This window comes from Lysinibacillus sp. K60 (assembly GCF_019731275.1).
Classification (GTDB): domain Bacteria; phylum Bacillota; class Bacilli; order Bacillales_A; family Planococcaceae; genus Lysinibacillus; species Lysinibacillus capsici.
Genome location: NZ_JAASJR010000001.1, coordinates 1 through 115,343, shown reverse-complemented (window position 1 = coordinate 115,343; position 115,343 = coordinate 1). Strand labels below are relative to the sequence as shown.

General features: G+C 36.6%; 103 protein-coding genes, 1 other RNA gene, 1 pseudogene, 1 riboswitch and 1 other annotated feature (1 of these 107 running past the window's edge). Of the genes and pseudogenes, 46 read left to right on the top strand and 59 right to left on the bottom strand.

Annotated features, from left to right (window positions below):
* The 3 genes from HCH28_RS00520 to HCH28_RS00510 form a co-directional block, all read right to left on the bottom strand.
* Positions 1 to 3,182 carry the 5' portion of a DEAD/DEAH box helicase gene (locus HCH28_RS00520; RefSeq protein WP_221679101.1) on the bottom strand. The gene continues 601 nt to the left of window position 1, outside the view, so only the first 3,182 of its 3,783 coding nucleotides appear in the window; it begins with the start codon at positions 3,180 to 3,182; its stop codon lies beyond the left edge, outside the window.
* 112 nt (positions 3,183 to 3,294) lie between these two features.
* Positions 3,295 to 3,849 (bottom strand): NADPH-dependent FMN reductase, encoded by a 555-nt coding sequence (locus HCH28_RS00515; protein ID WP_221679100.1) that lies wholly within the window; start codon positions 3,847 to 3,849, stop codon positions 3,295 to 3,297.
* Positions 3,850 to 3,976: 127 nt separating this feature from the next.
* Positions 3,977 to 4,807: an oxidoreductase gene (locus HCH28_RS00510; protein WP_221679099.1), complete on the bottom strand. Its 831-nt coding sequence runs from the start codon at positions 4,805 to 4,807 to the stop codon at positions 3,977 to 3,979.
* 365 nt (positions 4,808 to 5,172) lie between these two features.
* On the opposite strand from HCH28_RS00510, the gene HCH28_RS00505 reads away from it, so the two are divergent.
* The 5 genes from HCH28_RS00505 (at position 5,173) to HCH28_RS00485 (ending at position 9,514) form a co-directional block, all read left to right on the top strand.
* Positions 5,173 to 6,219: a PseG/SpsG family protein gene (locus HCH28_RS00505; RefSeq protein WP_221679098.1), complete on the top strand. Its 1,047-nt coding sequence runs from the start codon at positions 5,173 to 5,175 to the stop codon at positions 6,217 to 6,219.
* A gap of 191 nt (positions 6,220 to 6,410) precedes the next feature.
* A complete protein-coding gene (locus tag HCH28_RS00500; RefSeq protein WP_004225556.1) occupies positions 6,411 to 6,596 on the top strand; it encodes an SE1832 family protein in 186 nt (61 codons plus the stop codon).
* A 34-nt stretch (positions 6,597 to 6,630) separates the two neighbouring features.
* Positions 6,631 to 8,202, top strand: coding sequence for an ABC-F family ATP-binding cassette domain-containing protein (locus HCH28_RS00495; RefSeq protein ID WP_004225557.1), 1,572 nt, complete (start codon positions 6,631 to 6,633; stop codon positions 8,200 to 8,202).
* 437 nt (positions 8,203 to 8,639) lie between these two features.
* Complete coding sequence (spx, locus tag HCH28_RS00490; RefSeq protein WP_004225558.1) at positions 8,640 to 9,044, top strand: transcriptional regulator Spx; 405 nt, start codon at positions 8,640 to 8,642, stop codon at positions 9,042 to 9,044.
* A 23-nt stretch (positions 9,045 to 9,067) separates the two neighbouring features.
* On the top strand, positions 9,068 to 9,514 hold the full coding sequence (locus HCH28_RS00485) for a MarR family winged helix-turn-helix transcriptional regulator (protein WP_009371643.1): 447 nt from the start codon (positions 9,068 to 9,070) through the stop codon (positions 9,512 to 9,514).
* Positions 9,515 to 9,620: 106 nt separating this feature from the next.
* Here HCH28_RS00485 and HCH28_RS00480 read toward each other — a convergent pair whose 3' ends face one another.
* The 3 genes from HCH28_RS00480 to HCH28_RS24785 all read right to left on the bottom strand — a co-directional run bounded on the left by HCH28_RS00480 (position 9,621) and on the right by HCH28_RS24785 (position 11,592).
* Positions 9,621 to 10,169, bottom strand: a complete 549-nt coding sequence (locus HCH28_RS00480) for an RNA polymerase sigma factor (protein WP_036078118.1) — start codon at positions 10,167 to 10,169, stop codon at positions 9,621 to 9,623.
* 292 nt (positions 10,170 to 10,461) lie between these two features.
* The gene (locus HCH28_RS00475; protein ID WP_255600311.1) at positions 10,462 to 11,235 is read right to left on the bottom strand and encodes a LuxR C-terminal-related transcriptional regulator; all 774 of its coding nucleotides are present in this window, start codon (positions 11,233 to 11,235) and stop codon (positions 10,462 to 10,464) included.
* Between the two features lie 27 nt (positions 11,236 to 11,262).
* Positions 11,263 to 11,592, bottom strand: a complete 330-nt coding sequence (locus HCH28_RS24785) for a hypothetical protein (RefSeq protein ID WP_255600309.1) — start codon at positions 11,590 to 11,592, stop codon at positions 11,263 to 11,265.
* 192 nt (positions 11,593 to 11,784) lie between these two features.
* On the opposite strand from HCH28_RS24785, the pseudogene HCH28_RS00470 reads away from it, so the two are divergent.
* The 3 genes and pseudogenes from HCH28_RS00470 to HCH28_RS00460 all read left to right on the top strand — a co-directional run bounded on the left by HCH28_RS00470 (position 11,785) and on the right by HCH28_RS00460 (position 14,960).
* Positions 11,785 to 12,539: pseudogene (locus tag HCH28_RS00470) on the top strand (SDR family NAD(P)-dependent oxidoreductase).
* A 23-nt stretch (positions 12,540 to 12,562) separates the two neighbouring features.
* The gene (locus HCH28_RS00465) at positions 12,563 to 13,306 is read left to right on the top strand and encodes an SDR family NAD(P)-dependent oxidoreductase (protein ID WP_221679097.1); all 744 of its coding nucleotides are present in this window, start codon (positions 12,563 to 12,565) and stop codon (positions 13,304 to 13,306) included.
* A gap of 271 nt (positions 13,307 to 13,577) precedes the next feature.
* Positions 13,578 to 14,960 (top strand): dipeptidase, encoded by a 1,383-nt coding sequence (locus HCH28_RS00460; protein WP_221679096.1) that lies wholly within the window; start codon positions 13,578 to 13,580, stop codon positions 14,958 to 14,960.
* Positions 14,961 to 15,016: 56 nt separating this feature from the next.
* Here HCH28_RS00460 and HCH28_RS00455 read toward each other — a convergent pair whose 3' ends face one another.
* A complete protein-coding gene (locus HCH28_RS00455) occupies positions 15,017 to 15,589 on the bottom strand; it encodes a nitroreductase family protein (RefSeq protein WP_221679095.1) in 573 nt (190 codons plus the stop codon).
* A 97-nt stretch (positions 15,590 to 15,686) separates the two neighbouring features.
* Complete coding sequence (locus tag HCH28_RS00450) at positions 15,687 to 16,181, bottom strand: amidase domain-containing protein (protein ID WP_004229655.1); 495 nt, start codon at positions 16,179 to 16,181, stop codon at positions 15,687 to 15,689.
* 183 nt (positions 16,182 to 16,364) lie between these two features.
* Between HCH28_RS00450 and HCH28_RS00445 the strand changes: the two genes are divergently transcribed.
* The gene (locus HCH28_RS00445) at positions 16,365 to 17,387 is read left to right on the top strand and encodes a DUF2804 domain-containing protein (protein WP_004229659.1); all 1,023 of its coding nucleotides are present in this window, start codon (positions 16,365 to 16,367) and stop codon (positions 17,385 to 17,387) included.
* 91 nt (positions 17,388 to 17,478) lie between these two features.
* Here HCH28_RS00445 and HCH28_RS00440 read toward each other — a convergent pair whose 3' ends face one another.
* On the bottom strand, positions 17,479 to 18,195 hold the full coding sequence (locus HCH28_RS00440; protein ID WP_221679094.1) for a glycerophosphodiester phosphodiesterase: 717 nt from the start codon (positions 18,193 to 18,195) through the stop codon (positions 17,479 to 17,481).
* 155 nt (positions 18,196 to 18,350) lie between these two features.
* Here HCH28_RS00440 and helD point away from each other — a divergent pair, with 155 nt between their 5' ends.
* On the top strand, positions 18,351 to 20,579 hold the full coding sequence (gene helD, locus HCH28_RS00435; RefSeq protein WP_221679093.1) for an RNA polymerase recycling motor HelD: 2,229 nt from the start codon (positions 18,351 to 18,353) through the stop codon (positions 20,577 to 20,579).
* Between the two features lie 265 nt (positions 20,580 to 20,844).
* Here the strand turns inward: helD and HCH28_RS00430 are convergent, their stop codons facing one another.
* The 4 genes from HCH28_RS00430 to HCH28_RS00415 form a co-directional block, all read right to left on the bottom strand.
* Positions 20,845 to 21,714, bottom strand: coding sequence for a GNAT family N-acetyltransferase (locus HCH28_RS00430; RefSeq protein WP_255600304.1), 870 nt, complete (start codon positions 21,712 to 21,714; stop codon positions 20,845 to 20,847).
* A gap of 350 nt (positions 21,715 to 22,064) precedes the next feature.
* The gene (locus tag HCH28_RS00425; protein ID WP_221679092.1) at positions 22,065 to 23,897 is read right to left on the bottom strand and encodes an ABC transporter ATP-binding protein; all 1,833 of its coding nucleotides are present in this window, start codon (positions 23,895 to 23,897) and stop codon (positions 22,065 to 22,067) included.
* Position 23,898: 1 nt separating this feature from the next.
* A complete protein-coding gene (locus tag HCH28_RS00420) occupies positions 23,899 to 25,620 on the bottom strand; it encodes an ABC transporter ATP-binding protein (RefSeq protein ID WP_221679091.1) in 1,722 nt (573 codons plus the stop codon).
* A 66-nt stretch (positions 25,621 to 25,686) separates the two neighbouring features.
* On the bottom strand, positions 25,687 to 26,583 hold the full coding sequence (locus HCH28_RS00415) for a DMT family transporter (protein WP_221679090.1): 897 nt from the start codon (positions 26,581 to 26,583) through the stop codon (positions 25,687 to 25,689).
* A gap of 186 nt (positions 26,584 to 26,769) precedes the next feature.
* Here HCH28_RS00415 and HCH28_RS00410 point away from each other — a divergent pair, with 186 nt between their 5' ends.
* Entirely contained in the window at positions 26,770 to 28,794 is a 2,025-nt protein-coding gene (locus tag HCH28_RS00410; protein ID WP_221679089.1) for a GGDEF domain-containing phosphodiesterase, read from the top strand.
* 44 nt (positions 28,795 to 28,838) lie between these two features.
* Here the strand turns inward: HCH28_RS00410 and HCH28_RS00405 are convergent, their stop codons facing one another.
* Positions 28,839 to 29,315, bottom strand: coding sequence for a threonine/serine exporter family protein (locus HCH28_RS00405; protein WP_081010948.1), 477 nt, complete (start codon positions 29,313 to 29,315; stop codon positions 28,839 to 28,841).
* Between the two features lie 12 nt (positions 29,316 to 29,327).
* Positions 29,328 to 30,080 (bottom strand): threonine/serine exporter family protein, encoded by a 753-nt coding sequence (locus tag HCH28_RS00400; protein WP_221679087.1) that lies wholly within the window; start codon positions 30,078 to 30,080, stop codon positions 29,328 to 29,330.
* Positions 30,081 to 30,416: 336 nt separating this feature from the next.
* Between HCH28_RS00400 and HCH28_RS00395 the strand changes: the two genes are divergently transcribed.
* Entirely contained in the window at positions 30,417 to 31,826 is a 1,410-nt protein-coding gene (locus HCH28_RS00395) for a polysaccharide deacetylase family protein (RefSeq protein WP_255600300.1), read from the top strand.
* Positions 31,827 to 32,294: 468 nt separating this feature from the next.
* Here the strand turns inward: HCH28_RS00395 and HCH28_RS00390 are convergent, their stop codons facing one another.
* The 4 genes from HCH28_RS00390 to HCH28_RS00375 all read right to left on the bottom strand — a co-directional run bounded on the left by HCH28_RS00390 (position 32,295) and on the right by HCH28_RS00375 (position 38,398).
* Positions 32,295 to 34,394 (bottom strand): beta-propeller domain-containing protein, encoded by a 2,100-nt coding sequence (locus HCH28_RS00390; protein ID WP_255600298.1) that lies wholly within the window; start codon positions 34,392 to 34,394, stop codon positions 32,295 to 32,297.
* 123 nt (positions 34,395 to 34,517) lie between these two features.
* Positions 34,518 to 35,711, bottom strand: coding sequence for an acyl-CoA dehydrogenase family protein (locus HCH28_RS00385; protein WP_221679084.1), 1,194 nt, complete (start codon positions 35,709 to 35,711; stop codon positions 34,518 to 34,520).
* A gap of 9 nt (positions 35,712 to 35,720) precedes the next feature.
* Positions 35,721 to 36,893, bottom strand: a complete 1,173-nt coding sequence (locus HCH28_RS00380; protein ID WP_004229703.1) for a saccharopine dehydrogenase family protein — start codon at positions 36,891 to 36,893, stop codon at positions 35,721 to 35,723.
* A gap of 26 nt (positions 36,894 to 36,919) precedes the next feature.
* Entirely contained in the window at positions 36,920 to 38,398 is a 1,479-nt protein-coding gene (locus HCH28_RS00375; RefSeq protein WP_004229708.1) for an aldehyde dehydrogenase family protein, read from the bottom strand.
* 580 nt (positions 38,399 to 38,978) lie between these two features.
* Between HCH28_RS00375 and HCH28_RS00370 the strand changes: the two genes are divergently transcribed.
* The gene (locus HCH28_RS00370; RefSeq protein ID WP_004229711.1) at positions 38,979 to 39,779 is read left to right on the top strand and encodes a TIGR00266 family protein; all 801 of its coding nucleotides are present in this window, start codon (positions 38,979 to 38,981) and stop codon (positions 39,777 to 39,779) included.
* 38 nt (positions 39,780 to 39,817) lie between these two features.
* On the opposite strand, the gene HCH28_RS00365 is transcribed toward HCH28_RS00370, so the two are convergent.
* The 4 genes from HCH28_RS00365 to HCH28_RS00350 all read right to left on the bottom strand — a co-directional run bounded on the left by HCH28_RS00365 (position 39,818) and on the right by HCH28_RS00350 (position 44,604).
* A complete protein-coding gene (locus HCH28_RS00365) occupies positions 39,818 to 40,780 on the bottom strand; it encodes a 2-hydroxyacid dehydrogenase (protein ID WP_221679082.1) in 963 nt (320 codons plus the stop codon).
* Positions 40,781 to 40,996: 216 nt separating this feature from the next.
* Positions 40,997 to 42,289 (bottom strand): globin-coupled sensor protein, encoded by a 1,293-nt coding sequence (locus tag HCH28_RS00360; protein WP_221679080.1) that lies wholly within the window; start codon positions 42,287 to 42,289, stop codon positions 40,997 to 40,999.
* Between the two features lie 294 nt (positions 42,290 to 42,583).
* The gene (locus HCH28_RS00355) at positions 42,584 to 43,420 is read right to left on the bottom strand and encodes an undecaprenyl-diphosphate phosphatase (protein ID WP_175400802.1); all 837 of its coding nucleotides are present in this window, start codon (positions 43,418 to 43,420) and stop codon (positions 42,584 to 42,586) included.
* A 104-nt stretch (positions 43,421 to 43,524) separates the two neighbouring features.
* On the bottom strand, positions 43,525 to 44,604 hold the full coding sequence (locus HCH28_RS00350; RefSeq protein WP_221679078.1) for a metallophosphoesterase: 1,080 nt from the start codon (positions 44,602 to 44,604) through the stop codon (positions 43,525 to 43,527).
* Positions 44,605 to 44,913: 309 nt separating this feature from the next.
* On the opposite strand from HCH28_RS00350, the gene HCH28_RS00345 reads away from it, so the two are divergent.
* The gene (locus HCH28_RS00345; RefSeq protein ID WP_221679076.1) at positions 44,914 to 46,062 is read left to right on the top strand and encodes an acyl-CoA dehydrogenase family protein; all 1,149 of its coding nucleotides are present in this window, start codon (positions 44,914 to 44,916) and stop codon (positions 46,060 to 46,062) included.
* A 36-nt stretch (positions 46,063 to 46,098) separates the two neighbouring features.
* On the opposite strand, the gene HCH28_RS00340 is transcribed toward HCH28_RS00345, so the two are convergent.
* The 4 genes from HCH28_RS00340 to HCH28_RS00325 all read right to left on the bottom strand — a co-directional run bounded on the left by HCH28_RS00340 (position 46,099) and on the right by HCH28_RS00325 (position 50,091).
* Positions 46,099 to 48,309 carry a sensor histidine kinase gene (locus HCH28_RS00340; RefSeq protein ID WP_221679074.1) on the bottom strand — a complete coding sequence of 737 codons (2,211 nt, stop codon included), beginning with the start codon at positions 48,307 to 48,309 and terminating at the stop codon, positions 46,099 to 46,101.
* Positions 48,310 to 48,325: 16 nt separating this feature from the next.
* Positions 48,326 to 48,481, bottom strand: coding sequence for a hypothetical protein (locus HCH28_RS00335; protein ID WP_004229738.1), 156 nt, complete (start codon positions 48,479 to 48,481; stop codon positions 48,326 to 48,328).
* The gene (locus tag HCH28_RS00330; protein ID WP_004229740.1) at positions 48,459 to 49,151 is read right to left on the bottom strand and encodes a response regulator transcription factor; all 693 of its coding nucleotides are present in this window, start codon (positions 49,149 to 49,151) and stop codon (positions 48,459 to 48,461) included. The genes HCH28_RS00335 and HCH28_RS00330 overlap by 23 nt, the downstream gene beginning before the upstream one ends.
* Positions 49,152 to 49,227: 76 nt before the next feature.
* The gene (locus HCH28_RS00325; protein WP_221679073.1) at positions 49,228 to 50,091 is read right to left on the bottom strand and encodes a DMT family transporter; all 864 of its coding nucleotides are present in this window, start codon (positions 50,089 to 50,091) and stop codon (positions 49,228 to 49,230) included.
* 155 nt (positions 50,092 to 50,246) lie between these two features.
* Here HCH28_RS00325 and HCH28_RS00320 point away from each other — a divergent pair, with 155 nt between their 5' ends.
* Positions 50,247 to 50,477, top strand: a complete 231-nt coding sequence (locus tag HCH28_RS00320; protein ID WP_004229745.1) for a MerR family transcriptional regulator — start codon at positions 50,247 to 50,249, stop codon at positions 50,475 to 50,477.
* 59 nt (positions 50,478 to 50,536) lie between these two features.
* On the opposite strand, the gene HCH28_RS00315 is transcribed toward HCH28_RS00320, so the two are convergent.
* The 3 genes from HCH28_RS00315 to HCH28_RS00305 form a co-directional block, all read right to left on the bottom strand.
* Positions 50,537 to 51,523 carry a homoserine dehydrogenase gene (locus tag HCH28_RS00315; protein WP_221679072.1) on the bottom strand — a complete coding sequence of 329 codons (987 nt, stop codon included), beginning with the start codon at positions 51,521 to 51,523 and terminating at the stop codon, positions 50,537 to 50,539.
* 463 nt (positions 51,524 to 51,986) lie between these two features.
* Positions 51,987 to 52,370, bottom strand: coding sequence for a hypothetical protein (locus HCH28_RS00310; RefSeq protein ID WP_221679071.1), 384 nt, complete (start codon positions 52,368 to 52,370; stop codon positions 51,987 to 51,989).
* A gap of 331 nt (positions 52,371 to 52,701) precedes the next feature.
* On the bottom strand, positions 52,702 to 54,003 hold the full coding sequence (locus tag HCH28_RS00305) for an O-acetylhomoserine aminocarboxypropyltransferase/cysteine synthase family protein (protein ID WP_221679070.1): 1,302 nt from the start codon (positions 54,001 to 54,003) through the stop codon (positions 52,702 to 52,704).
* A 116-nt stretch (positions 54,004 to 54,119) separates the two neighbouring features.
* A riboswitch (SAM riboswitch) is annotated at positions 54,120 to 54,233 on the bottom strand.
* A gap of 155 nt (positions 54,234 to 54,388) precedes the next feature.
* Between HCH28_RS00305 and HCH28_RS00300 the strand changes: the two genes are divergently transcribed.
* Positions 54,389 to 55,021, top strand: coding sequence for a glycerol-3-phosphate acyltransferase (locus tag HCH28_RS00300; RefSeq protein WP_221679068.1), 633 nt, complete (start codon positions 54,389 to 54,391; stop codon positions 55,019 to 55,021).
* A 195-nt stretch (positions 55,022 to 55,216) separates the two neighbouring features.
* A complete protein-coding gene (locus HCH28_RS00295; RefSeq protein ID WP_221679066.1) occupies positions 55,217 to 56,698 on the top strand; it encodes an SLC13 family permease in 1,482 nt (493 codons plus the stop codon).
* A 74-nt stretch (positions 56,699 to 56,772) separates the two neighbouring features.
* Here the strand turns inward: HCH28_RS00295 and HCH28_RS00290 are convergent, their stop codons facing one another.
* Positions 56,773 to 58,296, bottom strand: a complete 1,524-nt coding sequence (locus HCH28_RS00290) for a succinyl-CoA:acetate CoA-transferase ScpC (protein WP_221679064.1) — start codon at positions 58,294 to 58,296, stop codon at positions 56,773 to 56,775.
* 367 nt (positions 58,297 to 58,663) lie between these two features.
* On the opposite strand from HCH28_RS00290, the gene chrR reads away from it, so the two are divergent.
* Together chrR and HCH28_RS00280 are read left to right on the top strand one after the other, a co-directional pair.
* The gene (chrR, locus tag HCH28_RS00285) at positions 58,664 to 59,395 is read left to right on the top strand and encodes a class II chromate reductase ChrR (protein ID WP_221679062.1); all 732 of its coding nucleotides are present in this window, start codon (positions 58,664 to 58,666) and stop codon (positions 59,393 to 59,395) included.
* A 204-nt stretch (positions 59,396 to 59,599) separates the two neighbouring features.
* Positions 59,600 to 60,025, top strand: a complete 426-nt coding sequence (locus HCH28_RS00280; RefSeq protein WP_221679061.1) for a hypothetical protein — start codon at positions 59,600 to 59,602, stop codon at positions 60,023 to 60,025.
* Between the two features lie 42 nt (positions 60,026 to 60,067).
* Here HCH28_RS00280 and HCH28_RS00275 read toward each other — a convergent pair whose 3' ends face one another.
* A complete protein-coding gene (locus tag HCH28_RS00275) occupies positions 60,068 to 61,747 on the bottom strand; it encodes a hypothetical protein (protein WP_221679059.1) in 1,680 nt (559 codons plus the stop codon).
* Positions 61,748 to 61,879: 132 nt separating this feature from the next.
* On the opposite strand from HCH28_RS00275, the gene HCH28_RS00270 reads away from it, so the two are divergent.
* From HCH28_RS00270 to HCH28_RS00260, 3 genes are all read left to right on the top strand, one after another.
* On the top strand, positions 61,880 to 62,530 hold the full coding sequence (locus HCH28_RS00270) for a lysoplasmalogenase (protein ID WP_004229764.1): 651 nt from the start codon (positions 61,880 to 61,882) through the stop codon (positions 62,528 to 62,530).
* Positions 62,531 to 62,620: 90 nt separating this feature from the next.
* The gene (gene pepT / locus HCH28_RS00265) at positions 62,621 to 63,850 is read left to right on the top strand and encodes a peptidase T (RefSeq protein WP_221679058.1); all 1,230 of its coding nucleotides are present in this window, start codon (positions 62,621 to 62,623) and stop codon (positions 63,848 to 63,850) included.
* Between the two features lie 175 nt (positions 63,851 to 64,025).
* Positions 64,026 to 64,988, top strand: coding sequence for a DMT family transporter (locus HCH28_RS00260; protein ID WP_221679057.1), 963 nt, complete (start codon positions 64,026 to 64,028; stop codon positions 64,986 to 64,988).
* 259 nt (positions 64,989 to 65,247) lie between these two features.
* Here the strand turns inward: HCH28_RS00260 and HCH28_RS00255 are convergent, their stop codons facing one another.
* Positions 65,248 to 65,679, bottom strand: coding sequence for a DUF4395 domain-containing protein (locus HCH28_RS00255; protein ID WP_221679056.1), 432 nt, complete (start codon positions 65,677 to 65,679; stop codon positions 65,248 to 65,250).
* A 119-nt stretch (positions 65,680 to 65,798) separates the two neighbouring features.
* On the opposite strand from HCH28_RS00255, the gene HCH28_RS00250 reads away from it, so the two are divergent.
* A complete protein-coding gene (locus tag HCH28_RS00250) occupies positions 65,799 to 66,509 on the top strand; it encodes a Fe-S oxidoreductase (RefSeq protein WP_221679055.1) in 711 nt (236 codons plus the stop codon).
* 57 nt (positions 66,510 to 66,566) lie between these two features.
* Here HCH28_RS00250 and HCH28_RS00245 read toward each other — a convergent pair whose 3' ends face one another.
* The gene (locus HCH28_RS00245) at positions 66,567 to 67,250 is read right to left on the bottom strand and encodes a GNAT family N-acetyltransferase (protein ID WP_221679054.1); all 684 of its coding nucleotides are present in this window, start codon (positions 67,248 to 67,250) and stop codon (positions 66,567 to 66,569) included.
* A gap of 11 nt (positions 67,251 to 67,261) precedes the next feature.
* Entirely contained in the window at positions 67,262 to 68,374 is a 1,113-nt protein-coding gene (locus HCH28_RS00240) for a mandelate racemase/muconate lactonizing enzyme family protein (protein ID WP_221679053.1), read from the bottom strand.
* An 80-nt stretch (positions 68,375 to 68,454) separates the two neighbouring features.
* Between HCH28_RS00240 and HCH28_RS00235 the strand changes: the two genes are divergently transcribed.
* On the top strand, positions 68,455 to 69,696 hold the full coding sequence (locus HCH28_RS00235; RefSeq protein ID WP_221679052.1) for a PadR family transcriptional regulator: 1,242 nt from the start codon (positions 68,455 to 68,457) through the stop codon (positions 69,694 to 69,696).
* 56 nt (positions 69,697 to 69,752) lie between these two features.
* On the opposite strand, the gene nhaC is transcribed toward HCH28_RS00235, so the two are convergent.
* The 8 genes from nhaC to HCH28_RS00195 all read right to left on the bottom strand — a co-directional run bounded on the left by nhaC (position 69,753) and on the right by HCH28_RS00195 (position 78,605).
* Complete coding sequence (nhaC, locus tag HCH28_RS00230; protein WP_112118021.1) at positions 69,753 to 71,201, bottom strand: Na+/H+ antiporter NhaC; 1,449 nt, start codon at positions 71,199 to 71,201, stop codon at positions 69,753 to 69,755.
* A 279-nt stretch (positions 71,202 to 71,480) separates the two neighbouring features.
* Positions 71,481 to 72,590 (bottom strand): amidohydrolase, encoded by a 1,110-nt coding sequence (locus HCH28_RS00225; RefSeq protein WP_221679051.1) that lies wholly within the window; start codon positions 72,588 to 72,590, stop codon positions 71,481 to 71,483.
* 204 nt (positions 72,591 to 72,794) lie between these two features.
* Positions 72,795 to 72,938, bottom strand: a complete 144-nt coding sequence (locus HCH28_RS00220) for a hypothetical protein (protein ID WP_221679049.1) — start codon at positions 72,936 to 72,938, stop codon at positions 72,795 to 72,797.
* Between the two features lie 229 nt (positions 72,939 to 73,167).
* A complete protein-coding gene (locus HCH28_RS00215; RefSeq protein WP_221679047.1) occupies positions 73,168 to 75,210 on the bottom strand; it encodes a TRAP transporter permease in 2,043 nt (680 codons plus the stop codon).
* Positions 75,207 to 75,722, bottom strand: a complete 516-nt coding sequence (locus tag HCH28_RS00210; RefSeq protein WP_221679045.1) for a DUF1850 domain-containing protein — start codon at positions 75,720 to 75,722, stop codon at positions 75,207 to 75,209. Before HCH28_RS00210 ends, HCH28_RS00215 begins: the two co-directional genes overlap by 4 nt.
* Before the next feature lie 125 nt (positions 75,723 to 75,847).
* Positions 75,848 to 76,837 carry a TAXI family TRAP transporter solute-binding subunit gene (locus HCH28_RS00205; protein WP_112117189.1) on the bottom strand — a complete coding sequence of 330 codons (990 nt, stop codon included), beginning with the start codon at positions 76,835 to 76,837 and terminating at the stop codon, positions 75,848 to 75,850.
* 290 nt (positions 76,838 to 77,127) lie between these two features.
* Positions 77,128 to 77,679, bottom strand: coding sequence for a superoxide dismutase family protein (locus tag HCH28_RS00200; RefSeq protein ID WP_004229793.1), 552 nt, complete (start codon positions 77,677 to 77,679; stop codon positions 77,128 to 77,130).
* A 161-nt stretch (positions 77,680 to 77,840) separates the two neighbouring features.
* A complete protein-coding gene (locus tag HCH28_RS00195) occupies positions 77,841 to 78,605 on the bottom strand; it encodes a 3D domain-containing protein (protein ID WP_221679043.1) in 765 nt (254 codons plus the stop codon).
* A 298-nt stretch (positions 78,606 to 78,903) separates the two neighbouring features.
* Here HCH28_RS00195 and HCH28_RS00190 point away from each other — a divergent pair, with 298 nt between their 5' ends.
* The gene (locus HCH28_RS00190) at positions 78,904 to 79,089 is read left to right on the top strand and encodes a putative motility protein (protein WP_004229797.1); all 186 of its coding nucleotides are present in this window, start codon (positions 78,904 to 78,906) and stop codon (positions 79,087 to 79,089) included.
* Positions 79,090 to 79,125: 36 nt separating this feature from the next.
* The gene (locus HCH28_RS25340) at positions 79,126 to 80,286 is read left to right on the top strand and encodes a response regulator (RefSeq protein WP_221679041.1); all 1,161 of its coding nucleotides are present in this window, start codon (positions 79,126 to 79,128) and stop codon (positions 80,284 to 80,286) included.
* Between the two features lie 56 nt (positions 80,287 to 80,342).
* Here HCH28_RS25340 and HCH28_RS25335 read toward each other — a convergent pair whose 3' ends face one another.
* Positions 80,343 to 81,359: a GGDEF domain-containing protein gene (locus HCH28_RS25335; RefSeq protein WP_221679039.1), complete on the bottom strand. Its 1,017-nt coding sequence runs from the start codon at positions 81,357 to 81,359 to the stop codon at positions 80,343 to 80,345.
* 279 nt (positions 81,360 to 81,638) lie between these two features.
* Between HCH28_RS25335 and HCH28_RS00175 the strand changes: the two genes are divergently transcribed.
* The 5 genes from HCH28_RS00175 to HCH28_RS00155 all read left to right on the top strand — a co-directional run bounded on the left by HCH28_RS00175 (position 81,639) and on the right by HCH28_RS00155 (position 89,181).
* Positions 81,639 to 84,680, top strand: a complete 3,042-nt coding sequence (locus tag HCH28_RS00175) for a hybrid sensor histidine kinase/response regulator (RefSeq protein WP_221679037.1) — start codon at positions 81,639 to 81,641, stop codon at positions 84,678 to 84,680.
* A 132-nt stretch (positions 84,681 to 84,812) separates the two neighbouring features.
* On the top strand, positions 84,813 to 85,502 hold the full coding sequence (locus HCH28_RS00170; RefSeq protein WP_221679034.1) for a response regulator transcription factor: 690 nt from the start codon (positions 84,813 to 84,815) through the stop codon (positions 85,500 to 85,502).
* The gene (locus HCH28_RS00165) at positions 85,499 to 86,485 is read left to right on the top strand and encodes a sensor histidine kinase (protein WP_221679032.1); all 987 of its coding nucleotides are present in this window, start codon (positions 85,499 to 85,501) and stop codon (positions 86,483 to 86,485) included. The genes HCH28_RS00170 and HCH28_RS00165 overlap by 4 nt, the downstream gene beginning before the upstream one ends.
* A gap of 103 nt (positions 86,486 to 86,588) precedes the next feature.
* A complete protein-coding gene (locus tag HCH28_RS00160; protein ID WP_221679030.1) occupies positions 86,589 to 87,350 on the top strand; it encodes an ABC transporter ATP-binding protein in 762 nt (253 codons plus the stop codon).
* Entirely contained in the window at positions 87,340 to 89,181 is a 1,842-nt protein-coding gene (locus tag HCH28_RS00155) for an FtsX-like permease family protein (protein WP_221679029.1), read from the top strand. The genes HCH28_RS00160 and HCH28_RS00155 overlap by 11 nt, the downstream gene beginning before the upstream one ends.
* A gap of 393 nt (positions 89,182 to 89,574) precedes the next feature.
* On the opposite strand, the gene HCH28_RS00150 is transcribed toward HCH28_RS00155, so the two are convergent.
* On the bottom strand, positions 89,575 to 90,015 hold the full coding sequence (locus tag HCH28_RS00150; RefSeq protein ID WP_004229811.1) for a hypothetical protein: 441 nt from the start codon (positions 90,013 to 90,015) through the stop codon (positions 89,575 to 89,577).
* Positions 90,016 to 90,187: 172 nt separating this feature from the next.
* On the opposite strand from HCH28_RS00150, the gene HCH28_RS00145 reads away from it, so the two are divergent.
* Positions 90,188 to 90,826, top strand: coding sequence for a YfbR-like 5'-deoxynucleotidase (locus HCH28_RS00145; protein WP_004229813.1), 639 nt, complete (start codon positions 90,188 to 90,190; stop codon positions 90,824 to 90,826).
* Between the two features lie 103 nt (positions 90,827 to 90,929).
* Positions 90,930 to 91,442, top strand: coding sequence for a zf-HC2 domain-containing protein (locus HCH28_RS00140; protein ID WP_221679028.1), 513 nt, complete (start codon positions 90,930 to 90,932; stop codon positions 91,440 to 91,442).
* A 51-nt stretch (positions 91,443 to 91,493) separates the two neighbouring features.
* On the opposite strand, the gene HCH28_RS00135 is transcribed toward HCH28_RS00140, so the two are convergent.
* On the bottom strand, positions 91,494 to 91,832 hold the full coding sequence (locus HCH28_RS00135) for a zinc ribbon domain-containing protein YjdM (RefSeq protein WP_048393229.1): 339 nt from the start codon (positions 91,830 to 91,832) through the stop codon (positions 91,494 to 91,496).
* Positions 91,833 to 92,079: 247 nt separating this feature from the next.
* Between HCH28_RS00135 and ssrS the strand changes: the two genes are divergently transcribed.
* Positions 92,080 to 92,272: non-coding RNA, 6S RNA (gene ssrS / locus HCH28_RS00130), on the top strand.
* Between the two features lie 178 nt (positions 92,273 to 92,450).
* Positions 92,451 to 92,915 (top strand): hypothetical protein, encoded by a 465-nt coding sequence (locus tag HCH28_RS00125; RefSeq protein WP_232735603.1) that lies wholly within the window; start codon positions 92,451 to 92,453, stop codon positions 92,913 to 92,915.
* Positions 92,916 to 92,937: 22 nt separating this feature from the next.
* Here the strand turns inward: HCH28_RS00125 and ytxJ are convergent, their stop codons facing one another.
* The 5 genes from ytxJ to HCH28_RS00100 form a co-directional block, all read right to left on the bottom strand.
* Positions 92,938 to 93,282, bottom strand: coding sequence for a bacillithiol system redox-active protein YtxJ (gene ytxJ, locus HCH28_RS00120; protein ID WP_221679027.1), 345 nt, complete (start codon positions 93,280 to 93,282; stop codon positions 92,938 to 92,940).
* Between the two features lie 93 nt (positions 93,283 to 93,375).
* Entirely contained in the window at positions 93,376 to 93,789 is a 414-nt protein-coding gene (locus HCH28_RS00115) for a VOC family protein (RefSeq protein WP_221679026.1), read from the bottom strand.
* A gap of 70 nt (positions 93,790 to 93,859) precedes the next feature.
* Complete coding sequence (locus HCH28_RS00110) at positions 93,860 to 94,501, bottom strand: 3-oxoacid CoA-transferase subunit B (RefSeq protein ID WP_274771321.1); 642 nt, start codon at positions 94,499 to 94,501, stop codon at positions 93,860 to 93,862.
* Positions 94,498 to 95,205, bottom strand: a complete 708-nt coding sequence (locus tag HCH28_RS00105) for a CoA transferase subunit A (protein WP_004229828.1) — start codon at positions 95,203 to 95,205, stop codon at positions 94,498 to 94,500. The genes HCH28_RS00110 and HCH28_RS00105 overlap by 4 nt, the downstream gene beginning before the upstream one ends.
* Positions 95,206 to 95,288: 83 nt before the next feature.
* Positions 95,289 to 96,197, bottom strand: coding sequence for a LysR family transcriptional regulator (locus tag HCH28_RS00100; protein ID WP_221679024.1), 909 nt, complete (start codon positions 96,195 to 96,197; stop codon positions 95,289 to 95,291).
* Between the two features lie 241 nt (positions 96,198 to 96,438).
* Between HCH28_RS00100 and HCH28_RS00095 the strand changes: the two genes are divergently transcribed.
* Positions 96,439 to 97,122 carry a hypothetical protein gene (locus tag HCH28_RS00095; RefSeq protein ID WP_004229831.1) on the top strand — a complete coding sequence of 228 codons (684 nt, stop codon included), beginning with the start codon at positions 96,439 to 96,441 and terminating at the stop codon, positions 97,120 to 97,122.
* A gap of 257 nt (positions 97,123 to 97,379) precedes the next feature.
* Here the strand turns inward: HCH28_RS00095 and HCH28_RS00090 are convergent, their stop codons facing one another.
* Positions 97,380 to 98,018 carry a LysE family translocator gene (locus HCH28_RS00090; protein WP_221679023.1) on the bottom strand — a complete coding sequence of 213 codons (639 nt, stop codon included), beginning with the start codon at positions 98,016 to 98,018 and terminating at the stop codon, positions 97,380 to 97,382.
* A 224-nt stretch (positions 98,019 to 98,242) separates the two neighbouring features.
* Here HCH28_RS00090 and HCH28_RS00085 point away from each other — a divergent pair, with 224 nt between their 5' ends.
* Together HCH28_RS00085 and HCH28_RS00080 are read left to right on the top strand one after the other, a co-directional pair.
* Positions 98,243 to 98,665 (top strand): SRPBCC family protein, encoded by a 423-nt coding sequence (locus HCH28_RS00085; protein WP_221679021.1) that lies wholly within the window; start codon positions 98,243 to 98,245, stop codon positions 98,663 to 98,665.
* Positions 98,665 to 98,985, top strand: coding sequence for an ArsR/SmtB family transcription factor (locus HCH28_RS00080; RefSeq protein ID WP_221679019.1), 321 nt, complete (start codon positions 98,665 to 98,667; stop codon positions 98,983 to 98,985). The genes HCH28_RS00085 and HCH28_RS00080 overlap by 1 nt, the downstream gene beginning before the upstream one ends.
* Before the next feature lie 39 nt (positions 98,986 to 99,024).
* Here the strand turns inward: HCH28_RS00080 and HCH28_RS00075 are convergent, their stop codons facing one another.
* The 3 genes from HCH28_RS00075 to HCH28_RS00065 all read right to left on the bottom strand — a co-directional run bounded on the left by HCH28_RS00075 (position 99,025) and on the right by HCH28_RS00065 (position 102,831).
* Positions 99,025 to 99,804: a YqhG family protein gene (locus HCH28_RS00075; protein WP_221679017.1), complete on the bottom strand. Its 780-nt coding sequence runs from the start codon at positions 99,802 to 99,804 to the stop codon at positions 99,025 to 99,027.
* Between the two features lie 13 nt (positions 99,805 to 99,817).
* Entirely contained in the window at positions 99,818 to 101,332 is a 1,515-nt protein-coding gene (locus HCH28_RS00070) for a DEAD/DEAH box helicase (RefSeq protein ID WP_255600290.1), read from the bottom strand.
* Between the two features lie 449 nt (positions 101,333 to 101,781).
* A complete protein-coding gene (locus HCH28_RS00065) occupies positions 101,782 to 102,831 on the bottom strand; it encodes an NAD(P)/FAD-dependent oxidoreductase (protein WP_221679013.1) in 1,050 nt (349 codons plus the stop codon).
* Between the two features lie 349 nt (positions 102,832 to 103,180).
* Between HCH28_RS00065 and HCH28_RS00060 the strand changes: the two genes are divergently transcribed.
* The 4 genes from HCH28_RS00060 to HCH28_RS00045 all read left to right on the top strand — a co-directional run bounded on the left by HCH28_RS00060 (position 103,181) and on the right by HCH28_RS00045 (position 106,426).
* Positions 103,181 to 103,768, top strand: coding sequence for a dienelactone hydrolase family protein (locus HCH28_RS00060; protein ID WP_221679010.1), 588 nt, complete (start codon positions 103,181 to 103,183; stop codon positions 103,766 to 103,768).
* Between the two features lie 2 nt (positions 103,769 to 103,770).
* The gene (locus tag HCH28_RS00055) at positions 103,771 to 104,727 is read left to right on the top strand and encodes a LytTR family transcriptional regulator DNA-binding domain-containing protein (protein ID WP_221679008.1); all 957 of its coding nucleotides are present in this window, start codon (positions 103,771 to 103,773) and stop codon (positions 104,725 to 104,727) included.
* Between the two features lie 146 nt (positions 104,728 to 104,873).
* Positions 104,874 to 105,722, top strand: a complete 849-nt coding sequence (locus tag HCH28_RS00050) for an ABC transporter ATP-binding protein (RefSeq protein WP_221679006.1) — start codon at positions 104,874 to 104,876, stop codon at positions 105,720 to 105,722.
* Entirely contained in the window at positions 105,719 to 106,426 is a 708-nt protein-coding gene (locus tag HCH28_RS00045; RefSeq protein ID WP_221679004.1) for an ABC transporter permease, read from the top strand. Before HCH28_RS00050 ends, HCH28_RS00045 begins: the two co-directional genes overlap by 4 nt.
* On the opposite strand, the gene ldmS is transcribed toward HCH28_RS00045, so the two are convergent.
* Both ldmS and HCH28_RS00035 read right to left on the bottom strand, forming a co-directional pair.
* The gene (gene ldmS, locus HCH28_RS00040; RefSeq protein ID WP_221679003.1) at positions 106,423 to 107,595 is read right to left on the bottom strand and encodes an L-aspartate--L-methionine ligase LdmS; all 1,173 of its coding nucleotides are present in this window, start codon (positions 107,593 to 107,595) and stop codon (positions 106,423 to 106,425) included. The two genes, HCH28_RS00045 and ldmS, sit on opposite strands and share 4 nt — an antisense overlap.
* 118 nt (positions 107,596 to 107,713) lie before the next feature.
* Entirely contained in the window at positions 107,714 to 108,298 is a 585-nt protein-coding gene (locus HCH28_RS00035) for a GNAT family N-acetyltransferase (RefSeq protein WP_221679001.1), read from the bottom strand.
* A 99-nt stretch (positions 108,299 to 108,397) separates the two neighbouring features.
* Here HCH28_RS00035 and pdxR point away from each other — a divergent pair, with 99 nt between their 5' ends.
* Together pdxR and HCH28_RS00025 are read left to right on the top strand one after the other, a co-directional pair.
* Positions 108,398 to 109,759, top strand: a complete 1,362-nt coding sequence (pdxR, locus tag HCH28_RS00030; RefSeq protein ID WP_221678999.1) for a MocR-like pyridoxine biosynthesis transcription factor PdxR — start codon at positions 108,398 to 108,400, stop codon at positions 109,757 to 109,759.
* Between the two features lie 105 nt (positions 109,760 to 109,864).
* On the top strand, positions 109,865 to 110,671 hold the full coding sequence (locus HCH28_RS00025) for an EcsC family protein (protein WP_009373716.1): 807 nt from the start codon (positions 109,865 to 109,867) through the stop codon (positions 110,669 to 110,671).
* Positions 110,672 to 110,719: 48 nt separating this feature from the next.
* Here the strand turns inward: HCH28_RS00025 and HCH28_RS00020 are convergent, their stop codons facing one another.
* Complete coding sequence (locus HCH28_RS00020; RefSeq protein ID WP_221678998.1) at positions 110,720 to 111,688, bottom strand: quinone oxidoreductase family protein; 969 nt, start codon at positions 111,686 to 111,688, stop codon at positions 110,720 to 110,722.
* Between the two features lie 64 nt (positions 111,689 to 111,752).
* On the opposite strand from HCH28_RS00020, the gene HCH28_RS00015 reads away from it, so the two are divergent.
* The gene (locus tag HCH28_RS00015) at positions 111,753 to 112,376 is read left to right on the top strand and encodes a hypothetical protein (protein WP_221678997.1); all 624 of its coding nucleotides are present in this window, start codon (positions 111,753 to 111,755) and stop codon (positions 112,374 to 112,376) included.
* A gap of 52 nt (positions 112,377 to 112,428) precedes the next feature.
* Positions 112,429 to 112,693, top strand: a binding site (T-box leader).
* A gap of 66 nt (positions 112,694 to 112,759) precedes the next feature.
* On the top strand, positions 112,760 to 114,004 hold the full coding sequence (locus tag HCH28_RS00010; protein ID WP_221678996.1) for an MFS transporter: 1,245 nt from the start codon (positions 112,760 to 112,762) through the stop codon (positions 114,002 to 114,004).
* Between the two features lie 98 nt (positions 114,005 to 114,102).
* On the opposite strand, the gene HCH28_RS00005 is transcribed toward HCH28_RS00010, so the two are convergent.
* Positions 114,103 to 114,831, bottom strand: coding sequence for an IclR family transcriptional regulator (locus tag HCH28_RS00005; protein ID WP_221678993.1), 729 nt, complete (start codon positions 114,829 to 114,831; stop codon positions 114,103 to 114,105).
* Positions 114,832 to 115,343: the final 512 nt, after the last annotated feature.

Genomic DNA, 115,343 nt, shown 5'->3' with positions numbered 1-115,343 from the left:
GAATCTGGTAAGCCACATTGCAAGCCATTTTCTTCTTCCGCATAAAATGGTGTGATACTTTGCATGATTTTCTCATGCATGCGGTATTGCAATGCTAGCATTTGCTTATGCGTTGGTGGCAAATTATTAAATAAACGCTCAAATAATGATTCACGCAACAGATTTTTTAATTCCTGTGCGCCTTCAAAGTTTGGATTTTCTTCTAGCATTGCCTTCAATGTTTCCTCCAGCGTATCATCCCCAAGTAATGGTGGTAGCTGATGATGATCACCTACTAAAATAACTTTTTTCCCCTTTAGCATTGGTAAGAGCAATTCTGGTGGTGTTGCTTTTGAAACTTCATCAATAATAACCACATCAAAGGTCGGATAATTTTCCATAAACTCCTTACTGGCAGAAGCTACGCATGTTGTACCAATAACGTTCGCATGACGTACATACAGTTTTCGAATTTCATCTAAATCATACTCTGTTGCGTTTTGTAATTTTTCACGCCATTGTTCTTGTAGTTTTTTGTGAAGGGGTAGCTGTTTTTCCTGACGTTGGAATGCTTCGATTGCATGCTTTGCAGTTTGAATAGCTTCCTTCACCTCTTCAGCCGTTCGTTCTGGCATAGATTGTAAAAGCTTTGTATAGGTAGCTAGTTGCTTTTCTTTCTTCAATCCAGCTATATTAATATCTTTTATCTGTTCTTCTATAAGCTTTAGCTGCTGTTCTACTTCCTGCAAGTTTGTTTGGACAGTCTGTAAAGAGGCTTGTTTAGGAACGAGTTGTACTTTAGCCTGCTCCACTGCCTCAAGCTGCTGCTTTGCTTGTAGAAGAGACTCTCTAGCTTGGGAGGCAAGAATTTTTAAATAGTCTACAGATTCTTCTGGTTCTTCAGTAATTTGAAAGGCGTTTGCTAATTGTTGTAACCGCTCTGTATGCTGTAAAAATGGTTGGAGCTGCCGCTGGTAACTTTGCACATCAAAGCTAGTTATTGCACACTCCTGATGAATTAAAGTTACAAGATTTTTACGAAAAGTTTCATATTCCTGATCTTTATGCTCTTGCTGTTGCTTTAGTGCTATCCCCTTTTGCCAAACAAAATCACGACGCATATATAACCCGAGCAAATAACTTTCAATAACATCACTTGCGGGTGCTTGACCATCTTGAAAAGCCGTGTTTAATTGTGCGAATACACCAGTAAGGTTTTGCAAAGAAAACGATTGTACTGGTTGTAGTCTACTTTTAGCAAGGGCTCGCTCCTTGACTTCATGCGTGACCAAAGCCTCTAGCTTCACAATTGCTTTTTGTAAACGAGCATTAATCGTTGACCATGCCTCTAAATCTTTCGCATCCTCTAAATGCTGCAAGCGACCTATTTGTTGCGAAAGTACATGAGAAGGGCGAATTTGATAATGTTGTAAAAAACGCTGAATAAGGTCAAATGAGGTTAAGGTGTATATATATTTTTGCGCTTCCTTCATGATTACTAGACGATTGCTTTCGATTTCATATTTCTGCTGTATCTCTTCAAATTGCTGTGTTAACTGGTGCTTTTGTTCTTGTAGTTCTTTATATTGAGCAGCAGCCTCTAGATGTTTCACTTTTTCAGTAGTTTCCTGAATCGTACCCTGTAGTTTCTCGACTGAAGGGTAATCAGCAAGTGTCTGTTCAAGCTGCTGTACAATTGGCTCAATTTGTGCGAGCTGTTTTTCATAATGCTCTTTTTGAGTCTCACATGTTTGTTGCTCTGTTTTAGCAACCTTCAATTCTTTTTTTAATGCTTGAATCTCCTGCTGTAAAATGGGTTCTTCAATAGCTGCCTGCTCTTTTGCAGCCATTTCCTGTGTTAATTGCTCAAGCCATTGCTCTAATTTCTCTAGCTCATCTTTTGCTTTTACAAGGTTTGCTTCTAGCTCTTGCTGACGTTCTGGAAATATTGTAATTGCTTCTTCAATCGCAGCAAGTGTCTGCGCACGCCACTGAAGCGCCACATTTTCCTCTATAAATTTTTTACCCTCTTCCTCAATACTTTCCGTTCTACCATAGCGTAAAATTCGAATTTCTTGATTGGACAGTAAGCGTCCTAATGCATTATCTACAGCTAAATTAGACTGTGAGGCAACAAGTGTTTTTAAGCCTGCTTTAACATTTTGCTGACAAATCTCTGAAATGACAGTTGTTTTCCCCGTACCAGGTGGACCCTGAATGACATACAAATCCTCAACTGATAGTGCACCTAAAACGGCTCGTCGTTGATATTCATTTAAATTATTATGAAATTCAATATCTTCGCGTAGCTTGGATGCACGAACTGTAGGGCGTCTCTCAAACAGTATTGTTTCTAAATTAGGGTTTACTGCCTCACCCTTTTCTAGCTTTGTAAAACCATTACGTAGTCGTCGAATTTGGCTTAATGTTGCAAAATTACTAAAGCTCGCTTGTTTTGAACGAAGATTCAGTCCGTCCTTACGAGCCAAATCCTGTATAAAAGGCTTTACATCAATTTCTACCGTTTGCTTTCCTGCATTAGCCTTTATAACCTGTCCTATTTCGCCTCGAATTCCTTGAATGCTAACACTTAACCCCTCTAGCTTTTTCCATTCTTTACTCTTTATGTAGGGACATACAATGGTTAAGCGTGTAAAGTCTTCATTGAAATAGCTTTGCTTAAATTCTGTATGAATATCATCAATGGTTGCATCTCGTTCTTGTATTTTTAAATAGCCTTCCCAGCTGGCTATACGTTTTTTCACATACTCTGTACGTTCTTCTGCAATCGGTAGCTGTCTTATTTTGGTGTGCAGCTCAAGTGGAATACCTGCTCCATTATTAGGCTTCGTCACAAATTGTAATGCAGCTGCTAAGCGACGATTTGTGTTAATAGGTCCACGCATATGGACAAATCGAATATTGGTTGCCAGCAATCCTTCCACCTTTAGCACACAATCCATAATAACCGTTTTCTCAGCAAGAAGATCGCTTAATTTTTCATTGTCCTCCGCATTAAAATAGATGGATAAAAAGGTTTCACCAACTGTTTTTGCTTTTCGTTTTTCAATATAGACAGTAAAAGATCTTTGTAACGCAAAAAAGGCATGCTCGTTTGCTGAGCATTCCTCTACCGCTTCCTTCGCCTTATTGGTCAAAATAAGATTACAGCGTTGTTTTTCTAGTAAAGCGATGTCCTGCATGAGCAGCCCTCCTTCCTGAGTCACTAAAGTTTTATTTTATCACATACTAAAACAATACTTACAAAGAAAAATCCCCTGCACAGTGATTTCTTACCACCGTACAAGGGCTATCTTAATGTTGGTCAATTGTTTCTTTGGGCAAGTTCTTGCTCATTTCACAGTATTGAACAAATACACGAGCTAATTCACGTAAACGACTATGAACGTCTGCGTCTACAATATTATTATCTGCATCAAAATGTGATGTATGTGTATACACATAGTTTGGCGTAACAAGCGCTCGGAAGTAGTCTAAAATAGGTTTTAGCTGATTTTCGACTACAAGGTGATGCTGATATGTGCCTCCATTTGCAACAATGGATACGGGCTTATAGCGCATTGTTTTAGGGTGTAAGAAGTCAAAGGCATTTTTCAAAACGCCTGGAATAGACGCTTGGAAAATAGGCGTTGCAATAATGTAAGCGTCTGCCTCCTCAAATTGTTGAATCATTTTTTTCATATCATCATTTAATGGAGAACCATCCACAATTTGATGCTTATATTGACTAAAATGCATCATTTCTAACTCGAAACTAGCATCTAATTCTTTAATATATTGCTCCACTTGCTCTAAAATAGCACCAGTTTTACGACCAAACATCGTGCCATCTACGAGTAAAATTTTCATCTTTACTTTGCCTCCACATTCATCTTCTACAATAATATTGTAACAAATGAAAAGTGGCTCGGAAAGGATTGTCATGACAATTGATATAAATTCAGTCTTTAGACGGAACGAGAATTTAATCCCTAAATTAATTATCCTGATCACGTTGTCGGAAATGGACTTCCTTATCAATGACCGTTTCCTCAAGTTTATATTTATCTCGATTAATGACAACCTCCCGATTAACTTTCTCGCCTTCATTCAGCTTATCCCAATTAAATAATGTTTCTCTTGAAATGTCCTCTTCTGGTACTTCCGGATAATCTAATGTTGCTAACTCATCTGATGGATAAATAGTGACTGGCTGTTGTTTACCATATAGGGCAATAATAATCATAGCCTTTGCCACTTGTGTAGCTTCAATTGCTCTAGAACGTTTTAAAGGTCCAATTAATAAAGGCTGTGCAAGCTTTAATAATTTTTCTCCTGCCTTTTCTCCTAATCGAAATTCATCACGGTTCCCTACTAAGAGTGAGGGGCGAATAATGGAAAGTCTTTGTAAGCCTAGTTCCTCTAAATCACGCTCAAGTTTGCCTTTAACTCGATTATAGTAAAATGGAGAATTCTCATTAGCTCCCATTGCCGTAATCACAAGAAAATGAGGGATTCCCCGTTTTTTTGCTAAAGATGCAATTGCTAACGGGTATTCAAAATCTACCTTTTCAAACATTTCACGAGAGCCTGCCTTTTTAATGGTTGTACCTAAGCAACAATACAATTCATGAGCAAATCCTATATCGTTTTCTTCTATTCTATCAAAATCACGAATTTTCACTTCTAACTTTGGATGCATATAAGTTAGCTTTCTTCGTGCAATAACTGTTACTGAAATATACTCATCATTTTCACATAATTGTTCAACTAGAGCGGAGCCGGTTAAACCAGTCGCCCCTACAACAATCGCTGCACGCATACTCATTTTTTCTCCCGTCCTTCTTCTTATTGATAGTATATCAATTACGGCTCACTCTAAAAGCTCGCCTTCAAATTCTTGACACCCTGCGTTGACCTTATCTTGACACATCGGAGTTAAGCAAAACATGCCATCATCTCCATTTGTAAAGAGATTTTTCTGAACCAAGATAAAGACCTTCCAGTTGTTATGTATATTTCTACAATTCGCCTTTCTATATATATCGACCATTTTTTGGTGATTAAAACTGTTTAAAGATAGCTATTTTAGAAGATTCCTCTAGAGACATTCATGAGCAAATCCTAAATTTTACACATACTTGCTCTTTCTTCGCCATAATTTAAAGAGACAGAGGAAAGGATGGGATACATTTGCAAAACGAAACACACGCAATTGAACCAAAAAAAACGATTGTTTTCATTATTGAAAGCTGTATTGATAAAGGGCTGTATCCTTTTGAACGGGTTTCAACATTAGCTAAACTACTTTCGAATGAGAAGGTTTTTATCTTTGTAAAGACTCCTTCAAATGACGGAATCCAAATTTTAATGAATGAAGGAGTTTCTCCTATTCTATTTGATCACTTTAACGAATTACCTAAGCAAATCAAAGGACTTCAACCTGATTTAATTGTTAGAGATGGGCGAAATTCTGAAGGCTGGCAAGTAGAAGAATTACGACCTTTCTGCAAAACAATTATTCATTTTGATGATTTTGGTGAAGGTGGCCAAGCCTGTGATTGTGTACTACTAGCACTCTATCAAGAAGTGAAAGATTATTTACCAGCACATTATATTGGTGGAAGCTTTGTTTTTGCCCTGCCAGATGCTTATCAGCATTTCGATAATATATCTGATAGTAAAACACCTGAAAATCCGCCTCATATCGTTGTCGCTTTCGAGGATGGGGACGAGCATAATTTAACGTATCGAACACTTCGACACCTAACTCAACTACAAATACCACTACAAATTACAGTTATGATTGACGAAAGCTATCGCCATGCAACGGATGACTTGCAAATGATGGTACTTAGTCGTCGCAATACTGCTATTCTTCGAGATAAAAATGCACTCCTCAAACTACTACCTAAAGCAGATGTCATTATTTGTAATGCTAACTATACACCTTATAAGATTGCCTCTTTTGGCGTGCCATGCATTACACTTGCGCAAACTGAAGCTGAGCTTTTACATGCTTTCCCTCGTGAGCATAATGGCTTTATCCATCTAGGACTTGGTCGAAAAATGAAGCAATCACAAATCCAAAATGCTGTCATGGAATTTCTTTTACACGAAGCTCGCAGTGAACGAGCAGTGAGAAAACAGCGACAACTCAATCTTGCTGATAATAATGAAACACTTCAAGCATTACTCTTAGATTTTGCTTATGATCGTCATAATATCGCTTCTACTTAGTGCTACTTCCAAGATGATTATGATACAATATATAAGAATTTTTCACTCCAACACCTCTTACAGAAGTTGGACATAAGTAAATTCAACAAGTACCCGATTGATTTTAAAGAATAAGCGGTGGGGGATTCTTAAAACCTCCATCGCTTTTACACGCATTCACTATAAAAATAGTCTCAAAAGGAGTAGTCTTCATGCCAACAAAAAGTGATATTGAATACCAAATTAGAGAGTTAAAAATGGACTATATGAATTTACAAGGTGATATAGAAAAGTTGGAGTCTACTGGGCACAACGATCAGGTAGCTAAGGCAGAGCAACGTCTTGCGAATATGGAAGCTCAATTAGCAGAACTTAACAAGCAGCTTGCAGAACTATAAAATGTAAACAAGAAAGATAGTTGGAGGAACAGAAATGGCAATATTAACAGTTGAAAATTTAGGTCATTCTTTCGGTGATCGTACACTCTTTAAAGATGTATCGTTTCGCTTAGTGGAAGGTGATCATATTGGACTTGTAGGAGCTAATGGTGTTGGTAAGTCTACATTAATGGGCATCATTACAGGTCAAACGATCCACGATACAGGAAAAGTTGAGTGGTTGCCTGGTACGCACTATGGTTATCTAGACCAACATACCGTACTAACGGCTGGTAGAACAATGCGTGAAGTGTTACGCGATGCCTTTTTACCATTATATAAAAAAGAAGAAGAGCTGAATGAAATTACAGGCAAGATGGCAGACGCAACGCCTGAAGAATTAGAAGTACTTTTAGAACAAATGGCAGAAGTACAAGATGCATTAGATGCAGGAGATTTTTATACATTAGATATGAAAATTGAAGAGGTGGCACGTGGACTTGGACTTGATGCCATTGGCTTAGAGCGTGATGTAGCTGCCCTGTCTGGTGGACAGCGCACAAAGGTACTCCTCGCTAAGCTTTTATTAGAAAAACCTAAAGTACTTTTACTAGATGAGCCGACGAACTATCTTGATGAGGAACATATTACTTGGTTGAAAATTTATTTAAAGAACTATCCATACGCTTTCCTTCTAATCTCACATGATACAGAATTTATGAACGAAACAGTGGATGTCATCTTCCAATTGGAATTTTCAAAATTAACTCGTTATACTGCAACATACGAAAAATTCCTTGAACTTGCTGAAATCAATAAACGTCAGCATATTGAAGCCTATGAAAAGCAACAGGAATTCATTAAGAAGCAAGAAGATTTTATAGCTAAAAACAAGGCACGTTACTCCACTACTGGTCGTGCAAAATCACGTGCTAAGCAACTTGATCGTTTAGAGCGAATTGATCGCCCAGAAACAGCTGTAAAACCAGAATTCGGTTTTAAAGAAGCCCGTTCATCTAGCCGCTACGTTGTAGAGGCTGAGAACTTAGTGATTGGTTACGATAAAGACAAGCCATTACTTCCTCCACTATCTTTTGCGATTGAACGAGGAGAAAAAATTGCTTTAGTCGGTATGAATGGTGTGGGTAAATCCACATTATTAAAAACAATGTTAGGTAAAATTAATGCGCTTGGTGGGAAAGTAGTCCGCGGAGACTACCTATATCCTTCCTATTTTGAACAGGAAGTAAAAGCTGAGAAAATCACGCCAATTGATGATGTTTGGAATGCTTTCCCTTCTATGGAACAAGCCCAAGTACGTGCAGCTTTAGCAAGAGCTGGCCTAAAAACTGACCATATTACACGTCCGCTTAATTCATTATCTGGTGGCGAGCAAGCCAAAGTGCGTTTATGTAAATTAATGATGGAGGAAGCTAACTGGCTTCTCTTCGACGAACCGACAAACCATTTAGATGTAGATGCAAAAAATGAATTAAAACGTGCCATGAAAGAATTTAAAGGTACCATTGTGCTAGTAAGTCACGAACCTGATTTCTATGAAGGACTCGTAACAAAAGTCTGGAATGTTCAAGATTGGTTTACTTCTGGACAACAAGGCCAAGACTAATTATTTCAAGGGCAGCCCCAACATGTTATGGGGCTGCTCTTTTAAATTTTTTTAACTTCGATGTATAAATAGCCTCATTTAAACATACTATAATCAGTGGACTAACAATTTTACTCCTACTTCCAACTAACTCTCTCCTACGAGACAATTTAGAATTCTAGTAGTCCCTATTAACTCATCATCGATTTTATGCTTAAAAAGACAAATTCTAAAAAGTTAACATAAACTTACATCATTGTAAGCTGAATAAACGAAACTTTTTACGCTTATCTTCGTATATTTTAATATAACTGAAAAAATAATAATACGATTGAGAATTTTTTTCAATTAACTATTGATTTATATATAGCTTACTAGTAAGATATATATATAAACTATTAACTTACTAATAAGCTATTTGTAAAATATAATCTAAAAAAGAAAGCGAGGAATGAAGAATGACAGTTACAATTTACTCACAAGCGAGCTGTTCTTCATCCAGAAAAGCACTTAAATGGTTAAAAGATCACAACATAGAATATAAAGAAAAGCGTATTACATCTCACCCACTTACACTTGCAGAATTCAAAGAAATTCTAAGCATGACTGAAGATGGCACAGATGAAATCATTGCAACAAACTCAAATGACTTTAAAAACTTAAATATCGACATCGACCAACTTTCTATTCAAGAGCTATTTGCTATCATTCAGGCACACCCAAGAATGTTGCGAAGCCCTATTATAATAGATGAAAAACGTATTCAAGTTGGTTACAATGAGATGGACATCCGTCGTTTTATCCCACGTAAAGTACGTGCTTACGAATTAAATGCGATGACAAGATTGGCACAAGAAAGTTAAAACAGTTTTGGAGATGACCTTCTATGGACCAAGAAAAACAAAAAGCCATTACCTCGTTGTTTGAAGTCGTTTCATCTATTGAGCGTAAGTGGGCAAACGAGTGGAATAATCATAATGTACTCGGCTTTTCAAAATCCCATATTTTAATTTTAGACTACTTATCGCAGGAGGGCCCAAAACGCCCTTCTGCTATTGCTGAGCGGTTAAAAGTAACTACTGGTGGCGTCACTGTTTTAACAACCAAGCTGATAAATGGTGGCTTTATTGAAAAAACACAGCATGCCACAGACCGCCGTGCTTCTCAACTAGTCATTACGGCTGACGGTGAAAACATATTAAAGGAATCTCGTCAACAAGTGAGTGAAATCATTAATAATATGTTTGGTATGCTAACAGCGGAGGAACTGCAAACCTTACGAACTATTTTTTCTAAATGTTTATTGGATGTGGAGACAAATCGGCCAGATTGAAGCACAATAAAAAGATGCATTTGCAATTATTTGCGAATGCATCTTTTTTGATTAGTCGACCAAATACTTCCGTCTAAGTACCGTGATGTGCGACCAATCTGCTTTATTAAGCTGGTAGCACAGATTCCACTATAGCTGTATCTGACATGAGCATTTCTTTTAATCGAGCCTTTGCACGGAATAAACGAGATTTCACAGTACCAATGGAAACTTTCATAATTGTAGAGATTTCTGCAAGTGAATATTGGTCTATGTAGAAATACCATAAAGTCTTTCTATAAATGGCATCTAATTGCTCCATTTTATCTTGGACTAGTTTTGTCACAATGTCCTTTTCAATTTTTTCTTCTGTAGAAATATCGTTATTGGGAACCAAATCTAGAATCGGTACGTCTAATGTTTCAGGTTGGTTCATCATATACTTGCTACGTCGTACTTTTTTACGATAGCGATCTCTAAATGTATTCATTGTAATAGTTGTCAGCCAAGCTTTAATATGCTCTACTTCGGCCACGCTATCTTCATAGCGTACAACCTTAACCCAAACTTCTTGCATTAAGTCTTCCGCTTCTATATTATTGCGAGTTAGTTTTAAACATAAATGATATATATAACGATTGTATTCCTCGTATACGCCTTCTAATTTTTCATTCATTGTGTATGCCTCCGCTTCTTGTTCTTGCTTCTATACACATTCTCGCAAAATAATGTATTACACTCTATCGCATTGGCTTTCAATTTCATTACAATCGTGTAAGCTTAATCGCTTTCACTTGTAATATTCGTAAAAATTGTTTTACTACTATACTGCTTTCCCTTCAAAAAAGCTTTTGATGACAATAGTTATCTATTAATTAAACTATATTTTTAATAGTATTTATTGTCTGAATATTAATTAGCATTTGAAGAAACAAAAAATGCACTCCTAATAGAAGTGCATTGGGGTGTTAGCTTAGCAGCCCTAGACGAAAGGCTGAGGCAACGACCTGTGTTCGATTCTTTGCTTTGAGCTTTGTCATCAGACTGCTTACATAATCCCTGACAGTATGCTCACTTAAAAATAATAAACCAGCAATTTTTTTATTATCATATCCTTCGGCAAGCAGGCCAAGTATCATCGATTCCCTGTCAGTTAAATGAAGCACTGTATTCTTTTCTACCTTCTCGCCCTTACGTGATAAAAATAAACCTAAACGCTTCCCTACTTCCTCAAGGAGTGTTAATTCTTCCTTTGTACAATCAAATTCCTCCCCTAGCTGATCAAATGTTAGCCATCCAAATAATTGATCTTCACACAAAATGGGAATAAAAATAATCGAGGATAAATTAAATAATTGGATATGCTCTTCTTTCACGTAATTTTTAGGATTTTTTAAATAAATGGGTTTTCTTGAACTAAGTATCGTGTTTTCTCCAGTCAACTCCCCTTTCATGCTTTGCACCTTAGGTAGCTCTGCGCCAATAACTCCATAAAATTGATTGGACCATGGGACATATGCGTAAAATACACATCTTTTATAACTAAAATACTCTTCACATTTTTTTAAAATAAGGGCTAAATCCTGATAACCTGAAGAACTAATGAGCAATTTATCAAGCCTATCTAATAGCTGTAGATGCCTAATTTTTTGATTTTCAGTAGTTATGTTACCAGTTTGGTTATCTCCCTCACAGCCATAGTAAAGCTCTACAAGTAACGTAAATGTCGATAATATATACATGAAGATGGCGTTCGTTCGACTACTCTTCTATTGAATCATAAAAGTAATCAATGATTTCTCAAAAATTAATTGAAATAAATTAAAGCTCTTCCTATCAATAATGGACAACTGTGATTGAAGCCATGTGTTAAAAAAATACTTATCATCATTATTTAGTTCATCGATATTTGCATGTGTCATTAAACGCAAAAATGAATCTAATAGCATTGCTGCTCTTTTTCGATCTGCCCCAGTTATAGAAGGTTCTAGATTAAGGTAAATAATTGTATTCTCTTCAATTTGCTTATGATGAATTTTAATAAACAACACAAACTCTTGAATTGTTACTTCTTCAATTGATTGAAATGGATGCGTCATAGGAAATTCTTCTCCTTCACACTAAAAATACCCCTATAAATGGAGGATATTCATTCACTATATTATACAGCATCTTATAGGATAGTATTTCAAATTGAAAGGAGTAAGATGAAGGTATCGCTAGACAACGCGAATACTTTTGAATCCTCAGGCAACCATATAACCAGAAAAAATGAAAGGTGCGTGCTTGAAATGAGATTAGAAAACAAAGTGGCCATTATTACAGGTGGAGGTACAGGAATCGGGAAAGAAACTGCATTATTATTTGCTAAAGAGGGAGCAAAAATAGTTATACTGATATAAATGAACAATCTGGGAACGAAACAGTCCGTGATATTCAAACTATCGGCGGTGAGGCAGTATTTTTCCACCACGATGTAAGTAATGAAGAAGACTGGAAAAAGGTAGCAGATGAATCAATAAAAACATTTAATAAAGTGGATATTCTTTTCAATAATGCAGGTATCTATATCATAAAACCTCTTGCAGAAATCGAGCTTTCTGACTGGAACCGCTTAATGTCCATCAATGTGACAGGTGTGTTCTTAGGTATGAAGCATATTATGCCGCTTATGACAAAGCAACATAATGGTTCTGTTATTAATGCTTCCTCTATTGCAGGCTTAACAGGGGCAGCTGGTCACGTATTATACGGCGCGAGTAAAGGGGCTGTTCGCATTATGACAAAAGATGCTGCTATGGAGTATGCTCCATACGGCGTACGTGTCAACTCCATTCATCCCGGCTACATTGATACAGGTATGGCAGACTATGCATCAGCAACAACAGGAAGCTCAAAAGATGAATTAGGTAAAAACTTATTCCCATTAGGACGTTTAGGCTCTGTAAAGGAAGTAGCGCAAACTGTATTATTTTTAGCTTCTGATGAATCTTCCTTTTCAACAGGTGCAGAATTCGTTATTGATGGCGGTGCAACAGCAAAATAACATTACTAAAGGTGGTCATTTATATGAAACTAAAAGATAAAGTAGCAATTGTTACAGGTGGAGCTAGTGGGATTGGTGAAGCCACAGTCCGTCTCTTTGTTGAAGAAGGAGCTAAAGTCGTTATTGCCGATTTTTCTGATCGTGGACAAAGCGTTTCTGAAGAATTAAATAACAATGGTTTTGATACACTCTTCGTGAAAACAGATGTAACAAATGAAGCGGACATTCAAAACCTGATAAAGGAAACCGTTACTAAATACGGAAAACTTAATATTATGTATGCAAATGCAGGCGTAGCTGACGATGCACCAGCACACGAGCTTTCTTTTGAAAAATGGAAAAGAACAATTGATATTAATTTATCAGGTGTATTTCTTTCTGATAAATACGCCATTGAACAATTCCTTGCTCAAGGAACAGGCGGCGTCATTGTTAACGCTGGTTCCATTCATAGCTTCGTTGCCTTACCAAACCCTACAGCCTACTCATCTGCAAAAGGTGGCGTTAAATTATTAACACAAAACCTATGTACTGCTTACGCTAAACACGGTATTCGTGTAAATGCAGTGTGTCCTGGCTATATCGACACTCCCCTATTAGCTGAGGTCGATGCTCAGAAGAAAGAATATTTAGCTTCCCTTCACCCACAAGGTCGACTTGGTAAACCAGAAGAAATAGCTAAAGCCGTTCTCTTCTTAGCTAGCGATGACGCAAGCTTTGTTAATGGTACAACCCTTCTTGTTGATGGTGGTTATACTGCTCACTAATGAGGCTTTGAATAGACTTGCCTGATAGCTAGCGCATTTTAGTGATGCATTCTAGCTGTTAATAGTACGAAGCGATCTGGCTGTTGTATCTGAACACTTCACTGAAAAAATTTATAACCCACTCAAGTAATACTCAACCACAATTGCTATTTAGCACTTGTGGTTTATTTTGTAGGTGCTATGTGTAATCTTTCAAGACAATTTAAGTTTCCTAAAAGCAAATTATGCTATACTATTTCTATTATCGAAATATTAGAAAGAAGGATGCTAAATGACTAATTTACAGCAAATTGATGCTTACTTTGCAGAACATCGTGAGGCACATTTAAATGAACTGAATGAATTTTTACGTATTCCAAGTATCAGTTCTTTATCCGAGCATAAAGAGGATATTCAACATGCAGCTGAGTGGCTAGCCAGTGCGTTTGAAAAACTAAATCTTGAAAATATCTCCATTACACAAACAGCTGGGCACCCTGTTGTTTATGCAGACTGGCTACATGCTGAAGGTAAACCAACTATTTTATTTTATGGTCATTATGATGTTCAACCTGTTGATCCATTAAATTTATGGGACAGTGAGCCTTTCAATCCTACAATTCGAGACAATAAATTATTTGCTCGTGGTGCAAGTGATGATAAAGGACAAGTCTTTATGCACTTAAAAATGATCGAGGCATTGTTTGCTACAACAGGGACATTACCAGTTAATGTTAAATTCATTTATGAAGGTGAAGAAGAAATTGGTAGTCCACATCTACCTGCCTATGTTGAGCAAAATAAAGAAAAACTAGCCGCCGATTTAATTTTAATTTCCGATACAGGTCTTTATGGTCCTGGGAAGCCTGCGGTATGCTATGGTTTACGAGGCTTAACGGGCATTCAAATTGATGTGCGTGGAGCTAAGGGAGATTTACACTCCGGTCTTTATGGTGGTGGCGTACAAAATGCTATTCATGCATTAGCTGAAATTTTAGCATCCTTCCGTGATGAGCATGGTACGATTCAAGTTGAAGGTTTCTACGACAAAGTGTTGCCATTAACAGAAGAGGAACGTGAGGCTTATCTTGCGCTTGGCTTCGATGAAGAATCTGTTAAACAGGAAGTTGGCGTAAAAGAATTATTCGGTGAACAAGGATATTCTTATTTAGAACGTACTTGGGCACGCCCAACCCTAGAGGTTAACGGTGTATTTGGTGGTTTCTCAGGTGAAGGCATCAAAACAGTACTACCCGCTGAAGCTGGCGCTAAAATCACATGCCGCCTTGTACCAAATCAAGAGCCAGATGAAATTGTAGCACTTTTAAAAGCACATGTTGAAAAGCACAAACCTGCTGGTGTGGAAATCAGCATTTCTGAATTCGATAAAGGCCGTCCATTCCTAACGCCTTTCGATCATCCATTTATCCAGGCTGCTGGACGCTCTTATGAAAAAGTGTATAATGTACCAACAGCATACACACGAGGCGGTGGATCCATCCCTATCGTCGCTGCGTTTGATGAAATTTTAGAATTACCTGTAGTGTTAATGGGCTTCGGTCTATCAAGTGAAAACTTCCATGCCCCAAATGAACACTTCCATTTAGAAAACTTTGATAAAGGCTTACGTGTTCTGAGTGATTATTTATATGAGGTTTCAGGATTACAAAAATAAATATCGATTAATAAAAAAATCCCCTCACTTTTAAAGTGAAGGGATTTTTTGTTTGATTACTCACCAAAAATTGTAACGATATCAGCTGCTTGTTTGCGTTCTTTGCCTTTTGGCACCTCATCAAAATAACCAACTTGTAGCATAGCAATGACACGCTCACCTGGCTGTACCTTTAAAGCTTCACGGAATTTTGGGTTATCTAGGAAGCCTGGTGTTTTCCAGCAAGAGCCTATGCCCCTATCCCATGCCAGTAACTGCATGTTTTGAATAAATGTACTTGCCGCTGCATAATCTTCTAAACGTTCTTTTTGACGCGCATCCTCTGGAACGATAACAAAGGCATAGCCGCCTGGTAATGTAAATTTCAACATCTGCTTCGCTAAATCTTCGCTTGAAAGCTCCTGCCATTTAGGAATTGTTAAGTCCCGTAATAGCTGATGAAGGCTTGTTAATTCCTTTCCACAGGCAATAACTAATCGCCACGGCTCGCGATTACCATGGTTGGGAGCCCATACTGCATCGTCAATAATAGCCATTAAATCCTCACGTTCTACTGGCTGGCCATTAAACTTTTTAATGGAACGGCGTTGAATAATTGCATCTCTAACAGATAAAATTTGTTCGCTCATATATCAATTCTCCTTCTACCATAAGACAACATATTAGAGTTTATCTCTTCTATCTTTCACATTATCATATATTTGTATGCTTTAAAACTACCTGTTCCTAAGCAAAACTGTCATCTATATGATAGAAAAAGTAGGTCATGCTTGGTGTATAGGCGGTGGAATCCTCGTAAAAATAAGGTCTATTAATACTATCTGAGGTATGGGCATTCACATAAGGAATACCATTTTGAATACTTGTAACAATAACGGAGTGGTCAATTCTCCCATTCCCTTGAAAATCATAAAAAATGACATCTCCAAGCTCTAGTTCCTCTGCATATTGAACACGTCTTCCCTTCAATCCAGTTGTAGATCCTTCTAAATACCATCGTAATGAATGGGCAACAGACCAGCTAAAGCTCCAATTCCCTTGCTGAATCCACCAGCCTTTCTCTCTACTTGGTGCACCTCGCATCGGTGCCCCCCCTGCAAGTAAACACTGAGATATATAGTTTGTGCAATCTACATCAAAATTTGGAAAAGCAGGATTGCGTCTGTTCCACCACAAATTAGCATATTGAACTGCAGCCTGCCTATTATACATTTTTGCCATACCATAACCTCCTCATGCCATCATATGTCTATTTAAGCATTTCTATTAGTTAGGTCCTTCCTCATAATTCTTATTGAAATCCATTATATTCAGCATGTTCCTTTCCAATTTCAAGAACATTTTTGCTACAATAGGGTTTAAAGATATGTCAATTTTATTTTATGACCAGAAGGGATGTTGAATGTGAGGCAGCATGCTGAGAAAGAGATTTTACAGCCAACTCTTTTATGCGACAAAAAAGGTAATTTAAATCCAGCAGCCATCGGATTTGCACGCAAACCACTTATTAATAGCAATTTAAGCGGCCATCTCATGCGCAAAAAGAAATGGAACTATTGGTGTGTCTACGGTGATGAAATCTTGTTTTCAGCTACGATTAGTCATCTAGATTACGCAGCAGTCTGCTTCGTTTATTTCCTTGAATATGAAACACAGCGCTATTTTGAAAAAACGATCACAATCCCCTTCGGTGGTAAACTAAAAATGCCTACACAGGTTTTAGAATCTGTTTCATTTAAAAATAGTGAAATGATGATTGATTTATTATATATACAAAATGAAACACATCTATCTGTTTCCATACCAAACTTTGACGGAGATGTTTTACGAGCAAAGCTTATCATTCAGCACCCACCAGCTGACGAAACCCTAAATGTAGTCATTCCTTGGAATCGGAAAACATTTCAGTTCACAGGCAAGCATCACATATTGCCAACATCAGGTGTTGTCACAATTGGTACTCGACGGTTTAATTTCTCAGCTGAGGAGAATTTTGCTGTGTTGGATTATGGACGAGGTGTATGGCCACGTGAAGCATTATGGAATTGGGGAATGGCCTCTCAACGAGTACGCGGACGACGGATCGGGCTTAATTTAGGAGGTAAATGGACAGATGGCACAGGCATGACTGAAAATGCTGTTTTTGTTGATGGTAAAATGACAAAAATACATGAGGATTTATTATTTCACTATGATTCCGAAGATTATATGCAGCGTTGGAAAGTAAAAACTAAATTTTCCAATCAGGTCTCCTTAACCTTTTCACCCTTTTTTGAGCGTATAGCCCAAACGAATGCCAAACTAGTTAAATCAGAGGTACATCAGCTATTTGGCTATTACGACGGTTCTATTTTACTCGACAATGGTGAAACACTGGTTATTCAACAAATGCTCGGATGTATTGAGGAGCATCGTGCAAAATGGTAAAAACCCTCTAGAAGACGTTGCTTTCCGTGGGTATTTTGAAAATGCAAATGATTCCACGGAAGCTTTTGTCTCTTAGCTGTCCACTTCTTCTCTAACTAAGGGCTCTTACTATTTTTTCTGGATCATCTGTAAATATCGCCTGTACACCGAGCTCTTGTAAAAGTCGAGCATCACGTTGTTCATTGACTGTATACACACGGACAGTTGCGCCTTCAGCGAGAGCTAGTTTAACTGATTTACGAAAGGAAGTTGGCAAACTTACATGTAACGCCTTAGCGGGTATAAGAGCAATGTAAGTTGGGAAATCCACCAGCACCTCTGCAAACAATGCTGCACTTTCTATATAGGGCGCTATTTTTGATATTGTTTGCAATGATTCATGATTGAAAGATGAAATGATCACCCGCTCTGTCATTTGCTGTGCTGCTACTTCTTTGAGCACGAGCGCTTCTATTCCTTCATAGGCAATAATGTCTGTTTTCAGTTCAATGTTGATACGGTGATTGGTACCTGAAAATATCTCCAACACTTCCCCTAACGTAGGAATTACTTCATCTCCGAACTCCCGTGAAAACCACGAACCAAAATCAAATGTACGTAATTGCTGTAATGTAAAGTCTTTTACATAGCCTGAGCCATTGGAGGTACGATCAATGGTCTCATCATGAATCACCACTACCTCTTTATCTGCGGTTAAATGAACATCTAGCTCTATCCCTGCTATAGGGAGCTTTGATGCTGCTTGAAAGGCAGCCATCGTATTTTCTGGATAGTTTATCGAAACACCTCTATGTGCAAATATGTCCAAATTCAATAACCTCCTCTATTATTATCAAAGAAAAACCTTCCAGCCCCATGTAATAGTAGCACAATTAACTTTTTGCTTTCACTTGCTGGTAAATATTATATATAGTAGTATGATAATCTACTTTGAAATTGTAAGTACCTAGGAGGTGCTAAAAAATGACTGTACAACATCCAGATTTTCAGGCTGAAGTAGAGCGGTTAGCGTATACCCAGGGCTATATGCAACAAATATTAGACGAATCACAACGAGATTTAAAATCTGCTCAAGAAAATATCCGTAAATCTATGGCCGATCTTGATTACTTAGATTCGAGTTTAAGTTATTTAAATATCTTAACAAATGCCCGGTTTTTTGAAATGGCACGTAATCAAAAAGAAGGTCTAGAGGCCGTTCGCAAGAAGCCCTATTTCGCTAGAATCCATTTCCAAAAAACCGGTGACCCAGAAGAATTCCTTTATATTGGGAAGACATCACTATTTCATCGTGAAACCCATGAGCCCATTATTGTTGATTGGCGCTCACCCGTAGCTAATGTTTATTATGATGGACGTCTTGGTGACATGGAGTATGATGTCCGTGGTGAAGTTCATAAGGGACATCTCTATGCTAAAAGGCAATACAAGATCGAAAATGGCGAATTACTCGATATAAGAGATATTGATCTAACAACAAATGATGAACTACTCCAAGAAGCATTGGCTGGAAAAGCTGATGTTCGTCTAACTGAAATTGTTTCAACAATTCAAAAGGAACAAAATGAAATTATTCGAGCACATCTTCGTCAACCAATTATTGTGCAAGGTGCTGCTGGCAGTGGAAAAACAACCATTGCTCTACACAGAATATCCTATTTCCTTTATACAATGGGTGAACATTTTAATCCTGAACAGCTCATGATTTTAGCACCGAATAAGCTATTTATTGATTATATAGGCGATGTTTTACCAGAGCTTGGCGTCGATAAAATATGCCAAACTACTTTTACAGACTACGTTCTTTCTGCCACAAAGTTAAAGCTTAAGCTTCAAAATCCAAATGAGCAATTAGAGTTACTCGTTGCTGGAGGTAGTCATCAGCCTACTGCCTGGATTGCTGAAATGAAAGGCTCACTTTACTATCGCGATGTCATCGAACGCTACGTACAAAAGCTGGAACAAAAGATCGCAGAGCAATTCGAAGATGTCTATATTGAAAAATACTGTATCATGCGTGCTTCCCACCTGAAGAAGCTGTTTTTATATGAATTTTCATATATGCCTATCGAAAAGCGACTTGAGCATATTAAAAAGGTCTTAGCAAGCCATGTACGTCAAAAAAAACAGGCTGTTTTAACTACACTCCATAAAAAGTATGATGAGGCATTGGGTAAAGCCTTAAATGGAATTCGAGATGATGAAAAACGGCGACGTGTTGTCACAAAATTCATTGATGAGCGTGATGAACGAATTCCTGCCATTGAAAAAGAAACGAAGACAACGGCATCAGCTTATATGCGTCGCTTTCCAAAACATAATATTAAAACACTCTATCGTTCCCTTCTCACCGATGCAGAACTATTAGCAGAACTCGCCCCTGAATGGCATTACCTTGAACAGCAACAATTTTTGCAGGCACATCGTAAAGAACAATGGGCACTCGAAGATTTAGCTGCACTATACTATTTACAAGCACGTTTAAAAGGCATTGCAGATGAATGGAAGATGCGTGTTGTCTTTATCGATGAGGTCCAAGATTACAGTTTATTTCAGCTTGCTGCTTTAAAAGCAGGTCTTGATACAGATATGTTCACTATGGTCGGTGATTTAGCACAAGGTATCCATAGCTATCGCTCATTAACAGCCTGGGAGCCTGTCCAAAGCTTATTTCCCCGTGCAAGCTTCCGCACTTTGCAAAAAAGCTATCGAACAACAATTGAAATTATGGAAGTCGCTAATCAAATTCTAGCACAAATGAATGAACAGCTACCTTTAGTAGAACCCGTTGTGCGTCACGGTAACGTACCAAGTTTTATTCAAGCGGAGCAATTCGATGCCTTCAAAATTAAAGAGATCTTTGAAGCCATTCGTCAAAATGGCCATCGATCCATTGCTTTAATTTGCAAAACTACTGCAGAAGCCATTACTATGCAACAGGCTTTAAAAGACAATGATATTGCTTCACAACTACTAACGGAAAATGAATCTATTAATCAAGAAATGTTACTTGTTGTGCCAAGTCACTTAGCTAAGGGACTTGAATTTGATGCCGTCATTGTAGCTGCCTATGATATACCATTTTACGATACACCAATTGACCGAAAGCTACTTTATGTAGCTCTTACACGAGCCATGCACGAGCTATACTTAATCGGACCATCCAAAAAAACATTTTTATTAGAAAATTAAAAAGTCGCTAAAAGGCGACTTTTTTCTTTGCATTATTAATTTCTTGGTGGTAACTTATAAAATTTTCCTTTGGATAAATAAGCTTTAACAACTTTCCACCATGAACTAGGGGCTTCCTTTGGAGGCGACTTCTTTTTTGGCAATGCTGGCATGCGCATGATCACGACTCCTTTCTTAAAGCTTGTTAATATTATATGAAGATAGTAGGTGATTATGATAAAAAAGGGCGATGAGTTAATATTAAATACCACTCATCACCCTTTTTCTATTGTTTTACATAATAATCAATTTGCTGTGCTTTCATAAATCCTGCTTTTTCATAGACAGAAAGTGCTTTTTTATTGTCTACTTCTACATCTAGCATGACAAACGCTGCACCAACCTTACTCGCATAATCCTTTGAAAAGGAAAGAAGGGCTGTCCCAATACCTTGTCCTTCACATTTTGGATGTACAGCAAGTGCTGTTACCCACTGGATTTCATTTTCCTTAGCTGTAGTCACTGTTCCAACAACTGCACCATCTCTGTAAGCAATCCAAAGCTCTCTTCCATTTGTTGATGTATTAAAAGCAATAAGCTCTTCTGATTCTTCGGGTAGATCCCCAAAAGCCTCACAATAAATAGTAATCAGTTCAGCTTGCTCTCCGTTATAGGCTTGAATATTTATATCACCTCGCAATGTAACGGGCTCTGCTTTTGTTTCTAGAGTCGTTTCTGAAAAACTATAGGTAAACCCTTTGTTTTCAATAAATGTGTGCCCATAAGGGGAACCATCAATTACTACAGCTAATTGACCCTCTGCCCCTCTTTCTTTTAGCCCTACTTGTATACCCTCAACTAACGCAGTTCCAATACCCTTTTGTCGATATGCAGGTGTCACCACTAATGACCACTCATATGTATGAAGCCCCATTAAGTCGATAGCACTAGCAGCACCAACTAGTAAATCTTTATCATCCTCATACGCTAGTACCATAAAGCCTTTATTCTCGAAAGAGCTAGCCATTGGTACATTCATAATGGTTTCATATACTCGATAATCTTGAACTGTTGCTTCTTCACATAATAACTTTACTTCTTTCAATGTTTCTCCATCTAATGGAAAAGACACTGTCATCACTGAAATATTCATCATTTACTCCGTTCCTGTAACAGACTATTGCCCTATTGTAGCAAGAATGAAAATAAGCTGGCAACAAAATATATTAATACCCGCTATTAATCAGAATTTTACTTCAAATATTGGAAAAATAAAAGGATTTATACTATAAAAATTCAGTAAAATGACTGAAATTTACTAGAAATAATAGCTATAAAATAATATACTAATTTTTCGAAAATAGAGATATTTATTCTGTTGCAACCTGTTACTTTTTAACTATATACCACTTCCTGATTTAATAAAAATTTTACTAACTATTCAAATTAATAATATTTTAATTCAATAAAAAAGAGCAACTTCAAATGAAATTACTCTTTTTCCATCTATTCCTCAAGATGGTGTGAGGATGAATGCAGCATTTGTGCATAAAGACCACCTGATTCGATTAGCTTTTGCTGAGGTCCAGCCTCCACTAATTCTCCTTTATGCATCACTAAGACCATATCAGCATTATGGACAGTATTTAAACGATGTGCAATCACAAAGCTGGTACGCCCTTGCATTAACGTATCGAGTGCCTCTTGTATGGCTAGTTCTGTCACAGTATCGATACTGCTTGTGGCTTCATCCAATAGTAAAATTTTCGGATCAGCAATAAGTGCCCTTGCTATAGAAAGTAATTGCTTTTGGCCTTGGGAAATCTCGCGTCCATCCGCAGCAAGAATAGTATCATACCCATCCTTTAGTTTCATAATGAAATCATGTGCATTAGCTCGCTTGGCCGCTTCCTCAATCTCTGCATCACTCGCATCAAGTCTACCATATCGGATATTCTCGCGAACAGAAGCCTCAAACAAAAATGGATCCTGTAAGACAAAAGCCATCTGTGAACGAAGGGATTGTCGATCAATTTGCTGTACATTTATACCATCAAATAATACCTCTCCCTTTGAGACGTCATAAAATCTTGCAATAAGTTGAAGGATTGTCGTTTTACCAGCCCCAGTTGCACCAACAAGGGCTACCGTTTGACCAGGTTCCACTTTAAAGTTTACATTTTTTAGTGTGTACCCTTCTTCTTCTAGTTGATATTTAAAGTACACCTTTTTAAACGTTACATGTCCCAATAGTTGATGCTTTTGTGCTGACACATTTTCTGCCTCTGGTTGTTCATCAAGCAAGGCAAATACACGTTCTGCACCAGCAATAGCTGACAGTACCGTATTAAACTGGTTTGCTAAATCATTTAAAGGACGTGTAAATTGTCGTGCATATTCAGTGAATATAACAATTACCCCTATCGATACATGTCCATATAACGCAAGGACTCCTCCTACACCTGCTACAATGGTAAAGCTCATATTATTTAAGAAGTTCATAACTTTAGGAATATAACCTGAGTATGTCTGTGCCCAAAAACCAGTTCTTTTTAAGCGCAAACTTTTTTCACGAAATTCTGTTTTCATTCGCTCCTCTTGTGAAAATGCCTTCACAATCCGCTGTCCTGAAATTGTTTCTTCTATCATCCCATTTAAAGCGCCAATAGCTGCCTGCTGTTCTTTAAACAGTGGTGCTGTACGACGTGTAATCCATCGCATCGCCCAAAACATCATTGGAATAATGATCATCGTCAGAACTGTCAGCAATGGGCTTAAACTGAGCATAATAATGACGGTTCCCCCAAGCGTAAGTACACTTGAAAATACCTGAATAAAGGAACTGTTCAATGTTGAGCTGACAGCTTCAATATCATTCGTCATTCTACTCATCAATTCGCCATGCTGACGACGATCAAAGAATGCCACTGGCAGTCTTTGAAAATGAGTGAATACACTTGTCCTTAATCTATAGATCGTTTGCTGGGCGATGCCAATCATCCAATAGTTTTGTAGGAAAAGTGAAACAGCTAATAACACATAAATACCAATTAATAAGCCAATCCCCTTACCTAAGCCTGAAAGCTTGCCATGCATAACATAGTGATCAATCATTTGACCGATTACATAAGGGCCAACTAAAGCTAATATGGAGCTAATCATCACTAATAAGAGCACCACAATGAGCAGTGCACGTTGTTCGTCGACAATTTTCCATAACCGCAGCAATGTACTTTTCCAATCAGCTGCACGTGGCCCCTTCTTTTTCTTCACAGCCTGTTTCAGATCATCTTTTGTCAAAAGCGGTTCATAGCCAAAAGGTTTCTGGAAAAATCCCATTTTAATCCTCCACCTCCTGTTGAGAGATAGCTATTTTTTTATAAAGCGAGGAAGTCTCTAATAGCTCTTCATGTGTACCATAAGCAACTACTTTTCCAGCATCAATCAGTAGAATGCGATCCGCACCTTTAGCTGTACGTATTTTTTGCGTCACAACAAGCATCGTTGCTTTTTCGTCACTCAGTGCCTCCCACAAAGACTGTTCAGTTTTAACATCTAAAGCACTAGTGCTATCATCAAGCATTAAAATATGTCCTTTTCTCAAAAGAGCTCTAGCTATAGATAACCTCTGTTTTTGCCCCCCCGATAAATTAACACCTTTTTGCCCAACCTTTGTATCATAACCATTTGGAAAATCTTCAACAGATGCATGAATTTGCGCTTGCATTGTAGCCTGTAATACAGCATCCATTTTAGCCTGTGTATCTCCCCAACGCACATTATCTGCAATACTTCCTGTAAATAACAATGACTGCTGAGGGACATAGCCAATCACTTCCCGCAACTCTTGTAAATCCCAATGTTGAACATCCTGACCTTCCACAAGTATTCGGCCTTGCGTTACTTCATAGAACCGAGGAATGAGCTGTAATAATGTTGATTTCCCTGCACCAGTTGCCCCCATGATCGCTAGTTTCTCGCCAGACTTAACTTGAAAGCTTACATCTGACAGAACAGGAACATCTCCTCCTGGATAAGTAAAACTAACATGGTCAAAGGTTAATTCTCCATATTGTGTTGCATGATCTACTTCTTCTAAAAGGGACGTATCTTCAACCTCATTTTCAATGGAAAGGATTTCAGCCATACGTTCTGCAGATGCCTTCGCACGTGCATAGAAGATAATAATAAAAGCGAACATTGAAAATGAGCCTGTCATACGCATTGCATAATTCACAATAGCCACAATATCACCAAGTGGCGTTGTTCCTGTAGCAATTTGTTTTGTACCAAACCATAAAACTGCTAGCAGGCTCATATTCATAATGAACAAAAGAACAGGCATAATATATTCCATTATGCGTAAGGCCTTCACAGTATCAACCTTTAACCGTGATGCAACTTCATCAAAGCGTGTAGCTTCATATGCCCCTCTTAAGTAAGCCTTTACTAATCGTATCGCCTGTAAATTCTCCTGTAAAACTCTGTTTAAACGATCCACCCTCTTTTGTACACGCCCAAAATAAGTCACACCTTTTGCCACCATAAAAAGAAGAAAAATAAAAATGATGGGTGCACCTATAACTAAAAATAATGCTAATTTCGGATTTACGACAAAAGCCATAATAATGCTTCCTATCACAGCAAGTGGCGCTCGAAGCATAATACGCAAGCTCATAAACAGCACCGTTTGTACTTGTGTGACATCATTTGTTAATCGAGTAATAAGCGATGCAGTGGAGAATTTTTGATAGGTTGCTAGCGTAAAGGATTGAATCCTAGCAAACATGGCATTTCGAAGATCATACGAAAAGCTTTGAGCTGTATGGGAAGAAAAATAAGAATTGATAATGCCCGCCAGAAAGGCAACGAAAGATAGCCCAAGTAAAACAGCCCCCCATTGCAAAACCATTCCTTGATTTTGTGCCCTTACTCCCTCGTCGATTATTTTTGCCATAATGAGTGGCTGCACAAGCTCAACAAATAACTCTAAAAGCATTAAACATAAAGCAAAAATAGCTGTCCATTTATATGGCTTTACATAGGAAAAAACTTCTTTCATATTCTTTCCCCCTTGTTGGTAGATAAAATTTAAAGATAGTCAAAAACTACTAACACTATAGTATATTTATGCTTTCTCTCCCGCTATTGAAAGCCACGTTACACAAACAAGCATAACGAATACTCCTATTAGTTGCCAAAAACCTAAAGAAGTACCGAAAATAATAACAGAAATAACCATTGCTGTTAATGGCTCAATACTAGAAAGAATGCTCGTTTCAACTGCTGTAATGTATTTCATGCTACTTAAAAATAATATAAAAGCTACTGTTCCAAAAAATATTAAAGCAACTAATAACATTAAAATTTTAAAATCTACTAGAACAACCCATTGAGTGGACTGCTGCCAAACACGGCTTACTAAGCCTAAAGTGAAGCCACCCACCAGCATCCCCCAGCCCACTACTAAAAGCACACTCCACTCCTTCATTAAGCGTGCAGGATACAAGGTGTAAAATGCAAATGTTAAGCCTACTCCTATTCCCCATAACAAGGCTTTTGAACTAATAAGCAAACTTTCAAATGATGCATTCGTTAGTAACAGAAATAACCCTATAAGGGTACCAATAATACCTAACACTTGATATTTTGGTGGCCATTTCTTTAAACTAAGAGAGACATACGCGACAACAAATATTGGCGCTAAAAACTGTAGTAAGGTAGCAAGCACAGCATTACTTTCATTAATTGCAGCAACAAATGCAAATTGTACACCAAGCATACCTGCAATACCAAAAACGATGAGTTGCCTCCCCCATAGCTTGTGCTGCCAAATTCCAAAAATATTTTTTCCTGTTAACAATAAATATGTAAGTAGTAATATACCTGCAACCGATAAACGAATTGTTAACATAAAGGATACTGTCAAAGGTGTATGATTAAGCAACCACTCCATTAAAGGGCCAGTTGCTCCCCATAACATAGCACCTGAGACGATAAATATTATTCCTTTTAAACGTTTCATACCAATCCTGCTTCCTATATACGTACTAAAAATTGTTACTTTTCTTCAAATCATTTCTTGTATTTCACTAGAAAAGTCCTATTATTTTTTACTATCAAATATTTACAAATATATTCATAATGACTAATTCCCGATTATTATCTATAATATTAGTATATATTGATTACCCAAGGAGATCGAATAATCATGAGTCATATGCATAAATCATTTACGATTGATGAACATTATTTAAATTCACTTCCTTTTCCTGCAATTATCATTAATCAAGATGGACAAGCAACAGTCTGGGGAAAGAATGCTGAACATCTGATTGGCTTATTAGCTAATGATATTAAAGGAAATACTACTCCATCTATACACGAAAATCTACTGCGTCAGCTTCCTGTCGAAACATTTCAATCTATTTTACAAAATGAGGACAGTACGTATCTAGAAAAAATTCAAGTACACACAACTTCAAATGTAGAAATAACAACCGCTCTGCTAGCTAAACCTTTTACAGATGAGGGAGAGCGTTTTATTCTATTGATTTTTATGCTACCAGAATTAATGACGCAGGCTATCTCTCAATGCAATACCTTTGTAAATCTTAAGCAAGGTTTAGATGCGACCTTTATGACTGTTACACTCGATCACGATGGATTTATCTTGGAATGTAATAATGAATTTCTAAAAACAAGCCAATGGACACCAAAGCGTGTTATCGGCAAAACCTTTTGGCAACTGTTCCCTGATAATGAAGTGAGTGAAAAAATAACACATACGATCTGGCGTAATTTAAATAATGGTCATACATGGCAGGGAGAAGTTGAAAAAATCACAAAAACGGGGCAATCCTATTGGGTGCTACTAACGGCTATCCCCCTCGTTAATCTTGAAACAAATGAACAACAATTTATCCTAATTGAAAAGGATGTAACGAAATCAAAAACGATTCAACACCAACTTGAAAAAATTGCTTACATCGATACAGAAACTGGTTTGATGAATGCACATCGACTTGAAAAAGTAATCACCAATATGATTGACGATGAGAGACACTTTTCATTTGTTTATCTAAGTATTGATAAATTTTATACACTTAAAGAATTACATGATCAACAAATCGATCAAAGCCTGATTGTTGAATTTACAAATCGTATAAAAATGTATTTCCAAGATAGCACGATGGCTCGTATAAATGAAAATGATTTTGTTGTCATCACGCCTTTAAGTGAATGGTTTATTCAAGGCTTTTTATCTTACTTACAACAACATCCGATTTATAGCGACAATATTGCTGTACCAATTTCTATTAGTGGCGGCATAACTAGATATCCTGAGGATCAATCAACATTCTCACAGCTTATGAAGGCATCCATTGCTACTATTTCAACAGTACGTGAGGCTGGCGGAGATAAAATTGTTTCTTTATCAACAGCAACACATAAAGCTTTAAATCGTAAAGCATTAATTGAAAAGCGCTTACTCCAAGCACTTGACCAAAAGAACTTGAAGGTACTCTATCAGCCACAAATCGACGTGTATTCTGGAAAAGTTACTGCTGTTGAAGCACTTGTACGTTGGGAAGATGAGGTAATAGGTGTCGTAACGCCTGATGAGTTAATTCCTATCGCTGAAGAAACAGGTTTAATTAATAATATTGGGTCCTTCATGCTGGAAAAGGCTTGTGAACAAGCCTTACTTTGGAAAAAGGCAGGCTATGATTTAAAAGTATCTATTAACTCTTCTGTACGCGAATTCCGTGATAAGAATATGGCAAAATCTATACTTGAAATGATTACAAAAACAGGTTGTCCAGCGAATCTATTACAAATTGAGATTACTGAAAAATTTGCTTTAGAAGCTGAAGCCGCAACGTCTATTGCACAGCAAATGCGTAAGCTTGAAAACGAAGGCATTTCCTTTGTTTTAGATGATTTCGGTACTGGCTACGGCTCATTTAGATATATGCAAATTTTACCAATAAGTACATTAAAAATCGATCAAACGTTTACAAATTCACTCTTGAAATCCGAAAAGAGCCAAAAGCTTATGAATGGTATGGTACAACTAGGTAAATCCATGGAATTGAAAGTAGTCGCTGAAGGTGTAGAAACAGCTGAACAAGCAGATCTATTAATCACTTACGGCTGCGATGCCATTCAGGGCTATTATATTAGCAAACCTGTTACACCTGAAGAGATTGAACTATTACTGACTAAACAATAATAAATGAAGAAGGAGGCTGCGTTTATTTTACACGCAGCCTCCTTCTATTTTTTATAAACCTTTTGTAATTTTACTTTACTTGAACGAACTGAGCGGAATATGAGTTGAATAATTACTTCTGCAAAAACTAGTCCAATCACAATAGCACCTGTAATTAAAAATGCCTTTAAGCCATATTGCAGGCCTTGTAAGTAATCATCTTCTACCACATTTCTCATTGCATTATAAGCCATGCCCCCTGGCACTAATGGTATAATTCCACCAACAATGAAAATAATCATGGGTATTTTAAAGCGTCGGGCATATAAATGAGCAACAATGGCAATAACAAATGAGCCAAAGAAAGAAGCTTTGACAACATCCATCCCTTGCTCTGTTAGAACATAGTATATAATCCAGCCAATTACCCCAACGAGTCCGCAATGAAGTAGTGTTTTTCTAGGAACATTAAAAATAATGGCAATCCCAGCTGTCGCAAAAAAACTAACTATTAATTGTATAATAATGTCCATCATCTGCATTTTGTCCGCCTCCTAAAATCCTAGTGTGACGGCAATTGCTGCACCAATAGCAAAGGCTGTTAAAAAGGCCTCTACTCCCTTTGCCATCCCTGACATAAAATGACCTGCCATTAAATCACGAACAGCATTTGTAATCAAGATACCTGGTACGAGTGGCATGACGGAACTAATAATAATTTTATCAAGTTCAGTACCATAACCATACTTTACTGCAAAGAAGGCAACAAAGCCGAGGACGAGTGATGCTGTAAATTCAGAAAAAAACTTTACCCTTGTTAAATGATTAATGATTACAAGTACTAGGAAACCTAGCCCGCCTGCTAAAAAAGCTATCGGAAAATCCGACCATCCTCCCTTAAACATAATAAGGAAACAACCACTAGCAAGCGCAGCTGCCAAAACTTGCAAATAAGTTGGTAAAAAATAATTTGTTTTTTGTATCGACTTTAACTCGTCATAAGCTTCTTCTAATGTTATGATTTGAGATGTGAGTCTACGAGATACTGAATTTACCAAGGCGATTTTTTGCAAATCTGTAACCCTACTGGGAATTGATGTAATTCTTGTTGGCTGTGTCTTGCCTAACGAAAAAATGATGCCAGTTGGTGTGGCATAACATTGAGCATTTGGCATATTTTGAGAATGTGCCATACGCAGCATCGTATCCTCTACGCGGTATGTTTCTGCACCACTTTCAATCATAATGCGTCCTGCAAGCAACAAACAGTCAATCGTAAGTTCATTATCCGCATCTTGTAAGACCATTGCAGCTATCTGCCTCCTTCAAAAGGTTCCTTGCCAATATTAACGAACTGCCAATAAAAACTCAACTGAAAATTTTTCATAAGCAATGGATTATCTTTCAATTTATTTTTACAGTTACACTAATATTACGCATGTGTTTTTTCTATTTTAGTAGGTATTTTACAACCTCTTAAATAGAAGTACAACTACAATTAATTCGCTGATTCTTGAAGAAAAAGTGATCTTAATAAATTTCCACAAAGATACATAAAAAGATTCTAGATTTGTATAACTTTTTTAATGACTGGCACGTCTGATTGTATAGAAAATAAAAAAGAGGGGAGCGTATCCAAAACCATGCAGGAACGCAGAAAAAGACGCGGTCCAATAATTGATTTCTTATTACTAAGCCTTATTGTGACCTTAACAACTATTATACTTTTTATTATCCTTTCAAAGGATGACTTCAAGTTTCAAAAGATTAGTGCTTCAAAAGAATCCGAGACGGAATCGGTGAATAGTCATTTATCGACCGAAAGTTCTGCGTTTCCAGGCATACGTATTGTTACAGACGTTTCAAATGACAAACGAACACCATTTGCTATTCATTACCCGCAAACAGATAACGAGGTTTTTAATGATGCCGTATTACAGTACATATCGGATTCAAAAGAAAACTATCTAACATCGATGAAGAAAAATAAAGATAAAGAAGCTATGGGTGAATTAAATATTAGTCTTGAAACTTTTCCATACCGAGAGCATTACTATTCCTTTGTGCTAACAAAAATGCTATATGTAGGTGGAGCAAATCACGAAGTCTCCACAAAAACATTCTTCATTAACAACGAAACGGGCGAACAAGTTACGATCCAAACGCTCTTACAAAATGATGAGAATAACTTATCTACGTTGGCTGTAAACGTCCGAAAAGATTTGCAAAAAAACCTCCAATTAAAGGATGAGCTTTTCAACGATGAATTATTAAAAGCTACAGAACCAAAATGGTCTAACTTCAATCGCTTTGCTATTGTTGACGATTCATTACAAATCTATTTCGATGAATATGAGATTGCTAGTGGAGCAGCAGGTACCCCAATAGTGAAACTACCCCTTTCGCTTATTAACCCATTGTTAGCCTCCGAATTTCAAATCGCAATGGAAAATGTAAAACCAGTTAATCCACCACCAACTGGTGATCCGAATAAAAAACGTATTGCTTTAACATTTGATGATGGTCCACATCCAAAAGTGACGGAGCAAATTTTAAATATTCTTGATAAGTATCACGCAAAGGCTACTTTCTTCATGCTCGGTAGTCGTGTACAATACTATCCTGACATCGTAAAGGATGTTCTTGCGCGCGGTCATGAAATTGGAAACCATTCGTGGAACCACCCTGTCTTAACAAAGCTTACGCAGGAACAAGTGATGAAAGAATATAACACTACTGCCACTGAAATTGAGAAGGCAATCAATCAAGGTGCCACAGTTTTTAGACCACCATACGGTGCAACTAATGACACCATTAATGCTGAGATTCCTATCCCTGTAGTGCTATGGTCAATCGACACATTGGATTGGAAACATCGAAATGCACAGCAGCTATTACCACACGTGAAAAATAATTTACACAATAATGCCATTGTCTTAATGCATGATATTCATCAATCTACTGCAGACGGACTTGACGCTGTTCTCTCCTATTTACAAGAGCAGGGCTATGAATTTGTGACTGTATCCGAAATACTGCCATATCGCCAATAGTATTTACAAAGAAAAGTCCAATGAATTTCGATATTCATTGGACTTTCCTTTTTGTTGAAAAAAGATGATGTCAACGGTAGAAAAAGCAACTTTGCAAGGTGAGAGGTTGATTTCCGTTCCGCCAGCGTCCTTTACAGGGGGCGTCCGATGAGCCGCTTCACTCACTTACGTTCACTCCAGGGTCTCATCTGTGACGCTACCCCTAGGAGTGACGCTGGCTCCACTCCAATGAACCATTCTGCAAAAGACTTTCCTTTTCATAGTAGCATAGTGATCAAATAGCCCATTATCTGTATTCTTAGCGTGAATAAACTCTTATTTTCAATGCAGAGAAGTGATGGGTGACAACATCTCTTCATAAAGAATAATGAACACCTTCACTATCGTTGAAAACCGTTGCTAAAAAGATAACAGGATTAGAGTAGAAGGCTACTTGATACCTTTCAATTGACTGTTTTGTTTTTCTTATTATTTTATTGTTAGTGTATCTAAAGGCTTGAAGTCACTTAACTGATAGCTCTTTACTTCGTTACGTGCTATTGTATATAGCGTATCATCTATATAGACAACGCGTTGTACAACCTGCTCCCAACTTTCATAGGACTCATTATTATTACGATTGATTATATTTCCTTTCAATACAATTCCTTTCTCTGCAGTAATCTCATAAATTTGAGCACCATGACCTTGATAGACAACTTCGTCTCCCTTACCTGCCTCATACAGTACTACAGGGAAGCCAAAATAGTTGAATTCCTTATTGCGGAATAGCGCTTTAGGATTGTATTGCACTTCAGAGGAAGAACCTTTCCCACCAATTTTTACGGTTGATTGCTCTTTTGGATTTCGGAAGTCTGATACATCGAATAGGGACATCTTCATATTGGTTGTCACAGTAAAATTACGTTTCGTATACGAATCATAGCGTTGCTCCGTATCATAACCAATACCAATTAAATGCGTATCATCTAATGGATGCAGGTAATTACTGAAGCCAGGAATCTTCAATTCCCCTAGTACAGCAGGCTTTTTCGGATTCGCTACATCAATGACAAATAGTGGATCCACTTGTTTAAATGTCACCACATATGCTTTTTCTCCCATAAATCTAGCTGAATATATCTTTTCTCCAGGCGCCATATCTTTTACTGAACCAAGCGTTTTCAAATGTTCATCCAAAATAAAGAGATGGTTATAGGAAGTACTTTTCTCATTCCACGTATTACCTTCTGTTGTAAAGATTCGGAAGTTCCCCTTATATTCATCCATTGAATACTGATTTAACACAGTTCCCTTTACTTCCGTACTTCCGACAAAGTTCAAAGTCGTTCCATCTACATTCCACTTGAAAATTTGAGTGTCGGCTGACCTCGGTAACCAAATCATATCCATGGCGCGCTTTTCTGATGAAACATCAATATTACTTTCATACATTGGTGTCGTTAAATACAGGGCATTCTCTGACATATAAAGACCACTACTTCCACCTAAGTACCCTTTCGTATTGGCCGTTGTCTTAGCTCCATTTTTTAAATCGACAGCTGTAATTAAACTATAGGTACCATCCATCGTATTTGGTAAGATTGAGATTTTTTCTAAAGGCAGACTTTTGTACTCTGTTCCTGCTATACTATCAAATGTTTTAGGCTTTAAATCGGTTTTCTTGTCTTCTTGTAGCATCCAATAATTAGGATACATATTACCAATTAAATATAATGTGTCTTTTGTTATGCGAATATCCTGCAAGAAGCCTTCCTGCCCAACATCACGTACATGCTTTGGATTGCTTGGATTGGAAATATCATAAATTGAGGCTGTTACCATAGCTGTTCCAGCTTTTTCAATATATTGATCCCCGATGGCAATTAATAGATTGTCATATAGCGCAAGCTTAGAAATATATTGGGAATGTTTTAATTTTATATTTGTAGCCATCTTTAAATTCTTAGGATCTTTAGCATTCACAACTGTAATGCTCTGATCTTTTGCAGTGTAAATAAAGCCATCTTTTACAACTACAATGTCTCCCTCTTCTACCCCCTCTACTTGATTATTAGTTGTAGACTCATTATTAGCAGTTGCTTTATCTTCACTTGCTGTACTTTGTAAGCTCTCTTCTTCTCTAATTTCTACTCTTTGAGTTGTTAACAACTTTTTAAAATACTGCTGTAACTCGTTCTCCGATTTAACGGCTGTTAATGTCTCGATAATTGTAAATGGAATTGTCTGTGAAGCTACATTCAGTCCGCCTTGTGCAAAGGCCTCCTTTTTTACATGCAATTGATAATTACCTGGTGCTAACTTTTTCACCACTATCGTTTTTTGATCTTCCAACAATTCAATTGTTGCAGGTACTTTGCGTCCTTTTTCCGTAGTGATATAGACATATTCCTCAGTTATTTTGTTTTTCTTTAAAGCAACTGAAAAAGATGCTTGCCAGTTTTGTGTTGCCATACTTGCGCTAGCCGCCTTTGCCGTCACATCTGTATTCACTATCCATGTAAAAATTCCAGGCACGATAGCTAGAACAATTATCAGCATAATTGCGAACCATTTACTTTTCATCATTTTTCCTCTCCTTCATATACTTGTTTATTAATTAGACTAGTAAAAAAGAGGAAAGTTACATTTTTCTGAAATTTTCTAAGTTAAGGCACTACAAAAAACGAAAGGGAAACACTTCCCTCTCGTTTATTCTTCAAATGGCCATTTAGGCAACATATTTTTTAAAGGCTTATCTTGGCGTCTTCCCAATACATAATCCGCCTGCATAATAGTATGAATTTCGCGAGTCCCTTCATAAATAACTGGTGCTTTGGAGTTTCTTAAATAACGGGCAACTGGATACTCGTCTGAATAGCCATAGGCTCCATGAATCTGTACCGCATCATCCGCAGCCTTATTGGCAAAATCACAAGATTGCCATTTTGCCAATGATGTCTCTCGAGTATTTCGAACACCTTTATTTTTCAATTCTCCTACACGATAGACAAGGAGACGACTCATTTGATAGCCTGCTTCCATATTAGCTATCATTCGTCCTACAAGCTGGTGCTCACCAATAGGTTTGCCAAATGTTTCCCGTTCATGACAGTACTTCACACTAGCCTCTATGCAAGCTTGGATCAAACCAACAGCACCTGCCGCTACTGTAAATCGACCATTATCTAGCGCAGACATGGCAATTTTGAAGCCCTCGCCCTCTTCACCTAGTCGGTTTTCAATTGGCACGCGTAAATCTTCAAAAAAGAGCTCACCTGTATTACCAGCACGAATACCATATTTTCCTTTAATCGCTTTAGATGTAAAGCCAGCCATGGAACGTTCTACAATAAACGCACTAATCCCATGATGTTTCTTCGATTTGTCAGTATAGGCAAATACGATAAAGTGGTCTGCAATATCACATAAGGAGATCCACGTTTTTTGCCCATTGAGGATATAATGATTACCATCACGTACAGCAGTTGTTGACATGGCAGCTACATCAGACCCAGCCCCTGGCTCTGTGAGACCAAAAGCTCCAATTCGTACACCTTTAGCTTGTGGAACAAGGTATCGCTGCTTTTGCTCTTCAGTCCCCCACTGCATTAGGGTCATGCTATTTAAACCTGTATGGACAGATACGGCTGTGCGAAATGCCGTATCTCCCCGTTCAAGCTCCTCACATACGATAGCAAGTGCATTATAATCCATGCCACTACCTCCGTATTGTTCAGGAACACAAACCCCCATTAAGCCAAGCTCAGCCAGTCTGGACCAAATATTAGCATCAAAGCCACCTTCAGCATCCCATTTCGCAATATAGGGAATGATTTCCTCATCAACAAACTGTCTTACTGTTTTTCTTAGCATTTCCTGCTCAGTGGACATTTCAAAGTTCATGGTTAGCACCTACCATTTCACAATCATAGCAGACTTGTGTGATGTCTCTTTAATGACCACACCTCGTTTAGCCATCTCTTCAATATACGTATCACCTGGCACGATTGCTTCAGGCGGGAATACACCATGCTCTGTAATAGCACCGGCACCAATCATTTGAGCAACAACTGATATCGTATTAGCGGTAGCACGTGCCATAGCTGTTTCATTAATTGTCATGTCTTTCCGTACAACCATTTCATATTCATATGTCACCTGCTGTTGGGCCTTTTCACCCGCTACAATAACACGTAACAATACAGCATCAGGTTTTGTGCCCAATTCAAGTTTCTTTTTGAGTGCCTCTCGTACAACTGCACGAACAGGCACTTCTTGATTATCCACTTCTACCTTATTCGCAGAATCAAGGAAGCCTAAGTCTGCTAAAAGTTTAAATTTCTCAGCATGGCCTTTATAACGGATGGTTTTATATTCTAATGTGCGGACATTCGGGAATGTCTTATACAATGTGGAGATACCACCAGATGTATAAAATGCCTCAAGCACACCGAAATCATCAAAATAAATAGGTTCAACGCCTGATAGGGATGGAACTTCTTCAAGCTTGCCCTTCTGAATCGTTTTTGAAGGCTCAGTATAATGATCGAATACGCCATCTAAAGAAAATACGCGTGTATAATGAAGCGGAGGTTTTGGCTCAGTTGGAATACCACCAACAAATAGTTTAATAGATTCTACTTCATCTAATTTTGAAGCACCATAGCCCGCAAGAATATTGACCATGCCAGGAGCAACACCTAAATCAGGGATAATTGTAACACCCTTCGCCTTTGCTTCCTCATGTAAATCTAATATCTTCTCTGTAACGCCACCAATATGACCACCTAAATCAACAGAATGGACACCTGCCTCAATAGCTGCTCTTGCTACTCGTTCATTGAACGAATAAAACAATGCATTGACGGCAACATCACCCTTCGAAATAACGTTCATTAATGAATCGTCACGTTCTGCGTGTAGCTCTACCACTTCTACCTTATTTGTATCTAGCGTATCTACAAAGTCCTGTGCAACTTTCACGTCGATATCACCTAAATACACACGCTCCACTTTATCGTTTTTTATTAAATCACGAGCTACCTCTTTCCCCATTAAACCTGCACCTAATACAACAACTTTCATCAAGAACATCCCCTTTCGTTGATCTGTTACTCTGTATCGATTTGTGCTCTTTGTAATTTACCGCTGTAGTCTACATAAATACTTTTCCACTCTGTGTATACATCTAGGGCTGCTACACCTGAATCACGGTGCCCATTTCCTGTCCCTTTAGTACCTCCAAATGGCAAATGGATTTCAGCACCTGTTGTGCCAGCATTTACATAAACGATACCTGTGTCTAAATCACGTTGTGCGCGGAAAATTGTATTGACATCCTGTGAGAATATTGAGCTAGATAAGCCAAATTTCACACCATTATTTACTTCAATTGCTTCTTCCAAACTTGCCACTTCAATTAGAGATACGACTGGACCAAAGATTTCTTCTTGGGCAATAATCATGTCAGGCTTCACATTCGTAAACAATGTTGGCTCATAATAGAACCCCTTATCATAAGGTGGTTCATTTAGTATCCTGCCACCTGCTAATAATGTAGCACCCTCTTGTTTACCTATTTGTACATAGTGATTAATTTTTTCCAATGCTGCTTTATTAATCACTGGCCCGATTTTTACTCCCTCGTCTAGACCATCCCCAATTGTGAGCTTTTGCATTTCATCTAAGAGACGTTTCTCTAATTGTTCTTTTACATCTTTATGCACAATGACTCGGCTACATGCTGTACACCTTTGCCCAGCAGTACCAAATGCGCTCCATAAAATCCCTTCTGTAGCTAGCTGTAAATCAGCATCATTCATGACAATAACAGCATTTTTGCCACCCATCTCTAAAGAAACCTTTTTCAAATGCTTCCCGCCAAGCTCAGCTACTTTACTGCCGGTTGTTGTAGAACCTGTAAACGAAATAACCTTGACGTCAGGGTGTTCAATTAATGCTGTGCCAACTGTAGGTCCTGTACCAAATACGATATTAGCAACACCATCTGGTAAGCCTACTTCCTCAAAAATTTTACCCATTTCATAGGCCATCATTGGAGTCTCATTAGACGGTTTCCAAATGAATGTATTCCCTGCAACAATGGCAGGAAATGACTTCCACGTGGCGATAGCAACAGGGAAATTCCAAGGTGTAATGAGTGCTACAACGCCTATAGGTGCCCTTACACTCATAGCAAATTTATTGGCAAGCTCAGACGGTGTTGTTTCACCAAATAATCTACGTCCTTCACCAGCCATATAGTATGCCATATCAATTCCTTCTTGGACTTCTCCTCTAGCCTCTTCAATGACCTTGCCCATCTCTTTTGTTAAAACGGTCGCCAAATGTTCTTTTTTCTCTTTCATTTTTTGACCGATGGCATATAAATAATCTGCACGTTTTGGTGCTGGTATAAGTGCCCAGCTCTTTTGTGCTTGTTTAGCAACAGCTACAGCCTCGCCTACCTCATTCGAAGTAGAACGTGGAATGGTAGCAAGCTGCTCACCGTTTGCAGGGTTCGTCACTGCTATACTTTGTAAATGTGAATGTGTGATCCATTTACCACCGATATAGTTTTTAATCTCCACTACATACACCCCCTGAAATACTCTATGATGCCTCAGCTGTTGTACCAGTCGTATCCCATAGGTATAAGTCTATGAATTTAACCAGAATCCATTTCGCCTTTGGATAATTGCGTCCGAAACAGTGGAATGTGCTTGCACGTTGCACTATTCGTGACAGTTACCAGTGGCTTTATCTCCATACAATCAATAATTGCTCCCACCAAAAGAATAAATGTCTCATTAGGAATCTTGGAGTGAATGGAGATAAAATATGTCAAAATTCCGAATTTTCAATATACACCACACCCTGTAATACTAGCATTTCCATAATAATCGGTGACAACTGCCTGAGACTTTATTTCCACTTAACTTCCTTACCTCAATATAAAGGATGACTTCTAATTTTAGAAGCCTCTTAAGGTTATGTATATTCACAATACCCTTAGTTAAATGAAAATAAATAATACACATTCTAGTTTTTTATATTCGACATTTTCTAACTAATTCCCTTTTTTTCTAAAATATTTAATTTTCTATTGAAACCAATGTAGCTTATAATCGTATACAATACCATTAAATTTATTTTTGGAGGAATCCCTTTATGAATAATCATGAAATTGACTACAAGTTATTTGGTGACGACATGCAATATGTGCAAGTTGAGCTTGACCCTCAGGAAACAGTGGTTGCAGAAGCAGGAGCGTTAATGATGATGGATGATTCGATCCATATGGAAACTATTTTTGGTGACGGCTCACGAGGTGGCTCACAAAGTGGTCTAATGGGTAAATTATTAGGTGCCGGAAAACGCCTAATAACAGGTGAGAGCTTATTCATGACAACATTCACAAACGTTGGCTCAGGTAAGAAGCATGTTTATTTCGCATCACCATACCCAGGGAAGATTATTCCGATGGATTTAAGCCAATTAAACGGTAAAATTATCTGTCAAAAAGATGCATTCTTAGCTGCTGCTAAAGGGGTCTCTGTTGGCGTTGAATTTCAGAAAAAAATTGGAGTAGGCTTCTTCGGTGGTGAAGGCTTCATTATGCAAAAGCTAGAAGGTGACGGCATGGCGTTTGTTCATGCAGGAGGAGCCATTCACGAAAAAACATTACAACCAGGTGAAGTTTTACGTGTGGATACAGGATGTCTTGTAGCAATGACATCCAATGTGGATTACGATATTGAAATGGTTGGAGGCGTAAAAACAGCCCTGTTTGGAGGCGAAGGAATCTTCTTTGCTACATTACGTGGCCCTGGAACAGTGTGGGTACAATCATTACCATTTAGCCGTTTAGCCAGTCGTGTCTTTGCAGCTGCACCTATTTCGCAAGGTGGAGGCGGTCAATCTAAAGGTGAAGGCGGTATCGGCGGCTTATTCGATTTATTCAATAGATAAAAAAATGGAGCATATCTTTCACCGATATGCTCCTCTTTTTAATCAATTCGATTGGATATTGCCTTTCCTTGTCCATAAGCAGTCAAGGCTTTTACATTTAACATTAGCATAGCCGTTCTCGTTTCTAATGATGCGCTACCGATATGTGGCAGAGCTACTACATTTGGAAGTGTTAATAAAGGATGATCCATCGCAATCGGCTCTTGTTCAAACACATCTAGTCCTGCAGCCCAAAGCTTCCCATTTTTCAGAACATCGTACAGCGCATCCTCATCAATAATTCCACCACGTGAGGCATTAATTAATACCGCGTCTTCTTTCATCAAAGCAAGTTCCTTTGCACCAATAAGTCCTTCCGTATCACTATTATAAGGTGTCATAATCACAACAAAATCAGATTTCTTTAATAGATCCTCCAGCGAAACATACTGGAAGCCATACATTTCTTCTGCTTCATGACGACGTCTGCGATTATTATACAAGATTTTCATATCAAACCCTTTTGCTCTTCTAGCAACGGCTTGGCCAATTCTCCCCATGCCAATAATGCCAATTGTAGCTCCTGAAACATCCTTGCCAACCAGTTGCATTGGATACCAGCTTTTCCAGTTACCCTCACGTAAATATCTTTCACTTTCTGGAATTCTACGAGCAGTTGCAAGCAGTAAGCCAAATACTAAATCAGCAGTTGTATTAGTTAGAACACCAGGCGTATTTGTCGCCATAATGCCTCGTTTTTTTAAAGCCTTCACATCGATATTATTATATCCAACTGCTAAATTCGTCACTAATTTTAAGTTGGGTGCATGCGAAAGTAATTCTTCATCTACTTGATCGGCTATCGTTACCCACAGTACCTCACAGTCAGCGACAGCTGCTAGCAATTTTTCACGTGGAATCACAATTTCTTCCTCATCCCATTGTGAGATTTCATAAAATTCCTGTAGCAGTTCAACAATATGTGTAGGAAACTTACGTGTTATAAATAATTTCTTTTTCATGCTCCAAACACCCCTCTACTCAATTCCCTAATTCGCCTATAGCGTAACACTTAAAACAAGCATTTTCTAGGGTTTTGTAATCTTCCTCTTTCTATAAAATTTGTTATTAGCTAATTCATCAGCCTATTAGTTGATTTATCCGTAAAATAAGACCTTTTATCCTAATTCACATACAAAAAAACTATGCATAGATAGTTATGCATAGCTATGTTTCTTTTAAAACTCTCTTATAGTTGTATTCAAGCGATTAGCCACCCTCTCTAACTCTTCCGAAGATTTACCAATCGATTCAATAATAGTAGCTAATTCAGATACTTGATTATCAACTTTTTGGAAATTTGAGATCGAATTTTCTACAGAACCAGAAATCGCATCAAAAGCTTTTAGGGATTCAGCATTACGTTCAATACTACTATTTACAAGCTCCTGTATGTCCTGAATAGCTTGTACAACTTGTGTTGTGATACCATTTGACGTCATGATTAACTCAGCAATCTGCTCAACAGAGCTTTTTGTTTGCTCCGCAAGCTTGCGTACTTCGTTTGCAACAACTGCAAATCCTTTACCATGCTCACCAGCACGTGCCGCCTCAATTGCAGAGTTTAACGCAAGTAAATTTGTTTGGCCAGAAATACTTTTCACAATTTCTACAACGGCATTTATTTTAGAAGAGGATGCATCTAATTGCTCCACCATATTTCCCATTTCTACGGTCTTATAATGAATCTTCCCTGTTTGCTCATTAATAGATAGTATTTTACTATAGCCTTCACTAGAAACTTTTTGCATTGATTCTGCCTCATACATACTTTCCTTCAAAGAAGCGTTGACACGCTTGGCGCTATATACAAGTTCTGTTACTGTTTCAGTCGTAGTTTGTGATTGAACCTCTAATTGTGTAGAAATTCCGCCTATAACATCCTTTACATGGTCCCTAACATTATTGCGTTGTGTTTCAATTAGTATACTTGCGTAGCTATCGTATTCTTCTAAAACGATTTGTTGTTCAAAATTACATATTTTACTGATAGCATCACAAAACTTCTCTTCTTCGCCCTTTGGTAATCGTAGTTCATACACTATTTTGCGAAGTGATTTCTCAAGTATTTGAAAAGCAGCTAAATACCATTTCGGATATAAATTAATCTTTACATGCATTTTTGCCACACGTCTTCGCTTCTCTAAAAAGGCTTCATCTATTCGCCCCTCAAACATTTCAATAATATGGTGACGTAATGTCTGTCTTAAACGTTCGCTGGAGCTATGTGATTGAATAACCTTTTGTAAGGAAGGAACACTTTCTATTGCATGATAAAATGCAGCTACCACTTCTACTACATTTCTTTCTACATATGGTTTTAAACTATTAATTAGCTGAAGATCATGCACACTTAACCCTACAAGATTTAATTGTAGTAAACGGTCTGGATCCTCTATAAAAATACCGATTGTTGCTTCATTGCTTATTTCAATTGTATTTTTCTTAGATCTATTAATAAGTTGAAACATTTTCTCCACCTCATATATTTAATCATATATTTTAATAAGTCTATATTCCTACTTTTTATAAAAAAACAACAAATAATTAGACACTTTATGTATCAATTATAATCTCAAAACAGTTAAATGAACAATATGTAGGTAAATGTTGTCTAATATTATTATAATCCGCTTTTAATTTATGCATTAAAATGATTCTTTATACTCATTTTCTTTCACTTTATTGAAAAAATGGATGGATGATTCAATAATTTTAACGCAAAAAAAGCCACTGCTTCTTGAAGAAGAAGCGTGACTTATTGTTTACATGAAAATGATAACGCAAAGAACTGCGGCTAAAACTAAACGATAAATGGCAAAAGGCATTAATTTTACCTTTGAAATAAGCGCTAAGAAGAACTTAATGGACAGTAATGCAAAGACGAACGAACTAATAAATCCTACAGCATAGAAGCCAAAATAGTCCATTGATAAAGTATCCCAGTTTTTCAAAACGGATACGAGGCTAGCTCCTGCCATGATTGGCACAGCCATAATGAATGTAAAATCAGCTGCAACACGGTGACTCATACCAAATAGTACCCCACCCGAAATCGTTGCACCTGAACGAGAAAAACCTGGCCATAGAGATAGGCATTGTACTAGCCCTACCTTAAATGCTAAACCATAAGAAATCTTATCTAAAGAATCTACTTTTGGTTTTCTCGGTGCCAACTTATCTGCAGCAATCATTAGAATTGCTCCTGCCACGAGTGCATAAACAACATGCTCTACTTTAAAAAGATGGTCGTCAATAAAATCCTTGAATGCAAAACCTAAGACAACTGCTGGTAGCATACCAACAATAACATGCAATAAGTTAAAGCGGCCATTTATGGACTTAGCTTGACCTTCAATTTTATATAAACCAACTAAGCTTAGCATACGTTTCCACATAACTACGATAACCGCTAATATGGAACCAAGTTGTACAACAATTTTAAATGTGTTGGCAGGATATTTCCCTAAAAACTCCTCAGTCTTTAACCACATATCATCCACGATAATCATATGCCCCGTAGAAGATACTGGTGCAAATTCTGTCATACCCTCGACAAAGCCTAATATTAATGCTTTTAATAATTCTATAATTTCCACCATGTCACCTTACCTTTTTTAATCAAATACCCACTTATTATAAAATACTACGTTTTTATATACTACTGCCATTTCACCTAAGAAGCCGATTGTTAGATTATCACATACTATTTAAATGTTATATCTACTACCCAAAGCTCTGATCTACTGCCAATTCGCATTGGTGGGCCCCAGAAGCCATAGCCTGATGAAACAAGTGTATGCATCTGTTCCTTCAACTTATAACCATAATCCAGTTCAAATACACGAGCTGTTATATACTGATTCGGCCACAGTTGTCCCTTGTGTGTATGACCAGACATATGTAAATCAACGCCCATTTCGGATGGCGTGATCAAGTCGTCAGGTGTATGATTCATTACAAGCCATGGTAAATTAGCAGAAGGCTTTAGTACCTCAAGTGGTTTTCTTTCTTTATTCGTTCTGTCCTCTTGCCCTGTTAATATAAACGCATCTTCTATAAGAATTGTTTCATCTAGGAGCATTTTCACATTGGCATTTTCCATTTCCTTAATAAATTCAGGAATTTTTTTGCCATAATATTCATGGTTACCTAATATACCATAGGTTCCATATGTAGATGTTAATTGTTTCATGACATCTGCCATACCCTCTTGAACAAACCATTTAGGGTCATCGTCCACAATATCCCCAGCTAACAACACGATATCTGGTTGTGCCTCATTAGCTAAACTGACAAAACGTTGTAAATGTCGTTTATGTGATAAAACACCTAAGTGAAAATCAGATGCCACAACAGCTCTTAGTGTGTTTAACTCACTATCTTGTTTATCAATTGTTATTTCTAAATGACGAACAACTGGTGAATAGGCTAAATAGGAGCCAATGATACTTAACAAGAATAGGATTGCTACTGCTACGCTACCTATTATTTGCACATTTTTAAAAGGTGTGAGCCAAATAATAAATTGTGCAACTAAACATAGCAATATGCCATATTCAAAGATAAACATCCAATAATTACTGATTACAGAAAACACTCGTAATGACTCGTGTAATCTTCCGATTATAATACTAAAAGCAACCATATACAGCACGATCCAAAATAAGACCGGAAAACGAAACCACCCCATTGCTACAAGCCACTGCTTTACTCCCCACCCTAAATAGAAAGTCAAAGCACTATAAATACTAATTAAAAGAACACCACCGATTACTTTTGGCATAACCAAGTCCTCTACTTTCTGTCTATAATTTAATTGATTATATCATTATGCTTAACAATCATATTGCTTAAAGCACTTGAATAATCTTCTAGAGAAAGTAGGAACTTGTCACTTTATTCTATGACAAATTTAAGTTTACCTTTTCATATCATTAGTTACTCTCGTTTTACATGACATTTCACTGTATATAGATGACATTTTCGTCATTTACATATTAAATACCACTTTTATTTTCACATTTCTTCCAGTAACATAGTAGATGAACGAGCAAATTCGCGTATTTACGAGGAAAAAGGGGTGCTATTTCAAATGACACGTTATAAATTTGAAACAACAGAGCATGAGTTATTTCGCAAAACCTTTCGTAAGTTTTTAGCTGAAGAAGCTGAACCGCATTATGCACAGTGGGAAAAGGATCATCTTATTCCGCTTTCTTTTTGGCGTAAGCTTGGTGATATGGGGTATCTTTGCCCACAAGTAGAAGAACAATATGGCGGACTGGGCTTGGATTTCAGCTTTGGCGTCATTATACAAGAAGAGCTTGAACGTATAGGCTCAAGTCTTATCGGGGTTGGCCTGCATAATGATATTGTTGTCCCATATATCGAAGCATATGGTACACACGAACAAAAATCTCGTTGGCTGCCAAAATGTGTTACAGGCGACTATATAACAGCTATTGCAATGACGGAGCCTGGTACAGGTTCAGACTTGGCAAATATCAAAACGTCAGCCATTCGCGATGGGGATCATTATATCGTAAATGGTCAAAAAACCTTTATAACAAATGGCATCCATACAAACTTAGCGGTTGTCGCAGTGAAAACAAATCCACAGGCTGAGAAAAAACATCGTGGTATTAGCCTACTTGTTATTGAAGAGGGTACACCTGGCTTTACAAAAGGAAGACAGCTCGAAAAAGTTGGTATGCATGCCCAAGATACAGCTGAACTCTATTTTGAAGATTGTCGAGTGCCTGTTCAAAACCTACTTGGAGAAGAAGGCAAGGGCTTTCATTATATGATGGAAAAACTGCAACAAGAGCGATTAGCAGTAGCGATTGCCGCACAAACAGCCGCTGAGGATATGCTTGCATTAACGCTAGACTATGTGAAATCACGTCAGGCTTTTGGCAAAACAATCGGTGACTTCCAAAATACACAATTTAAAATAGCTGAAATGGCTACTAAAATCGAGCTTGGTAAATCATTTTTAGAATCCTTGATTGAAGAGCATATCGCAGGGAATGATGTTGTGACAAAAGTTTCTATGGCAAAATACTGGATTACTGAAAATGCACGTGACCTTGCAACGCAATGCATGCAATTGCATGGTGGCTATGGCTATATGGAGGAATATAAGATCGCTAGAAGATATAGAGATATACCTGTTATGTCGATCTATGCTGGTACTAATGAAGTCATGAAGGTTATTATCGCCAAAAATTTAGGCCTATAATAAAAAAGGCGGCAGAAGTTTGCCGCCTTTTTACCATTAAACTGCTGGAATTCGAACGATTACTTTAAATAAATCGCCATCTACATCAATGCTCATTCTTGCTCCATGTAAATCGACAATGGATTGTGCAATGGCTAATCCAAGCCCAGAGCCCTCTGTATGACGTGAGGCATCTGCACGTTTAAAGCGTTCAAATAATTCCTCAGCATCTTCACTAATTTCATACTTCGCTACATTTTTCACCGTAAATTCAGCATCGCCATCTGCCGTACGCTTAAATGTCACATAAACACGCGTTCCCTCTAGCGCATACTTCAAAACATTGACAATTAAATTATCAATAAGTCTCCACCATTTTTGACCATCCACATATGCAAAGATTGGATCATGAGGCATGGTCATTCGTAAATCTAGTTGTGACTGTGTTAAATCCTCTTTATGCTCCCCTACAGCTTGCTGGATAAGCTGTGTTAAATCTACTCGACTGCGGTGAAGTTCAATATTACCACTTGCCATTTTCGATACTTCAAAAAGGTCTTCAATCAGTACTTTTAAACGTTCAGACTTTTTATCCAGTATATGAATGTATTGTTTCCGTTCTTCCTCTGTAATATTTGGCTTCTTCAGTAAATCGGTATACGTAATTATAGAGGTTAAAGGAGTACGTAAATCATGACTCACATTTGTAATCAGCTCTGTTTTTAACCGTTCACTTTTAGCCTGCTCATGCATGGACGTACGCACACCTTCTCGTAAATGATTAAGGTTTTCTGCATGACCTGCAAGCGGTGATTTCCCTTTTACCTTTACATCACGATTTAAACGCCCATCAGCCATATCCTTTGTATCCTTCATAATACGGTTTAAATAACCCATTCTTGATAGGAAAACAATCATAGCAGGAAATCCTATAAGCATACAAATACCAAGCACAAGGACTGCAAAGCCCCCTACTCCAGTCATGAATGCGACAAGGCTACCTCCTCCAAAGAATGCTGCGGCTAGCATTACAATTGAATGTAATGCGATCGAACGATTAATAAATAAGTCAGTCAACGAATCCCCAAGTGACCATAAATAGCTCGATTTCACATTCTCCTCTAGCTTTTTCAAAGTATCTACTCTTGTATACAACCAAATTAATTGCACGAAGAAAGCACTACCAATTACCATTAAAACAACTATTTTAAAGGCAATATCGAGTATAAAACGGACATAATTATTATTATATATTGAATTATATTCTATAGATTCAAAAACAACTTGTGCTGAAAAGAAATACATAAAGGCTGTTATTAATAAAAGAATAATTTGAACATCAATTTTATACTTCGTTAATAGATCTTTTTCCTTCATGCTCATAACTATCTGTAATAAGTCCTTACGCCCCCTCCATACAAAGACGGCCATTATAATACTTGTGATCCAAATAAAGTAATGGGTATATTGATTGCGCTGAAACTGTTGAAATTGTTGGTATCCTCCTTGTATCAAATCTTCTGATATTACTGCTTTTTTAGAGATAGCTATTACACCTGTATATTCTGTCGTTTCGTAAAGGTCATCTACATTCACATACGTTTCTGTACGGTAAAAAATATCTCTTAAATTATCACTGATATTCCATGCATATAGCGGTTTTCGATCAGTATACTTTATTTTATAGGCACTACTTTCAGAAACATCACCAGAACGGTAAATTTTACCAGTTTCTGTATTTGTCAACTCATATGACCAATAATCATAGGTTTTACTAAAGCTTTTGGATTCAGTTTGAGCGGCTTTGATATATTTATCAATAAGTTCTTCTTTTTCTGCAAAAATCTTCTTTCGTACATGCTCATCATCTTCAAAATTTGCGGTAATATCTTTAATTTTAGTATCCCGTTCAGTCTCTAGCTTTGTCTTTAATTCTGTAGCATTGGCATCTACAGCTTCCTGAATGCGCTGTTCATATTGTGCTTTAATATTTTCGATTTGCTGCCCTAATGTACCATAGTAATTACGATGATCATCTATTTCAGTTTGGGTAATCTCAATTTTATTTTTCAATTCCTCTGCATTCGGTACATTAATTACTAACGGTCCTAGTTCTGCAGTGAAATTATCGATTTCATGCTGGAAATTTTCCGATTCGAAATATGATTTCCCAATATACTGGTACCCCACATGATAAAAAGTAAAGATACCGAAAACTGTCCAGATTAAACACATTAACACGAGAAGAGATTTCCATTTTTTCACCATAAGTCTTTACACTCCTCTAAAAAATTCTTTCTAGTAACTGTAAAACCTCTGAGGAGCGAGAATTGACAATTTGATAGGCATAAACACCAAAATAAATGAGTCCAACAACGCCTGCTAGAAATCCTGCAATTGTCATATACTTCTCTAGTTTATTTTTCCATTTTATAGCCAACGCCCCATACCACCTTTAGATAGCGTGGATTTTTCGGATCAGCTTCAATTTTCTCACGTATTTTCCGAATGTGAACAGCTACAATATTTTCAGCATTATAAGCTTCCTCATTCCAAACACGTTCATAAATTTCACGAATCGAAAACACACGCCCTGCATTTTTCATTAATAGTTCTGTAATTTTATATTCTATCGGGGTTAGTCGAACTGGTTCTCCTTCTAGTACAACTTCTTTTGCCTCTTCATCAAGAACTAGTCCGTCTATTTCCACTTTTGTAGCTCCCTCACTATAAGTTCCTAGCTGCACATAACGGCGCAGCTGTGATTTTACACGTGCCAATAGCTCTAATGGATGAAATGGCTTTGTCACATAATCATCAGCTCCTACCGATAATCCATGAATCTTATCGCCATCCTCCGCCTTTGCACTTAGCATAATAATGGGGATATTGCGCTCTTCCCTAATTTTAAAGGTTGCTGTAATTCCATCCATATTTGGCATCATGATATCTAAAATTATTAAATGTACTTCATTGTTCTCTAGCTTTTTTAATGCGTCTAAGCCATCTGCTGCTTTAATGACATGATAGCCTTCATTTTTTAAATAGATTTCAATACCATCACGAATATCTTGATCGTCATCTGTAACAAGAACTGTTAATTTCGTCATGATATACACCTCGCTCTCAAATATAAGTGTATCTTCTAAATCTTAAAAACCAGCTATTATAAAAATGAAGAATTTCTTAAGGTTTTAGCTTTTTTCTCCCACCCAATGTTAAAACAACAATGCCACCTAAAAGCATCGCTACTCCAAGCCAGGAAACTACACTTAAGTGTTCTCCAACTAAAAACACACCAAGAATTGCAGCAGTCAAGGGTTCTGCTAATGAAAGTGTTACAGCTGAGGATGAACTAATTTTTTGTAGTCCACTTAAAAACAGGAAATACGCTACACTTGTACACATAATCCCCATAAATAACATTGTCCATAAGTTGTGCACATTTACTAACCAGGAAAATCCACCTTGTAAAGAAAACGGCAGTAAAAACAAAGCGCAAATGGAGAATGTCATAGCAACTGCGGGTAATGCCTCTTCTTGTGCCATTAATTTTTTACTTATGTTTGTGTAAAATGCAAAGGATAAACCTGCACAAAGCGCTAATATGAATCCGCCAACGTGAACAGAATTTTCTCCATTATTCATAAACAATAAAAGACATCCGATAATGGCCATCAATGTAGCAAGTCCCCATACCGCTGTGGGACGTTTTTTCCATACTAGCCACTCTAAAACACCAGAAAACACTGGTGCACTACCAATAGTAGCAACAGTTCCAATGGCTATACCTGTTAGGCGAATGGATGAGAAGAAAAGACCTTGGAAAAGCGCAATACTAGCCGCAGCTAAAATTGTCCATTTCCATGACCACCTTAAAAAGTTAATTTTCCTCATTATAATCGTAATAACTAATAATAAACTGCCACCAATTGCAGAACGAATCATGGCCACTGCTATTGGAGATACCCCTTGATCCAAATATGTTTGGACAGTACCTGTCATTCCCCATAGAATAGCTGCTAGTAATACAAACAATGAATTTAGCATTTATCAACTCATCCCCGCTTCACTACGTTATCAATACTAATCATACATATTTATCCAAAATCAAACAATTATCATTTTTACTTTTCTTTTAATTCCAATAGTATGTTTTCTCATGAATGGACGTTATAATAAAAACAGTAAAAGGAGCGAATCGTATGTACAAATCAATTGAAGAGACAGCTATTGATCTTGGTATGCCTGAGGATCAAGTTATGCGTCTAATTTATGAAGGACGCATCCGTTCTGTTTACGATGGCCAACAAATTTTAATCAATAGCGGACAATTCAGCACTTATTTTAAACAATTGGAACGTATAAAAGAGGAAATTGAAATTTGGCGAGCTACTCCTATTCCAGAGGACATAGACGTCAAAGATGAAGACTAAAAGCCCACCATTCATACAATTGAACATTGTTGAATGGCGGGCCTTTTTTAAAGCTTTTATTAGATTGTCACAACAAATCCTGCTCTTTTCCCAATGATTTCAGCATAATCTTCTACCATGACACTCGCTGTTGGATACATCCCTGCTCCAGGACCGATTAATGTTAATGTACCAATATAGTTAGTCTCTAATGCCACCGCATTGAACACATCGTCGACTGGATAAAGTGGGTGCTCTTTATCAACTAGTTGAGGACCTACTTTTGCAACAATCTTACCGTCAGCTAGTTTTTCCACTTCAGCTACATGGCGGTAACGTAGACCCTTTTCACATGCTCCATGAACTTGTTCAGCAGAGATACTATCGATCCCAATTACCTCTACATCAGACCAGTCAGGCTGCTCACCAAAAGCTAAGGCACTTAATATCATTAATTTTTTAAATGCATCCTGCCCAGATATATCATTATATGGATCTGCTTCGGCATAACCTAAGCCTTGTGCCTCTTTTAAAGCTGTTTCGAACGACCAGCCCTGTGCACGCATTTTTGTTAAAATATAATTACATGTGCCATTTAAGACACCTTGTATACGACTTACATCATTTACAAGTAAGATATTTTTCATTGTTTTTATAACAGGTACGCCACCAGCAGTAGTAGCCTCATAGCCTACAAAAACACCATTAGCTTTTGCAAGATCCTGCAACTCCAAACCTCGTTTGGCAAACATCACTTTATTGGCAGTAATAACATGACACTTATGTTCCACCGCTCGCTTTAAATAACTGTATGCAGGTTCTTCGTTCACAATTGCTTCAAACACTACCTGCATTCCTGGCTCTGCTAAGACTTCATCCATACTTGTTGTCATTAAATGTGCTGTGCCTGGTACACGTTCACGACTAGCATCTGTCACTAAAATCTTCGCTACCTCTAATTCAATACCTAATTTATTTTTTAGCTCTTCTCGTTTTTCATTTAAAATATGGTAAATCCCCTGACCTACCGTTCCAAATCCTAAAATCGCTGCCTTTATAGTTGCCATTCTTGTTATTCCCTCCAACTTACATTCCGCAGTTTCATTAAAGCTAATTCTCCATGGGGTTGTGTCATGACAATTAGACACCCACCGCAGTCTTTAGCCAACAACTCTCTTTGTATGAGTTTCGCTATTTTTATATGTGTTAGGACACATACAAATTCAAATAATTCAAAATTTAACTTAAAGAAAATTGTATCGCAAATACACACTTTGCACAAGAAAAATCTTTCTAGGAAGGACATTTGTTTTCTCTAGATGTGCAAAAGAAATCGGTTTCATTCCCTTTATTATACGTTTTATTAATCAATCTATAAGATTTGAACAAATATTGACTATTTACATTTCAATATATGAATGTCTTTCTTCTATTATATATATGTATGCTCAGACACTCATAACAATCCCTTTAAAGAAAAAACTCATTCCCTGTAGCAGCAGAGAATGAGCTTAAAAATATGAGGGGGTTTTAACTTGCTTTTGAAAGCAATTGATAACGATATTGTGCTAAAGCTTGTTGAACAAGACTAATCTCTTCTTCTGTAAAATTTGGTATTGCATATGTACGTTCCACTAATTGAAATGTACCATACTTCAAGTAAAACTCTGTCGCAGGAAGTGAGATATGGCTCACACCATACTGTTCATATGCCTCAAATACTTCCTTAACAGCAAAGTCTTCTTCAGTAAAAACACGTTCTTGAAATGCTGTATGACCAAATACTTCCTGCCATTTTCTTTCAACTGATGTAAGAAGGTGTTGAATGGATTTATTGTTGACAAATACATGCCCTTCATTTAGCTCATATATTAGATAGGATACAATGTTTTGCGCACTATAGATGTTACCCATTTTAAACACTCCTTTATCATCAGTTTTTGGGAAGAGTAGTCACTGGCTAGGCAACTACCCTTCTATATATTCAAAAGTGGGGGAGCACTTATGAAAACATTAACCTTTTTTCTAAAGAATTTTCGTACTGTTAACTTATTTCCTAGTATATACCATGGATTTAATAAAATCAACAATACATATAAAATTACTTGGTATTTTTTTATAAGGTTCTGATAATTAACGGGTGCAATAATAGGTTGATGTAGCAACGTTTAACGCATTACCAAATGAGGCTAATCGAATGAGAAAATACGTAAACGCCACAACATTCTACCATTTGCTTTAAACTTTAAGCTTCTACTGTTTGTTCAGTTGTTGTTGCCTGTGTAATGGCTTGATCTAAATCAGCAATAATATCCTCTACTGCCTCTAAACCGATGGATAAGCGAATGAGCGACTCGGTTACACCAGCTTGAACTAATTCTTCTGCTGATAGTTGCTGATGTGTAGTGGAAGCTGGATGAATAATTAATGACTTTGCATCACCTACATTTGCTACATGTGAAAATAATCTCACGCTATCAATAAGCTTTCTCCCAGCTTCTCGTCCACCCTTGATGCCAAATGTAAGCACTGAACCGAAGCCATTTCTTAAATATTTTTTTGCTAACCCATGTGTCGGAAAATCTTCTAGGCCGTTATAATTTACATACTCCACAGATGGGTGGTTTTGTAAATACTCAGCCACTGCCAACGCATTTTCATTGTGTTTAGGGATACGCAGATGAAGCGTTTCTAACCCTTGCAATAAATTAAAGGCAGCATCAGCACTTAGTGTTGGACCAAAATCACGTAATAATTGTACACGTAGCTTTGTAGCAAAGGCAGCAGAAGCAGTATCAATTCCATAACGTAACCCATGGTAAGAGGCATCTGGTTCAGTAAAACCAGGGAATCGACCGTTAGTCCAATCAAACTTACCAGCGTCTACAACAACGCCCCCTAAAGTTGTACCATGACCTCCTATCCATTTAGTTGCTGAATGAACCACAACATCTGCACCGTATTCAATAGGTGTAGAACCGTAAGGAGAAGCAAACGTGCTGTCAATAATTAATGGTAGACCATTATCATGTGCAATTTTAGCTACTGCTTCAATATCTAAAACCTTTAAGCTTGGATTACCATAAACCTCTGCAAAGACAGCTTTTGTTTTATCAGTAATCGCCGCATTGAAATTCTCTGGATTTGTTTCATCTACAAAAATTGTTTTAATACCGTAGTTTGGTAATGTGTTAGCAAATAAATTATACGTACCACCATATAAAGAACTAGCTGCTACTATCTCATCACCAGCTCCAGCTAGATTTAAAATGGAAAATGCGATAGCTGCTGCACCAGATGAAAGTGCTACTGCTGCTGTTCCACCTTCCAATAAAGCCACACGTTTTTCAAACACATCAACTGTTGGATTAGTAATTCTTGTGTAAATGTTCCCTGCTTCCTCTAAGGCAAAAAGACGTTGCGCATGAGCAGTGTCTTTAAATACGAAAGCAGTTGAGCGATAGACTGGAACTGTGCGAGAACCCGTCACTGGGTCTGGCTCTTGACCACCATGCAACAGCAATGTTTCTGGTTTAAAATTTGTCATTGTGTACCTCCAAATGGTTATTTTTTTACGATGGTACCGGAGATGAGGAGGATTTTTCTGTAGAAAACAAAAACCCTCTTCAGCTAAGAAGAGGGTTGCGGTTGCAAGTTTTCCTCCCCTTATCTGCCAGATCCAAGTAAGAATCTGTAGGAATTAGCACCTTAGTAAGCTCATTGCTTACTGGTTGCCGGGCATCATAGGGCCTATCCCTCCGCCGCTCTTGATAAGAGTATGAGATTCAATTTCCATCGTTGTTACACAGTATAAACATAGAGTTTTTTTCTGTCAACATGTAAATTTTATTTTTTCCGAAACTTCTGTCTGCTCTTATACGTAATATGAACGCATACACTATTTTAGAAAAAATTTTGAGAGGAGTATTTTTATGGTAAAGGCCGTGATCATTTTTCTTATGATTGGCTATTTAATAGGCTGTATTCACGGCTCTAAAGTGGCTCAATTTTTATCGGGGGTTGATTTAAAAAAGGCTGGGCACGGTAATGCTGGTGCCTCTAATGCTACTCTTTCCCTTGGTTGGAAATATGGCGTTTTAGTTGCCCTCATCGATATAGGCAAAGGTGTTGTGGCTATTATAGGTGCGCATTTTTATCTAGCTGACGCCATTCATTTAACAGAAGAACAAATTTGGCTGCTTACTTATATAATGGCTGCTGGGGTTATTTTAGGTCATAATTTCCCATTCTACATGGGCTTCAACGGGGGGAAAGGAACTGCCTCCATCATTGGTATTTTACTTGCTGTTGATTGGAAGATTGGTTTATTTGCACTTATTTTATTTGTTATTTTATCCTTTGCAACAAATTATTTAATTGTTGGTGTTCTAGAATTTTATCTCGTGTTTTGTACAGCAACTTATTTATGGATTCCTGGCATTGGCCCAACCATTATAGCTCTTCTTCTTTTTGGCATAGCCATTATCCTGCACCTTGAAAATATTAAACGATTAGTCATTGGCACAGAGCCTAAAGTAACTTTTGCCTTTAAGAAAAAGAAATAATATTTTTTGGATATTTTTGTATTATTTGTGACCATGTATTTTCTCTTTATCTACTCATATTGCTGTAAAAAACACAATTTTCACATAGATTTTTTTCTACAATAAAATCGACATATTCTTATCTTAATAAAACATTATACAGGCCGATGTTATGGATAATGATCGTCATTTTTATCGTAGAAAGGATGAGAAAATATGTCTTCCCCAAAGCAAGCAGCTACAAAATTTAATTTAAAGCCACTGTGGATTGGCTTGGCATTCGCGTTACTAATCATTATTACCTTTTTACCTAATAATGGTGATTTACCTATAGCTGGGCAACGAGCTTTAGCCATTTTAGCTTTTGCAGTCATCCTTTGGGTTACAGAGGCCGTTTCATATCCTGTGAGCTCGGCCATGATCATTGCGCTAGTAACTGTTTTACTAGGACTCGCTCCGTCAATGGAGGATCCAACTACAGAGCTAGGAACAGCTAGCGCATTAAAATTATCTTTAAGCGGCTTTAGTAATTCTGCCGTTGCTTTAGTAGCAGCAGCTCTTTTTCTAGCGGCAGCAATGCAAATTACTAATCTACATAAACGACTTGCTCTTTGGATTCTTTCATTGGTAGGAACGAAAACAAAAGCTATCGTATTTGGCGCTATTTTAGTCTCTATCGTCCTCGCATTTTTTGTACCTTCTGCTACAGCACGTGCTGGCGCAGTAGTACCGATATTGCTTGGAATGGTGGCAGCTTTTGGTTTACCACGTGATAGTCGGCTTGCTGCCTTATTAGTTATTACTTCGGTACAAGCAGTTTCCATTTGGAATATCGGTATTAAGACTGCAGCAGCTCAAAATATGGTGGCTTTAAACTTTATCCAAGAGCAATTTAATGTGGATATTTCATGGGGTGCTTGGCTACTTTATGCCGCCCCCTTCTCAATTATTATGTCTATCTTTTTATTTTTCATTATGATTGCTTTAATTAAACCTGAGACTAGCAATATCGAAGGTGGTAAAGAGGTCATCAAAAAACAGCTTGCAGAGCTTGGCCCATTAAAGGCTCCTGAAATTCGTTTAATCATTACATCCGTAGTTTTACTATTTTTCTGGGCAACTGAAGGAAAGCTACATCCATTTGATACGACAACAGTCACAATTATTGCTATCGCTATTCTATTAATGCCTAAAATCGGTGTGTATTCGTGGAAGGAAGTTGAGCCTCATATTCCATGGGGAACAATTATCGTCTTTGCGGTAGGCATTATGTTAGGAACCATTTTACTAAATACGCAAGGTGCTGCATGGTTATCAGATAAAGTTTTTGGTTCACTCGGGCTAAATACTATGCCTTTACTAGCAACCATCGCACTCGTAACTTTATTTAACATTTTGATTCATTTAGGCTTTGCAAGCGCAACTAGCTTAGCCTCAGCACTTATACCTGTGTTTATCGTTTTAGCCTCCACATTAACGGCTAATGTTGATCAAGTTGGTTTTGTTATTGTGCAACAATTCGTCATAAGCTTTGGCTTCCTATTACCAATTAGTGCACCACAAAACATGCTTGCCTATGGTACAGGTTCCTTTACAACAAAGGATTTCTTGAAATCTGGGATTCCATTAACCATTATCGGTTTCCTTCTCGTACTTTTGTTCTCTGCAACTTATTGGAAATGGATTGGATTATTATAAGACTTTCATTAAATTAAAACGTAAAAGCCTTGAAGAAACAGACTAAACTGTCCTTCAAGGCTTTTCAGATAATACTATTGTTTTGTAAAAGCAGGGTCCTTCATCGTACCGTTTTTCGCATAATTAACGTGCCATGATAGTGCTTTTTCTAGATCATGTGGTGTATGATGTCCACCCGTTGCCTCATTGGCATCATTAAAGTACTGCCACAGCTGCTCCCTATAATCAGGATGTGCACAATTATCAATGATAAGTCCCACTCGTTCTTTTGGGGCAAGTCCTCGTAAATCTGCTACGCCCTGTTCAGTTACAATGACATCAACATCATGCTCTGTATGATCCACATGCGAGACCATTGGAACAATACTCGAAATATCTCCACCCTTAGCATAAGACTTTGTCACAAAAATTCCTAAACGTGCATTTCGAGCAAAGTCACCAGACCCTCCGATACCATTCATCATCTTTGTACCAGAAACGTGTGTGGAATTAACATTGCCATAAATATCTAATTCCAATGCTGTATTCACTGAAATTAATCCGAGTCGACGAATAATTTCAGGCTGATTTGAAATCTCTTGAGGGCGCAGCACTAATTTATCAGCATATTTTTCAAAATTCCCATAAACACGGTTTCCTACTTGCTCAGAAAGGGTAATAGAAGTTGCAGATGCAAATTTTACTTTCCCTGCATCAATTAATTCAAATACTGCATCCTGGAGAACTTCTGAATAAACTTCTAAGTTCTCAAACTCAGAATCTTTAAAGCCTAGCAATACAGCATTTGCTACTGAGCCTACCCCAGATTGAATTGGTCGTAAACTTGTTGTTAAGCGACCTACTTTAATCTCTTCACGTAGGAAATTTAATAAGTGATTAGCCATAACATCTGTCTCTTCATCCGCTGGGACAATCGTTGATGGCGCATCTAATATATCCGAAATGACGATGCCTTTTACTTTATCTAAATCTAGTGGAATTCCAATTATACCAAGACGATCTGAAACATTCTGTAAAGGAATTGGATCACGTTTTCCTTGTTGTGCAGGTACGTAAATATCATGTATACCTTCTAATGCATCAAGCTGTGCTACGTTTAATTCAATGATGACTTGGTCTGCTTCTTGCACAAAAATGGGAGAGTTACCAACTGAAGTTGTAGGAATTAATAAGCCTTCTTCTGTAATAGCAGCAGCTTCAATGATCGCAAAATCAATTGGTCCAATAATACCTTGACGAACAAGCTCAGCATTATGGGAAAGATGGGCATCGACAAATGTGATACCACCGCTATTGATTTTATTACGAATGCAAGCATCTGCTTGGAAAGGACCTCGCTTACGAATGACCCCTGCTTCTGCTAAATATTGGTCTACCTCAGGTCCAAGTGATGCACCTGTAAAGACATCTACTTGAAAATCCTCTTTTTTCGCTTTCTCTACAAGTGCAAGAGGTACAACCTTTACATCGCCAGCACGTGTGAATCCGCTCATCCCTAATACCATGCCATCCTTAATCCAAGAAGCTGCTTCTTCTGCTGTTACAACCTTGCTTCGTAATTGTTCATGACGAAGCTTTTTCGCTAACTTTTCTTCCATTCCCTATTCCTCCATTCCACTTTATTTTTGTTCAACTTGCATATTTGGTTCCAGTAAATCTGTGACATCCGTCAGAGAATGTATCTTTATTCCAGGAGGATTTCATCACCTAATAGCTAATGCTGTCTAAACATTTGTGAATAAAGATCATGTAATTTTTGGTAGCACAACCAAATAAACAGTCGCTTCTACAATTTTATACTATTTAGAATATTTAATCTATATCAAATGAAATATTTTACTTTACGAGATAATTTCGACATTTATAAATTATTTATAAATAACTTTTTGTTCCTCATTATTCGATTTTGCTAGAAAAGCGTGCTATGCTCAAGGTATAGAACAGACACAAAGGAGAGAGTTTTTAATGGTTAAAGAACTATTACGTAGCCATTCCTCGGTACGCATCTATGATGGAGAACCGATTTCAAAAGAAATCATTGAAGATTTAATTGGAACAGCACAAATGGCTGCAACATCACATTTTGTGCAAGCCTATAGTGTAATATGGGTAACAGATGCAGATAAAAAGGAAAAATTAGGCTTACTCTCTGGTAATCCACGTCAATATGAAACTTCAGGTGGGGCATTTGTTTTTTGCGTAGATTTCAAGCGACTTCAAATGGCTGGGAAACTAGAAGGAGTGGATATTGTAGCTGATTCTGCTGAAAATGTCCTTGTTGGGGTAGCAGATGTATCATTGTTTGCACAGAATTTTGTTATTGCGGCAGAATCAATGGGTTATGGCATTTGCTATATTGGAGGTGTACGCAATAAACCTTCTGAAATCAGTGAATTATTTAATCTGCCTGATCACGTTTTCCCATTATTCGGGCTAACAATTGGCGTTCCTGCGCGTCGCAATGAGGTAAAACCTCGTTTACCTGTATCTGCTGTATTACATGAAAATGAATACAATGTTGAAAAATATGAAGAGCTTTTACCTGCCTACAACGAGAAAATGGAAATATACTATAACAGCCGTTCGTCAAACAGAAAAATTGATAACTGGACAAAGCAGATGGCTGATTTTTTAATCGAACAACGACGTCCGCATATCAAAGAGTTTTTAGCAACAAAAGGGTTTAATTGGAAATAAACGAACGAAAATGGAGTTACTATCGTATGATAATAATTCCATTTTTTACATAAAACTATTACCGATATATATTCAATCTAGGGATATTGCCACAATTCCTTCTATAAATCTAACCATAAATTAAACGAAAAGACTCTTTCCTTTTCCAGCTATTCCATTCATATTAATAAATGATACCTATTAAAGAAAGGAGTTATACAAACAATGTCCAATATCAATAAACATCTTGCTCGCACCTTGGAACAACAACATAAGAGAAGTGTAAGAGGTTTATTCTTAAAAATTGAAGACTTAAATAATGAATGCACCCAATTAAGAAAAAGACTCGAGCCACATATTGATTTGAGTGTATATAAAAAACCCATTGATTATGTCAATCAGTTCGTTTCTCATACTACAATTCTCAATTTAAAATTCGTCTCGAATACACAGAATTTAGAAGTAGTTGTCTTGCATGCTCTTTTATTATCCTATATTTTAGAAAACACATACGGCGATGCTTGTGAATATGAAGATAAATTGTTACAGGGGTATATACAAGAAATCTTTACACTAAATGATCATGCTAAAAGACTATTTATGAACCATAGAGAAAAGATGCTTACCTATGTTCAAGAGCAAGCTACATAAAAAAGACGATCTTCGTAATAACAAGATCGTCTTTTGTTCTTTTTATTGTAGTCCTCTAATTATAAGTGAGCGAACTGGTAGGAACTGCTCTCCTGTATCGCCATAAGTGAGTATTACCTCATCACCCTCTTGTAAATAAATTGCTAAAGGTTCTGTTTCGGCACTCACTAAATAATTTTCACCATTGTTTAATAAGAAAGATACAGTTGTAAAATCGCCTAGACGTTCTTTATATACACGTAATACCTTACCACTTATTTGTTTTTCCTCAGCACTTGAGCTACCATCTACAGTATTTCCTCCTCGACTTAAGGCTGTTTTATATAGTTTCAATGCCTCCTTAGGAGTAGTAGCGTAAACGGAAATTTCAGGATTGGCTGCAGAAACAATAAAATAATTTTGTAAGAAACCATTGGAATCTAGCACCGCTGTCAGCCAGCTCGCTTCCCCATAAAAGTTATATAACACTGGCATTTCGCCATTCCACTTTTTCTCAATAAATTTCTTCTCTATTATTTGTAAATTACCTTGTGAATCCATATAACTTGAGTCTTGATTCCCTGTATAGTATGTTGCATTCCCTGTTCGTGCGTTTGTTAGTGAATAGCCTAACATTGAATCCACACCTTCTTTAGGGCTTGTAAAATCCGTAAAGTAATACATATCACCCTTCTCATCGAAAATTGGGCTCACATTCGACTCTGTTCCTTCATCAGAAGGAATCTTTACATCCTTTTTACCAAACATACTATTCCAAAAACCATGTACATAATTACCGAAATAACTGTTTTGTAAACTTACTGTCTCTGGTGATACAGCACCATCAATGAATTCAGGTATTTGATCCAGTTTAATGACCTCTGATTTCCCCGTCAGCGCATCAACCAAGACAATTCCTTTTACATCAAAGCCATTACGCGCAGAAATAAATTCCCCATATGAGCGAATATAGTATGGCTTTCCTTCATCATCTACTTCCAACTGTACGTCACCATAAAAAATAAGGAATGGATGTTGCAAACGAATATGACGTTCTAAATTAGCATTTAAATATGCGGAAGGTACATATTTCATTTCCTCTTTAATAAATTTAGGATTATCCGCAGAATCTGTAGCACTCATTATGAAGTAACCAGGTGTTGTACCACCGTTCATCCATTTAAAGAATCCAGAAAATTCAACTGGTGCGATATAAACATATTCGCCCTTCACTTTTTGAATTTGTAAGCGCCCTAATTCATAGTAGCTCGTATTTGGCACTTGTCCGAAAGCCTTTTTCATTTTATTGCGAGCAAATTTCGGGGGTACACTTGCAGGTGTTTGTGTCTCATCGAATGGTTTTATTTCAACTTCTTCCTTCATTTCAGATGATTTAAATTTTTCATTAGCATTCCATAAAGGTGCTGATAAAACATACACAGCTACACCTAAACTTGCTAAAAATAAAACACCTTTTATTTTCCGTTCGATACCACTTGCTAGCAGAGCACCCGCTAACGTTAATAAAATAATAGCTGGCCAAAAAACAAGCCAATTTACATCAATTTTTGTTACATATAACGTAATCCCTGTGGCTAAAAACCCTAGTACAAAGACTCCAATAAAAAAGTATCCAATTACTTTTTTCGATTGTCCATCTTCTCTCTTCTTCGTAATAAGCGGTGTCACTAACACACTTGCGATCATTGCAATGACTGCTGAAGCTATTAGTAGCTTAGTCATTTGGTTCATCCTCTCTTCTTCTTTCTCACTACTTACTTTACGGTTACATACTAAAAAAGTTTCATACATACGTTGTACAGAAAGGAATTCTACCATAAATATTGAATTTCAAAAGGAAAGGAGCTGAAAAATTTGTTAAAAAAATTATTAATAGGTGTCATTATTTTATTGGGTCTTTATTATATTTTTCTCTTTTCCCATATTGCTGAAAGTTTAAAACTCATCTTTAAAGTGATTCCTATGTTGCTCATCATTATTTTAGCTGCGATTCAGAAGCCGTTACATATTAAAAAGTACCAACTTTTGATTATTGCTGGACTTGTATTCTGCATGATTGGAGACTATACATTGCAGTGGTTTTTAATCGGTCTAACTAGCTTTCTTATCGGGCATATCTTTTATATTTTCGCTTTCTCTACTGCAAATGAACGGCAAGTACCAACTTGGGCAAAAATACTTTTATTATTCTATGGAGCAAGTATGGCTATATGGATTGCGGGATCCGTCTTTAAAACAGGCGAAACCATTCTTGGTATTGCAGTAATCGCCTATATTTCTGTGATACTCACAATGGGCTGGACAGCTATAAAAACTGGCTCTACGCTGGCAACAAGTGGTGCATTATTGTTTATTGCATCTGACTCTTATTTAGCTATTAACAAATTTGTCATGCCACTAGCATTTTCTCATGAAATTATCATGTTGACTTATTATAGCGCCCAACTACTTATTGCTTTAAGTATCCTTCAATATTCCGAAATCCGAAGTAAAGTGTTACAATAATATAAATTATGCCAAGGCATAATTGCGTCTGGAATCGGCTTTGTGAATGCACAAAGAATTTTAACATATATACATTAGGAGGCCATACTTATGAAAGAACAAGTAATTGAGCGATTAATACGCTATGCAAAAATTGATACACAATCAGACTTCACAAGCGAAACAACTCCTTCTACACAAAAACAATTTGACCTATTACATGTTTTAAAAGACGAACTTGCCGAAATTGGTTTGACAGACATTACATTAGATGAAAATGGCTATTTATTTGCCTCATTAGAAGCTAATACAGATAAAGAAGTACCAACTATCGGCTTTTTAGCCCATGTTGATACAGCTACTGACTATACAGGCACAAATGTGAAGCCACAGCGTGTAGATAATTATGATGGTGGAGATATTCAGTTAAACGAAAACTTAGTTATGTCTCCGACTGACTTCCCAGAGCTTAAAAACTATGTTGGCCAAACACTTATCACAACAGATGGTACTACATTATTAGGCGCTGACGATAAGGCAGGGATTGCTGAAATTATGACAGCAATGGAGTACCTCATTAAAAATCCTACTATTAAGCATGGTAAAATCCGTGTAGCCTTCACGCCAGATGAAGAAATTGGTCGTGGGCCACATAAATTTGATGTCGCTGCTTTCGGTGCAGACTATGCCTATACTATGGATGGTGGACCACTTGGCGAACTACAATTCGAGAGCTTCAATGCCGCTGGCGTAAAAGTAATTACAAAAGGCACTAGCGTCCATCCTGGTTCAGCAAAAAATAAAATGGTGAATGCTATTACAATGGCCATCGCCTTCCAAAATGAAATGCCTGCTGACGCAGTTCCTGAAAAGACAGAAGGTTATGAAGGTTTCATTCATTTAATGAGCTTTAAAGGGGCTCTTGAGCATACTGAGCTTTCTTATATCGTGCGTGACCATGATCGCCAAAAGTTTGAGGAGAAAAAACAATTAATGCGTGATGCTGCAGCTAAAATTCAAGCACAATTTGGTGAGCATGCACTGAGCATTACCATTGAAGATCAATACTTCAATATGGGTGAAAAAATTGAGCCTGTAAAAGAAATTGTTGACATTGCACGTACTGCAATGGAAAAATTAGATATTACACCGAATACCCTGCCAATTCGTGGTGGTACAGATGGCTCACAATTATCCTATATGGGCCTTCCAACACCAAATATTTTCGCTGGTGGCGAAAACATGCATGGTAAATTCGAATATGTTTCCGCTGAAACAATGGAAAAAGCAACTCAAGTTATCATAGAAATCGTTCAGCTTTTTGAACAGCAAGCAAAATAATAGTTTTAATTTTGAGTGAGCTTATTTCTAACGCATTTACCTAAAGAATCATGAAAAATTTTCATAGCTACGAAGAGAGGTTTGTCCTCTCTTCGTAATTTTTTCAGCTATAATTACTGAATTTTCAAATTACATAAAGGGTTTGAGGTTATAAGCTCAAATTGAGGTGATGTTTATGAAAGAAATTGCATTAGGTATTTTAGCTTCCCTTTTCTTTGCCGTGACATTTATTTTAAATCATGCAATGGAAATGCAAGGTGGTAGTTGGCTATGGAGTGCATCATTACGATATTTTTTTATGCTCCCTTTCTTGCTTATCATTGTCTTTTATCGTAAGGGCTTTTCACAGCTTTCTGGTGAAATAAAAGCACAGCCTATAGCATGGCTACTTTGGAGCTTTGTTGGATTTGTTTTATTTTATGCGCCATTAACATTTGCTGCTGCCTTTGGTCCAGGTTGGTTGGTTTCAGGTACATGGCAGTTTACAATCGTTGCTGGTGTATTATTAGCTCCTCTTTTTGTTTCGATCATTGCTGGTAAAACAGTGCGACAAAAAATACCTTTCGTATCCTTGCTTATTTCATGTGTCATTTTAGTAGGTATTTTGCTTATACAAATACCTCATGCACAATCAGTATCGTTTAGAAGTTTAATGCTTGGTATTTTACCTGTCATCGTAGCAGCTTTTGCTTACCCTCTTGGCAATCGTAAAATGATGGAAGTTTGCGGGGGACGAATCGATACTTTTCAACGGGTGTTAGGAATGACCATTGCTTCAATGCCAGCATGGATTATCATGGCTATTTATGCCATTCTTACAATAGGACTTCCCTCAGCAAGTCAAATGTTCCAATCATTGCTTGTTGGAATTAGCTCAGGCGTTATAGCAACAGTTTTATTTTTCATAGCAACGGATCGCGTAAGAGACCATCAAGGCAAGCTAGCCGCTGTGGAAGCAACTCAGTCAACAGAAATTCTTTTTGTTATTATTGGTGAGGTATTACTATTAGGAATTGCCTTCCCTAGCCCTATTGCACTTGCAGGTCTCGGAGTCATCATTGTCGGTATGCTATTACATAGTTACTATACAATGATTATCGGGAAAAAGAATGCTTTGCAACAAAACTCAACTTCCTAGCAGTCCATTATATGGGCTGTTTTTTGACAAAAAAAGACGACTCTATTCTAAATTTAGAATAAGTCGTCTGAGATTTTCACGTTCCCAAAAAATGAGGGGGGTTTTAGGAGCGTAATCATGAACTAGCAAACTTCTGGAGAAAAGTAGCTAAAGTTCATCCTCTCTACACTGTATTGTAGACGAGGAATAATCTTTATACGATAATGATAATCATTATCAATTAAAATGTCAATCATAATCTAATCATTTTTTTACTTTTTTAAAAAGATTTTTTTAGTGAGCGTCGGTACTGCCATTGCTTCAACTGAAAATGTAAAAAACAGCCTATACAAAATCCTGCTATTGCGATGGATGATGCAATTGCAACCAGGCCAGTAAAGATATGACCAACAACCTGCCAATGTAACAGATAACCGAATAAACCAGCTGCTAAACAAAGGCTAGCAATACTGGAATTAAATTTTTGCTGCTGAGCATCCTCTGGTATATATGTAGATGGGGCCTTTGTTAAAAAGAGCTTCCCTACACGAAGTATCGGGTTATAGTTGCATAAAATACCTAGTAAATTTGCAGCTAGTGGAATTACTAATATCCAGGTAATTCCTGATACCCATGATAAAATGACACTCAGAAGAATCGTCCACTGGTTCAGTCTAACAAGTGGTCTTGGAATTGTATGAAGTTGCAACACCCTAAAACCCACCTTTCTTATATGTTTAATGTATTTTACTACATGATATTCCATTTGTGAAGCAAAAATGATTACTTTATAATGAAGTTAACAGATGTTCAAAGGAAAAGAGGATAACTATGCCAGCTTTAACCATGGATCAAGTTCAACAATTAAACTCGTACAGTATTTATACAACTGAACCTAAGCGGACTTTATTTACTTTAGCTGATATACATAAAGACTTTTACCATCCTGATTTTTTAAACCTTATGATGGGTATAACAGATGCAGCAACAGAAACAGCAGCTATTTCTCACTTTGCACGCCGCTATGGGATGTTTTTTGCTATGCAATTTTATATGCTTGCCGCTTATGACGAAGTATGGGATGGTAAGCCACTTGAATTGCGTTTTGATGCTGCAAAGGAATTTAATAGCTTTACTGTTGCCATGTTTGCTAATCCAAATGATTGGCGCTACGTTGAAGAAGATGAACGCCAAGCTGTTATTGAAAAAATTCTTTACGATGGCCATGTCATTGTCCAACAGCTTCGTAAAGTAACCTCCATTTCCCCTCTTACCATTTGGGAAAATTTCTTTGGTTATTTGCTATGGCATTATCATATATTATTATCTAATCCTGGCTTAGCCGATCAAGCCATGGAGGATATTGAGGCTTTAGAGGACCCGAAAACATGGGCACGCTTCTCCAATAAATCTTGGTGGGCACAATATACAGGTGGTCTTAGCCCTACTACTTTAGTCAATGTACCTGTAAGAAAATCATGCTGTTTTTCTAAAGATATCCCAGGTTTAATGGCTTGTGGTTTTTGCCCCATAAAAAAATAAAAGAGCCTTTTAAAAAAGCCTTACCCTCCACAAATGTGAAAGGTAAGGCTTGGTGCTTTATTTTTCGTATACTACAAACCAATCGTTGTTTTCTTCAAACATAGACGTGCCAAGGAAACCTTGTTTTAAAAGTTGCTGTTGCGCAGTCGTATCTCCCATCGATATCACTTGTTTTTCTGTAAAGTTCGAGGACTTCTCTTGTTGTAGGTCTTTATAAAAAATATAACGAAGCTTATCTACATATTTAATTTTCAACCCTTTAATAACGAGGTCTTGCGAGAATTTATCCTTTAAGCTCGGAATATTATATGGCTTTACAGTGGAGCAAACATAATCATATTTTTCTAAATCGATATTTTCCATCACTACTGTAGCTAATGTTTTCTGTAATCCGTAACCTCGATATTTTGGTGAAACATTCGATATTTCCTGATATAAAACACGTTGAAATTCGTTTTCTGCAATTCCACAATCATAGCCAAGGTGTTCTTCATCAATAGGCGGTTTTAACAGTGCACGAAATGCGATCAATTCTTCCCCTACATACGCACCTATCATCATTCCATGACCATTTAAAATATACTCAAATTCCTCTGTGCTTAAGGGTTGTAGGATACTTTGGTCTGCTAAAGCCTCATAAACCTCAACTTGTAGCTCTTCAATTTGTTGTAAATGCTGGAGCGTTAATTTTATAACAAAAAACGGTGTCTCACCAAGCTTACCATCATAAATAATTTCCATATTACGCCTCCTTAGGCTGTGACAACCGTTGAAAACTTACATAATTCCTGGATTACAGCTTCATCTACATCTACACCTAATCCTGGTTTTTCATTTAGGCAAATAAATGGTACATCATAATGTAAGTTCCCAACATCCTTTGAGAATTTTAATGGACCCGTTAGTTCTACACTCGTCATAATTTTCTTAGAAAATGCTACATGGAAACCTGCAGCAGAACCAACTGACGACTCTACCATGGAACCAACTTGACATTCAATTCCTGCCATTTCCGCCATCACAGCAAGCTTCATAGCAGGATAAATGCCACCACACTTCATTAATTTAATATTTACTTTATCTGCTGCACGCTTGGCTATAATATCACGCATTTCACGTACGCCTCGTAGTCCTTCATCAATCATTAATGTCACATCAGACTTTGATTTAATTTCTACCATTCCATCAATATCTTCGCTATCGACAGGTTGCTCTAACCAATCAATATTTAAATCTTTCATAGCTCGTAAACCTTGTAATGTAGTGGCTGCATTACCCCAACCTTGATTTACATCCACTCGAATAGCAATGTCTTCGCCTACTCGCTCACGTACCGCTTTTATACGAGCTACATCACGAAGTACCTCTGTACCTACCTTCATTTTAAAAGAACGATAGCCCATTTCTACTCGGTTAGCTGCCTCTTCTGCCATTGCTTCAGGTGTTCCAATACTTAGTACATGTGTGATTGGGAATTTTTCATGATAACGTCCACCTAAGAGTTGGTATACAGGCACCCCTAAGGCTTTCCCAGCAATATCGAAGCAAGCAATATCGATCGCTGCTTTTGCTGCTGGTACATCTTTCACAACTTTATTCATTTTATCATGTAGTTTTTCAAAGGCCATTGGACTTTCCCCAATAATAGCTGGGACAAGCTGATGTTTTAGCACAGCATATGTACTTTCCCATGATTCACCTGTTACATGTTCATCAGGAACAGCTTCACCATACCCTACCACACCTGTATCGGTAGTTACTTTTAAAATAATGGAAGGCATTGTATCATATGTAGCATAACTAATGATGAATGGATCAATTAGCGGTAAATGTATAGCAAAAATTTCTACTTGTTTAATTTTCATCGTAATCAGTCTCCTCTGTCGTTTAAGTTGTCGCTAATACGTCGCTAAATGTTTAAAAAAATAGAAAAGGATCGATGCCCATGTCTACCAAAATAGCGATTATATGTTCAAAAGCATTTATGAAGCGTATTATTAGTATCGCACAAAACATAGCCGGTATTCAATTAGAATTTTATCTTTACAGCCACCCCTCTGAAGCGCCTACTTTGATGAAGCAAATAAAACCATGTGATGCAATATTATTCGGAGGAACATTACCCTATTTACACACTCAATCATTACTTTCAGATATTCCAATCCCTTGGAATTATATTAAGCAAGATGAAACAACCATTTCTACAACATTGTTATCATTAGTAGCCAAACATGCTGTAGCTATCGACAGGATATCCATTGATGTAATGAATCCTGCATTCGTTGATAATGTTTTAGCAGAAATAGAATTTCGTGGTCAAAAGCCACATGTTCAGCATATTTCGATTACTGAACCAACTGAGAATATTTTAAAACGCCATATCGCCCTGTGGAATTCTAAAAGTATTGATTTTGTCATTACAAGTATTCATAGTGTATTTGATGAACTACAAGCACTTCAAATACCCTCAATGCGAATGTTAGATGCTACTAAGTCAATTATTCAATGCCTTGAAGAAACAAAATCAAAATCACTATTAACGAAATCAGAAGCTTTCAAGGCTGTAGTGGGTCTCTTAGAAATCCCTAAAAATACTTCCATTGAATCAACTGTTTTAAATCAAATTGCGAAAGCTACCTTTTCAACTTTTAAGCAAATTTCAACGAACTCCTTTGAGCTATATACAACTGCTGGACATCTTCAAAATGCTCTAGAAAAGGAAAACTTAGAACAGCTCATACAGCAAGTTGCACAACCATTTAAACTAGCATTTGGCTATGGCTATTCCATTTTGGAGGCCACACAAAATGCTCAGCATGCCTTAACATTTACTAAACCTTTTGAGATTTATATTCTTGATGAACATAAAAACTTATTAGGGCCTTTCCCGAATACAGAAGGTAAAATTTCTTTAAAAACCGATGATCCTTATGTTTTACAAATGGCTAAGCTTACAAGTTTAAGTCCATTGAATATCTCTAAAATAATCAATTTCAGTAACGAACGACAGTCAGCTCAATTTACATCTCAAAATCTTTCTGAATACCTCCAAGTAACACGACGTACTACAGAGCGTATTATTAAAAAATTAGTTGATAATGGTTATGTAAATATTGTTGGTGAAGAAATGACCCATCAGCAAGGACGTCCTCGCAAAATTTACCAATTGAATTTTGCAACTTACTAAACTGCTCTATAAAAGAATTCTCGTAGATACACGTGGATCTACGAGAATTTTTTATTTTAGTCAGCCATTACCATATTATCCGCATTTTCTGCTTCTATCGCCTTTTTACGCTTCTCAGCTTCTGCTATTTCTTCTGGCGTTAATTTAACAATAGCAAATCCAATATATCCATAAATAATAGAAATAATTGGTACAGCAAAGTTAAGAATTGCATATGGTGCATATTCCATTGCACTTACACCTAAAGTTGCTAAAATAAACACACCACAAGTATTCCAAGGGAAGAAAACAGATGTTAGGGTTCCTCCATCCTCTAATGCACGAGATAGATTTTTAGAATGTAAACCACGTTGTTGATAGACACCTGCAAACATACGTGAAGGAACAACAATTGAGATATATTGCTCAGAACATGTTGCGTTAGTCGTTACACAAGCTGCAATCGTTGAAGCAATAAGACTTCCTGTAGATTTGGCAAACTTCACAATTACATTCATTAATGCCTTTAACATTCCTGAATACTCTAAAATACCACCAAATGTCATCGCTACAATCGTCATTGAAACCGTATTCATCATAGAATCTAAACCACCGCGGTTAAATAGCTCGTCTACCATTTGATTACCTGTAGAGATTTCAAAGCCAGCCTGTAATGCATGTACTGCACTAGCTGCTGAACCACCTTGTACAAAAATTTGTAGTAAGAAACCTGAAACAATCCCTATAATTAAAGCTGGAATTGCTGGCACTTTCTTAGCTACTAATACAATAACTCCGACTGGAACTAGTAATAGTAAAGGAGAAATAACAAAGCTTTCTTCCATCACTTTTAAAGTTGTTAAAATTTCTTCAGATTGCATTGAAACTTCTGCAAATTTTCTACCCAAAAATCCAAAAACAACAAGTGAAATAATCAACGCTGGAATTGTTGTATAAAGCATATGCTTTATATGATCAAATAAATTAGTACCTGTTAATCCTGCCGCTAGATTCGTTGTATCTGATAGGGGTGACATCTTATCTCCAAAGTATGAACCCGAAATAACAGCACCAGCAATCATAGCCGCTGGAATACCCATACTTAAACCAATACCCATCCCTGCGACACCAATAGTCGCCATTGTAGACCATGAACTACCAATAGCTAATGACACAATTGAACATAACAGCATGATTGTCACTAGGAACCACGCTGGAGAAATTAACTTTAGACCGTAGAAAATCATCGTTGCTACGACACCGCCGCCAATCCATGCTCCAATTGTCAAACCTACTAAAATAATAATAACAATGGCAGGTAATGCCAGACGAATCCCTTTATACATCATCTCTTCAATTTCTGCCCATTTATATCCATGCATTTTGGCAACAATTGCTGCTACAGTTGTGCCAACAAGAAGAGGTACGTGAGGACTTTGCTCTAAAACAACTACTGTAATTAACATAGTAATAATCATAATTGCAAAAGTTAGTAGTGCCCAGCCCGCATTAATATCCTTTTTCATTTTTCCATCCCCTTTTTTTGCACCAAATCCCTTTTCGGTTTTTTCAAGACGCAAATAAATTTTTACGTTTTTTAGCTTAATATTCAAAAAATTAAAAGTCAACGCAAAAAATTTATGCTTCCCTAGCAAATCCCTTTATTTTAGCGTAATAAAACGCTTTCAAGTAGCAATAAAAAACAATGCAAACCCTTGAATATCCATGCATTATTAAAAATGTTCATGCAAAAAAGCTATACGAAAAAATAGTTACATTTTTTCATATAGCTTTTTATAATTTTTTTATTCAGGTTTTTTTTCTAATACACATGCAAGTACTTCCGCAGCATCAATTAAGGCACTACGATCAAATGTCATTTTAGGGTGGTGTAATCCTGGTGTTAAATTTGCACCAATTCCAATCATTGCCGCTTTTAATTCCGGCTTTTTAACTGTATAAAAATGGAAATCATCACTGCCCGGTGTTGTTATTTCATCTGCTAAATGCTCTTCCCCCAAAGCTTCAATGATGGCATTCTTCGCCATGTTCGCAGCAGTTGGGGAAACTTCAGCACCTGGTGTGAAATCTATCCACTTCCAACTCATATCTATTTCAAATTGTTGCTGAATTGATTTCAAGCCAGATTCAATTTTACTGCGCAGCAATTCAAGTTGTTGATTGTGTTGTGCGCGAACATCCATTGAGAAACTAGCATTACCAGGAATAATATTCGTACTACCCCCATCTGCAATAATTTTTGTTAATTTAGCAGAATGAGGTTCAAATGGTGATAAATGAATGCTGTGTAGCATTTGTTGCACGGCCATAATAACATCTATAGCATTTTTACCTTGATGTGGTCTAGCACCATGTGCATCTATACCCTGAATAGATCCCTCTAAAAAATAAGCAGCACCATGATGAATCGCAGGCGAAACTTTGCCAAGTGGTAATTCTTCTATTGGTCTTAAATGAACACCAAATAAATGTGATACTCCATCAACTGCGCCTCTATCAAACGTTGCGCACGCGCCATTTCCTAGTTCTTCAGCAGGTTGGAAAATGAAACGAACACGATGCTGTAAGGTGCGATCTTTCAGTAGTAATAATGCACCAAGAACCATTGAGATATTCGCATCATGTCCACACGAATGATTTGCTTGCCATTTCCCATCAACTTCCTGCCATAAAGCATCAATATCAGCACGTACTGCAACAATTTCATTACCAGTCCCAATTTCAGCTATTAATCCTGGTATATCACCTAATAAACGATAACTAACATGCAATTCATCCAGTATGGAAGCAATTTTTTTAGTAGTCTCAAACTCTTTCCAACTTACTTCGGGATATTGATGAAAATGATCAAACCATTGATAAATCGTTTCTTCTACTGTTAAAGCTTTCGACATAACTACACCTCTATACGCATTTTTGTTTCCCATTATACATGAATCTTTTTCAGAAAAGTACATATGTCTTCAGACCTAATTCACTTATTTGAATCATATATTACATTCATATGCACTGAAAAAGCCATTTATCAATAGAGGTATAAAATACAATGGGCTATGCTAAAAGTTAGTATACTTTCAACATAGCCCATCAAATTTTTATTATAAACTTGTAAAAAACCCTTCTGGATACTCTTCATATTGAATCTTCACCATTTGCTCCTCATTTTTCTCTTCCTCTTCACGCAAATCGAATTCTTGATCCATTAAATACGTCTCAAACTTTGAATTTAACAACTTTCCCATCGTACCACTCCTTATTTATTGAATTTTCTGATAAAAGGATTATACAATAGATTTTTAATAAATTGCAATAAATTATATACATTATGCATTATAACTATAAAACCTATCACAAAATTAGATTAAAAATGCCCCTGATTCTTATGATTTCTAAAACGAATTTAACCTTTTTAAAAAAAAATCTGCTCATTAATAGTTATTAAATGAGCAGATTTTTATGCAAACCAAAAATTCACGAGACTGAAACTCCCGTTTTGCCATTCATATTATCGGGATGATTTCCTTTTTTATGGGATAGAAATTGAATTACAAACATCACAATAAATATTCCTAAACCTACCCAATCTGAGAATTTTTCTGGATAGATTAGTAATAGTCCTGCCGCAATCAAAATAATTCTTTCAAACCAGAAAAGTTTACGATACCAGTAGCCGATCACCCCTGCACCAATCGCCACCATTCCCGTGATAGCAGTAAATACTACCCATAAAATTTGCGGAATGGTTGTATCAATCATTAATAATGCTGGGGAGAAAACAATCATATACGGTATAATAAATGCCGCAATCGCAAGTTTCGCTGAATTTACACCCGTTTTGATAGGGTCACCACCAGAAATACCTGATGCCGCAAACGCAGCCAGGGCTACAGGTGGTGTAATATCTGCAATAATACCAAAATAGAACACAAAGAAATGAGCAGATAGTAATACAACTACTGGCACTAATTCTTGTGGTGTATTTGGAGATAGTAATGCCACTATTGCTGGTGCAGCAATTGTCGATGTTATCACATAGTTAGCTGTTGTTGGTGCACCCATCCCAAGAATAAGCGATGCAATCATGACAAAAATAAGTGTCAAAATAATACTCCCACCAGCTAAAGCTACTAAGCTATTTGCTAAACTTAAACCTAGTCCTGTTTTTACAACGACACCCACAATAATCCCAGCACAAGCAGTAGCTGCAACGACACCTAATGCAGTTCGAGCACCTTCCACCAACGCATCAATCACATCTTTTGGTTTAAGACGCGTTTCTTTATTAAACATAGCCACACCAATCGAAATAATAATTCCATATAATGCAGCATGCATAACTGCTGTACCCGTTAGCATTAATATGATAATCGCCACAATCGGTAATAGAAGGTAAATCTTTTTAAATACCTCTTGACGATTTGGCATTTGATCGTCTCGCAGACCTTTTAGACCAACTCTTTTTGCTTCGAAATGTGTCATAATCCAAATACCTGTAAAATATAAAAGAGCAGGAATAGCTGCCGCTTTTGCTATATCCCAATACGTAATCCCTCGACCAATAAATTCAACCATTAGGAAGGCAGCAGCCCCCATAATTGGCGGCATAAGTTGGCCACCTGTCGATGCAGCTGCTTCCACAGCACCAGCAAACTCTTTTCGATAGCCTAGTTTTTTCATCATTGGAATTGTATAGGAGCCTGACGTTACTACGTTAGCTACAGAGCTTCCAGAAATCGTACCTTGAAGTGCACTTGAGAATACAGCTACCTTCGCAGGACCACCAATTAATTTTCCAGCTAGTGCAACTGCTAAATCGTTAAAATACTGGCCAACCCCTGTTTTCACAAGAAATGCCCCGAATAGTAAAAATACAAAAATAAATGTGGCTGATACACTAATCGGTGTACCGAATATCCCATCAGTTGTAAAGTACATAAGATTGACGATACTCTCCAAATCCTGTCCTCTATGCGCCATAAATGCCGGGAAATACGGGCCATAGTAAGCATAAATCAAGAAAGCGATTGCAATAATTGTAATTGGCAACCCTACAGCACGTCGAGCAGCCTCAAGAACTAGTACAACAGCTATTAGCCCAACAATAAAGTCTACCTGTGTAATGGAGCCATTGCGATTTACAAGTTCTGTATAGTTCATAGACCAATATGAACCTACTGCAATAGCTAGTAATGCTAAAATATAATCGAACCAGGCAATTTTATGCTTGGGTGCTTTTTTTCTCGCTGGAAATAATAAGAAAATTAATGTTAAACCAAAGCCTAAGTGGATGGTACGTTGGATTTGAGCAGGAAATTGCCCAAAAATAGCTGTGTAAAGTTGGAATAGCGAAAATGCTAAAAGGCCATAGAAAATAACATGCTTCATTACACCTGAAATGGTTCTTACATTGGACTCTATATCATATTTTTCAAGTATGGCTTGTTGCTCTTCAGCAGAAATTTGCTCAAATTCTTCTACTTTTTTTTCTTTCTTTGATTTCTCTTGTGTTGTCATTTCATCCTTACTCCTTTCCACTGTTCGTAAAGCGACAAACGCTTAATTTCAAATAAATAGGATTTACCCCTCTGTAAATCTTTTTTTAAATCATATTCTCTTTCTGCATAATTGAATACCAGATCTAAATCTAAATCACCTATATAGATCGTAAAATTATCAAGTATGGCACTATTGTTAAATTGGAGAACATATTTACCGTTCCGTTGAATAAGTGTTTGATTTTCCTCTGCATAGCCTGGCATACCAATAGCTAAGTCTTCATATTCCATTTCAAGCATTTCAATACGATTACCTTTTATATATTGATAGGATTCCAATACATCTGACTTATGTATGGAGTGGGTGTATCTTATTTGAAAGGTTTGCTCATCTAAAATGGGTATGTAGTGCACTTTAGGATGGGATAAACGAGTCTCTGTAAAGGTGAACACCTTTTGAAGAGGAAGAAATATGACAATACATAGACAGATACTTAATAGGACTGTTATGATGAATTTTCTCTGTTGCATTCGACCTATTCCCCCACTTTAAAAGCTATTCGCCTAATCCTATATCCTAAAAGTAAGAAAGAGACTCGAAGCTTTATGCAACGAGCCCCTTCGTATTTTTTAGAAAGTTTCAAGCACTATTCACACTATTTCTTTTCATCAAAGTATTTTTGTGCGCCTGGATGAATGTCAATACTAATACCATCTAAACCTGTTTCTGCCTTAATAAATCTTCCTTTATCGTGAGAAATTTTATTTGTATTATCATAAATAGCTTTTGTCATTGAATAAACAACATCTTCCGGAAGATCCTTCTTCACCGCTAGCATAGCCAGAACTGAAACTGTCTCCACATCGTTTGCAATACCATAAGTACCAGCTTTTACTGTGTCTTTTGCATAGTAAGGGTATTTAGCAATTATTTCATCAGCTTTACCCGCATCTAAACCGATAATATTCACTTTCGTTGTAGCATTTAACGCTTCAACAGCACCTGTTGGTGTACCTGCTGTAATAAATGCAGCATCTATTTGACCTGATTGAAGACCATCTGTTGATTCACCAAAATCAAGGTTTTGTGCCTTGATATCATCCATTGTTAATCCATTGATTTCAAGTAATTGTTCAGCATTTGCGTAAGTACCCGAACCTGGCGCACCCACTGATACTTTTTTACCTTTTAAATCTGCATATGTTTTAATACCTGAAGCTTCAGTTGTAACAAGTTGCACTGTTTCTGGATAAAGCGCACCCAAAGCTGAAATTGTATCAATTTTATTGCCATCAAACATCATCTTACCTTCAGTAGCATAATAAGCAATATCCGTTTGAACAAATGCAATCTCACCTTTTCCTTCTTGTAAAGCAGTCATATTGGCAGCAGATGCCTGAGATACCTCTGCAGTAGTTTTAATGCCTGTATCAGTGGTAATTAAATCAGCAAACGTACCTCCAAGCGCATAGTAAGTACCTTGTGTGCCACCTGTTAATAAACTTAAAAACTTAGGTTTTTCGGTTGATTCGGAGTCTTCTCCAGTGTCCTTCGAACCACTCCCACTATCTGATCCACATGCGGCTAATATCATAAGCGCAAAGATACTTAATAGCATTATTAGATTAAATTGTTTCTTCTTCATAGTAACCTTCCCCCTTTGGTTATTTTTAAGAATCTATTTAAAATTAACAAACTTAGTATAATAATGTCAATATATTTATAGTAAATTCAGACTTTTATAATTATACAAAACTACTTACCACCCATTAATTTACAGAGCTATAGCTTTATTTAATTACCCCCTTTATATCTATAATAAACTCATATTTTCTTTTTTTAATAAAATAAAATAACTATTCTAACTGTATAAATAATGAATAGAATATAAAAAACTGCATCTGAAAACAAACAGATACAGTCATACATTCTATACTATTGAATGGCTCCACAAGCTATTCTTGCTCCAGAATTACCAGCAGGATCTGTTTTATAATCATCCGCTGATTCATGAATGACAATAGCACTTCCATCACTATCTAATAGCGAATTAGGTTGATCCTTTTGTAAAGTTAACCCCTCAGCTAAAAAATTAAGATCCACATTGCCATCTTCACCAATTTCCAAATTTGGTAGGTCCCCTAAATGATAGCCATTAGGATTTAATTTACCATGTTCCTTGTTTGTTGGATTAAAATGGGCTCCTGCTGATTCAAATTTAGGTGGCTCACACTTTCCTACTTCATGAATATGGATACCGTGTGTGCCTGGTGGTAAGCCTGTTAATGCAAGCGTCATCATAACGCCATTATCTTCCTCTTGAAGATATGCATTGCCATAGCTTTCATTGTTAGCACCAATCACTTTTGCAGTAGCTGTTAAAGGGGAAGATGCATTGACAGCTACTTTTTCCTCTTTCTTATCAAAAAAACTGCAACCCGCAACAAAAATTAGTAAAGAAAGACTCATTAAGCTTATTTTTTTCATAAAAATACCTCCTCTCTTTCTGATGATTTCCAATTTCTTCAGTACTTATGCACAATTAGTCATTTATGCTTCTATAATGGCTCCTATTTCATTGGAGCTTGAATAGGAAAATCAACCAAAATAAAAGGGATTTCCCAAAGTTCGAGAAACCCCTTCCATAATTAATTTAAGATTTTTACCGTTACTGTTTTGACACCCCACTGAAGTGCTTGTCCTTCAGTAGGAATAAATACATCGATTTTATTTCCTTTAATAGCTCCCCCTGTATCAGCAGCAATTGCTTCACCATAACCTTCCACCCAAACCTTCGTACCGAGTGGAATAACTCGTGGATCTACAGCTATTACCTTTAAATTAGGATTCGATCTTATATCTGTTCCATTGGCTGTAATTCCTGAACAGCCTTCACAATAGGCTGTATAGGCAGTAGCACGCATTGTTAATGTTTTACCAGAAACAGTTGCTGGAGCACTTGCTGGTTTTGTTTTGGCTGGTGCAGTAGGCTTAGTAGCTGTTGCAATCCCCTCGGAAGTTTTTGGCTTTGGTTTTGCAGCTGACGCTTTAATAGCTAGCGATTCACCAGCTAAAATCAAGTCTGAAGCAAGGTGATTCCATTTTTTCAAATCGTCTACTGTCACATTATTAATACGAGCTATTGAAAATAAAGTATCGCCACCCTTGATGACATATTCATCCCCCAACGGTTCTTCTGCTTTTGACGTGTCTTTTACTAAGTCTTGCTCTGGGTAAAACCATAATGAATCCTTTTCATTTAATTGCTGGAACTCACCTACAGTTAAATTATAAATTTGCGGGAGTGCCCATAGTATATTACCTGGCGATTTGTCCTTAGCAAAGGAAGGACTAGCATAGAGACTCACACCAAAAGTCAATACTACCGCTAAAGCTAATGCTCTTTTCTTCATGTTTAGTAATACCTCCATCATTTTATTATTTGTTGCAAATCTGTTGCTAGCACACTAGAGTTGAACGCTCTATTATGTAAGCAACAATAAGTTTGCAAATTAATAACTCAGGACTAGCTGCCTGATATTAGGAATTATTACTATAAAAACGGAAAAATATACAATTTCAATTAATTTTTTAGTAATTTAATCAATTTATTGCGTATAAACTATAATTTAGTAGGGCTGTCTAGGACTTTTTTATATTAGATATTTGCTATATTTAGCCGATAAAAAAAGAAAAGGAGGGAATATAAAAATGGAGGTTAATTCACTTATGTCATCTCAGCTGATGGAGCTCCAACAAACAGTACAGATGAGTGTCATGCAAAATGCTCTTAATTTAAACACAACTACAGCAATTGAATTACTGAAAGAACTACCTCAGCAACAAACAGCTCCCACTCACCCATACAAAGGATCTATAATAGATATCTCAATCTGATCATACAGCCATATTTATGAAAAGGAGGTTCCTTATGTGATTCGGGTAATTGTCGTGGACGATGAGCCATTAGCTCTGGTTAGTATGAAAAAACATTTAAATGAATTTGATAACATAGAGGTCATTCGAACCTTTACTACAGCAAAGGATGTACTGAAAGAAGGACCTACCTTAGACTTTCAAGTAGCATTTTTAGACGTTGAAATGCCCGGTATGAGCGGATTAGAAGTAGCACAATTGTTAAAAACATGGGATAAAAATATCTGTATCATATTTGTAACTGCCTATCGAGACTATGCTGTTCAGGCATTTGATGTACAATCTCTTGATTATTTATTAAAGCCAGTTTCAAAATCTCGCTTAGAAATGACAATTAACAGAATACAAAAGCTATTCCAAAAAGAACTATCATCGGAGAAAACTCGAACGCATCAAAAGCCTATGCTTCAAATCAGATGCTTTGGAGAGTTTGTCGTTTCTTTTGATGAAAAAGTAATTCATTGGAGAACAATTAAAACAAAAGAGTTGTTTGCCTTTCTATTTTTACAGCTTCATATGCCAGTACCTCGTGATAACATTTTAGATTCACTTTGGAGTGATACGGATGTAAAAAAAGCCAGAGTACAATTGCATACTACTGTCTCCTACTTACGTACAACACTTTCAGCTTATGGCTACACGGATGTCATTGAATATGCGAATGGCTGCTATATTCTGAAACTAAACGATTTTCAATGTGATGCCTTTGATTTGGAGGATATCTTAAATACCAAAGCTGAAACAGGAAGATTAAATATTGAAAAAGCTGAGGAACTCATCCAAAATTACCATGGTGAGTTTATGGCAACAATGGACTATGCATGGACTACTAGTAAAGCAAATTTGATGAATAAACAATTTAGTCAACTACTTGATGAATTGATACTTTATTACTCTAAAAATCAGAATCTTAAAAACAGAGAGCGTTCATTGTTATTTGCTTTAGAGTTTAATCCGTATTCCGACAAAATCGTGCAGCAATTAATCCAACATTATACTGAAATTGGAAATCGCGCAGAAGCTATAAAAATATATCATTCGTTTAATAGCCTTCTATTAACAGAATTAAATGTGTCACCATCTCAGGAAACCACAGAACTTTTTCAAAATGTCTTACAGGCACATGAAAAAGAGTACGAAACAAGCGTTTACCCCTAAGGACACATGAAAAAACATGCTAGCGTCAAGTGCTAGCATGCTTGTATAGTTTAATATTATTTAACAATCATTTGTCTCATATTACTTACAACACATAAACAGTTTCTTCCAGATTGTTTAGCCTTATATAAAGCATGATCTGCAATTTCTATCAATTGATTGGGACTCTGGACATTAGGGGTAAAAGCCGTAATTCCAGCAGACATTGTCACAGGTCTCCCACACACAGTTTCTTGTAAACCTTGTTTAATTCGGAGACTTTCCGCTAGTTGAACTGCATCCTCTATATTCATAGAAGGTAAGATGACCATAAATTCTTCGCCGCCAAATCTAAAGCAAAAACCCTTTTCCCCGACACTGCTCTGCATAGTCATCGCAAAGGCTTTTAAAACTTCATCCCCTACAGTATGACCATATGTATCATTTATACTTTTAAAATCATCTAAATCTATTAAGATAATGGCATGGGGAACCTTATCAATAATTAATTTGTGTAAAATTTGATCCATTCTTCTGCGATTAAGAATCCCTGTTAGTGAATCTAAGTTCAACTGCTCTGTTAAGTCATTGATTTTACTTTCCGAACAGATCATCATATTTTGAACATTCTTTTTCAATAAATTTACCTCATCATACCAATCAGCGATTTCCTCAATCCCTTGTGCTCCTTCATCTACTTCAATCCTTTTCGATAGCTCTTTAAGAGGCTGTGTAATTTTGATAGCAAACCAAATAGCAAACCCCATAATAGTTGCTATAACTATTATGATTGGGCCTAGGACTTTTTTAAAAAACAAATTGAAGGACACTATTCCTTCACCAAGTAAAGTATCAACTATTTGTTGCGTATACGGCTCTAATGAATGGTCATCTGTCTTAGCATCTTGTAAATAGCTTTCTGTAATTGTCGAGACTTCCATTACATAAGTTTCTTGTACATTTGCTTTATGTTCCTTCAAAATTTCATTGAAATTACGATAGCTAATCCAAATACTAATACTAGATGTCACGAGGACAACAATAGTTGTCACACTAATAATAAGAAACGATAACTTTAACTTGAATTTACCCACAATAGATCATTTCTCCCATTGAGATGTTTTGTCGTTAATCTTATCTATGTTTAAATTTCGATATACTTATTCAATCATCATACGTCAAACCTCTTAAAGAAAACTTAAACACTAATGATTTTTTCCTTCTTCAATTTAAAAGGAAAAAATCGATAGTACTACTAACTCCAAATTGTTCTATTTATATAGGCTTAAAGAATTCTTTTATTATCCATTATATTTTCTTTTTTCCAATTTCGTGGCATGGTAGATAGAGATTCATTAGGAGGGAAAATTGCTGTGTTGAGAAAAGCTTCTACCCAACATCTACTTATTATAATTGCCATTTTTATAGTCCTTACTTTTCTAAGGTTATTATGGTTAAACTATTTCCTCCCCTCTACACATCAGCCTAGTGCCAAAGATGGTGTGGTCAACATAAACAATTTGACTACTTCGGAAGAAGAAGTTATTTCCTTGGATGGAGGATGGATCTATTATCCTGGACAATTTGTGAATGCTGAAAATAAGGGGGGTAACAAAGAGAGTCATAGCAATACCTATAATATACAAAATATTCCTGCATTAAAAAAAGAGCGAACAACTCAACCCTATGGCACTTATCAGTTAAGAATTCTGCTACCTAACACTTCAGATAATGATCGATATGCCATTCGTATCCCTGCTATCTCAACTGCTTCAAACTTATATATAAATGGAAAGCTAGTAGGGAAATCAGGCAAAGTAGCAGATAATGCGGAAGACCATGAAGGTCAGGCTGCACCTTATACTGTTTATTTTACTAATACGCAATCTGAAATTAATCTCATACTTCATGTATCTAATTTTGATACACCTACAAGTCCTATTATTAATAAAAGGATTTTATTTGGCACTGCTTTGGCAATGACACATCATCAATTAATTGTAGGGCTATCTCTTTCAACTATTGTAGTTATGCTAATCATATTCTCTCTTTTTAGCATACTTGTATATTTGTTCATCTATCGAAAATCTATCGTTTTACTTTTCACATTTGGCTTTCTTTTGCCCTTAGCAGATGAATTAATTACGTTTGATCGCTCCCTACTGGATTGGTTGCATATGAATTATGTATGGTCCTATAAGTTTTCTTCCATTATTTTCCTAGGAGCCTCCTTTTTCTTTGTTCAGTTTATGAGAGTCCTCTTAGTCAAATATCACAACACTAAAACATTTCAATGGATTTTTGCTTGTTATATTTTAAATGCAATACTCACGATTGTTTTACCAATGCCATGGCTGATACCTACGAAGAATATTTTCTTCGTACTTTATCTAGTATCCTTTCTTTACGTAGTGGTACTGGCTCTTAGAGAGTATCTAGAAAACCAAAAAAGAAGCTCTGCTTTTATTGCACTAACAGCTATCGGCACAACAAATGGTATTATATGGGGCTTCATTAAATCTGTATACGTATTCGATATTCCCGTTTATCCATTCGATTATTTATTTATCATGCTTGGTTTTTCTAGCTATTGGTTCAAACGTTTTCATGAGAACTCTCAGCAAATTCAAAACTTAGTGACAAAGCTACAACACGAGGATGCTTTAAAAGATGAATTCCTTACAAGCAATGCAGAAAAACTTTGGAGTCCAATGAATAGGATGATTACCCTAGGTCAATCCATTTATGACAACCCACAGAACAAACTTGTTACTGAAGATGAAAAAAACCTTAAACACCTAATCGATATAGGTAGAAGTATGTCCTTTACGTTAAACAACATACAGGATTTTACTCGTTTAAAAGAAGGAGATTTACATCTTCATACACAAAGTGTAAATCTTCAAGGTGCTGTTTATGGAGTTTTTGATATCCTCCGCTTTATTGCAAATGGTAAGCAAATACATATGGTGTCTTTAGTACCACCAAATTTCCCAAATGTATTAGCCGACGAAAATCGCCTTATTCAAATCCTATTTAACATTTTGCATAATGCCCTAAAGTATACAGGTGAAGGCTCTATAGAAATTATTGCTCGTGAAAAACAGCATATGGCTATTATCCACATTCGTGATACTGGACAAGGAATGGACAATTTTGTACAAAGTCTTTTGTATTCTCCCTATGAACAGGGTCAGGAATATGATGAAGGCATTGGTATTGGCCTACTTATTTCAAAAAAACTGATTGAATTGCATGGTGGTACGTTAAATATACAATCTATTCCTAACAAAGGATCGAATATTTATTTTACATTACCTCTTGCAGATGAAAGCACACAAAATAAGGAATACGCAACCTTTAATGCACAAGCTAAAACTCAGCTATCCACAACAAATGAACAAGAGTTATCCATGGTGTCAGATAAGCATTTCAGGATTTTAATGATTGATGATGACCCTATGAATTTAGCAACGATGAAAAGTATATTTTCGATCTCTGAATACGAAATTACTACTGTTACAAGCAGTGAGAAAGCTCTAGCTCTCATTCAGCAAGAAGCATGGGATTTAGTAATTGTTGATGCAATGCTTCCGTATATTTCAGGCTATGCTGTGATTCAAAAAATACGAAAACAATACTCATTGCTGGAATTACCCATCTTATTATTGACGATAAGAAAGCACCCTGAAGATGTTTATACAGGCTTTGCCTATGGTGCTAATGATTATGTAACAAAACCTATTAATGCATTAGAGCTAAAAGTAAGAAGTCGAGCTTTAATTGATTTAAAATATAGTATTCAACAACGTCTACATCTAGAAAGTGCTTGGCTGCAATCTCAAATCCAACCACACTTCTTATTTAATACACTTAATACCATTGCCTCACTTAGTACTATTGATACAGATAGAATGATTGATTTAATGCATCACTTTGGTGAATATTTACATGCCAGCTTCGATGTCCGAAATCTTCAAAGAGTAGTACCACTACAGCATGAGCTCGATTTAGTTCGTTCGTATCTTTACATTAAACAGCAGCGATTTGGAGAATTAATTCAGATTGAATGGGATATTGATGAAACAATACAAATTGACATTCCTCCAATTTCTTTACAAACGTTAGTTGAAAATGCCATTCGACACGGTATATTAAAGAAGGAAGAAGGTGGTACTGTTTGTATTCGTATTAAAGATTTCACAACTTATGTATCCATTAGTGTAATTGATGATGGTGTGGGAATTAGCCCCACTCTATTAGAGGAATTGCAAGAAGATTACAAAGGGACAAGCTCTGGTATAGGAATAAGAAATACAAATCTACGACTTAAAAGAATTTATGGCCAACAATTACAAATTCAAAGTACTATAAATCAAGGTACAAATGTTACTTTCCATATACCTAAAGATTAAAAACAGGAGTCATTACAGTGCCAATTTGAATCTGTAGTGACTCTTTTCTCAAGTTTATAATAACAATTTTTCTATAGATTTTTTGAATTGAGGGTACATTATACATATAGAATAAAGGAAGGATCGATAGGTATGTACAAAATATACATAATAGAAGATGATGCAAATATAGCTTCACTGATTGTCGAGCATTTAGCTAAATATCAGTTTGAATGCTTTACTGTACAACAATTTCCACACATTATTGAAGAATTTAATACGATACAACCACACCTAGTCATTATGGATATCAATCTCCCGACTTACGATGGCTATTTTTGGTCACGGAAAATCCGTCAACTCTCAACCTGTCCCATCGTCATTGTCTCTGCCAGAGTAAATGATATTGATCAAGTATATGGAATTGAAAATGGTGCCGATGACTTTATTACAAAGCCCTTTTCATTGGATGTCCTCATGGCAAAAGTAAATGGACTACTTCGACGTACCTATGGTGAATATGCTTTAAACGAGACAACAACCATAACTATAGCCAATACTACATTAAATCCAGATACAGTTCGTCTACAAACAAAAGGCAAAGATAGCCTGTTAACGCTAAAAGAAATGCAGCTTAGTAAGTTATTATTCGAAGCTTACCCTAATGTAGTGCCGCGTCAAAAGCTTTTAAGTGCTATTTGGGATGATGAAACCTTTGTTGAGGAAAATACTTTGTCTGTGAATATTGGTCGATTACGTAGAAAATTGGAAGCCGTACACTCTCATCTTGAGATTAAAACAATTCGTGGTCTTGGATATCAATTGGTGGAGGAAAGTAAATGAAACTATTCTTTCGAGATCATCTTAGTTTCATTATTCTCTATAGCATAAGCTTCCTCCTATTACCTTGGATAATACATGTATTAGATGACCTATCCGCACACTATGCCTACTTTATTTTTCTTGTCAGCTTTCTATTTATTCTGTGGCTACTCGGTCGTTATTATCGAAGAAGAAAGTTTTATCATCATTTACAAAAAAATATCAACACACAGGATGATCTTCATTTATTTGAACCACGTGCAGCTATTGAGCAATACTATAGTGAAAAACTAAGGCAAATACAGTATTTATTTTTAACCCAACAGCAAAGATTGGAAGAACAAGCACATGAGAAGCAACTTGTTCTATCACATTTTGCACATCAAATGAAGACACCTTTATCTGTTATTCAATTAATCGTTCAAGCTACACCCAACAAGACCACTGATGAATTGCAGCAATGGCATACCATCAATAAAGAGTGCAATAAATTGACATTTACCCTCAATCAGTTATTAACGTATGAGCGCACATCTCATTTAGTAGCTGATTTAAAAATTGAACCTATTGTTTTAAAAGGGCTCGTGCAAGAAGTGATCAATGATTTGAAGGATTTTTTTATCATAAGAGAAGTTTTTCCAAAGCTGACGTTTGCTGAAGACCAAATCATTTATTCAGATCGAAAGTGGTTAAAAATTGTACTTTATCAAGTATTAAATAACGCCATTAAATATAGTGAAATGGCAAGCACCATTCATATCGACTATGAAAATGAGGCTTTACACATAACCAATCGTGGTGAGACCATTCCTTCTAGCGAAATAGCACGAGTCTTTGATTTATTTTATACAGGTATGAAGGGGCGATCAAGTGGCGAAGCAACAGGTATAGGCTTATATCTAGTGAAAAAAATATTAACTACACTAGAGCACCCCTTCACTTTACAATCTTCTGAGCATGTCACTATTTTTTCGATTAATTTTTCAAACAGTCTTAAAAAATGAAGATGACAACTTTGTCATCTTCACGTCATCAAGAGAAATAGGTTATGTGCCGCTCCTTTTCTATACTAAAGGTATCTAATGACCATAAAGGAGTTGTTTTAATTTGGGTAACGCCATACTACAAGTAACCAATTTGCACAAGGAATATATCGGTGAGATCACCTATAAAGCGTTAAACGGTATCGATTTTCAGCTACAGCAACAGGAATTTGTAGCTGTCATGGGACCTTCAGGTAGTGGGAAAACAACATTTTTAAATAGTGTATCCACTATTGATCGTCCTACCGCTGGCGATATCTTCATAAACAATCATAATCCTTACACATTAAATGATGAGGACCTCGCCAAATTTAGACGCACTGAACTAGGTTTTGTATTTCAGGATTTTAATCTTGTGCATACATTAACAGTGAAAGAAAATATTTTATTGCCATTAACATTAGATAGCCTACCTGCTTCAAAAATGCTTCAACGTTTAAAGGATGTCGCTCAATTTCTCGGTATCGAGGAACTATTGCCTAAACGTATTTATGAAATTTCAGGTGGACAAAAACAACGAGTAGCCATCGCTCGTGCCGTTATACATGGACCAAGTTTATTGTTAGCAGACGAGCCTACAGGAAACTTGGATTCAAAGGCTGTCAATGATGTCATGAACTTATTTTCCTCAATTAATCAAGAGCTTGATACGGCTATTCTCATGGTGACACATGATCCTTATGTAGCAAGCTTTGCCAATCGCATTATTTTTATTAAAGATGGGAAATTATATAACGAAATACATCGAGGCAACAACCGTAAGCAATTTTATCAGGAAATTATGGACACGCTTGCTTTTCTGGGTGGTGGACAGCATGAGCTTTAATCATATTGTGCTTCAAAATATTTTACGTGACAAATGGACGTATGTTTCTTACTTCTTGAGTAGTATGTTTTCTATTATTATTTTCTTTCTATTTTCTGTTATCGTCTTTCATCCAAATCTGAAAAGCCTAGATCCAGACTCTACACTTGGAATTTCTTTAATGCTAGCTAGTATGCTCGTTTATTTATTCTCTTTTATCTACATTACCTATTCAATCACAGCATTTTTACGTAAGAAGACCAAGACCTTAGGAATATTTATGATTACTGGGGCTTCCATGAAGCAGATTCGTAAGCTGGTCTTCCGTGAAAATCTGTTAATTGGCATTTTAGCTATTCTGGCAGCTATCGTTCTCGGCCTTGTCATTACACCTCTTTTCTTAATGGGTGCAAAAGTTATTTTAAAGGCAGAAACATTTGGTATGTACATGCCTCTTCAAGCAATTAGTATAACCATAGGATTATTTCTGATTTTATTTGTTGTGATATCGACAGTTGTTACGAGGTTCATTAATAAAGAAGCGTCTATCCAACTCTTAAAAAGTGATACAGTTATCGAGAAATCTATTAAGCCTCATTATGGGTTATTAATACTAAGTATTTTGATGTCTGCCACTTTAGCTTGCTTGCTAAAAATCGAGCATTCCATTGTAGACACGTTAAGTGTCCTTTATTATCTGTTATTTTTTATTAGCATTCTTAGTACGATTTATTTAGTTATTACACAAGGATTTCGTTTGTTATTGAAAATATATGAAAAGTCTCCTGCCTATCTTCAAAAAACAAATATGCTTTTGGCGTCCAATTTAAATGCAAAAATGAAATCACATGCAAATATGCTGTTTCTCATTACTATCCTATTAAGCGGTGTCTTTCTATGTACAAGTATTTTATTTAGCTCTTATTACAATGTAAAAAAGACTAGTGAAGAAAATTATCCATATAGCTTTCAATATATTGCTGATCCAAAAGCTGATGACAACATGGTAAAGGCTGATCTTGATTATCTTGAAAATACTTTATCAACGGTTGAAGCTCACAAGTATTTTATTGAATTTAAATCAAACGAAGATCAACGTATTGGCTATATGCCTTTATCAAATTTTAATCTGATACAGCATCAGGAAATCAAACTAAGTAAAGATGAGTTTATTGCCGCCGCTGGTAATCGTGGTGAAGCACCAATAATAAACACTGCCAGCGACCTGTTTATAAAGTCTTTCAAACTAGCCAGCACCCATGAGCAAAATCTGCTATCTACTGGCTTCCAACAAAGTTATTTCATTGTACCTGATGACATTTACAAAACCATTGACTACCCTGTTTATAAAACGTATATCTATGAACTGGAAGATTGGACAGCCCATACAGATTTGGCAAGAACTATTACCAGTGACTTACCCTCTTTACCTGGAGAACGTTATGTAACATCCAAAATTGATTTATATAACACAGAGATGTTTGTCAAAAGCGTCATGTTCTTTATCGGCTCCATGTTAAGTCTAATTTTCTTAAGTGCAGCCATGAGTATATTGTACTTCTATTTACAAACAACATTACAACAAGAGAAGGAAAAGTATATTGGTATCCGTAAGTTAGGACTTTCTAGAAATGAATTAGCTACCATTATCACTAAAGAATTGGCGATTCTTATTTTTGTACCATTCACTATAGCTATTACACTCTTGCTAATTACCCTTTTGGCTATGCGAACAATGGTTTCTACAGCATTTTTACAAGTTTCCATAGCTAGCTCTTGTTGTTTCTTTGTACTTTTCCTCATTAGCTATGTATTCATTCGAAAAAGTTATTTTAAACGCTTAGTAAGCTAAAAAAAATCGCACTCCTTAAGGGTGCGATTTTTTCATAGTGTTGAAAAACAAACCAATTAATAGAATCTTTATGAAAGGTGAAAATGTTTCCTTTTAGCAAGGTTTTTCAAATAAAGTGAAGGTATTAACTACTCATTTTAGTGAGGAGTATCGTCACTCATCACTTCTCCCCATTGAAAATAAAAGCCCTAATTCAAATAATGGGTTATTTGATCGCTACTGCTGATAAGGAAAAGACACTTCTGCAGCATGGTTGATTGAAGAGGAGCCAGCGTCACTCCTAAGGGATCTAGCGGCTCATCGGACGCCCCCTGGAAAGGACGACGCTGGCGGAACGGAAATCAGCCTCTCACCTTGTGAAAAGGGCTTTTTCTGCAGATAACATTATCTTTTTTACCAAAGAACGGGCTTTGCTACCATCAGCCATAGCATAATAAGCAATAATACTATATACATCCATGTTTTACGATGCAACAGTGAAACAAATTGTAGATGATTAAATGCTGGTGTATTAAAAGTACGCAACGTCGGTTTAAACGCTCTTGCTAGAAATACGATGGATGCAAACATCACGAGGAAGGTTAATACAATCCACGAGGTATTCCAATAATAGCCCGCATGCCACATTAACAAAATACCCGAGGCTACTAGTACATGCCCCGAATGTTTGACGAGCGTAATGGCCCCCTTAAAGGCTTCTATATATGGTGGCATGTCATCCATGGAAGCTGTACGCATTTTTTTTACAATGGTGAGCACAACGAACAAAGGCCCAATCGAAAGAATAGCACTTAAAATATGTATATAAAGAAGAAGTGTATAAATGGAAAACATGCTGTGTACTCCCCTTTTCATCAGTCCCTTTCATTATAGCATTCAAGCTGAATTTACTTTATCAGCAATTGTGAATCCTTTGTAAACACAGCTTGAAACATTGTTAAATTGTTTGAAAACCGTATAAAGAGGGTATTGTTTATAGTAACATGCACTTATAGAACAAAAAGGAGTGATTTTTATAGGAATTCACCAATTTTTTACAAGTCTTAATGATTTAGAGCGTATCATTCGTTGCCCTGGTCGCTTCAAATTTGAAGAGCACAATGTGGCAGCCCATTCTTGGAAAGTGTCACAATATGCGATGTTTTTCGCAACGTTAGAAGAAATGCACGGTGCAACAGTTGATTGGAAATCTTTATATGAAAAGACAATCAATCATGACTTTGCGGAAGTGTTTATTGGTGACATTAAGACACCAGTAAAACATGCTAGCCCAGAGTTAAAGCAAATGCTCGCACACGTGGAAGAAAAAATGATGGAAAAATTTATTATCAATGAAATCCCACAAGAATTTCAGGCTGTTTTCTTTGAACGGATGAAAGAAGGAAAGGATCATACTTTAGAGGGTCGGCTACTTGAATTTGCGGATAAACTCGACCAGTTTTACGAGGCTTTCGCAGAATTAAAGCGTGGTAATACTGACAAAGAATTTGTCTATATGTACCAATCAGCCCTTTCAAAACTTTTGGCCATTCCACTTGAAGCGACAGTTCATTATTTCCGCACAGAAATTTTAAAGGACGCAGTAAAGGAAAAAACACATATCGATATTCAAGCATTAACAAATGAAGTATTAACATCAAACTAATAGGGTGCATGTACAAGTTTTCCGATTGAAAAATTCACGGAAGGCTTTTTTTATTTTCCGCAAAAAGTCGTATAATGAGGAGAGATTGAATGGAGGGAAAGTATTGTCACAGGAATGCTCAATTATAGAAGATTTAATACCTCTTTATAAAAAACAACTGCTTCAAGCATCAACAATAGAATTTGTCGAACGGCATCTAACAACTTGTCAGCAATGTCAGCAGCTAGTAGTCAATTCATCAACTCAGAACGCATACTTGCCCATGAAAAGAACAGTATCCTTTTTTCATATCATATTTATTGTATTATCCTTTATGTTTGCCATTAATTCGTCCTTACTCGGCAATCAAAAGGGCTTTGTCCTCTCATATGCTCTTTTCGGCTGTCTTTCTTACCTTTTCTATAAAAACATCTGGATTGTTTTTATCATAAGCTCTGTGCCTGTATACGTTTGGGCTATCATTAATAATCTTAATAATGAGCTCTATATTACAACCTTTTCTTTAACAGAAATAGGAACGCTAGTGATTGGAGCTGGCTACATTGCACTTTTACATACCATTTTCGCCTTAATTGGCGCAGCTTTTGCCATTCTATTACGTAGGGTTTTTCAATAAACAAAAAAGCACCTCGAACTTTTTTACCAAAGTGGAGGTGCATTTTGTTTGTTAGGCCTTTTTCACAAATTCTGATTTTAATTTCATGGCACCAAAGCCATCAATTTTACAGTCAATGTTATGATCGCCTTCCACTAAACGGATACTTTTTACCTTTGTCCCAATTTTTAAAGTGGAAGAACTACCCTTCACCTTTAAATCCTTAATAACAGTAACTGAATCGCCGTCAGCTAACAGATTACCATTTGCATCTTTTACAATAAGTGCATCTGATTCTTGTTCAGTTGCGTCCATACTCCATTCATGCGCACATTCTGGACATACATAGTTTGCTCCATCCTCATATGTATATTCAGAATGACATTTTGGACAATTCGGATAAGCTGCCATTTTTGCTTCCTCCTTTTACATTTTTACTAGGAAAATCCTCTTTATGCTCCTATCTTTACATAGTCGACCTTATTTAGCAAAGGTTGTTCGTATTTTACGTTCGCATTTGTGAAAAAAATATGAAACATCAGCACCCTTTTGAAGGTAGTGCAAGATGTTTATAACGCGATTTGGAACACTTGCCCATTGACTAATTTTCCATTATCATCTTACTTGCATGTTTATCGATCATGCTTTATTATATCCATAAAGGCTGCATTGTTCGTATAATATTAAGTTTTAACCTTTAAGCTGTAAAAGGGAGTTTTATTATTGGAGTTGGAATGACGGGCCTCACACTACGGTGCATGAGGATAAGCAGGAAAACTTCTGCGAACACCCACTTTGAGGAGTGGTGGTTTAAAACTTTCTATAATAACTACGGCATACGCGGCTTTTTATACATGATTGATACAGCACCTTAGCTATTTTGGTTAAGGTGCTTTTTTATATTCAGGCTATTCTCCGCTTCTCCTTATTCAATCACTTCCTAACCATTCATAAAAAGTAAGGATAACCTTCTTGTATTTTGTATAATTCCCTCCCATTTTGCACATAGATGGAGTAACAAGGGAGGTTATGACATTGAAGAAAATAATTTATCTATTGGTTTTTACTTCACTACTGTTAGTAGCTTGTGGAAAGAGTGCTGAACCAAAGGAAGTGGCAGTCGATCAAAATACGAATGTTGAAGATATTGTAGGCGCGATTGTGAAAAACGAATTCTCTGTGGATGAATCGAAAGACGGTGTTGTCACAATTTCCATTCAAGATACAGATGTAACAGAAGGATCGAAAAGCCAGATGCTAAAGGATTCTACTAAAATTTTCGCTGATTTGTCCAAATTAAAAAATGTGAAGACACCGGCTATTACTTGGTATGCTCCTCTCACTGAACCTGATGGGGACAAAACAATGACTGAGGTTTTGAATATTTATTTTAGTGAAGAGGATTTTCACAAAATAGACTGGGCCAATTATCTACAGGTCGATATCGAGTCTAGCGCTACAAATTATCATGAAGATGAGGCCTTGGAAGATTAATCACATAAAGATACCCCACATCCTATTGTGGAGTATCTTTTTTTACATATTGTTCTATAGCGTTTTCTAAAAGAGAGTGCTTTATTTTGTAGTGAGTTGCTTGCCAAATTCCTTTCCCACCCTGCAGGATTATTAGTTGAGGTGATTCGTGCTTCACTTGAAGATCACAGGCAATAGCATTTGAAATTACCCGATCCATCTGCACAATGACAAGATATTTAGGCAATTTCGTTTGTAATACTTTATATTCCTTTAAAGCTGAAATACTACTTATACATGTCATGCTAATTTTTAACACAAGGCAAGGTTTGAACTTCGATTGCTCCAAAACCTCACACCATTTGTTTAATGTCATTATTCGTTGCATTTTGTAACCCCCTAAACAGATTATATACTACAAGGGGTATTTTAGGTTACAAAAAACACGAGACTACATACGTGCTCGTGCTTAAAATTTTGTTTAAATGCCTTCCGTATTCATGAATACTAGACGCCAGCCATCCGGGTCTTCAATGGTTACCCCTTTTTCAGCCCAATATTGATTTTCAGGCTCAACTTCGGGATATCCCATGACCGCAAGACGTTCGGCAATATGACGAATCGTATCTCTATTTGGGATATAAAGTACGAGTAGATTGTCCTTACTTGGTGCTGGACAAGGGCTACCGTCAATATGCTCTGTAAATTCTAAGTGATAACCTGCATTTGGAAGACCAATCATTAAACCATTATAGCCACGATGTTCTGTAAACGAACCAATTTTCTTTAATCCAACACCTTCACAGTAAAACCGTTCTACTTCCTTTAGCTGATCGGTTGGTCTTGCTACACGCACCTGTGCTACTGCTAATTCATTTGTCCATTGTTGTTCCATTGTTATGAAATCCCCTTTTAGATTATTGTAAAATGAGACCATAACGCTGAAAACAGTCCTAGGTCTGAAGTTATTGTATAAGAGCAACGCTAAAAGAAGCAGCTGTTTTCTCTTTTACTTCCTCTAAAGAAACACCATCTGCTAATTCTATCAGTTGCATGCCATCTTTCGTAAAATCAAATACAGCCAAATCTGTAATTAATCGATGTACGACACCTTTACCCGTTAGTGGAAGTTCACATTGTTTTTTAATTTTAGATTCACCATTTTTATTTACATGCTCCATGACGACAATCACTCTCTTGGCACCAACGACGAGATCCATTGCGCCACCCATGCCCTTCACCATTTTCCCAGGAATCATCCAGTTAGCAAGATCTCCTGTTTCAGATACCTCCATACCTCCTAAGATGGCAAGGTCAATATGTCCACCGCGAATCATTGCAAATGATTCTGCACTGTCAAAGAAGGATGCCCCTGGAACTGCCGTAACTGTTTCTTTACCTGCATTGATTAAATCAGGATCTACTGCATCCTCTACTGGATAAGGACCAATACCGAGAAGTCCGTTTTCGGATTGTAAGAGTACGTCATAATCGGCTGGAATCGCATTGGCAACAAGTGTTGGAATACCTATGCCTAAATTGACATTCATACCGTTGGCTATTTCTTTTACTGCACGATTAACAATTTTTTGTCTTGTATCCATCATGCTTCCCCCTTTTTCACCGTTAAACGCTCAATACGTTTCTCGTAATTTTCACCTAATAATACACGTTGTACAAAAACCCCTGGTGTATGAATGTGATCGGGATCTAGCTCGCCTACTTCTACAATTTCCTCCACTTCAGCTATTGTAATTTTCCCTGACATAGCAGCTAATGGATTAAAATTGCGTGATGTTTTTCTATAAACTAAATTTCCTAGCTTATCGGCTTTCCATGCTTTGACCAGAGCAAAGTCAGCAACAATACCTTCTTCCAAAATATATTCTTTGCCATCAAAAACCTTCACTTCTTTTCCTTCAGCAATTGGCGTTCCAACCCCTGTAGCTGTGTAAAAACCAGGAATTCCCGCTCCACCTGCACGCAAACGTTCTGCAAGAGTTCCTTGCGGTGTCAACTCTACTTCTAGCTCACCACTTAAAAATTGTTGTTCAAAAATCTTATTTTCTCCTACATAAGAAGCAACCATTTTTTTTATTTGCTTGTTTGCTAATAGTAGACCCAATCCCCAGTCATCTACACCACAGTTGTTACTGACAACGGTTAAATCCTTTGTTCCCTGTTGCACTAATGCTGCTATTGATTTTTCGGGTATACCACATAGCCCGAAGCCACCTACAGCTAATGTATCTCCATCCTTAATATCCGCAATCGCTTCTTCAAACGAACTCCATACCTTACCATTCCCCATCTCGAAACCTCCCTGAATTGCTCGTTTATTAAGGAAAATTCTACATCATTGCTATTTTACAAGTAAAGGAATTAATTAGAATACTACTTATTCCTATATGGAATAAATCTATTTTCCCCATTCCTATCTATCATTTCAAGTAACTGTTTTAATGCATAAGATTGATATGTATTTTTCTTCGTAATAACCCCTAAACGCCACGGCATTTCAAAATCATCTAATGGAATTATTTTCACATTGGTATTTGTTTGCTTGGCTGCAATGGAATGGGGTAACAATGTAACCCCTAAATTGGAGGATACTAACTCTACAATCAAGTCCCACTGTGAACTTTTATAGCCGATTGTAGGTGTAAAACCAACACTTTCACAGGATTTAATTATATAGTCGTGAAGCGTGAACTCCTCTGCAAAGATAATGAACGTTTCATTTTTTAAATCTTGTAAAGCTATGGATTTCTGGTGTGCATAGGGGTGAGATTCATTCATAAAGACATAAAACTGGTCTTCTATAAAGGATTGAACAGCAAACTTCCTTTCATCTACTGGTAATACAACGATGCCCATATCAACATCACCATTTTCAACTAGCATTTCTACCATTTTTGCACCACGTTCGATAAGTGCTAAATGTACTTCAGGATATAGCTGATGAAATCCCCTAGCGATTTCAGGGAAAAATAATGTTCCAATTAAAGGTGGGATCCCTAACTTGATAGCACCTGTTTTAATATTTAATAAATCGTCTAGCAAAATATGTAGTTCTTGAACAGCATGCATTATTTTTTGTCCTTGATTATAAACAATACTACCTGCATCAGTAAGTTCTACATTACGCGTTGATCTGTTCAACAACTCAACTTGTAATGATTCTTCTAATTTTTTAATACTTTTGCTTAATGAAGGCTGAGATACAAAGGAATCATGTGCAGCCTTTGTAAAACTCCTATGCTCAACAACAGCCATAAAGGCTTTTAAATCTCTTAATTCCATCCCTATCTTCTCCATTTATTTGTATTTGTTATAAAAGCAACTACAAGTACTACCCTTCAGCAATAAATTCTCCATTCTTTCTTTTTAATCCTTTGCAATGTGTTGAACTATAAAATTTAGATATTTTCACCCCTGCCATTATACGCATCTTTTCGACTTTTGGAGAGTTTTTTGAGAGTTATATGACCTACAATCAATTATAAATATTGTCATAATTTATCAAAGATTGGAGATGTAACAGATGTTGAAGCAATTGCTTGAAAATCGAATAGTTAATAGGCATTATTTAGGTCTTACATTTCAGCAACATGTTTATGAATTAAAGAACTGTGAGGAAGTTTTAGGAGTGAAAGCAAAATCGCTACATATTGAGAATCGTCATATTGCTGTTGGCTATATTGCTGATGACAGTATTTTCTTTAAAAGTGCTCATTTCGGAAATACCATGGTCACTTTAACAGATGGAATTCATCAAGCAATTATTCAGCTATTTGTACAACATTCTGGTGAAATCTGCATTGAGGTAAAGCCTTATATTAAACATGCCAACATCGTGCCTGTTTATTTTCGCACAATTCTAGCTGATACAGCCATCGCCATTGACCTAAAAGGCGCATTAAAAAAATTTCTAGTAACTCATCATTATATGATTGAAGCAGATACGATCATGGAAGTTCATTATCAATCCATGCATCCCTATGTGCTCAAGAATTCTTACGCTGGGCATTTTGTTTTAGGGTGTACCCCCGATGGTAGACAGGTAACAGGAGCCGAGGAGTATACATTGGCTAACCGTATAGCTAATTTAAAGTTTTCTCACATTATTATTCAGCAACAAGGCAGACCAAAATTAATTGCTTTAAATATATTATTAACCTTTGTTATTACGAATAAAATTTTTGTTACTAACGAACTTTCTATGTAACTAATCGGATAGAGGATTTTACGATGTTATTTTCATTTATTTCATTGATTGTCATCATACTAGTTGCTTTATTTGTTATAAAATCTTTTTCTATCTATAAAAAGCGTGCAGAAAAGAAAAAATTTTTACAAGAAAGACTTAAAAATCTTCTACTGACAAATATAAGCCAACCTAAATAGAAATTTTTCAAAGAGAGAAACGACCCTATCTTAATAACTACCAACAAAAAATACACCACCTTTATAGTGGTGTATTTTTTAGTGCGCTTTTTCTAATGCTAATTTAATGCCAAACGCAATTAATATTGCACCTGTTAATCCTTCAATTACTGCCTTAGTTGATGGTTTTTTCATAAATGCACTAATTCGATCTAAAAGGTACACGTAGAAGATAAACCATAGCATTGTTAATGCTGTATAAATGAGACCCATTATTAAAAAGGGAAAAAATGTTCCACTATTTCCATCTACAAATTGAGGGAGAAATGTTAGGAAAAATACTGCGACCTTTGGATTTGTCACATTTGTGAGAAACCCTTGTTTAAAGCAGGATTGTTGAGAATATTTGTGTTCTATACTTGCTTCATCTTGTACAACTGGAGATTGTGTTCGAATTGCTCGCAGTGTCCACAAGGTCTTGATTCCTAAATAACATAAATAAACCGCACCAACATATTTTAAAACAGCAAATATATAGGCAGATTTCACAATGATCGCCGAAAGGCCAATAACAGCCGCACAAGTATGAATTAATAAACCGCAACAAGAACCAATGATTGTTTGTAAACCGCCCTTTCTACTTACAGTCAGTGTGTTTTTTGTTGCAATCGCTGTATCAGGGCCAGGTAAAATAATAAGTAAAATGCACATAACTAAGAATACAGATATATTGACCATATTACGCCACCCTTTCTGTCAGAAAATTATAAAAGTAATTGTAACATACGCCAAGACCAACAGAAAGATACGAAATTTTTCCGTTGACATATAACCATAAGGTGTTATATATTCATAACACCTTATGGTTATATTTTATACAGATTCCTCTGCTAGTGGACTTAATAACGTTGAATACCATTACACAGAGGTATCATTCATCAATCAAAAAGGAGTATTGGAACATGACTGAAAAATTACAGGATATTGTCAAAACAATTACATTGAATGCCCCTATCGAAAAAGTTTGGGAGACTGTCGCAACAGCTGACAAAATAGCTTCTTGGTTTATGCCAAATGATTTTCAACCTATCGAAGGGTACGAATTCACTATTCAATCACCGTTCGGCCCATCACCCTGTAAAGTAGAACGTGTAGATGCACCGCACTTTCTACGGTTTGCTTGGGATCAAGATGGCTGGTTCGTAACTTTTGAGTTAAAAGAAGTAGGCAAGCTTACTGAACTTACTTTAACACATGGTGGCTGGAAGGAAGCTTCACATATTATTCCTAAAGTAAACACTGCTACTGAAGCCGTACGTACTAATATGGATAACGGATGGACAATGATTATTAATCATAAATTAAAAGAGGCTGCTGAATTCTAATGACTGAAGCAGCCATAAAGTATGATGTTTTTCAAGCAATCGCTGATCCCACAAGAAGAAGTGTTTTACAGCTCCTTGCAGCAAGCGACAGACCTATTTCCAAAATTACTGAGCATTTTACGATTAGTCGAACGGCTGTTGTAAAGCATTTAAAAATATTGGAACAGGCGGAGCTAATCTCTGCTCAAAAAAAAGGTCGTGAAAAAATCTATACGCTGCATAGTGAGCGTTTAAAGGAGATTGAAGATTGGCTCCAATACTTTCATTTATTTTGGGATAATAAATTGGCTCAGCTTCAAAGCATGGTTGAAGATCATTAAAGTAAAAAAGAGCTGTCCCTTTGTCAGACAGCTCCTCATTTAAAAGAGATAAAATAATCCCCCATTAATGACTTCTATTTTAATTTTTGCTTCATATTGCTCCTCTAATGCTTTTCTTTCAATTTCATAACACTCTGGTTTTTCCTCTATATCCTCATAAAAATAATCTAATACACGTTGATCACGTTGCCATCGTTTTTGTGCTTCCGTTGCCCAGAAATGATCATCCTGCTCAATAATTGACTCAATTGTAGCTTTCAATCTTTCCAGTGCTCTGGCAGGCTTAATAATATATTGCACATGAAATACATTTTCTTCAGGTTCTATGTTAAAGTCCGAAGTACAAATCGTTTCATGAAAATCCTCCTTGATGACGCCGGTCAATAAATTAATGCCAAATGAGTAAAGCATTTCTTTTGTACGATCACAGCAATACGAAACTTTAAAGTTAACACCTAACCAGGGCGTTAAAATAACCTGCCCCATATCACGATCCACTTTTTCATACAATTGAACATAGGCTCCTAGTTCCCTTGTAGCTAAAAATATCTGATTTAAACGTGGTGAGCCGTAATGAATAGCTTCCCCAAATAGGTTACCAGCCATTGCGGTTTGATTTGTAATGAAGGTTACTTGCGCTGGGTTTGGTTCACTATTTGTTGCTTCAACATATTGCCAATAAAATGGCCTATTCATAATTCTTTTATCTATGTCTATCGTTAATTGAACGGTTAGATAATGATTCTCTTCTCCTAAGATTTCACAGTCATTCTCCATAAAAAATTCCTTTAAATAGTGGTGAACTTGCTGCGGATACATAGCTGCACCTACCTTATACAGATTCTTTAAAGTTTGTTAAAATAGCATCTAAATCGCCAACCACCTTCTCGAACACATCAATCTTTGTATGAAGCAATTCCAAGATTTTCTCTTCAATTGTATGTTCAATGGCAAGGTTATAAATATGGACATCATGCTCCTGTCCCAAACGATGGACACGACCAATACGTTGCTCTAGCTTCATTGGATTCCAAGGTAAATCATAGTTAATCACATGATGACAAAATTGAAGGTTTATCCCCTCTCCTCCTGCCTCGGTAGCGATGAGCACCTGGGCTCTTTCTTTAAATAGGTGCTTCATATAATCTCGTTTACTTTTATTAAATTTACCATTAAACAGCACGCTTGATATGCCATTAGAATGTAAGTACCATTGCAAATATATTTGCGTAGCACGATATTCTGTAAAAATAATAACCTTGTCATTCGCTTGCTTAACAATTTCCAATGTCTTTTCCGCCTTTGAATTCACTTCCAAGGTCATTAATTTAGTAATAATCGCTTCAATTTCTTGTGGTTGCACATGATCCTCTAGCATATTCGTTAATGTTAAGGCTGTAGCTTCCTTACTACTACACATTTCTTTTTGCAACGTAATTAATGAAAATGACCCTGTGTTTTGAAGGTTGCCAAGCATTTCGTAAACTTCTCTTTCTTCGTTCGTAAATGTAATCGGTACAATTTGAACACGACGATTTGTCCAATCAATCCCCGTATCTTCCCTACGATTTCTGACCATTACCTGATTAACCAACTCTTTTAAATAATCATCATGTTCTAAATCATGCTTGCTAGCAGAGAAAGCCGATTGGAAGGCGTCATAGTTACCTAGATGTCCAGGCTTTAATAAGGAGATTAAATAATACAATTCAAAGATATCATTTTGAATAGGTGTGGCAGTTAATAATAAGCAGAACTTTTTCTTTAAGCCTTGTACAAACTCGTAAATTTGTGTTTTATTATTTTTTAATTTATGTGCCTCATCAATAATTATCATGTCATAATCCTGCTCATAAATGCGCTCTCTATGTGGACTCTTTTTTGCCGTATCCATACTCATAATGAGGACATCATAGCGCTCTATCGGGCAATTTTTTTTATATGCAACGGCAGGAATATGAAATTTTATGTTTAGCTCTTCAATCCACTGATTAATTAAAGAAGCTGGTGCCAAAATTAATGCTCTTTTCACAAGCCCTCTAATAAGGTATTCCTTTAAGATTAAGCCCGCTTCAATCGTTTTACCTAGCCCCACCTCATCAGCTAAAATAGCTTTCCCATTCATACGTTCAATAACTGTTTCGGCTGCTTCTAACTGGTGTTTCAAAGGTTGTAAATTAGGTAAATACTTTGTAGCCTGCAATCCTGTAAAATCAGGAATTAGTTTCATTTTCACAATATCATAGTTCATCTTGTACAATGTCCAGCTATCCCATTTTTCAAGATGATTTAATCGATCGATAAAGCCCTCTTCCCACTCGGACGACCTTTCTATTTTCATGATCATCACCCCATGTCATTTTTTCTAGTTTAGGGTGTCCAAAAAAGGAAAAGCTATGTTCTTTCTAGATGAAAAACACCTAATGAAAGTTATTTTTCATTAGGTATTTGATAATTCATATATTTACGGAAGCGTCTTGGAGATTTTTCAGCAAATTCTTTAATGGATAAATGAGAATTTCTCAGGTATATTTTAGATTTTTGATTAATCACATCCGTGAGATAAGCATTTGACGAACACTCATTTTTTTCTCAAATAGATAGGTTCTTTATAAAAATGTTTCGCGATATCCATGACAATCATATTCTCTGTATAATTTTCTTATATATATTCCATAATCAGCGATATGTTTACTTTTTTATATTGACAGTCCATCAGAAGTATTTCTTCTAAAATATATACATCAAGACAAAAAGAAAGGAACACCAACAATATATTAGTGCTCCTAAAAATGATTATTTTAAACTTTCCTGTAATAGTTTACGATTACGTTGTTTGAAAATGTCATTATGTGAGGAAACAATACCTCCCTCAGAAGCATCAGGTTGAATATACTTCTTCGCACTATTCACTGCATGAAGTGCATCATGAAAGGCTGCTGCAATTAAATGAATTTTACCATCATGGCTCAAAATATCACCAGCAGCATAAAGGCCTGGGATCGATGATTCACTATTAATCGTACCAGCGATAAAATAATCATTTTTGCGCTCAATGGCTAATGGACTATTATCTAACAATTCTTTATCACGCACATACCCATGACTAATAACAACTTCATCAATAGGAATTTCTGTTACAGTCCCTGTTTCATGATTTGTTAAAGCAATAGCTTTAATCATTCCTGCTTGATCATCTGCAATCAGCTTAGTAATTTCAGAATTGAAATGGCATTCGATCAAACTATTTGCAAGCTCTGTAATTTGAGCCTCATGTGCAGACAATGTATCTTTTCGATAAGTTAAATAGACCTTGGATGCCACCTCCGTTAATTCTAATGCCCAGTCTACCGCTGTGTTGCCACCACCAGAAATAATAACTGCCTTATCTTTAAATTTTTCATAGGATTTAATTGTGTAATTTAAATTAGATACTTCAAAGCGTTCAGCCCCTTCAATTTCAATTTTTTGAGGATTTAGAATGCCACCACCAATAGCAACGATAACCGTTTTGGAATAATGAATATTCCCTGACTCTGCTGCAATGACAAAAATGCCATCTTCATTTTTAGTAATGGACAGCACTTTTTCATTTGTATAAATAGAAGGATTAAAGGTTAAGGCTTGCTCAACTAATTGTTTAATTAGTTGTCCCCCTGAAATAGGCGTTACACCTCCAACATCCCAAATCATTTTCTCTGGATAAACATGAATTTTACCGCCTAGCTGTGGTTGTGATTCAATTAGCTTGGTTTTCATTTCACGTAAACCACAATAAAAGCTTGAATATAAACCCGCTGGCCCACCACCAATAATGGTTACATCATACAATTCTTGTTCTAACAATTCCTAACACACCTTTCATTTGGTCATTACTATCTCAACAATTGGACTAACTCTAAACTGCATGACAGCTCAATCGTAAATGTCTAAATGTAAATATTGCTTTGGAAAATCCTCCTTAACTCCATTATACGATAATGATAATCATTATCAAATAAAATTATAACAAATCGTGATATTAATAACAGATGTGGTCACCATTTATTAATATTTTCATTTATGTAATGAGTAAAATAACTAAATTTATGTATTTGTACATAAAAATATTCATTGCACTGTTCATTCTAAAAGCAGATTATACGTTTTACTTACTTTTTGATACACTATTGGAAAAAAGATATTAGAGGGCACAATGAAAAGAAAAATTTTTATATTACATGAAATCTATGGAGTTAATCATTTTATTGAAGAACAAATACAAGTATACGGCAATGAGGACACTGCCGTTTCCCTTATTTCACTTTATCCAGCAGGGCTTTCCTTTCCATATGAGCAGGAAAAACAAGCCTATGACTTTTTCTTACAGACAGTTGGCTTTGATGCTCCTCTTGAGTTGCTTTCACAAAAAATATTGGAGGCTTGTGAAAATTACAACGAGGTAATACTAATTGGATATAGTGTAGGTGCAACTTTAGCCTGGAGATTAACTACACTCCCCCTATACCGTGTCATTTGTGTGTATGGCTCACGGATCCGCCAATACCTTGATCACATTCCATCTTGTCCAACTTTGGTTGTTTTACCTAGCCATGAAGATAGCTTTGATGTTCAATCATTGAAGGATACACTTGCAAGCATACCGAATGTTCAGATCAAACAATATCAAGGCTTACATGGCTTTATGGATGCCTCTAACGCAAATTATTGTCAAATGAGTCACTCACAAGCACACACTGATATCAAATACTTTTTACAAACTAGCAAAATTCAGGAGGAATGAACATGGAACAAAATATTGATATTCAGGTTGATCCATATATTGAAGCAGGCAATGTTATTTATCCAAGCTTCCATCTTTCTCTACAATCTGGCATGATTATAGGCATCTATACAGATGTTTCCAAAATACATACATTAATGCAATGGTTTATGAAACGAGATGATACTTATACTTCTTTTCGTGAAAGCGCATTATATGAGCGACTAACAGCTCGCGAATATATCCAATTCATTTTAAAGCTTTTTAACCGCCCAGCTAATGAAACAGAGAATATATTGAAGCTTTTTAAGCTTACTGAACAAAATAATAATAGAATTAGTAAGCTTTCTAATAGCGAAAAACAGCGATTAAAGCTATTGAATATGTACCTACATCCGACATCTATTCAAATTATAGAGGAACCCTTTCAAAATATAGATGAATTTTCGAAGCAAACTATCCAACAATTATTAAAAAATCTCTCAAAAGAGCGTAAAATTATTATTTTATTATCAAATAATCTCGAAGATTTAATGGTTGCAAGTACCACTATATATCGATTAGATGGGGCAGCCTTACATGCTTTAGATGTAAAAGAGGGTAGCCTTGAACAAGCTCCAAGGCCTCTTGAAAATGCACCAATTCGACTAGATAAAATCCCAACAAAGAAAAATGATAAAATTATTTTATTTAATCCACCAGAAATAGATTATATCGAAAGCGTAGAAGGAGAAGTGTCCATTTATGTAGCTGGTGAAGCCTATCCATGTACTCTATCACTAAACGAGCTGGAGCAAAAATTGACACCATTCGGCTTTTTTAGAAGCCACCGTTCTTATATTGTTAATCTACAAAAGGTTCGAGAGATTATTACTTGGACACGCAATAGCTATAGCTTAGCACTCAACAGTACAGAAAAGACAGTTGTTCCATTGTCGAAAAATAAACTTGCAACCTTAAAGGAAATACTCGGAATTTAGTAGATTTCCCAGGAAATAAACGACTCCTGTCACCTTCAATATTGTTCTTCTCATGCTTTTTTTTCTGCCATTCACCCAATTTCTACTGTACCCCTTTTACTTGTTGTTTATAGTGTAGACATCAACAACAAACAGGAGGTTTACACATGAATGCAGTGATTGAAGTACAAAACTTAAAAAAAACATTTAATAATGAAACAGCATTACAAGATGTTTCTTTTACCATTAAAAAAGGGGAAATATTCGGCTTTCTAGGGCCAAGTGGTTCTGGTAAAACAACTACTATTAAAATATTAACAGCACAAACTGATAAATCGGAAGGCAAGGTTCTGTTATTTGGACAACCAGCATCTATAATGAAGCAAAGTCAAAACCGTAAACGTTTTGGAATTTTAACAGATAATAGCGGCTTGTATACAAGACTATCTATTGAAGAGAATTTATTACTTTATAGTAATTTATATCAACTATCTCATTCTGCTGTAAAAGAAGCTTTAGAATTTGTAAATTTATATGCAGAACGTAAAAAGAAGATCAGTCAGCTTTCCAAAGGAATGATTCAACGTGTTACACTTGCACGTGCCATTATGCACAAGCCTGAACTGTTATTTTTAGATGAGCCTACTTCTGCTTTGGACCCTGTGAATACGCAGCATATTTATAATGGCTTACGAAGATTAAATGACTTGGGTACGACGATATTTTTAACTACTCATGATATGAGCGAAGCAGAGATACTTTGTGACCGTGTAGCATTCCTTCATAGGGGGAAAATCCGAGCAATAGGTGCACCAAAGGACTTAAAAAAGGAATTTGGTACTGATTCCATAACGGTTGAACTCAAAAATGGTATGCAAGAAATTATACAAAATGGTGCACAAGATGCAGAGAAGCTGTATCAATGGATGCATTCCAATGAAGTGACAAGAATTAATACAAATGAGCCAACATTGGGTGATATTTTTATGCAAATAACAGGGAGTGATTTAGTATGAACATTTCAATGACACGCATTCAAGCTATATTAGTGAAAGATTATAAAGAATTTTCTCGTAACTATGCCGTATCAACAATGATACTTCTACCACTAATTTTGGCATTTTTATACAACAAATCAGGAGCAGCTACTATCGATGCTTATTTCCTACCCATTAATATAACGTTTTCTATGGTAACAACTTATATACAATGCTGTTTAATCGCAGAGGAAAAAGAAAAGAATACATTACGCAGCCTTATGCTTTCCCCTGCTTCACTTGGAGATATTCTAATTGGCAAAAGTTTATTTGTTCTCATCGTGACCGTTGTTGTACTCGCACTTTCTATCTTTCTTGTTGGGTACACACCTGCCAATCTTGTTATCTTATCTATAGCCTTATTATTATCTACTGTATTTTATATTGCACTTGGAACAATATGTGGACTATTTGCCAAGTCTATTATGGAAGGCTCAATTATCGTTTTACCTGTTATCTTTATTTTCTCCTTCGGTCCACTTGCACTGACTTTAGCATCTACCTACCCTTTTCTAAAAATTGCAGAGTGGCTACCAAGCTCTCAATTATTACTTTTAGCAGAAGCATTAGAAGGAAAGTACTCCATGACAGATATGATCATTCCTATGGTGACGATTATAGCTTGGTCTCTTATTTCTTGGTTTTTAGCAGCAATTTTCTATAAAAAAAGAATGGTCGATTAAAGACCATTCTTTTCTTCAGATAATAATTCTTTCTCTCGATTTTCAATTTCTTCTAGCGTATCTGCATACCATACACCAACAAATCTTGAAGGGACGGACTCCTTGAAATAATCACCATCATAGAAAGATAAAGGAAATAACATCCCCTGCTCTATATATTTCTTAATTGTTTGATAGAAGTGATCATTCTGTTGTGGGCTTTGTGATGAATAGGAGCTAAATTTATTGATGGGCTTTCCTAAAGCATCATGAAACATCAGCATAGAGGTGGAACCATTTTGGCGGAAATTTAAGTCTATCGCTTGAACATCACCAGCTTCCGTGACAATCAAATCAAAGCCTGCCACACCGACAAAGCCTTCCTCAACGCCACGTTCCATAATATGCTTTCCTACTTCAATTACTTTTTCGGGTACTTTATCTACAATGATATTCCCTTCGTAAATCCCTTTATCATCCGTAATTTGCTGGGAAGCTCCTAAGTATTGAATACCTAGCTCCTCTGAGTAAACAAATTGACAGCTATAGTTGTCCTTTGTCTGTAAAAGCTCTTCAATAATTATACTTTCAGTTCCAGTCATGCGAAATTGTCGTAAACCCTCCGTCAACTCATCTTTATTATGACAAATGGTAACACCATATCCTCCCGAAGTTGGCGAATCATCACCAGGCTTTAATACTACAGGGGGCTGCCAATTTTTAATGGCATCTGAAAGTCTATACGTCTCCACATTTAGACGACTTGGTACATATTTGCTATCAATTAAATGATCAATATAAGCTTTTGTATTCAACTCATTAAATTTCTCCGCATCCATCCAATAACATTGACGATCCATATGCTCCAGGTCATGTATATATTGACATACAATGGTTTTCCCCTCCTTACACCAAGTTTGGATCTGTGCCAGATATTCCTCTTGAGTCTCATAACTATAAGGCTGTTCGACCCATGGTAATCCTGCTAATTGATGAAGCTCTTTCGCCTTTTCTGTTTGTGTTGCTCGATGTACTAGCACGGGAATATCTGCAATAGCAACTTCTCTTGAGGTTAAAGCATCTAGCTTATGAGGATCATCCATCATCCACGGATTATCACTATACGGTGTTCTTGGTGTATAAACAGCATTATCACCATAAATTTGTCTTAACGTGTATTTTGGTTTCAAGTAGATTACCCTCTTTCAATTTTTCGGTACTCTACTCTACCCTCCCCTTTATTTTTTGACACTTTTTATAAGAAAAAAAGGTTTTATGGATTATATAAATCCCTTTTTATACCTATGACTATCCTAATTGCACTAATAGCCTTTCTAAATGCATTTTCACCTGTGGCCATTCTTCTATTGTGATGCTATATATAACGGTATGCCTAGTTGTCCCATCCTTGCGAATCATATGGTTACGCAATATTCCTTCTTTTGTAGCACCAATTCGCTCAATGGCTTTTTGAGAACGGATATTATCATGATCCGTTTTTATTTGTACACGTTGTAAATGAAGATGCTCAAAAGAGTATCGTAATAGCAAATACTTACAATTAGTATTAATAGCTGTACGCCAGTATGCGGGTGTTAGCCATGTATAGCCAATTTCTAATCGCTGATGTTTGTCATCAATATCCATAAAACGTGTAGACCCGATAATGTCCCCTGATTGTTTATCCACAATCACAAATGGAAATTCTGTTTTTTCGTTTTTTGCCTTTAATGCATTTTCCACAAAGCTATTCACATCCTCCCTTTTTTCTATCGTTGTGGACATATGTGACCAAATCTCTGGATAACTACCTGCCTCTAAAAGACCTTGAGTATCGCTTAACTCTAAAGGCTTTAGTTTGACTACTTCATTTTCTAATGTGATAAATTCCACTACACTTCACTCCTTTTTTACTTATTTAACGGTAAAATTGATATGATAGATATAACCAATTACTAAAAAATCAACCGTACCAGAGGAGGAGGCAATTATGTGGAGCTCTCCATTATATTTACAGGCAATCAAGCGAAATACATTCAAATCTATGAAGAAATAAAGCATGCTATTATCACTAAAAAATTACTTGCTCATGAACAACTGCCTTCTAAGCGAGCTCTCGCCCTAACATTGAATGTGAGTGTACACACCATAAAGGAAGCCTATGAGCAGTTACTTGCAGAAGGCTATATTTATAGTAAAGAGCGTTCTGGTTACTTTATTGCGCCATTTGAATTGGATTGGCTACAGCAAGTACCCCGAAGTGTATCTGTTCCAAGTATCAATATCCCTAACAATATACAATTTGATTTTACAAATGGACATGTGGACAACGAGGCTTTTCCCTATGCTACTTGGCACAAGCTAACAAAAAAGCATTTTAATAGTAACAACTTATCAACAAGCCCTTGGGAGGGAGAGACATCTTTACGCACAGAGATCGCCCGCTATGTAGAGCGTTCTCGTGGGGTTACTTGTGATGCTTCACAGGTATTTATTTATAGTGGTACACAAAGCCAGCTTCAGGCTCTTTGTCATTTTCTTGGGTCTGCGACACGCGTTGGGTTAGAGGAGCCAGGATTTAAAAGAGTGCGTGCCGTTTTACAGCAATGTGGATTGTCCACAGAGGCGATTCCTGTGGACTATTCAGGGGTTACACTCCCTTCAACACCAATTCACATGTTATACACAACACCTGCTCATCAATTTCCATTAGGCATGATTATGACCATAGAAAGAAGAGTGGCATTGTTACAATGGGCTAACTCGAACGCAGGTCTTATTATTGAAGATGATTATGATTCTGAATTTCGTTATAAGGGGCTACCAATCCCGTCTTTAGCAAAAATGGATCAGCTTCAGCGTGTCATTTATTTCGGAACATTTTCGAAAACATTGCTTCCATCATTACGCATTAGTTATATGATCCTTCCAAGGTCTCTAGTTGTGCCGTTTATGACTTTTCATTCTGAGCAAAAATCTGTTGTCTCCAAAGTAGACCAGCTTGTCTTAGCAGACTTTCTTGCACAAGGTCTATTCGATAAGCATTTGGCAAAAATGCGAACAATCTATCGTAAAAAGCAGCAAGCATTATTGACTGCCATCTCTAAACATTTTTCAAATGAATTTCAAGTAATCGGTGAAAAATCCGGACTTCATATAGTCATCAAGCTACCACAACATCTCACCGAGAGTAGAGCGATCCAGCTTGCTCAAGAGGTAGGGGTTCAAGTCTATCCATGCTCTACCTCCTATCAGAATCGAACAAATGAAACCATGATCATTATAGGGTATGGTGGACTGACACTTCAGCAAATAAATGAAGGAATTGCACTCCTTGCCTCCGTTTGGCAATAGCATGTGATTCATTAGTTTGTCGAAATCACATTTAAATAAAGCGAAACTTTATATAGTTTTTTTCGTATTTAAAGTTAAATGGACACATAAGGGGATAAGACAATAATGGAGAATCGAGAGTTATTAGAGCAGCATTTACAAGAAATTCAAGTGTGGGAAAAAGATCAAAAGGATTTATGGTTTTGGGAGAAATTAGGTAGAATACCATTTAAATTATTAGATAAAATGACACCTGCCTTTCTTCAAAATAAAATTGCTTTATTGGTAGATGAACTAGGCAATTATATTCAGTCAGGTGGGAAGTATTTAATCAATGAACAAGCCATGATACAAAAAATTCGTGACCATTCTTCCACACAGCATATTATAACTATATCTGATATTGGTCAGATTCCTTTAGAGGACATGATCTCCCTCAGTGACAAATTACAAAACGAACGTGTGAAATTTGCTACTGTACAAGGGGCCTCTACTGGCTTTGGTGGCATCTTTACTTTAGCTATTGATATTCCAATGATTTTAGGGACTGCACTAAAAACTTTGCAAGAAATAGCAATTATACATGGCTATGATCCGAACGATAAAATGGAACGTATTTTTATTGTAAAATGTCTACAATTTACCTCTGCTGATATTGTTGGTAAAGAAGCAATCTTACAGGAGCTTTCTACTATGAATAGCTCAAAAAAGGCTTCAGATAACATGATTTCTCAGCTTCAAGGATGGCAGGAAGTATTTTACACATACCGTGATCAGCTTGGCTGGAAAAAGCTGTTTCAAATGATCCCTATTGCAGGGATGGTTTTTGGAGCCTATGCTAATAAAGGCATGATTCAGGATGTAGCCGAAACTGGTATTATGCTTTATCGTAAAAGACGTATTTATGAAAAACTTACTGAACTAGATTGTTGATCGACAAAAGATGACACCCATATTTGGAGTGTCATCTTTTTTGTGCTTTTATATTTTAATAAGTATCTTTCCTTGGTGCTGACGACTTTCCATAAATTCATGAGCCTTTTTCATTTCCTCTAAGGCAAATACTTTAGCAATTGGCACCTGAAAATTTTCTTCTTTTACTAAAGAGAAAATATCTTGTGCAACATGTTGTAACAGCTCTGGCTTCAAAGCTCTTGTCGTACCTAAGCTAAATCCTTTTATATTACGGCAGCTACTGTGTAAATCTGCTGTTTTTATATTTCCTGCTCTGCCTCCACTATTCCCGAATTGGACAAGAGTGCCATAAGGCGCTAAGCAATTTAAACTCTCCTCGGTGATAGCTCCTGCAATGGAATCGTACACAATTTCAACACCCCGACCCATTGTAAGTTCATTGACATTTGTACTAAATTGATCATATGTAAGTACATGATCCGCACCAAGCTGGTAAACGATTGGGGCTTTTTCTAAATTACTTACCGTACCTATAATCTGTTTAGCTCCAAGCCTTTTTGCCATTTGGACAAGCATTGTCCCTACCCCACCAGAAGCAGCATGAATTAAGACAGCATCCTGCTGACCAATTGCTGCTATTTGATGTGTTAACATATATGATAAAAATAAAACAGTCGGTACAGCTGCTACCTTCTCGATTGGTAAACCACTAGGAATTTTAAAAACTAGTTGTTCCTTTGCTACAACAAATTCTGCATAAGCACCGTTTTTCGGGAAGGCGATAACTTGGTCACCCTTTTGAAAACCACTGCTATCATTAAAAACTTCTTCAATCACCCCTGCAACATCTAAACCAAGAACCATCGGAAAATTTGCTTTAGCTTTATTGCCTGTGCGATTTTTAAGATCTGCGAAATTTACGCTTGTATAGGTTGTCCGTATTAAGACTTCTCCCTCAGAAATAATCGGTTTTGGACAATCAATAAATGTTAAAACATCAGATGTACCAAATTCATTGATAATAATAGCCTTCATAAATTTCTCCCTCCTTGCTATAGTAAAATTATATACTATATATAGAAATGATGGAGGAATATTCATGAAAATCAAACCTAAGCAAGCCATGTATAATGGTATATCCTACAACTTTTTTGATAGAAAAAGCGATAAGATATGCTTTATGCTCTCTGGCACGGGCTATACCTATGATAAACCTATACTTTATTATTCTACAGCATTAATGCTAGAACTTGGCTATGATGTCGTCCAAATCAATTATACATTTGAGCAACAGCAATTCGAACAGGACTCCCAAGCCATATCAAAAATGGTCTATCGTGTTGCCAACCCGATTGTAGAGAACAGCTTGCAATCAAAGCCTTATAGAGAAGTCGTTTATCTAGGAAAATCTCTAGGTACTATGCCTATTGTCGATTATTATATGCAGCAGACCTCTTCTATCCCTGCTCGTTATGTACTTTTCACCCCATTACTTTCTCTTCAACATACAATGATAAATCTATTAGACAAGCATGCATTTTTGGCAATTGGTACAGCTGACCCTCATTATTCACAGGAGAAGCTAGCCCAACTTGCTACCCTTCAGCTTGCCGTTTTGGAGGACCTTAATCATTCACTTGAAAATCCTTTGAATGCTGTTTTATCCATACAGCTTTGCCAGTCGCTTATAACACAATTAAAAATCTTTCTACAAAATAATTAGTTAAATTTTTATAGTACTATTTACCAGAATTATGTACATATGTTACACTAGCGAAAATACATTGAAGAGAAGAGTAAATAAGGCTGTTCTTCCAAGAGAGCTCGGATTGCTGAAAACGAGTAAGAACGAATTATTGAAACAAGCCTCGGAGTAGCGCATTGGATTTTGTTTGAATGATGGTGCGACGGGAACTCCCGTTATAGAGTTACAGTATAAGCATAGGCTTTATGCCGTACTGAAAAGGCTATTATGGTGACATAATAGTGAACTAGGGTGGCACCACGTGAGTATATAAATTCTACAACCTCGTCCCTAAGACTAATCGTCTTGGGGGTGGGGTTTTTTATTTTGCAAATCGTCACTTTGCTTAAGGAGGAATTTATATGAGAAAAGCTTTAGAAAGCTGGCGCTATCCTGCCATTCTATTATGTAGTATTGGTGTTTCCAGTGTTGGCGAATGGATTTATTTTATCGCCTTAAATTTAATTGTGTTAAACCTCACAGAATCTGCTCTGGCTGTCTCTGGATTGTATATTGTAAGAGCGATCTCTTCCTTGTTCACTAATTTTTGGTCAGGGAGCCTAATCGATCGTTTTAATAAGAAAAAGCTAATGATTATTCTAAATATGATTCAATCTATACTCATTGTCATACTCCCCTGCTTTACAAGCCTCTTGTGGATGTATGTCCTTGTTTTTCTCATTACAGCAGCTAGCTCTATGTATCAGCCGACATCTATGACTTATATCACTAAGTTAATTCCTATCGATCAAAGGAAACGCTTTAATTCATTACGCAGCTTACTTGACTCTGGTGCATTTCTAACTGGGCCAGCAATCGCAGGTTTCTTATTCACAGTCGGAACACCCCATATGGCCATATATTTAAACGCGATTGCTTTATTTCTATCAGCCTGTATAACGTTCAAAATGCCAAATATTGAAGCCCTTGAAAAATTTGTTAACCGTACAGAAAAAACATCCTTTTATCGCGTATTGCTTCAGGATTGGCAGATGGTCATACGCTTTAGCTTAAAAAATTCCTATGTGATGGTTGTCTATTTGTTGTTTAGTGCTATCATCATCTTGATGACAGCTACTGATTCTTTGGAGGCTGCCTTTGCAACACAAATATTAGCTTTATCCGAAGGAGAATATGGTATTTTAGTCAGTATCGCAGGGGTAGGTGTTTTAATTGGCTCGCTAACCAACTCTGTTATTGTTGAAAAAATACCAACTTCTTGGTTAATAGGTATGGGGTCTCTCGTAACAGCATTGGGCTATTTAATATTTACATCCGCCTTTTCCTTTCTTATAGCTGCTTTAGGTTGCTTTGTATTATCCTTTGCTACTGCCTTTGCGAATACAGGATTTTATACATTTTATCAAAATAATATTCCTTCTGAGAGCATGGGTAGAATAGGAAGTATTTATGGATTTTTTGAAGCCCTTTTTATTATTATTTTTACTGCTATTTTTGGGATTTTTGCTGAATGGATAACTATACGATCAGTTGTCGTTAGCGCATCCTTTATGATGGTATTTGTAGCTATTATTCTACTATGGCTAAATATAAAACCTACGAAAGGCCACTATTATCAAAGGTTCATGAGTAGCAAGCAACAGTAATTCAAAAAACTGTACTATCTCACTTTTCATAAAAAATCAACCATCTAATGTCCACTATTTTTTGACACTAGATGGTTTTTTATCGAAGGAAATAATTTTTATATATATCCTAATTCATAGGATAGTTGCTGTGCCGTTTTAATGACTTCCTGTGTTATACTTTCTAATTTTTCAGCATCTGTATCATATTCAAAGCACTCTGCACTAATGGCTGCAATTATTTGTTTATTTGAATCAAATATAGGAGCTGCTATGGATACTGTCCCCTTTGTTTTTTCTCCAACGCTTATGGCAATGCCTTTTTCTCTTACATCATTGAGGCTCTCTATCAATTTTTCTTTCTCAGGCTCCTCAAGTTGTTGGAAAAATTGTTGCTGTACATCGCTTTTAGAAAACGCAAGCAATACTTTATTTGGAGCTCCTATAGGATACGGGATTTTTTCACCAATCATATCAATAATACGGACATTTTTAGGACTATCAATTCGATCAATAATAATGGATGCAAACTGTTTCGCAATACTTAAATAGATTGTTTCGCGAACATTATATGCAAGGTTTTCTAATAGAGGATGTGCTTTTTCTCTAATATCCGTCTCATGATACATTTTCATGCCAAGTTGCAACCATGTATACCCTAATCGAAATTCTTTTTTATTCTCATTTCTCTCTACTAAATCAAAACTTTCTAATGTATATAATAATCTGTAAATTGTGCTAGTAGGCAAGTCTGTTTCATTAAAAATTTCTTGCACAGTAAAAAAACGCTTCGGATGCTTCGCCAATATATTTATAACTAACATAGCTCTTTCGATTGATTGAATCATTACAATTACTCCCTTTCATTTCCCCATATGATCACTATCTTAAGGTTTTTATAGATCCAGTTAACTTTAACTAGGATCATTATGAAATTAAAATTCATGCAAATTATCAAATTTTTATGTACCTTCAATTTTTTACATGTAGCCCGCTTTTGAATATAGTTTCATTTTATTTTAACTAATTTTTATGCATATAAATAGATGCTACATGAAATATATACATAGTTCCACTCAATTAGTGTGGAAAATTACGAGTATTCACAAAAATTAAAATTGACAATTTGTTGTTTTGCATTTACGATGAATTTATATTCCACTATGTAGATTAAATTTCATATAGTGAAAAATAAATAACGATAAAAATATGTATTTCTCTTCTAATTATCTATTTACATCATCTTGAAAAATAAAATACTTTACTATCAAAAGGAGCAAAAATTATGAATACTTTTATGTGGGATACACCCGAAAAACTACGTGCCCTATTATGTGAACTTGTGAGCTGGGAAAGCCGA

Excerpts from the sequence above, each read along its gene's own strand:
- HCH28_RS00515 (WP_221679100.1), bottom strand. The coding sequence starts at position 3,849 with ATGAAAATTTTACTCGTAGATGGCACGATGTTTGGTCGTAAAACTGGT.
- HCH28_RS00510 (WP_221679099.1), bottom strand. The coding sequence starts at position 4,807 with ATGAGTATGCGTGCAGCGATTGTTGTAGGGGCGACTGGTTTAACCGGC.
- HCH28_RS00500 (WP_004225556.1), top strand. The coding sequence starts at position 6,411 with ATGCCAACAAAAAGTGATATTGAATACCAAATTAGAGAGTTAAAAATG.
- HCH28_RS00495 (WP_004225557.1), top strand. The coding sequence starts at position 6,631 with ATGGCAATATTAACAGTTGAAAATTTAGGTCATTCTTTCGGTGATCGT.
- spx (WP_004225558.1), top strand. The coding sequence starts at position 8,640 with ATGACAGTTACAATTTACTCACAAGCGAGCTGTTCTTCATCCAGAAAA.
- HCH28_RS00485 (WP_009371643.1), top strand. The coding sequence starts at position 9,068 with ATGGACCAAGAAAAACAAAAAGCCATTACCTCGTTGTTTGAAGTCGTT.
- HCH28_RS00480 (WP_036078118.1), bottom strand. The coding sequence starts at position 10,169 with ATGAATGAAAAATTAGAAGGCGTATACGAGGAATACAATCGTTATATA.
- HCH28_RS00475 (WP_255600311.1), bottom strand. The coding sequence starts at position 11,235 with ATGTATATATTATCGACATTTACGTTACTTGTAGAGCTTTACTATGGC.
- HCH28_RS24785 (WP_255600309.1), bottom strand. The coding sequence starts at position 11,592 with ATGACGCATCCATTTCAATCAATTGAAGAAGTAACAATTCAAGAGTTT.
- HCH28_RS00465 (WP_221679097.1), top strand. The coding sequence starts at position 12,563 with ATGAAACTAAAAGATAAAGTAGCAATTGTTACAGGTGGAGCTAGTGGG.
- HCH28_RS00460 (WP_221679096.1), top strand. The coding sequence starts at position 13,578 with ATGACTAATTTACAGCAAATTGATGCTTACTTTGCAGAACATCGTGAG.
- HCH28_RS00455 (WP_221679095.1), bottom strand. The coding sequence starts at position 15,589 with ATGAGCGAACAAATTTTATCTGTTAGAGATGCAATTATTCAACGCCGT.
- HCH28_RS00450 (WP_004229655.1), bottom strand. The coding sequence starts at position 16,181 with ATGGCAAAAATGTATAATAGGCAGGCTGCAGTTCAATATGCTAATTTG.
- helD (WP_221679093.1), top strand. The coding sequence starts at position 18,351 with ATGACTGTACAACATCCAGATTTTCAGGCTGAAGTAGAGCGGTTAGCG.
- HCH28_RS00430 (WP_255600304.1), bottom strand. The coding sequence starts at position 21,714 with ATGATGAATATTTCAGTGATGACAGTGTCTTTTCCATTAGATGGAGAA.
- HCH28_RS00425 (WP_221679092.1), bottom strand. The coding sequence starts at position 23,897 with ATGGGATTTTTCCAGAAACCTTTTGGCTATGAACCGCTTTTGACAAAA.
- HCH28_RS00420 (WP_221679091.1), bottom strand. The coding sequence starts at position 25,620 with ATGAAAGAAGTTTTTTCCTATGTAAAGCCATATAAATGGACAGCTATT.
- HCH28_RS00415 (WP_221679090.1), bottom strand. The coding sequence starts at position 26,583 with ATGAAACGTTTAAAAGGAATAATATTTATCGTCTCAGGTGCTATGTTA.
- HCH28_RS00410 (WP_221679089.1), top strand. The coding sequence starts at position 26,770 with ATGAGTCATATGCATAAATCATTTACGATTGATGAACATTATTTAAAT.
- HCH28_RS00405 (WP_081010948.1), bottom strand. The coding sequence starts at position 29,315 with ATGCAGATGATGGACATTATTATACAATTAATAGTTAGTTTTTTTGCG.
- HCH28_RS00400 (WP_221679087.1), bottom strand. The coding sequence starts at position 30,080 with ATGGTCTTACAAGATGCGGATAATGAACTTACGATTGACTGTTTGTTG.
- HCH28_RS00395 (WP_255600300.1), top strand. The coding sequence starts at position 30,417 with ATGCAGGAACGCAGAAAAAGACGCGGTCCAATAATTGATTTCTTATTA.
- HCH28_RS00390 (WP_255600298.1), bottom strand. The coding sequence starts at position 34,394 with ATGATGAAAAGTAAATGGTTCGCAATTATGCTGATAATTGTTCTAGCT.
- HCH28_RS00385 (WP_221679084.1), bottom strand. The coding sequence starts at position 35,711 with ATGAACTTTGAAATGTCCACTGAGCAGGAAATGCTAAGAAAAACAGTA.
- HCH28_RS00380 (WP_004229703.1), bottom strand. The coding sequence starts at position 36,893 with ATGAAAGTTGTTGTATTAGGTGCAGGTTTAATGGGGAAAGAGGTAGCT.
- HCH28_RS00370 (WP_004229711.1), top strand. The coding sequence starts at position 38,979 with ATGAATAATCATGAAATTGACTACAAGTTATTTGGTGACGACATGCAA.
- HCH28_RS00365 (WP_221679082.1), bottom strand. The coding sequence starts at position 40,780 with ATGAAAAAGAAATTATTTATAACACGTAAGTTTCCTACACATATTGTT.
- HCH28_RS00360 (WP_221679080.1), bottom strand. The coding sequence starts at position 42,289 with ATGTTTCAACTTATTAATAGATCTAAGAAAAATACAATTGAAATAAGC.
- HCH28_RS00355 (WP_175400802.1), bottom strand. The coding sequence starts at position 43,420 with ATGGTGGAAATTATAGAATTATTAAAAGCATTAATATTAGGCTTTGTC.
- HCH28_RS00350 (WP_221679078.1), bottom strand. The coding sequence starts at position 44,604 with ATGCCAAAAGTAATCGGTGGTGTTCTTTTAATTAGTATTTATAGTGCT.
- HCH28_RS00345 (WP_221679076.1), top strand. The coding sequence starts at position 44,914 with ATGACACGTTATAAATTTGAAACAACAGAGCATGAGTTATTTCGCAAA.
- HCH28_RS00340 (WP_221679074.1), bottom strand. The coding sequence starts at position 48,309 with ATGGTGAAAAAATGGAAATCTCTTCTCGTGTTAATGTGTTTAATCTGG.
- HCH28_RS00330 (WP_004229740.1), bottom strand. The coding sequence starts at position 49,151 with ATGACGAAATTAACAGTTCTTGTTACAGATGACGATCAAGATATTCGT.
- HCH28_RS00325 (WP_221679073.1), bottom strand. The coding sequence starts at position 50,091 with ATGCTAAATTCATTGTTTGTATTACTAGCAGCTATTCTATGGGGAATG.
- HCH28_RS00320 (WP_004229745.1), top strand. The coding sequence starts at position 50,247 with ATGTACAAATCAATTGAAGAGACAGCTATTGATCTTGGTATGCCTGAG.
- HCH28_RS00315 (WP_221679072.1), bottom strand. The coding sequence starts at position 51,523 with ATGGCAACTATAAAGGCAGCGATTTTAGGATTTGGAACGGTAGGTCAG.
- HCH28_RS00310 (WP_221679071.1), bottom strand. The coding sequence starts at position 52,370 with ATGGGTAACATCTATAGTGCGCAAAACATTGTATCCTATCTAATATAT.
- HCH28_RS00305 (WP_221679070.1), bottom strand. The coding sequence starts at position 54,003 with ATGACAAATTTTAAACCAGAAACATTGCTGTTGCATGGTGGTCAAGAG.
- HCH28_RS00300 (WP_221679068.1), top strand. The coding sequence starts at position 54,389 with ATGGTAAAGGCCGTGATCATTTTTCTTATGATTGGCTATTTAATAGGC.
- HCH28_RS00295 (WP_221679066.1), top strand. The coding sequence starts at position 55,217 with ATGTCTTCCCCAAAGCAAGCAGCTACAAAATTTAATTTAAAGCCACTG.
- HCH28_RS00290 (WP_221679064.1), bottom strand. The coding sequence starts at position 58,296 with ATGGAAGAAAAGTTAGCGAAAAAGCTTCGTCATGAACAATTACGAAGC.
- chrR (WP_221679062.1), top strand. The coding sequence starts at position 58,664 with ATGGTTAAAGAACTATTACGTAGCCATTCCTCGGTACGCATCTATGAT.
- HCH28_RS00280 (WP_221679061.1), top strand. The coding sequence starts at position 59,600 with ATGTCCAATATCAATAAACATCTTGCTCGCACCTTGGAACAACAACAT.
- HCH28_RS00275 (WP_221679059.1), bottom strand. The coding sequence starts at position 61,747 with ATGACTAAGCTACTAATAGCTTCAGCAGTCATTGCAATGATCGCAAGT.
- pepT (WP_221679058.1), top strand. The coding sequence starts at position 62,621 with ATGAAAGAACAAGTAATTGAGCGATTAATACGCTATGCAAAAATTGAT.
- HCH28_RS00260 (WP_221679057.1), top strand. The coding sequence starts at position 64,026 with ATGAAAGAAATTGCATTAGGTATTTTAGCTTCCCTTTTCTTTGCCGTG.
- HCH28_RS00250 (WP_221679055.1), top strand. The coding sequence starts at position 65,799 with ATGCCAGCTTTAACCATGGATCAAGTTCAACAATTAAACTCGTACAGT.
- HCH28_RS00245 (WP_221679054.1), bottom strand. The coding sequence starts at position 67,250 with ATGGAAATTATTTATGATGGTAAGCTTGGTGAGACACCGTTTTTTGTT.
- HCH28_RS00240 (WP_221679053.1), bottom strand. The coding sequence starts at position 68,374 with ATGAAAATTAAACAAGTAGAAATTTTTGCTATACATTTACCGCTAATT.
- HCH28_RS00235 (WP_221679052.1), top strand. The coding sequence starts at position 68,455 with ATGTCTACCAAAATAGCGATTATATGTTCAAAAGCATTTATGAAGCGT.
- nhaC (WP_112118021.1), bottom strand. The coding sequence starts at position 71,201 with ATGAAAAAGGATATTAATGCGGGCTGGGCACTACTAACTTTTGCAATT.
- HCH28_RS00225 (WP_221679051.1), bottom strand. The coding sequence starts at position 72,590 with ATGTCGAAAGCTTTAACAGTAGAAGAAACGATTTATCAATGGTTTGAT.
- HCH28_RS00220 (WP_221679049.1), bottom strand. The coding sequence starts at position 72,938 with ATGGGAAAGTTGTTAAATTCAAAGTTTGAGACGTATTTAATGGATCAA.
- HCH28_RS00215 (WP_221679047.1), bottom strand. The coding sequence starts at position 75,210 with ATGACAACACAAGAGAAATCAAAGAAAGAAAAAAAAGTAGAAGAATTT.
- HCH28_RS00210 (WP_221679045.1), bottom strand. The coding sequence starts at position 75,722 with ATGCAACAGAGAAAATTCATCATAACAGTCCTATTAAGTATCTGTCTA.
- HCH28_RS00205 (WP_112117189.1), bottom strand. The coding sequence starts at position 76,837 with ATGAAGAAGAAACAATTTAATCTAATAATGCTATTAAGTATCTTTGCG.
- HCH28_RS00200 (WP_004229793.1), bottom strand. The coding sequence starts at position 77,679 with ATGAAAAAAATAAGCTTAATGAGTCTTTCTTTACTAATTTTTGTTGCG.
- HCH28_RS00195 (WP_221679043.1), bottom strand. The coding sequence starts at position 78,605 with ATGAAGAAAAGAGCATTAGCTTTAGCGGTAGTATTGACTTTTGGTGTG.
- HCH28_RS00190 (WP_004229797.1), top strand. The coding sequence starts at position 78,904 with ATGGAGGTTAATTCACTTATGTCATCTCAGCTGATGGAGCTCCAACAA.
- HCH28_RS00170 (WP_221679034.1), top strand. The coding sequence starts at position 84,813 with ATGTACAAAATATACATAATAGAAGATGATGCAAATATAGCTTCACTG.
- HCH28_RS00165 (WP_221679032.1), top strand. The coding sequence starts at position 85,499 with ATGAAACTATTCTTTCGAGATCATCTTAGTTTCATTATTCTCTATAGC.
- HCH28_RS00155 (WP_221679029.1), top strand. The coding sequence starts at position 87,340 with ATGAGCTTTAATCATATTGTGCTTCAAAATATTTTACGTGACAAATGG.
- HCH28_RS00150 (WP_004229811.1), bottom strand. The coding sequence starts at position 90,015 with ATGTTTTCCATTTATACACTTCTTCTTTATATACATATTTTAAGTGCT.
- HCH28_RS00135 (WP_048393229.1), bottom strand. The coding sequence starts at position 91,832 with ATGGCAGCTTATCCGAATTGTCCAAAATGTCATTCTGAATATACATAT.
- HCH28_RS00125 (WP_232735603.1), top strand. The coding sequence starts at position 92,451 with ATGACATTGAAGAAAATAATTTATCTATTGGTTTTTACTTCACTACTG.
- ytxJ (WP_221679027.1), bottom strand. The coding sequence starts at position 93,282 with ATGCAACGAATAATGACATTAAACAAATGGTGTGAGGTTTTGGAGCAA.
- HCH28_RS00115 (WP_221679026.1), bottom strand. The coding sequence starts at position 93,789 with ATGGAACAACAATGGACAAATGAATTAGCAGTAGCACAGGTGCGTGTA.
- HCH28_RS00110 (WP_274771321.1), bottom strand. The coding sequence starts at position 94,501 with ATGATGGATACAAGACAAAAAATTGTTAATCGTGCAGTAAAAGAAATA.
- HCH28_RS00105 (WP_004229828.1), bottom strand. The coding sequence starts at position 95,205 with ATGGGGAATGGTAAGGTATGGAGTTCGTTTGAAGAAGCGATTGCGGAT.
- HCH28_RS00100 (WP_221679024.1), bottom strand. The coding sequence starts at position 96,197 with ATGGAATTAAGAGATTTAAAAGCCTTTATGGCTGTTGTTGAGCATAGG.
- HCH28_RS00095 (WP_004229831.1), top strand. The coding sequence starts at position 96,439 with ATGTTGAAGCAATTGCTTGAAAATCGAATAGTTAATAGGCATTATTTA.
- HCH28_RS00090 (WP_221679023.1), bottom strand. The coding sequence starts at position 98,018 with ATGGTCAATATATCTGTATTCTTAGTTATGTGCATTTTACTTATTATT.
- HCH28_RS00085 (WP_221679021.1), top strand. The coding sequence starts at position 98,243 with ATGACTGAAAAATTACAGGATATTGTCAAAACAATTACATTGAATGCC.
- HCH28_RS00080 (WP_221679019.1), top strand. The coding sequence starts at position 98,665 with ATGACTGAAGCAGCCATAAAGTATGATGTTTTTCAAGCAATCGCTGAT.
- HCH28_RS00075 (WP_221679017.1), bottom strand. The coding sequence starts at position 99,804 with ATGTATCCGCAGCAAGTTCACCACTATTTAAAGGAATTTTTTATGGAG.
- HCH28_RS00070 (WP_255600290.1), bottom strand. The coding sequence starts at position 101,332 with ATGATCATGAAAATAGAAAGGTCGTCCGAGTGGGAAGAGGGCTTTATC.
- HCH28_RS00060 (WP_221679010.1), top strand. The coding sequence starts at position 103,181 with ATGAAAAGAAAAATTTTTATATTACATGAAATCTATGGAGTTAATCAT.
- HCH28_RS00055 (WP_221679008.1), top strand. The coding sequence starts at position 103,771 with ATGGAACAAAATATTGATATTCAGGTTGATCCATATATTGAAGCAGGC.
- HCH28_RS00050 (WP_221679006.1), top strand. The coding sequence starts at position 104,874 with ATGAATGCAGTGATTGAAGTACAAAACTTAAAAAAAACATTTAATAAT.
- HCH28_RS00045 (WP_221679004.1), top strand. The coding sequence starts at position 105,719 with ATGAACATTTCAATGACACGCATTCAAGCTATATTAGTGAAAGATTAT.
- HCH28_RS00025 (WP_009373716.1), top strand. The coding sequence starts at position 109,865 with ATGGAGAATCGAGAGTTATTAGAGCAGCATTTACAAGAAATTCAAGTG.
- HCH28_RS00020 (WP_221678998.1), bottom strand. The coding sequence starts at position 111,688 with ATGAAGGCTATTATTATCAATGAATTTGGTACATCTGATGTTTTAACA.
- HCH28_RS00015 (WP_221678997.1), top strand. The coding sequence starts at position 111,753 with ATGAAAATCAAACCTAAGCAAGCCATGTATAATGGTATATCCTACAAC.
- HCH28_RS00010 (WP_221678996.1), top strand. The coding sequence starts at position 112,760 with ATGAGAAAAGCTTTAGAAAGCTGGCGCTATCCTGCCATTCTATTATGT.
- HCH28_RS00005 (WP_221678993.1), bottom strand. The coding sequence starts at position 114,831 with ATGATTCAATCAATCGAAAGAGCTATGTTAGTTATAAATATATTGGCG.